The organism is Streptomyces sp. cg36 (assembly GCF_041080675.1).
Taxonomy (GTDB): domain Bacteria; phylum Actinomycetota; class Actinomycetes; order Streptomycetales; family Streptomycetaceae; genus Streptomyces.
In genome coordinates this window covers 4,718,097-4,833,439 of sequence record NZ_CP163520.1, presented here as the reverse complement: position 1 = coordinate 4,833,439, position 115,343 = coordinate 4,718,097, and the positions used below count along the sequence as shown (strand labels likewise).

Here is a 115,343-nt window from a genome sequence, read left to right as displayed (position 1 = left end):
GATCCATGGTTCGCGTGATCTCTTTCGCGTGGTCACGGGCGGATTCCGATGGCATGCGGTGCGGATTACGGCCGTACGCCGTTGACGCGGCGGTGGGCTGTACGGCCGCGGTCGCATCGGCGAAGGTGCCCTCGGTCGATGTCAGTCGCCCTCGGCCGGTGTCGACGCGAGCGCGAGGTAGGCCGTCGCGAAGTCCGTGACGGCCAGGAGCTCGGCAAGGCACTCCAGCTCCGTACCCTCCTCCGGCTCCAGCTCGCTGATCTGCGCGTCATGGCTGAGCGCGAGTTCGCGCGCGGCCGGGGCCGCGGAGAGGCCGCCCGCCGGGCGGTCGCGCAGCAGCACGACGCTGGCGCGCAGGGCCGCGGGCTCCTCGACGCGGTCGCGGAAGAAGTCGTCCGGGTCGGCTCCTTCCCCAAGCGAACCGGCGAGCAGGACACCGTGCGAGGCCAGGGCTTCGGGCAGTTCACCGGCGAGCGCGGGGCGGCCCGCGAGTTCGGCCAGGACGTTCGCGAAGCGGCGGCCGACCGGACCCGCCCCGTTCTCGCCCTCGGTCCAGACGAGCGGGAGCGAGTCGGCGAGCTGCGCCGCGAGCGTCTTCGCCGGGTTGCTGTACGTGGCGATGGCCGGGCCGCAGCGCTCCGCCGTGCGGTCCAGCCGGTCGGCGATCTTCTCCAGCGTCTCCGGAGGAGCGGCGATCACGCCGAGGCGGTCGAGCAGGGCGAGGATGGGCGTGAACAGGGCCCACAGCGCGCTCGGCGCGGCGGCCGGGGTCGTGCCGTCCTCGTACTGCTCGTGCGGAGCCGTCGCCAGGGGCACGACCAGACCGTGCACGCCGTCGACGGCCTCGGCGAGCGGGGAGGTCCTCGGCGTGACGGCCACGACCGTGCAGCCGCGGCGGTACGCCTGCTCGGCGAGGAGCGCCAGGCCCGGCTCGCTGCCGTCCGTCGTCGTGATGAGCAGCAGGTCCACCGAGCCCGCCCAGCCCGGAAGGTTCCAGCGCAGGGCGCCCGCCGCGGCGGCCACGCCCGTCGAGCCGAGGCGGGTGACCGGAGAGGAGGCCCCGGCCAGCGCGGTGACCAGGTCGGCCACGCCCGCGGCGGCCGTGCCGGGGCCCGCGACCAGCACGGCCCGGGGACGGCCCTCCGGCCGCAGCTCGGCGATGCCCGCCTCGACGGCGTGCCGGGCAGCGGTACGGACACGGGCACCGGCCTCCGCCGCCCCGCGCAGCAGACCACGTCGGTCGGCGCGGGCCAGGGCTTCCGGCGCGTCGAGCAGCGACTCATCGAGCATGTGCGGCGGCCTCCGGGGCGTGTCGGGGTTCCGGGTCACTCGGTGCGGGCTTGCCGACGGGGTCGCGCGGACCCCGGGTGCACCCGTCAGGCGGGGCGGCGGGCCTCGTCCACGAGGAGCACCGGGATGCCGTCGCGGACCGGGTACGCCAGACCGCAGTCCGCGCCGGTGCAGACCAGCTCGGGCGTCTCCTCGGCCGTGGCGTCCTTGAGCGGCGCGTGGCACGCGGGGCAGGCGAGGATGTCGAGGAGGCCGGCTTCGAGCGGCATGAGGGTCCTTCCGGAACGTCTTCGTACGTGTGGATCAGGCGTCGTCAGCCTACCGCCGGGGTGCCGTGGAGGCGCCCCGGGTGGCGGCCCGGAACCGGTCCGGTCCGAGTCCCGGCCGCGCGTCCGGCCGCGGGGCCGCAGGCCGTCCGTCCTGCGGCGGTCAGGGCCGGGAGCCCGTGCGCCCTCGGGCGGCCGGAGCCCGGGACGGGGCCGTGCGGCCCGCCCCGGGTGACGCGCGGTCCGGCGGGATTACGCCCGTACGAGCGCGAGGACCTCGTCGCGCAGCTTTGCCATGGTGGGTTCGTCGCGGGCTTCGACGTTCAGGCGCAGGAGGGGCTCGGTGTTGGAGGGGCGGAGGTTGAACCACCAGTCGGCGGTGGCGACGGTCAGGCCGTCCAGGTCGTCCGTGGTGACTCCCGGCCGGGTGGCGAAGGCGTCACGGACCGCCTGGGTACGGGCCGCCTGGTCGCTCACGGTCGAGTTGATCTCGCCCGAGCCGCTGTAGCGGTCGTACGAGGCCAGGAGGCGGGACAGCGGGGCCTCCTGGCCACCGAGGGCCGCCAGGACGTGCAGGGCCGCCAGCATGCCGGTGTCGGCGTTCCAGAAGTCCTTGAAGTAGTAGTGCGCCGAGTGCTCGCCGCCGAAGATCGCCCCCGTGTTGGCCATCTCCTGCTTGATGAAGGAGTGGCCCACCCGGGTACGGACCGGGGTGCCGCCGTTCTCGCGCACCACCTCCGGCACGGACCACGAGGTGATCAGGTTGTGGATAACCGTTCCGCCCGGATGCCTGGCCAGCTCACGGGCCGCCACCAGCGCGGTCACCGCGGACGGGGAGACCCCCTCGCCGCGCTCGTCGACCACGAAACAGCGGTCGGCGTCACCGTCGAAAGCGATACCCAGATCCGCGCCCTCGGTGCGGACCCGCTCCTGGAGGTCGACGATGTTCGCCGGGTCCAGGGGGTTGGCCTCGTGGTTGGGGAACGTGCCGTCGAGCTCGAAGTACATCGGCACCAGCGTCAGCGGCAGGCCGGCGAAGACCGTGGGAACGGTGTGGCCGCCCATGCCGTTGCCCGCGTCCACCACCACCTTCAGGGGACGGATCCCGGACACGTCGACCAGGGACTTCAGGTGAGCCGCGTAGTCGTCGAGCGTGTCCCGCTCACTCAGCGTCCCCGGGACCGCGCCCGCCGCCGGCGCACCCGTCTCAGACCACTCCTCGACCAGGGCACGGATGTCGGCCAGCCCCGTGTCCTGACCCACCGGAGCCGCACCCGCACGGCACAGCTTGATGCCGTTGTACTGCGCCGGATTGTGGGAGGCCGTGAACATGGCACCCGGCAGATCCAGCTGCCCCGACGCGTAATACAGCTGATCCGTGGAGCACAGACCGATCAGCGTGACATCCGCGCCCAAACGGGCCGCGCCACGCGCGAACGCCGCCGACAGGCCCGGAGAGGAGGGGCGCATGTCATGCCCGACCACGATCGCCTCGGCACCCACCACCCGCACGAACGCGGCACCGAACAACTCCGCCAGGGACTCGTCCCACTGATCCGGCACCACCCCGCGGACGTCGTACGCCTTCACGATCTGCGACAGATCAGCAGCCACGGCCCAACCCTTCTGAAAAGACCTGCGGGAACATACGGCCCCCTGGTCCGAGGCTACCGGCTGGTGGTGTCGCGGCCAGGGCGCCTGTGGACAACGTCGCGCGGTGTGTGGGGTGAGGGCTGGAGGGGGTGGGGTTGGTGCGGTGGTCAGCGGCTGCTTGCCAGCTGTCGGCTGTCGTCCGCCGTCGGCTGTTCGTCAGCCGTCAGCCGTCCGTCGGCGGGCGTTGGTCGTCTGGCGTTGGTCGTCCGTCGGCGGTCTTCTGTCATCTGACATCTGCAAGCCGTCGTCGGACATCTGCCAGCTGACGTCTGCCGTCCGTCACCTGAAATCCGCCGTCTGACATCTGCAATCTGAAATCTGTCAGCCGTCAGCCATCAGCCGTCAGCAACCATCCGCCATCCGGCCATCCGTCACGCGTCGCCCGGCCCCTACGGCTCCGGGGAGCGGAGTACGCGGAGGTGGCCTCGGCGGGCGACCTCCATGGGGTCGGCCGCGCGGGCGCCGCCCGCTTCCGCCGCGCGTTCGTGGGGGCGGGCCGCTTCCCGTACCGCGTTGGCAAGCGCTTCCAGGTCGTCGCCGCTGGGGCGGCCCGGGGCCGAGCTGTCGGTGAGGCGCACGACCTCCCAGCCGCGCGGCGCGGTGAGGCGCTCGCTGTGCTCGGCGCACAGGTCGTAGCAGTGGGGCTCGGCGTAGGTGGCGAGCGGTCCGAGGACTGCGGTCGAGTCCGCGTAGACGTACGTCAGTGTCGCGACGGCAGGGCGGCCGCACGCGGTGCGCGAACAGCGACGTACAGGGCTCACGACGTTGGACGGTACCGCACTCTTGAGCGGGCCGCGACGACTCTCCACCGGGTCACTCCACCGTGTCGCGGTGTGAGCTCGGGCACAAGGGCCGTGTGGACAACTGGGCTGACCTGCACAGGAGGAGAGCAGCACGGTGCGTTACGGGCCCGATTACATTCCGTACTTGAGAATCTTCCGGTCAAGCGGCGTGAAATCGCCTGTCCAGTATGGGCCGGCAATCGCTCTCAATCGGTAGGGAAACGGTCATCGCACGACATGCTGTCGAACGGGCCGCCGCCGCGATCGCGGGGCGCTCCGGAGGGCTACGCTGCGTCAGTGATGGACAGTTCCCGTTCCGACATCGACACCGGCTCCGGACCCGACTCCGTACCGCCCGGTCCGCGGCCACGCCGCCGCGACCGTCACGGGCGCGGAATGCGCGGACCTGTGGCACCGCCCCAGGTACCGCTCTCGGCGAGCCGCGCGGAAAGCTTCCGTGATCTGGTGCGGGACTCGGTGGAGCGACTGGAGCGGCGCTGGCCGCAGCTCGCCGATGTCGACTTCCTCGTCTCGGACGTGCCGCTGCCGGAGGGCGACGAGGACGGGTGGAGCGACGAGGCCGTGCCGCTCGGGCGCGCCCTGCCCGCCGCGAAGGGGTCGCCCGCGCGGATCCTCGTCTACCGGCGGCCGGTCGAGATCCGCACCAAGAGCCGCGACGAGCGGGCCCTGCTCGTCCACGAGGTCGTGGTCGAGCAGGTCGCCGAACTTCTCGGCCTGGCACCGGAGTCGGTCGATCCGCGGTACGGACAGGACTGAAGAGGACCGAAAGGGACTGAAACGGTCTCTCGCGGTCCGTCCCAGCCCTTGTGCGGCCCCTCGCCGTCCTTGACGATCACTCACCGTCCCCCGGCCACCCCCGTCATCCGGGGCGGCGCCGCACCGCCGCCCGATCCACCGGCCGTCCTTGGCTGCGCCTCACCACCCCGGCCTCACCCGGACCTCCGCGACCCCGGCCCCGGCCCCGTTCAGTCGTCCAGCACCGACAGGTCCTGGCGGGCCGCCGGGACCACCACCGTTCCCTTGTCGTCCGGCAGCGTCTGCACGGTGAACATCGGGATGCCGTCCTGCGGCAGCGCCAACGTGCGGGACGCGTAGACGGGGCCGCTGCCCGGCTGGGGCTCGACCGTGAGCGCGTACGAGCCCTTGAGCCCGGCCGGGACCGGCGGCTCGACCGCGAGCGTCGTGCCGGCCTTGACCGTGTACGTCTTGGTCTGCGGCTCGCCGCCCTCGGTGCCGGGCGACGCGGTGACCTTCACGGTGGCGGGCGCGGCCGGCGCGGTGAGCGCCAGGGTCGACCCCTTGGCCCGGTTGTCGGCCGCCGTCGACCGGTCGCCGACCGGCGCGGTGGCCGAAATGTATGCGGTCTCCTGCTTGTCACCCGTGCCACGCACTACGCGCACCGCCGCGACGATGGGCGTTTTTCCGCCATCCGAAGTCGGGGTCAGGAAAAGGGAACCCGCCTCGCCCCTCGTCACGTTCTTCAAATCAAAGGACGCCGTCATCCCCGCCTTCACGTGGACGGCCTCCAGACCAGCAGGGGTGAAGCTGCCGCCCGCACCGGCCAGCCGCACCTTGAGATCGGCGTCATCGGCGCCCTTGGCGTACACCACCAGGCGTACGTCGGTGGCGTCGCCCGGGATGCCCGGGACGACCTGGCTCGCGGCCGGGTCTGCCGACGCGGACAGCCAGTCCGCGCCCGCCTTCGCGTCGGATGCCTGCACGACCGCGCCCAGCCGCCCGGAGCGCGTCGTGACGTGCACGGTGAGGTCGTCCGCCGCCGCCGAGGTCAACGTTGACAACAGAACAGGGACGCTGGATTTGGCGGGCACCGTGATGCCCTCCCCCGCATCCGGCTTGATCTCCCCGTCCTTGCCGAACAGGTCGATGTCCGCGACGGCCGCCGTGTCGTCCGGGTTGGTCAGATGGACGTAGTCCTGACGCGACTTGGCGGTCGAGGCGCCGGGGAACCAGAAGTCGGTGTCCGGGTCCGTGCACCGGGTACCCAGCACCGCGCGGTTCTCGCCCGCCGACACCACCGTGGTCTGCTGCGCTGCCCAGCCGGGGGCGAGCGGGCCGTCGGCGGAGCCGATGAGCGCGGGGGCGTCGGAGCCGTCGGCCGAGGCCGAGGCGGCCTTGCCGGGCTCCTTGAGGGTGATGACCGCCTTGTTGGGGTCGGGCTTCTCGGGGGTCTTCCCCTTCTTGCCCTTCTTGTCCCCCTTGTTGGAGGGCTGTGTCGGCGCGCTGTCGGTGAGCGGCGCGGCGGCGGGCTTCAGCACCGCCGTGCCGGAGGCGGCGGACGCACCCGTCCGGGCGCCGCCCTCGCCGCTGCCCTTCGGGGTGTAGGCGGTGTAGGTGGTCTCCGCGAGGTCGGAGAGGCTGGGCGCCGGGCACAGCAGGCTGGAGCGCTCGACCGGCAGCCGGGCCGGGCCCTTCGCGACGGACTTCGCCGATCCGCCCCCGGGCGCGGTGACGGACGCGAAGCCGGTGACGGCGGCGAGGGCGACGGCGGCGGCGATCAGGGAGAGTGTGTTGCGGTTCACTGGTGGCTCCCGTCGGGGCGGTGCTGCTGCTCGTTCTCATGACCCTGGCCCTGGCCGTGCCCCTGGTTCTGCCCGGGGATCCGGCCGCCGTCGCCCTGCCCCTGACCGCCCTGACCCGGACCGCCCTGGCCCTGGCCGTCGTGGCCCGGGGCCGGGTCCCCGCCGTAGCCGTATCCGTAGGGGTCGTACGCGGGCTCCTGCTGCGGGGGCTGCGGGTACTGCTGCTGTTGGTACGGGTCGTACTGCTGGTACTGCTGCTGGTACGGGTCGTACTGCTGCTGCGGGTAGTCGGCGTTGGCGTAGGCCGCGGAGTCCCAGTTGCCGTAGGGCTGCTGCTGGGGGACCTCGGAGGCGTACGAGGTGGTGGCGTACGGGTCGTGGTCCGGGGCGGCGGGTGCGCCGGGGGGCGGGGGCGGGAAGCCCTGCTCGCCGGGGACGTCCGTGTCGCCCGCGGCGCCCCGGGACCCCGGCTCGCCGGGCTGCGGGCCGGTGCCGTCACCCGCACCGGCGGCCTCGGCCGCGGCTGCCTCGGCCTCCGCCTGGGCGCGCAGGCGGCGGGCGCGCCGCCCCTCGCCGTCGCGTACGGGGGGCAGCTCCGGCTGCTCCTCCTCCGGCAGGTCGTCGTCGATCCGGCGACGGCGGCCCGGCAGCGCGAGCACGACGAGCACCACGGCGAGCAGCGACTGCGCCCAGATCCACGCGGTGTGGGTGAAGGGGGCGGCGTAGGTGATGTCCAGGCGGCCCCCCTCGGCGGGGAGTTGGAAGCCCTGGGCCCAGCCGTCGACGGTGGTCTTCTTGAGGGCCTTGCCGTCGAGGGTCGCGGTCCAGCCGGGTGCGGCCCGGTCGGCGATGCGCAGGACGCGGCCGTCGGCGCCGGACGGGATCTTGGTGTGGACGTCCACCGGATCGGCGGCGACGGCCACCGGCTCGGCGGCGCCCGCCGGGGCCGAGGAGGCGGAGGGGGAGGCGGCCGGGGGCACGATGACGGCGCGGGCGACCTGGCGGTCGACCCGCCACAGCGCACTGCCGTCGAGCTGGCTCAGCCGGCTCAGGCCCGGCGTGGTGTCGAGGACGCGGGCGACCGAGCGGGGTGCTCCGTCGCGTACCAGCACATAGCGCACGGCGAAGCCGCTGAGCTGGGAGGACTGGTCGGCGCCGGAGCCCGCGACCAGGTTGGCGACGACCTTGTCCAGGCGCGGGTCGCTGCCGCCGGAGGCGGCGAGTTCGGCGTCGCCGAGACGGCCGCCGGAGCCGCGCACCAGGGTGTAGGAGACCTCGGCGGACGAGGTGCCGCCGAGGACGAGGGTGCGGGCCTGGTCGCGGGTGCCGCTCTCCTCCGCGACGAACGCCGGTACCTGGACCGGGTCGCGGCGCTCCAGCGGGCCGTCGGCGCCGCCCAGCATCCAGCCGCCGGCCGCGATCAGCGGAGCGAGGGCGGCGGCCAGGGCGATGAGCACGGCGACCGGCTGGCGCCAGCCGAAGCCGTGGGCGGCGACGCGCTCCTTGGCGCCCTCGGCGCCGAGCACGGCGGCGGCGATCAGGGCGAGCCCGTAGAGAAGGGTGGCGGGGCCGGCCCAGCCCTTGTTGTTGGAGAGGGCGGCGAACAGGAAGCCGGTGAGGGCGACCGCCCAGGCGGCGCGGACGGCGAAGACGCGCTCGCCCCGCAGGAGTGCGGCGAGGGCGGCCAGGACGAGCCCGGCGAGCAGCAGACCGCCGACCGTCTTGGGGCCGCCGGGGCTGGCGCCGAGCAGGTCGAGGGCCGAGGCCGAGCCGGTGGCGTAGCGCAGTCCCGCCTCGTGGAAGAGGTCGGAGGGGCTGGTGAGCAGGGTCAGCGACCAGGGCGCGAGCGCCAGCAGGGGGGTACCGACGGCGGCGAGGAAGCGCAGGCCGTAGGCGGTGAGGTCGTCGCGGCGCAGTACGAGGACGACGGCCCCGAGGAGTACGGCGACGGGCCAGACGACGGGGGTGAACGCCATGGCGACGGTGAGGAGCAGCGCGTACGTCCAGGTGGCGCGCCAGCTGCCGCGGCCCTCGCCGCGCAGCCCGGCCGCGGTGACGCCCGCGCGGGCGATCAGCGGAAGGAGCACGGCCAGGACGGCGGTGCCCAGTCGGCCGGTGGCGAGGGCGCCGGTGGCGGCGGGCAGGAAGGCGTAGGCGACGGCCGCCCAGGCGCGCAGCAGCCGGGACTCGACGAGCGGACGGGAGGCGAAGTAGGCGGTGAGTCCGGCCAGCGGGACGGAGCAGACCAGCAGGAGGGTCAGGGCGAGGCCGGTCGAGCCGAAGCAGAGGGCGGCGAGGGCCGCGATGACGGCGAGGTAGGGGGGTGCGGTCTGGGTGCCGCCGGTGCCGATGGGATGCCAGGCGTCCGCGTAACGGCCCCACAGGTCGCCGACGCCCGAGGGCGCGGGCAGCAGGGCGCCGCCGGAGAGGGCGTTGCCGCCGAGGAGTTCGCGGCAGGCGACCAGGGAGATGAGGAGCAGCAGGGCGAACAGGACGGGCGCGGGCTTGCGCGCGATCTTCTTCAGCCGGGCGAACTGCTCGATCTCCAGGAAGTCGGCGTCGTCGCCGCCGGGGCCGGACTCGACGGCGCCGTGCCGGGAGCCGCCGGTGTCCTCGGTGCCCGCGCCGAGGCTGGAGGCGACCGATTCCACGGTGGCGCGGACGGTGGCGCCGGGCGGCGGGAAGAGGGGCCGCAGTTCGCTCGCCTCGACACCGCTCTTGCCGCGGCTGCGTCGCCCGGCGAGGATGCGGCCGGGCCGCAGCAGGGTCGCGGACAGGCCCATGATCTCGTCGACGGCCTGGCCGGGGGCCTTGCCCACCAGATAGGCGAGGGTGCGCAGCAGGGTGCCGACGACGATGCGGAGGAACACGTACGGGAGAGCGGCGGGACGGGAGTTGACGAGCATCGTGTAGACGGCGCCCGCCTTGTCGACGCGGTGCGGGTCGACGGCGGAGCGGCCGGCGCAGTCGACGGTGCGGCGTTCGCGGGCCGCGGCCTCGGCGTGGCGGACGACGGCCTCGGGGGCGACGAGGACGGTGTGCCCGGCGGCGTGCGCGCGCCAGCACAGGTCGACGTCGTCGCGCATCAGCGGCAGCCGGCGGTCGAAGCCGCCGAGCTCCTCCCACACGTCGCGCCGGATCAGCATGCCGGCGGTGGAGACCGACAGGACCGGGCGGACCTGGTCGTGCTGGCCCTGGTCCTGTTCGCGGCGGTCCAGGCCGGTCCAGCGGCGACCGCTGCGGGCGATGGAGACGCCCACTTCGAGCAGTTGCTTGCGGTCGTACCAGCCGCGCAGCTTGGGGCCGACGACGGCGGCGTGGCTGTCGGAGTCGGCGACGCGCAGGAGTTCGGCGAGGGCGTCCGGGGCGGGCGCGCAGTCGTCGTGCAGCAGCCAGAGCCACTGCACGGGCTCGCCGTGCGGGAGTTCGGGGAGGTCGTAGCTGTCGTCGCGCCAGCTGCGGGAGACGGGGTCCCAGCCGCTGGGGCGCTTGAGGTAGGGCAGTTCCTCCGGTCCGAGCACCCCCGCGGAGCGGACGGCCTCGTCGACGGCGGCGCCGAAGCCGGTGCGGCGGGCGAGGTGCAGGACCCGGTCGGCGCCGAGCGCCTCGGTGACCAGGCGGGCGGAGTCGTCGGCGCTGCCGGTGTCGGCCGCGTAGGCGCTCTGCACGGGGCGTTCCTGGCCGAGGAGCCCGGCCAGGGCGTCGGGCAGCCAGCGCGCGCCGTCGTGCGAGACGAGTACGGCGGTGACGACATGTCTGGGGAACTCGGGGGTCGCGGCCTCGGTGTACGGGGCCGTCGACTGGCTGTGCACGGACATCGAGGTACGGGCCCCTCCGGCCGGGGTCCGGGGGTTGGGCCCCGGAGGCTGCTGTGCTGACTGGCAGCGCCCCACACTAATGGCTGGGGAACGCGGGGGTCCGCCGCGTTCGGGGGCCGGGCGGAGCCGGAGGGGGTCCGGACGGGGTCCGGTGGGGGCAAAGCCCCCTAAAAAAGCTAGACCGCCGCCTTCTTCAGGCGACGGCGTTCACGTTCGGACAGTCCGCCCCAGATGCCGAATCGTTCGTCATTGGCGAGGGCGTATTCGAGGCACTCGGAGCGGACCTCGCAGGCGAGGCAGACCTTCTTGGCCTCGCGGGTCGAGCCGCCCTTCTCGGGAAAGAAGGACTCGGGGTCGGTCTGGGCGCACAGTGCGCGCTCCTGCCAGCCGAGTTCTTCGTCCACATCGTCGACCAGCAGCTCCTGGAACACCTCGGTCATGTGCACCCCTCGTCTGTCTTTGCTGCCCCGTGATGCTGCCGTTACCGATTTCGGGCGAACGACACGAGTGAAATTACAAGTGTGCGGATCCGGGCCAGTCAAGCCGAGATCTGCTATTGGGCCCCGTATTCACTCTGCGGAACCAAGGCTATACGGAAAGTGTTCAAATCGGCAAAAACCATGACACATGCCATTGGCCCAATCGCACCTCTCCCACCTGCCCGGGAAAGACGATTCAAATATCGATCTTGTTGCGTCCGGGCGGCGGAAGCGACTCGGATCACAGTCCGATCACAAGAGGGCAACGGCGTTTGCGTACGCGGTCGCAGCGCCACATCTCCGGCGGCGACTCTGCACAAACCTTTCTCCGCGCACAGTAACCGGATGAGGTGAAACATTGCGGCCATATCGGGTATTGAGTTGACAGCCGGGCGCTTCTTGGTCACCTTTGACTGCATGCCGGTCACCACAGCGCTCTTCGCGACCCACGTCCGTGGGTTCCGCAGTGCTGTCCAGGCCCGCTGTTGCTGTTCCAGCTGTTGATGCCGTAGCGCTCCAGCTTCTTCTCCGCCTTCTCCCGTGCCTTCGACGGCCCCCGCGAAGACGTCTTTGCGACACCCCCGCACAGCTTCCTGAGTCACTGCCGAGGAACCACCGCAGCCATGAACAGCAACAGCGACATCCAGATCGCCGGCGACATCCTGGAGGTCCTGCACCTCCTCCAGCCCGCCCGCGAGCACCCGGCGACCGTCGCCGAATTCGTCGGCCTGGCCCGCTCCGTGGCGGCCGACCGTTCGCAGTGGGCCCACCTGGTCCAGTACGACGCGGTCAGCCGCTGGTACCACCGGCTGCGCACCGGGCCCGGATACGAGGTCTGGCTGCTGTCCTGGGTGCCCGGACAGCGCAGCGGGCTGCACGACCACGGGGCGTCCTCGGGCGTACTGACCGTGCTGGAGGGCGAGTTGAGCGAGCGCACCGAGCGCGGCACGCGCGCGCTGGGCGCCGGCGCGCAGCGCGTCTTCGCGCCCGGCCACGTCCACGAGGTCGTCAACGACTCGCTGGAACCGGCCGTCAGCCTGCACATCTACTACCCGGGCCTCACCGACATGCCGATGCACAGCAGCCAGTCCGCGCTGTCCACGGCCGCCGCGCAGAACGCCGTACCGGCCTGACGGACCGGCCCGCGCCCCGCACCCGACCTCCGCCCCGGGCGGCCGGGACCGCCTGACAGACTGTCGGGCATGCGCATTGTGGTTCTGGCCGGCGGCATCGGCGGTGCCCGTTTCCTGCGCGGCCTCAAGCGGGCCGCGCCGGACGCGGACATCACGGTGGTCGGCAACACCGGTGACGACATCCATCTGTTCGGGCTGAAGGTCTGCCCCGACCTCGACACGGTGATGTACACCCTGGGCGGTGGCATCAACGAGGAGCAGGGCTGGGGCCGGACCGACGAGTCCTTCCACGTCAAGGAGGAGCTCGCGGCGTACGGGGTGGGACCCGAGTGGTTCGGCCTGGGCGACCGCGACTTCGCGACGCACATCGTGCGGACCCAGATGCTGGGCGCGGGCTATCCGCTCAGCGCGGTGACCGAGGCGCTGTGCGCCCGCTGGCAGCCGGGCGTACGGCTGATCCCCATGTCCGACGACCGGGTCGAGACGCACGTCGCGATCACGGCGGACGGGGAGCGGAAGGTCATCCACTTCCAGGAGTACTGGGTGAAGCTGCGGGCGGCCGTCGAGGCGACCGCCGTGGTGCCCGTCGGCGCCGAGCAGGCCAAGCCGGCGCCCGGCGTGCTGGAGGCGATCGCCGAGGCGGACGTGATCCTCTTCCCGCCGTCCAACCCGGTCGTCAGCGTCGGCACCATCCTGGCCGTGCCCGGCATCCGCGAGGCGATCGCCGAGGCGGGCGTGCCGGTCGTCGGGCTCTCCCCGATCGTCGGGGACGCGCCGGTGCGGGGCATGGCCGACAAGGTGCTGGCCGCCGTCGGCGTGGAGTCGACGGCCGCGGCCGTCGCCGAGCACTACGGGTCGGGGCTGCTCGACGGCTGGCTCGTCGACACCGCCGACACGGCCGCCGTGGAGCGGGTCGAGGCCGCGGGCATCCGCTGCCGGGCCGTCCCGCTGATGATGACCGACCTGGACGCGACGGCGGCGATGGCCCGCGAGGCGCTGGCACTGGCCGAGGAGGTACGGGCGTGAGCGGGGCCGACGGGGCGCCGGGCGCGCCCTCCTACCGCGTGCGGGCCGTCGCCGGGATACCGGAGGTGCGCGAGGGCGACGACCTCGGCAAACTCATCGCGGGGGCCGCGCCCGACCTCGCCGACGGGGACGTCCTGGTCGTCACCTCGAAGATCGTGTCCAAGGCCGAGGGCCGGATCGTGGCGGCGACGGACCGGGAAGCGGCGATCGACGCCGAGACGGTACGGGTGGTGGCCCGGCGCGGGACCCTGCGCATCGTCGAGAACCGGCAGGGCCTGGTCATGGCCGCCGCCGGGGTCGACGCCTCCAACACCCCTGCCGGGACCGTCCTGCTGCTGCCCGAGGACCCCGACGCCTCGGCCGAGGCCGTCCGGGCCGGGATCAGGGCCGAACTGGGCGTCGAGGTCGGCGTGCTGATCTCGGACACCTTCGGGCGGCCGTGGCGCTCCGGGCTCACCGACGTCGCCATCGGCGCGGCGGGCGTGCGCGTCCTGGACGACCTGCGCGGCGGCACCGACGCGTACGGCAACCCGCTGACCGCGACCGTCGTGGCCAGCGCCGACGAACTGACCGCCGCCGCCGACCTGGTGAAGGGCAAGGCCGAAGGGCTGCCGGTCGCCGTGGTGAGCGGTCTGGGGCACCTCGTGTCGGCCGACGCCGGACAGGACGCGCGGGCGCTGGTGCGGTCCGCGGCCGACGACATGTTCCGGCTCGGCACCTCGGAGGCGGTCCGCGAGGCGGTCGCCCAGCGGCGTACGGTGCGGGCCTTCACCGACGATCCGGTCGACCCCGGTGCGGTCCGGCGCGCGGTCGCCGCCGCCGTCACCGCGCCCGCCCCGCACCACACCACGCCGTGGCGGTTCGTGCTGCTGGAGTCGGAGCGGTCGCGCACCCGGCTGCTCGACGCGATGCGGGACGCGTGGATCGCGGACCTGCGGCGCGACGGCAAGTCCGAGGGGTCCATCGCCAAGCGCGTCCGCCGCGGCGACGTGCTGCGCAACGCGCCCTACCTCGCGGTGCCGTGCCTGGTGATGGACGGCTCGCACACCTACGGCGACCCGCGCCGGGACGCCGCCGAGCGCGAGATGTTCGTCGTCGCCACCGGCGCCGGTGTGCAGAACTTCCTGGTCGCGCTGGCCGGTGAGCGGCTGGGGTCGGCCTGGGTGTCCTCCACGATGTTCTGCCGTGACGTCGTACGGGAGGTCCTCGACCTGCCCGGCAACTGGGACCCGATGGGCGCGGTCGCGATCGGCCGCGCGGCCGAACCGCCCAAGGACCGGCCCGGGCGGGAGCCGGAGGCGTTCATCGCGGTGCGCTAGAAGTGGGCGCGGCGGGGGCCGTACCGGCCGGGTACGGGCCCCGCCGCACCGCGTCCTACAGCGCGCCGATGTTCCCGCGCGGCATCCGCGGCGCGCGGCGCGGCGGGGTGCGGCCGGTGAGGAGGATCAGCCGGGTGGCGCGGTGGCGCTGGCCCGCGTACGGGGCGAGGAGCTCCAGCATCGCGGCGTCGTCGGCGTCGCGGTCGCCCGCCAGGACGTAGCCGACGATCCCCGGCAGATGGACGTCCCCCACGCTCACCAGGTCCGTGGCGCCCATCGCCCGTTGCAGGGTCTCGGCGCTGGTCCACGGGCCGATGCCCGGCACCAGATGGAGCCGGGCCGCCGCGTCCCGCTGGCCCATGCCGAGGGCCTCCTCCAGCCTGCGGGCGAGGCGGGCGGCGCGGACGACCGTCGAGGAGCGCTTGGCGTCGACGCCCGCGCGGTGCCAGTCCCAGGACGGGATCATGGCCCAGGTGCGGGCGTCCGGCATCACGTGCATCCGCTCGGGGGCCGGGCCCGGGGCGGGCTCGCCGTGGTCGCGTACGAGCAGGCGCCAGGCGCGGTACGCCTCGTCCGTGGTCACCTTCTGCTCCAGGATCGAGGGGACCAGCGACTCCAGGACCAGGCCGGTACGGGTCAGGCGCAGACCGGGGCGGCGCCGGGCCGACTCCGCGAGGAGGCGGTGGCGGGGGGTGAAGGCCGCCGGGTCGTCGGCGTCCCCGAGCAGCCCCGGCAGCCCGTCGAGCAGCCACTCGGCACCCGGCCCCCACGCCTCGGCCTCCACGGTGCCGGCCCGGAGGGCGACACGGAGGGTGCCGGGCCCGTCGGGCGTACGGGAGGCCCGCCAGACGGCACCGTCCGGGGTGACCCGAAAGGTGGGGTCGGCCGGCCCCCGGCGCAGCGGCCCCAGCACCAGCCCCAGGTCAAGGGGGCCCGGCGGAAGGTAGGAGCGGCTCTTGGCCCCCGGATCCCTGACGCGGGACGAGCCGGAACCGGAAACACGCGCCTCACCGCCGCGCACGGTGGTGCGGTTGGGGATACGGGGTTCAAAGCGTCCGGCCACGCTACCGAGGTTACTTTCCCGACCCCGCCACCCCCAGAAACGCGAGCACCCCCCACGCCCCGCAGACAACAACCAGCCCAGACCCCACCCACCCAGGGGCGCGAGGAACGGCGCGAGCAACCCACCACCGGCCCACAGACAAACAACCAGCCCAGACCCCACCCACCCAGGGGCGCGAGGAACAGCGCGACCAGCCACATGCGGCCCGCAGACGAACAACCAGCTGAGGCCCCACCCACCCAGGGGCGCGGGGAACGGCGCGAGCAACCCACCACCGGCCCGCGGACAAACAACCAGCCCCCCCCCCCCCCCCCCCCGGAGGGCTCAGCTCGACTCGTCCGACGAGAACCGAATCGCCCCCGCCGGCACCTCCGCGTCACACCACACCCGTACACCCTCCCGCAGCTCGTTCCCCGCCCCGAGCCGCGCCCCGTCCCCCACCACCGCGCCGCTCAGCGCGCACCCCGCGCCGATCACCGCGTTCTCGCCGATCAGCGAGTCCGTGATCACCGCGCCGGGCTCGATCACGGCGCCCGCCAGCACCGTGCTGCCGGTGATCCGGGCACCCTCGCCGACGACGGCGCGTTCCCCGATCACCGTCCCGCCGGTGAGCTTGGCGTCGGGGGCGACCTCGGCGGTGGGCAGCACCAGGCGTTCGCCGCAGCGGCCGGGGACCGCGGGCGAGGGGGCGCGGCCCAGGACCAGGTCGGCGGAGCCGCGTACGAAGGCGGCGGGGGTGCCGAGGTCCAGCCAGTAGGTGGAGTCGACCATGCCCTGGAGGTGCGCGCCGGAGGCCAGCAGCCCGGGGAACGTCTCGCGTTCGACGGAGACCGGGCGCCCGGCCGGGATGGAGTCGATCACCGAGCGGCGGAAGACGTACGCCCCCGCGTTGATCTGGTCGGTGACGATCTCCTCCGGCGTCTGCGGCTTCTCCAGGAACGCCTGGACGCGGCCGTCCGGGTCGGTGGGGACCAGCCCGAACGCCCGCGGGTCGGCCACCCGCGTCAGATGGAGGGAGACGTCCGCCCCGGACGAGGAGTGGGTGCGCACCAGGGCGCCGATGTCCAGACCGGTGAGGATGTCGCCGTTGAAGATCAGCACCGGGTCGTCCGGCCCCGAGCGCAGCCGGGACGCCACGTTCCTGATGGCCCCGCCGGTGCCGAGCGGCTCCTCCTCGGTCACGTACTCCAGGTGCAGTCCGAGCGCCGAGCCGTCACCGAAATATGGCTCGAACACCTCCGCCAGGTAGGAGGTCGCCAGCACGATGTGCTCCACGCCGGCCGCCCGCGCCCGGGCGAGCTGATGGGTGAGGAACGGGACGCCCGCCGCCGGGACCATCGGTTTGGGGGTGTGCACCGTGAGCGGGCGCAACCTGGTTCCCTTGCCGCCGACCAGGAGGATCGCTTCAGTCACCTGTCGTCTCTGCTTCCTGCTGGGGCCGGGCGGAATCGATCGTTCAACTACGGCCGGCCAGTTTATGCAGACGGTGTACGGGGGCGGCGGGGGACGCCCCCGTCCCGGCCACCCCCGCCGTCGCCGGCCGGGCCCGCGTCAGCCCCGGCCCTGGAGGTGGGCCGAGGAGGTGCGGGCCTTGCCGAGCTTCTTGTACAGGCGCGTACCGGGGCATTCGGTGGCGAACCCGTCGCGGTGTCCGGAGATCACGTTGAGCCGGACGCTGCGCCCCTTGCGGTACAGATTCCCGCCGCCCGACGTGAGATGCGTGGTTCCCTTCGGGTTCACCCCGTACATGCCGAGTTTCCACGCGGTCAGCTTCGCGATGGCGTCGAGGGCGGCGGCGGACGGGTTGGTCGAGGTGTAGGTGCCGAGGACGGCGACGCCCATGGAGTTGGTGTTGAAGCCGAGGGTGTGCGCGCCCAGGACCGGCTTGGCGACCCCGCCCGCCCGGCCCTCGTAGATGTTGCCGCACTTGTCGACGGCGAAGTTGTAGCCGATGTCGCGCCAGCCGCTGCTGCGGACGTGGTAGCGGTAGATGCTGCGCAGTACGGAGGCGGCCTGCGAGCAGCGGTAGTTGTTGCCGGACGCGGTGTGGTGCACGAAGGCCGCCTTGACCCGGCCGGTGTACACGTATCCGGGCTCGCGCAGCCGCTCGTCGGCGCCCCAGCCGCGGCGGGTGATGATGCGCGGGCGCGGGCCGATGTAGGGGCGGGCGGACGCCGGGCCGAAGAAGCCCTCCGCCTCGGTCGCGGTCCTGCTGAGCGCGGGCAGCTCCAGTCCGGCCGCCACCGCCGCCCGTTCGGCCGTCTCCGCCGCCCGCGCGCCGGGGGCCGCCGCGGCCCGCCCGGTCGCACCGGCCGCGGGACCGGCGGGCGCCACCGCCCGCTCGTCCGGGTCCCGCAGGTCCACCCCGGCGGCGGCCTCGTCGGGGTCGGCGCCCGGGTCCACCAGGTCGATGTGGAGGCCCCGGGGCAGCCCGGCCGCCCGGCCGCCGTCCGCGCCGGGCGCCTCGGGGCGCACCCGGACCTCGACGCCGTCCGAGCTGCCGACCCACAGCGGGGCGGTGGAGCCGTGGGTGCGCGCGCGGTCGTCCTCGGCCGAGCCGGGGTCGGGGGCGTGCTCCTGGTTGTGGGTGTCGATGTCCTGCCAGCCCGTCCAGGCGCGGGAGCCCACCGCGCGGGTGCGGACCTGGACGGTGCCGTGGAGCTCGCTGCGCGCGTCGTCCCAGACCACGCCGAGCAGGGAGAACGGCTTGGTGTCCCGCTCCGGCAGCCCCTGCGGCCGGGCGGCGCCCAGCGTCCGGTCGGTGGCGCCGAGCGGGGCGAGCGGCAGCGACTGGGTGGAGCCGGGGAGTGCGGCGGCGGCCGGTGCGGACGTCGTGGCCGGGGCCGCCGCTTCGGCGGGCACGGCGAGCGGCAGGGCGAGTGCGGCGGCGCACGCGACCCCGATCGAGGATGCAAGAAGAGCACGCATGTTGACGATCGTGGACATAAGCGTACAAATCTGTCATCTCGGAATCGGCCGGGAACTGACGGACCGTCGGCCGAACCGGTGTACGCGGACGGACCGATCGCCGGGCGCGCCGCACCCGCCCACCCGTAGGCTTGCCGCGTGAACGCCAGCGACCGCACCCCCGCCGACCTGCTGCGATCCGCGCTCGCCGCGGACCCGGCCCGCCCCCTCGTCACCTTCTACGACGACGCCACCGGCGAACGCGTGGAACTCTCGGTGGCCACCTTCGCCAATTGGGTGGCCAAGACCGCCAATCTGCTCCAGGGCGACCTGGGCGCGGCGCCCGGCGACCGGCTCGCGCTGCTGCTGCCCGCGCACTGGCAGAGCGCCGTCTGGCTGCTCGCCTGCCACTCGGTGGGCGTGGTCGCCGAGATCGGCGCCGACCCGGCCGGGGCGGACCTCGTGGTGGCCGGGCCGGACGCGCTGGAGGCGGCCCGCGCCTGCTCCGGCGAGCGGGTCGCGCTCGCGCTGCGCCCGCTCGGGGGGCGCTTCCCGCAACCGCCCGCCGGGTTCCAGGACTACGCGGTGGAGGTGCCGAGCCAGGGCGACCGGTTCGCGGCGTACGAGCCGGTGGACCCGGACGGGCCCGCGCTGGCCGTCGGGGACGCGGAACTGACGGGGGCCCAGCTGGTGGAGCGGGCCCGCGCGGACGCCGGCGCCCTCGGCCTGGAGCCCGGCTCGCGGCTGCTGTCGGGGCTCGCCTACGACGGCTGGGACGGCCTGGCGCGCGGGCTGTACGCGCCGCTGGCCGCGGGCGGGTCGGTGGTGCTCTGCCGCAATCTGGACCAACTGGCCGACGGCGGGCTGGAGAAGCGGATCGAGAGCGAGCGGGTGACGCACCGGGCGGTATGACGGTCGGTCCGGCGCCACCCTTGTGGCCCACAGCGGGCCGAGCCCCCGGGCCCCGGCACGGACTCCGGTGGATGATCGTCGGTGAGTCGCACAACCAACTGCGCGCGACTGCCGTCTAGCGGGGTGCCCCGGCGGCAATCCGCGCGCCGCCGACCCCGTGAAGGATGGACGCCGAAGTGACCGACAGTGCAGGTTCGCCCCCCGAGCCCGACCACCGGGCCGGGGACGAACCCCCACCGGACACACCGGCCCCGCACAAGGCGCCCGCCGAGAGCGCGGCCGACGGCGGAGCGGGCGACGGGAATGGGAACGGGGCCGGGGACGCGATCACGACCGGCGACGGGAACAAGGACGCGAGCGGGACCGCGGACGCGACCGGGGCCGAGGGCGCGGCCGGGGCCGAGGGCGCGGCCGGGGCCGCCGGCGGGGACGCCCCGGGCGGGCCCAACCGCGGTCGCCACTGGCTGCGTTGGACCGCGCTCGGCGTGTCCTGTCTCGTGCTCGCCGCCGCGGGCACGGGCTGGTGGTTCTACAAGAAGCTCGACAACAACATCCATACCGACACCACCGCCGCCGCCGAGCTGGAGCGGTACGAGAAGGAGCGCCCGCCCGCCGTGGGCGACGCGCAGAACCTGCTGCTCATCGGCTCGGACTCGCGCGCGGGCAACAACAGCAAGTACGGCCGGGACGACGGCGGCAGCCAGCGCTCGGACACCACGATCCTGCTGCACCTGGCGGCGGACCGGAAGTCCGCCACCGCCGTCTCGCTGCCGCGCGACCTGATGGCGGACATCCCCGACTGCCTCAAGCCGGACGGCGGCCGTACCAAGGCCCAATTCGCGCAGTTCAATTGGGCGTTCGAGTTCGGCGGTTCCGCCTGCACCATCCGTACGGTGGAAAAGCTCACCGGAATCCGGGTCGATCACCACATGGTCGTCGACTTCAGCGGGTTCAAGGACATGGTCGACGCGGTCGACGGCGTGGAGGTCTGCCTGAAGGAGCCGGTGGACGACCGCCAGGCGCATCTGAAGCTGCCCGCGGGCCGCCAGACGCTCCACGGCGAGCAGGCGCTGGGATTCGTGCGTTCCCGGCACGGCTTCGGCGACGGCAGCGACACCGAGCGCATGGACCGCCAGCAGCAGTTCCTCGGCTCGCTGGTGCGCAAGGTGCAGAGCAATGGCGTGCTGCTGAATCCGACCCGGCTCTATCCGGTGCTGGACGCGATGACGAAGTCGCTCACCACCGATCCGGGGCTGAATTCACTGAAGGACCTGTACGACCTGGTGCGCGGGATGCGGGGAATCCCGACGGACAAGGTGCAGTTCCTTACGGTGCCGCGGCGCCCGTACACGTACGACACCAACCGCGACGAGCTGGTCCAGCCCGCCGCGCGCCAGCTCTTCCAGCAGCTGCGGGACGACCGGCCGCTCCACGTGGGCCCGGCCTCGGCGGCCGAGAGCGCCGCGCCCACGCCGTCGGCGGGCGCGGACGGGGCCTCCTCGGACGACAAGCCCGACGACCCGGCCTCGCCGAGCCCCGTTCCGACGTACACCGGTTCGAATGCGGCCGTGGGGATGTGCGGGTAAAGCGTGAACCAACGGAGTAACGGGCGGGGGTCGGGTTGGGACGGATTGCCCGGTTGTAAGAGGCGTGGAATTTGTCACGGCCGTCGCTCTTCGCTCAACTGGGCAGATAGTGTGACGCGACCCGGTGCTTGTGGTCCCCGAGGCCGCGCACTGCAGGATCGAATGACTGAGCGCTTTGGGGGAAGTGACTCGCGTGGCACCGACGGAGGACTAAGGCAACCGTGGATGCGCAGAGCCGTGGGCGGGCGGATGAAGTCGACCCGGCGGACCAGTGGGTCCTCAACCCGCAGACGGGCAATTACGAATTGCGACTGAATCCCTCCGGAACGCAGTCGTCCCCGTCGGCCGGCGCTCCCCCGCGCAGAAACTCCGCCCCCGGCAGAGGCGGCCCCGGCCGTCGCGAGGTGCCCGGTCAGCGCGACAACCGCCGCTCCGGCGCGCCCGAGCCCGACCCCGCCACCGCGCCCGGCCGGCGCAAGCGCAAGCCCAAGGCGTCCCGCAAGAAGAAGGTGCTGCTGTGGACGGGCGGTGTGATGGGGTTCGTCCTCGTCGCGGGCTCGACCGGCGCGTACCTGCTGTACCAGCACTTCAACAACAACCTGAACACCGTCGACGTCGGTGACGCGGGCAGCAAGCACGCGACCTCCGACGGGCCGGTGAACATCCTGATCATCGGTACGGACAAGCGCACCGGCAAGGGCAACGAGGGGTACGGCGACAAGGGCAGCGAGGGCCACGCCGACACCAACATCCTCTTCCACGTCTCCAAGGACCGGACCAACGCCACGGCGCTGTCCATCCCGCGCGACCTGGTGACCGACATCCCGGAGTGCCCGACCAAGCAGAAGGACGGCACCACCAAGACGGTGCCCGCCGAGTCCAAGGTGCGCTTCAACACCAGCCTCGGCCAGGACGGCCGCGACCCGGGCTGCACCATGCGCACGGTCAAGGCGCTGACCGGGCTGAGCGTCGACCACTTCATGATGGCCGACTTCAACGCGGTCAAGGAGCTGTCGACGGCCGTCGGCGGCGTCAACGTGTGCCTGGCCAAGCCGGTGAACGACCCCAAGTCGCACCTGAAGCTGCCCGCCGGAGTCTCCAAGATCAAGGGCGAGCAGGCGCTCGCGTTCGTCCGGACCCGGCACAGCTTCGGCAACGAGAGCGACCTGGACCGCATCAAGCAGCAGCAGCAGTTCCTGAGTTCGATGATGCGGCAGATGAAGTCCGACTCGACGCTGACCAGCCCGACCAAGATCTACGGGCTGGCGAACGCGGCGACCAAGGCGCTCACCGTGGACTCCGGAATAGGGTCGATCAAGAAGCTGACCAGCCTCGCGCAGGACCTCAGCAAGGTCGATCTGAAGAACGTGACCTTCGCGACCGTGCCGGTGATCGACAACCCGGCCGACGGCAAGGTCCACAAGACCGTGATCGTCGACCCGACCAAGGCGCCGCAGGTCTTCAGCATGATGCGCTCGGACGTGTCGTTCACCGAGGTCAAGAAGAAGGAGAGCCAGGCCAAGGACGCCCAGGCGGCGCTCCTGAAGGGCACCCGTGCCCAGCCGTCCGCGGTCCGCGTCCAGGTCCTCAACGGCGGCGCCCAGCCGGGCTCCGCCTCCGCGACGCTGCTGTGGCTGCAGAACACCAAGGGCGTGCTGAAGTCGGAGAACGGCGGCAACGCCCCGGCGAAGCTGGCGGCCACCACCTTGACGTACGGGCCGAACCAGGCCGATCAGGCGCGCAAGCTCGCCGATCTGATGGGGCTGCCCGCCGGTGCGCTGAAGCCGGGCACGGCGGACTCGGTGGGGCGGGCGCCGATGGTGCTCACGCTCGGCGCGGACTTCAAGGGCGCCGGGGTACCGATCGCCGCCCCGGCCAAGGCGCCCGAGGGCATCCAGAAGGTCGAAGCCGACAAGTCGGTGTGCGCCAAGTGACAACAGGTCCCCGGCCCGTGCGGGCCGCAGGGACCACCTGAACAGGGGGTATTGGGGTGGGGCAGAACAGCGTGCGTGGGGAGGGGACGCGGCCGCGGCGCGTCCAAAACGCGGGCCAGCTCGGCTGGGACGAGTCCCTCTACGGCGAGGGGGCGGACCAGGCGGACGGCGAGGTGCCGTCCGCCCGCAAGCCGTCCGGCGACGGGCCGTCGCCGCAGAAGGAGACATCGGCGCAGGGCGGTAGCGGGCACCGCCGCGGCGGTGCGCGCAAACGCGTGAAGAAGAAGAGCAAATGGCGCATATTGCGCTGGGCGGCCCTGACCCTCGCGGTGCTGATACTCGGGACGGCCGGCGCCGGTTACCTGTACTACCAGCACCTCAGCGGCAACATCCGCAAGGGCGACCGCAGCGCGGGCGGCTCCAACGCCAAGAAGACCGCGGCCAACGCCGACGGCCAGACCCCGCTGAACGTCCTGCTCATCGGCTCCGACAGCCGCGACTCCCCGGAGAACCTGAAGCTGGGCGGCTCCAGGGACAGCGTCGGCGCCCCGCCGCTCGCCGACGTGCAGATGCTGCTGCACGTCTCGGCGGACCGCAAGAACGCCTCGGTCATCTCCATTCCGCGCGACACCCGCGTCGACATCCCGACGTGCGTGAACCCGAAGACCAAGAAGACGGAGCCGGCCACCAACACCCTCATCAACGAGGCGCTGGGCCGGGGCGGCGCGGGCTGTGTCCTGGACACCTGGGAGAAGCTCACCGGGGTCTACATCGACCACTGGCTGATGGTCGACTTCGCCGGTGTGGTGTCGATGGCGGACGCGGTCGGCGGCGCCGACGTGTGCGTCAAGGAGAACGTGTACGACGGCCCCAAGCCGAAGGTGTCGGGCGGCTCGCACCTGCGGCTGACCAAGGGCACCCACAAGGTCAAGGGCGAGCAGGCGCTCCAGTGGCTGCGCACCCGGCACGCCTTCGAGAGCGACCTGGGCCGCGCCAAGGCCCAGCACATGTACCTCAACTCGGTGATGCGCGAGCTGAAGAAGCAGAATGCTTTCACCAACACCGGACGCATCATGGGCCTGGCCGAGACGGCCACCAAGTCGCTCCAGGTCTCGCGTGAACTCGGCACGCCCAAGAAGCTCTTCGACCTCGGGATGGAGCTCAAGAGCATCCCGATGGACCGGCTGAACATGCTGACCATGCCGCGCATCCAGGACCCCAAGAACAAGGACCACGTCCTGCCGCAGCCGGGCGCCGCCGACGCGCTGTGGACGCTGCTGCGCGAGGACAAGCCGCTCGACAAGAAGGACGACGGCCCGGCCAAGACCGAGGACAAGGGCCCCAAGGCCGCCGCCGCGGGCTCGATCGTCGTCAGCGTCGTCAACGGCACCGGCGGGGACGGCGCGCCGCCCACCCAGAAGCGGGCGACCACGGTCACCGGCACCCTGAAGAACAAGGGCTTCTTCAAGGCGCAGGCGTCCGACACCCGCGGCTCGGCCACCACCTCCACCCTGACGTACCCCAAGAGCGCGGGCGCCCAGGGCAAGGCCGACGCGCTGTCGGTGGCCTCCGCGATGGGGCTGCCGTCCAGCGCGGTGAAGGTGTCCGCCGACGCCTCCACGCTGACCCTGACGGTCGGTTCGGACTGGCGCAGCGGTGCCACGTACCCGAAGAAGGCGGTGGAGGACTCCGACCCGCTGAAGAACACGGAGAACGTGAACGGCGCCAGCAAGACGGACTGCATGGACGTGTACTGGCCCTACCGCTGGTAGTCGCGGACACCCCGCGGAAGTACGGAGGGGGCGCCCGGTGCTCGTCGGCACCGGGCGCCCCCTTGTCCGTACGGGGTGCCGGGCGTCAGGCCGTGGCCGGTGGGCGGCGGCTCGCGGCGACCTCGCGGGCGAGTGCCCTCGGGCTGGTCAGGAAGCCGAAGCCCCAGGACAGGTGCATGGTGGCGAGGGCCACCGGGATCCGCAGCCGGGCCCGGGGCGACAGCCCCCGGCCCGCCGGGACCGAACCGGCCGCGATCGCGGCCAGATAGCCGGCCGGGACGGCGAAGCCGAACGGGGTCAGCACCGCGCCCACCAGCACGCCCGCCGCGATCGCGCAGACGGCGGCCGGGGGCGCGAGGTAGCGCGGGTTGAGGGAGCCCCCGTGGTGGCGCGCGACGACCCGGCGCCAGCGGCCGTACTCCTTGTACTGCCTGGCCAGGGCGCGCACGCTCGGGCGCGGGCGGTACTGGACCCGCAGCTCGGGCGAGAACCAGATCAGACCGCCCGCCTCGCGGATGCGGAAGTTCAGCTCCCAGTCCTGGGCACGGATGAACTCCTCGTTGTAGCCGCCCTGCCGCTCCAGCGCCTCGCGGCGGAAGACGCCCAGGTAGACGGTGTCGGCCGGGCCCGCTGCGCCGCCGGTGTGGAAGGCCGCGCCGCCGACGCCGATCCTGGAGGTCATGGCCGCCGCGACGGCGTCCTCCCAGGCGTTCTCGCCCTCGGCGTGCATGACGCCGCCGACGTTCTGCGCGCCGGTCTCGTCCAGGAGGCGGACGGCGGTGGCGATGTAGCCCGGGGAGAGCATGCCGTGGCCGTCGACGCGTACCACGATCGGGTGGTTCGATTCCTCGATGGCGGCGTTCAGGGCCGCCGGAGTGCGCCCGGTGGGGTTGGGGACGGTACGGACCCGGGCGTCCGCCATGACGAGCTCGGCGGCGATCTCGTCGGTGCGGTCCGTGGACGGGCCGAGCGCGATCACCACCTCCATCTCGCCCTCGTACTCCTGGTCGAGTATGTGGCGGACCGCGTCGCGCAGATGCCGCTCCTCGTTCAGGACCGGCATGATCACGGAGACGGCGGGAGGGGAGGCGTTCATCGCGGCTCACGTTACCGCGAACGGGGGACAGCGCCGGGGTCGGCCGGGGCGGCGCCGGTTGCCGCAGATCGTATGGGCCTACCGTGCCACCAATCCCTCTTTTCGCCCGCGGAGGTCCCCGTGCCCACGCCGCCCCGCTCCCCGTCCCCCCGTACCGGCCGGCCCCGCGCCAGACCACAGGACGAGCGGCCCCGCTGGGGCATGCGGATGGCGACCACCCTCTCGGTCCTGGTGCTGGGCGCGGGCGGGGTCGGCCACGCCGTGGTGACCGGCCTGGACAGCGGGATCGGGCGGGTCGACCCGTTCAAGGACATGAAGAACCGGCCGCAGGCCGGTCACGGCACCAACATCCTGCTGGTCGGCACCGACGGGCGGGACAAGATCACACCGGAGGAGAAGGAGAAGTACCGCCTGGGCGGTGCGCCCTGCCACTGCACGGACACGATGATGATCGTGCACATCTCGGCGGACCACGACCGGGCCAGCGTGGTGAGCATCCCGCGCGACAGTTACGCGGAGATCCCCGAGCACACCGACCAGAACACCGGCGACCACCACAACCAGCACCCCGTGAAGATCAACGCGGCGTACGCGGAGGGCGGGCCCGCGCTGACGGTGCGCACGGTGGAGCACATGACCGGCCTCAAGATGGACCACTACCTGGAGGTCGACTTCACCAGCTTCATGAAGACGGTGGACGCGCTCGGCGGGGTGCAGATCTGCACCGCCCGGCCGATGAAGGACTCGTACACCGGTCTCGACCTCGCGGCGGGCACGCACGACCTCGACGGCGGGCAGGCGCTCCAGTACGTGCGCTCGCGGCACACCGACGGCTCGGCGGACCTGGGCCGGATGCAGCGCCAGCAGAAGTTCATGGCGGCGCTGATCCACAAGGCGACCGGGTCGGGCGTGCTGATGAACCCGGTGCGCTTCCGGGAGGTCGCCTCGACGCTGCTGGAGTCGGTCCGGGCCGACCAGGGCTTCGGGGCGGAGGAGATCCTCTCGCTGGGCCGGACGATGCGGGGCTTCTCCCCGGCGTCCTCGGAGTTCACGACCGTGCCGATCGGGCAGATGAACTTCCCCGTGAAGGGGATCGGCTCGACGGTGAAGTGGGACGAGGCCAAGTCCCGCAAGCTCTTCGCGGCGCTGCGCGAGGACCGGCCGCTGGCCGTGCGCAAGGCCCCGGGCCGCCAGCAGGACGACAAGGGGCAGGGCCAGCCGCCCGGCGCGATGGTCGAGGTGGCGCCGGACCACATCCGGGTGCAGGTCTACAACGGCACCCGCACCGACGGGCTCGGCCGCCGGGTCGACGACGCGCTGCGCGCCACCGGCTTCCGCACCACCGGGACACCGCTGGCGGGCGCCGCCCGGGACCTGCCGCGCACCCTGGTCGAGTACGACCCGCGCTGGGACCGCTCGGCCAAGTCGCTGGCCGCGGCGCTGCCCGGCAGCGAACTGCGCCCGGTCAAGGGCCTGGGCGCCACGCTGAAGGTGACGGCGGGCACGGACTTCAAGGCGGTGACCCCGGTCCGCGCGGAGGCGTCGGGGGCGGGCGAGTTCGAGACGGTGACGGGGGACGCGGCGGTGTGCCCGGGCACGTGAGCCACGCGTCCCGGACCGGATCCGCCGCAGGCGGCCCCGGTCGTCCGGGCGCTAGTCGTCCAGCCCCTCCGCCGCCCGCTTCTCGCGCAGCTCCAGGATCGCGCGGCGGCGGGCCAGGCGGTGGGTGCGGCGGATCTGGGCCTCCTGGTAGCGGCGCTCGTCGCGCTCGGTCTCCGGGAGCACCGGCGGTACGGGCCGGGGCTTGCCGTCGGCGTCGACCGCGGCGAACACCAGATAGGCCGAGCCGACCTGCTGGGCCGGGGTGGACTCGTTCCAGCGCTCGGCCAGCACCCGCACGCCGACCTCCATGGAGGACCGGCCGGTCCAGTTGACCTGGGCCTTCACATGGACCAGGTCCCCCACGCGGACCGGCATCAAGAAGGCCATCTCGTCCATGGAGGCGGTGACCGCGGGCCCGCCGGAGTGCCGCCCGGCGACCGCGCCGGCCGCGTCGTCCACCAGTTTCATGATCACGCCGCCGTGCACGGTGCCCAGCAGGTTCGTGTCATGTGCCGTCATGATGTGGCTCAGGGTGGTTCGGGACGCCGAGGTCGGCTTGCCCGGAAGATCAGTCATACCGCCCAGCTTAGGCGCGGGCGCTCGCGTCCTCATTGCGCGCGCATTGCATCAGCTGTGCAACAGCACGGGCCCAGAGCGCCACCCGGCCTGTCAGACACGCGGGGATGCCGTGCATGCTTGACGGCATGAACGACGGATGGTCCGACGACGAGCGCGGCGAGCAGTACGGCCGCGGTAGCTCCGCCGCGCAGCCGGAGGGCCCGCGCGTCATGAGGCACGTACAGCGGCCGGTGGGCTCGGCGCCCGCGCGCCCGCAGCGACCGGTGCCGCCGCAGCAGCCGGCGTACGACGACGGTTACGGACAGCAGCAGTACGGCAACGGGGTGCCCGCACCCGGCCAGTACGACAGCGGTTACAGCGACGGGCACGTCTACGGCACGCCGTCCGGGCGCGGCCCCGGCGGGCGCGGGCCGGGCGGCGGCCCGGGCGCGGCGGGCGGTCCGTCCGCCAAGCCGCGGCCCAACTGGCGCCGCCGCATCATGATCGGCTCGCTGGTCCTGGTCGTCACGGTGGTGGGCGTCTCGGTCGGCACCTACTTCTGGGCCGACTCCAAGGTGCGCCGCGAGGTCGACCTGTCCAAGGTCATCGACCGGCCCGCCGACGGCAAGGGCACCAACTACCTGATCGTGGGCTCCGACTCCCGCGACGGGCTGTCCAAGGAGCAGAAGCAGAAGCTGCACACCGGCTCCGCCGAGGGCAAGCGGACCGACTCGATGATGATCCTGCACACCGGTGACAACGGGAACACGATGATCTCGCTGCCGCGCGACTCGTGGGTGCAGATCCCCAGCTTCAAGGGCTCCCAGTCCGGCAAGCTGTTCCCCGCCAAGGGCCACAACAAGCTGAACGCGGCGTACGCGATGGACGGCCCCGAGCTGCTGGTGCGCACCATCGAGGCCAACACCGGGCTGCACATCGACCACTACGCCGAGATCGGCTTCGCGGGCTTCGCGAACATCGTGGACGCGGTCGGCGGGGTGGAGATCGACATCCCGCAGGACATCAAGGACAAGGACTCGGGCGCCGACTTCAAGAAGGGCAAGCAGACCCTCGACGGCCAGCAGGCCCTCGCCTTCGTCCGCAACCGCCACGGCTACGCGGCGGGCGACCTGGAGCGCACCAAGAACCAGCAGCGCTTCCTGTCCGCCCTGGCCAGCCAGACGGCGACCCCGACGACCGTGCTCAACCCGTTCAAGCTGTACCCGGTGATGGGCGCGGGCCTGGACACCCTGACGGTCGACAAGGACATGAGCCTGTTCGACCTGGCCGACATGTTCTGGGCGATGAAGGGCGTCACCAGCGGCGGCGGCACGTCGATGAACATGCCGATCTCCGGCAACGGCCCGCAGACGTCCCTGCAGTGGGACACCTCGAAGGTCAAGCAGCTGGTGAACGAACTGAACAACGACCAGAAGGTCACGGTGACGGCATCCCGCTGACCCCCGCCCCCGGCACGCCTCGGGCCCGCCTCCGGTATTTTCCGGCGGCGGGCCCGATGTGCTGAGGGGGGTTACGGCAGGTTGCGCGCCATGACGATGCGCTGGACCTGGTTGGTGCCCTCGTAGATCTGGGTGATCTTGGCGTCGCGCATCATGCGCTCCACCGGGTAGTCACGGGTGTAGCCGTAGCCGCCGAGCAGCTGGACCGCGTCCGTGGTGACCTCCATGGCGATGTCGGAGGCGAAGCACTTGGCCGCGGCGCCGAGGTACGTCAGGTCGGCGTCGCCGCGCTCGGAGGCGGCGGCGGCCTGGTAGGTCAGGGCACGGGCGGCCGAGATCTTCATGGCCATGTCCGCGAGCATGAACTGGATGCCCTGGAAGTCGGCGATCGGCTTGCCGAACTGCTTGCGCTCCTGGACGTAGCCCTTGGCGTAGTCGAGGGCGCCCTGGGCGATGCCGAGGGCCTGGGCCGCGATGGTGATGCGGGTGTGGTCCAGCGTCTTCATCGCGGTCGCGAAGCCGGTGCCCTCCTCGCCGATCATGCGGTCGGCGGGGATGCGGACGTTGTCGAGGTAGACCTCGCGGGTCGGCGAGCCCTTGATGCCGAGCTTCTTCTCCGGGGCGCCGAAGGAGACGCCCTCGTCGCTCTTCTCGACGACGAAGGCCGAGATGCCCTTGGAGCGCTTCTCCGGGTCGGTCACGGCCATGACCGTGTAGTAGTCGGAGACGCCCGCGTTGGTGATCCAGCGCTTCACGCCGTTGAGGACCCAGAAGTCCCCGTCGCGCACCGCGCGGGTCTTCATGCCCGCCGCGTCCGAACCGGCGTCCGGCTCGGAGAGGCAGTACGAGAACATGCCCTCGCCCTTGGCCAGCGGGGTCATGTACTTCCGCTTCAGCTCCTCGGAGCCGGAGATGATGACCGGCAGCGAGCCGAGCTTGTTGACGGCCGGGATCAGGGAGGAGGACGCGCAGACGCGGGCCACCTCCTCGATCACGATGACGGTGGCGAGCGCGTCCGCGCCGGCGCCGCCGTACGACTCGGGGACGTGCACGGCGTGCAGGTCGTTGGCGACCAGCGCCTCCAGCGCCTCCTGCGGGAAGCGGGCCTCCTCGTCGACCTCGGCCGCGAACGGCGCGATCTTCGCCTCGGAGAGCGAGCGGATCGCGTCACGGAGCATGTCGTGTTCTTCGGACGGGCGGTACAGGTCGAAATCAGCCGTTCCGGCCAAGGTGACTCACTCCCCAAGGGCGCTAACTACCGTTAAGTAACCTCAATTTTAGTGGGGTGTACGGCCACGGGCATACGTGAGCTTGACGACAGCCCCCGGGCCTGCGGTTTCGGTGCGGATCACGGGCTCGGCGGGGGCCCGACTATGCTCGGGCAGCGCCCGCAAGCCCGTACCTCCCAGGAGCACCGCATGGCCCTCAAGATCACTGTGATCGGCACCGGATACCTCGGGGCCACCCATGCCGCGGCCATGGCGGAGCTGGGGTTCGAGGTGCTGGGCCTGGACGTGGTCCCGGAGAAGATCGAGCTGCTGGCCCAGGGGCGCGTACCGATGTACGAACCGGGCCTTGAGGAACTGCTCGGCAAGCACGTCGCCGGCCTTGAGGGCTCCAGCGGGCGGCTGCGCTTCACCACCTCGTGGGAGGAGGTCGGCGCGTTCGGCGACGTCCACTTCGTCTGTGTGAACACCCCGCAGAAGCACGGCGAGTACGCCTGCGACATGAGCTACGTCGACGCCGCCTTCGCCTCGCTGGCGCCGGTGCTGCGCGACGGGGCGCTGGTGGTCGGCAAGTCGACCGTGCCGGTCGGGTCCGCCGCCCGGCTCGCCGAGACCCTGCCCGAGGGCGTGGAGCTGGCCTGGAACCCCGAGTTCCTGCGCGAGGGCTTCGCCGTGGACGACACCCTGCACCCCGACCGGATCGTCGTCGGCGTGCGCGGCGAGCGCGCCGAGAAGCTGCTGCGCGAGGTGTACGCGGGCCCGGTCGGCGAGGGCTCGCCGTTCGTGGTGACCGACTTCCCGACCGCCGAGCTGGTCAAGACCTCGGCCAACTCCTTCCTCGCCACCAAGATCTCCTTCATCAACGCCATGGCCGAGGTCTGCGAGGCCGCCGACGGCGACGTGGTGAAGCTGGCCGAGGCGATCGGCCACGACGAGCGGATCGGCTCGAAGTTCCTGCGGGCCGGGATCGGCTTCGGCGGCGGCTGTCTGCCCAAGGACATCCGGGCCTTCATGGCGCGGGCCGGTGAGCTCGGCGCCGACCAGGCGCTGACGTTCCTGCGCGAGGTCGACTCGATCAACATGCGCCGGCGCGGCCACATGGTCGAGCTGGCCCGGGAGGCGGTCGGCGGCGACTCCTTCCTCGGCAAGCGGGTCGCGGTGCTCGGCGCCACCTTCAAGCCTGACTCGGACGACGTGCGCGACTCGCCCGCCCTGAACGTGGCCGGGCAGATCCACCTCCAGGGCGGACAGGTCACCGTCTACGACCCCAAGGGGATGGAGAACGCCCGCCGCCTCTTCCCGACCCTGGCGTACGCGGAGACGGCGCTGGAGGCGGTGCGGGGCGCCGATGTGGTGCTGCACCTCACCGAGTGGCGCGAGTTCCGCGAGCTGGACCCGGCGGCGCTGGCCGAGGTGGCCGGGCGGCGGATCGTGCTGGACGGGCGCAACGCGCTGGACGCGGCGCGCTGGCGCGAGGCGGGCTGGACGTTCCGGGCGATGGGCCGGCCCCGGGCGTAACGCCCCGGGCGCGCGGCCGGGGCCGTACGGGCCGCCTCCGGCCCGCACCCGCGGGCGCGGGCCGTCGCACGCGTACGGGGGCGACGGGCGCACCCGGAGCCTCGCGCCCCCATGGGCGCGGGGCTCCGCCGGGCCCTACCGCGGGTCCAGGTCTTCGATCGTCGCCGTGGACGGGCCCCGGCGGGGCTGGGTCGCGCGGGCCGCGAAGTCCACGTCCCGGATCACCCGGACGAGGTTTCCCCAGGTCAGCGCGGCCAGTTCGGTGTCCTCCCAGCCCCGGGCGACCAGTTCGGCGAGCAGCACCGGATAGCACGAGGCGTCTTCGAGGCCGATCGTGCGCGGGGCGCCCGCCGTCAGGCCGTACGCCCCCGAGAGCCCGATGTGCTCCGGCCCCACCACGCCCCGCAGGTGCTCGACGTGGTCGGCGACGTCCTGGACGCGGGCGGCCCGGCCGGACCGGGCGACCTGGGCCGGGGCGAGGCTCACCAGGCAGACGCCGCCGTTCTCGGGCAGCCCGGCCAGCAGCTCGTCGGTGACGTTGAGCGGATGGTCGGTCAGGGCGCGGGCGGCCGACCGGGTGAAGACCAGCGGCGCCTTGGCCGCCACCAGCGTCTGGCGGACCGTCTCGGGCGCGGCGCCGGACAGGTCGATGAGCATGCCGAGCCGGTTGAGCTCCCGCACGACCTCCTGGCCGAAGCGGGTCAGGCCCGCCCGGGTCCAGCTGGCGGTCGCCGTCAGGGCCACGGCCCGCACCCCCAGGGCGTGGTAGGCCCGTACCGTGCCCAGCGAGTCGCCCAGGGCGTGGGCGGCGACCGGCCCGAAGAGCGAGGCGATCCGGCCGTGGTTGCGGGCGTCCGCGAGGTCGCCGGCGGCCAGCGCGAGCCGCAGCCCCTCCGGGCAGGCGTCGACGAGGGTGCGCAGCCGGTCCACGCGCTCCAGGGTGGCGCTGACCGGGTCCGGGCAGTCGGCCGCGACCACCAGCGACCAGAACTGCGCCCCCACCCCGCCCTGGCGCAGCCGGGGGATGTCGGTGTCCAGCGAGCTCTCGCCGAGCTCGACGTCGTGCCAGGGGGTCTGCACCAGCACCTGCGCGAGCGTGTTGTACCCGTCGGCCACGGGGTGCGCCCGCAGCAGGGCCCGCACGCGCGCGAGGTGCTCGGGGTCCGGGGACCCGGCGGGAGCGGGAGCGGGAGCGGCCACCGCCTCGGCCGCCGGTTCGGCGGACGCGGGGGCCCGTTCGGGCGCCGGGCGCGCGACGGGCGGGGGCGCGGAGCCGGTGGCGCCGGACGGCTCGGGGGCCGTGGGCGGCTGCTGTTTGCGGGCCGCGGCCCGGGGGGCCGGTTTGCGCGCCGGGGGCTTGCGGGCGGGAGCGGGCGCGGGGCCCGACTCCCCCGGTATGTCCGGGGCGGTGGCGGGCCTGGAGCCGCGTCCACGGGCGGTGGGGCGATCCGGTGCGCCTATCGCGGCGCTGGCGACGTCGGCCTCGTCGTGCAGATCTGCCATGACGGTCTCCCGGTTCGGCGTCGGCGACGGCAGTAGGGCCACCCTCACACGGGTACGCCGACCGGTCGCGGCGGACGCGGCGTTCGGGGGTACGGCCCCGTGGCGCCGCGCCCCCGAACCCCGGGAGTCAGCCGTCCAGGGACTCCAGCGTCGCGTTGGAGGGGCCGCGCCGCTGCTGTGCGTCGCGGGCCACCGCCTCCGCGTCGCGCAGCACCCGGACCGCGTTGCCCCAGGTCAGCTTGGCGAGGTCGGTCTCCGACCAGCCGCGGCCGAGGAGCTCGGCGACGAGGTTCGGATAGCCGGACACGTCCTCCAGGCCCTCGGGCGTGAACGCGGTGCCGTCGAAGTCGCCGCCGATGCCGATGTGGTCGATCCCGGCGACCGCGCGCATGTGGTCGAGGTGGTCGGCGACCGTGCCGACGGTGGCGGGCGGGCGCGGGTGCGCCGCCTCGAACGCCTGGTGCAGCGCCATCGCCTCGGGCGAGGTGTCCAGCGCGTGCAGCCCGTGCGCGCGCAGGTTCTCGTCCGCCGCCGCCGTCCACTCCACCGCCGCGGGCAGGATGAACTTCGGCACGAAGGTCACCATGGCCACTCCCCCGTTGCCCGGGAGCTGCGCCAGCACGTCGTCCGGCACGTTCCTGGGGTGGTCGCAGACCGCCCGCGCCGAGGAGTGCGAGAAGATCACCGGCGCCTCGGTGGCGGCCAGCGCGTCCCGCATGGTGCTCGCCGCCACGTGCGAGAGGTCGACGAGCATGCCGAGGCGGTTCATCTCGCGGACCACCTCGCGGCCGAACGGCGAGAGGCCGCCGACCCCGGGCGCGTCCGTCGCCGAGTCCGCCCAGGCGATGTTGTCGTTGTGGGTGAGCGTCATGTACCGCACGCCCAGCGCGTACAGCGCCCGCAGGGTGGCGAGGGAGTTGTTGATGGAGTGGCCGCCCTCGGCGCCCTTGAGCGAGGCGATGCGGCCCCCGGCGCGCGCCTTCTCCATGTCGTCGGCGCTGCGCGCGCCCGCCAGGTCGCCCGGGTAGCGGGCGATCAGCTGGTCCACGCAGTCGACCTGCTCCAGGGTGGCGCTGACCGCCGCGTCCCCGGCCAGGTCGGTGCGCACGTACACCGACCAGAACTGCGCGCCGACCCCGCCGGCCCGCAGCCGGGGCAGGTCGGTGTGGAGCCGGCCGCGCTGGTCGGCGCCGATGTCGCAGCGGTCCAGGTCGTAGCGGACCTGCTTGCGCAGCGCCCAGGGGAGGTCGTTGTGGCCGTCGACGACGGGGTGCTGGGCCAGCAGCGTACGGGCCCGCGCGAGATGGTCCACCGTGCTCACTTTCCGAAGCCGAAGGACGCCGCGGACTCCACCTTCGTACGAAGACGCCTGCCCTTCTCGGTGGCCTGGTCGTTCAGCTCCTGCTGGAACTCCCGCATGCGCGCGCGGAGTTCGTCGTCGTGGGCGGCCAGGATACGGGCGGCGAGCAGTCCCGCGTTACGGGCGCCGCCCACCGACACGGTGGCCACCGGCACGCCCGCCGGCATCTGCACGATCGAGAGCAGCGAGTCCATGCCGTCCAGGTACTTCAGCGGCACCGGCACGCCGATCACCGGCAGCGGCGTCACCGACGCCAGCATGCCGGGCAGGTGCGCGGCGCCGCCCGCGCCCGCGATGATCGCCTTGAGGCCGCGGTCCGCCGCCTGCTCGCCGTACGCGATCATCTCGTGCGGCATCCGGTGCGCCGAGACGACGTCCACCTCGTACGGGATCTCGAACTCGTGCAGGGCCTGGGCGGCGGCCTCCATGACCGGCCAGTCGGAGTCCGAGCCCATGACGATGCCAATGACGGGGGACGCGCTGTTCATTCGGTGATCGTTCCTCTGAGGTAGTCGGCCGCGTGACGGGCGCGTTCGCGCACGTCGGCGAGGTCGTCGCCGTAGGTGTTGACGTGGCCGACCTTGCGGCCGGGCTTCACGTCCTTGCCGTACATGTGGATCTTGAGCTGGGGGTCGCGGGCCATGCAGTGCAGATACGCGTAGTACATGTCCGGGTAGTCGCCGCCCAGCACGTTGCACATCACGGTCCACTTCGACCTCGGGCGCGGGTCGCCCAGCGGAAGGTCGAGGACGGCCCGGACGTGGTTGGCGAACTGCGAGGTGATCGCGCCGTCCTGGGTCCAGTGGCCCGAGTTGTGCGGGCGCATGGCCAGCTCGTTGACGAGGATGCGCCCGTCGCGGGTCTCGAACAGCTCGACCGCGAGGTGGCCGACCACGCCCAGCTCGGAGGCGATCCGCAGGGCGAGCTCCTGGGCCTGCCCGGCCAGCTCCTCGGCGAGGTCGGGCGCCGGGGCGATCACCGTGTCGCAGACGCCGTCGACCTGGACCGACTCGACCACCGGGTAGGCCACGGCCTGGTCGCTGGGGGAACGCACGACGTTGGCCGCGAGCTCGCGGACGAAGTCCACCTTCTCCTCGGCCAGCACGTCCACGCCCGCCTTGAAGGCGTCGGCCGCGTCGGCCTCGGAGCGCACGAACCACACGCCTTTGCCGTCGTAGCCGCCCACCACGGTCTTGAGGATGACGGGATAGCCGTCGCCCTCGGCCGCGAACCGCGACACGTCGGCCGGGTCGGCCACGATGCGGTGGCGGGGGCAGGGCGCGCCGATCGCGCTGAGCTTCGCGCGCATCACCCCCTTGTCGTGGGCGTGCACCAACGCGTCGGGCCCCGGCCGGACGACGACGCCGTCCGCTTCCAGGGCCCGCAGGTGCTCGGTGGGCACGTGCTCGTGATCGAAGGTGATCACGTCACAGCCGCGCGCGAAGGCGCGCAGCGTGTCCAGGTCGCGATAGTCGCCGACGACGACCTCGCTCACCACCTGGGCCGCCGAGTCCTGGGGGGTGTCACTGAGGAGCTTGAATCTGATGCCGAGGGGGATGCCCGCCTCGTGGGTCATACGGGCGAGCTGACCGCCACCGACCATGCCGACTACCGGGAACGTCACACCCCCAGGGTATCCGCCGCCCCCGCGGACCCCGGAAGGAGCCGGTCCGGGGCCGCCGGAGCGTGCGCCGGAGGCCGGGTCGTGGCCGGGATGTGCGGGCGTGACCGCGCAATGCCGCAAGGGGCTGGTTAGCATGGCCGGGTTGCGACGACGAGAAGACACCGAATCCGAACGGGGCTGGGCGATCACCATGAGTGAACGGCGCGCATTGCGTACGCGGCTGCAGCTGCTCGCCCGGGAGATCGCGAAGTTCGGCGCGGTGGGCGCCATCGGCTTCGTGGTGAACGCGATCGTCTTCAACCTGTGCATGCACGTGGCCCACCTCGCGGTGGTCCGCTCCGGGGTCATCGCCACCGCGGTCGCCATCGGCACCAACTACGTCGGCAACCGCTACTGGACCTACCGGCACACCGACAGCGGCCGGCGCAGCCGGGAGCTCATGCTGTTCCTGCTGTTCAGCGGGATCGGGCTGATCATCGAGAACGGTGTGCTGGCGCTCTCGCACTACGGCTTCGGCTTCACCTCGACGGTCGCCGACAACGTCGCCAAGAACGTGATCGGCCTGGGCCTGGGCACGGTGTTCCGGTTCTGGTCGTACCGCACCTGGGTGTTCCGGGCGCTGCCCGCCCGCGAGGCCGTCCAGACCGCCGAATCCTTTCTGGACACCACCGGGCAGCCGTACGAGCCGTACGCCCGCAACAACTCCCGCTCCTAGGGCGTGCGGGGCCCCGGGCGCCGCAGGGCGGTTCCGGAGGCCGTTTCAGGGGACGGTTTCAGGGGCGTGAACCGGTCATCTGATCGTCGGTTCGCTCTCGCGCGGGCCGCGCGCCACCCGGCTCAGGAAGAGCGCGAAGACCGCCGGGTGCTGCTGGAGCATCTCCAGCCGCCCGCCGTCCGCCTCCGCGAGGTCGCGGGCGACCGCCAGGCCGATGCCGGTGGAGTTGCGGCCGCTGATGGTCCGCTCGAAGATCCGCGCCCCGAGGTCGGGCGGCACGCCCGGGCCCTCGTCGGTGACCTCGACGACGGTCTGGTTGCCGGTGACGCGGGTGCGCACCGCGACCGTGCCGCCGCCGTGCATCAGCGAGTTCTCGATCAGCGCCGCGAGCACCTGGGCGACCGCGCCCGGGGTGCCGACCGCGCGCAGCCCCTGCTTGCCGGAGCGGACGATGGCGCGGCCGGCGCTGCGGTAGGCCGGGCGCCACTCCTCCAGCTGCTGCTTGACCACCTCATCGAGGTCGAAGACGACGGCGGAGCCGATGCGGGGGTCGCGGGAGTTGGTGAGCAGCCGCTCCACCACGTCGGTGAGCCGCTCCACCTGGGTGAGCGCGATCATCGCCTCCTCCTTGACCGTGTCCAGGTCGTCGGTGAGGGCGATCTCCTCCAGCCGCATCGACAGCGCGGTGAGCGGGGTGCGCAGCTGGTGGGAGGCGTCGGCGGCGAGCCGCCGCTCGGCGGTGAGCATCTTGCCGATCCGCTCGGCGGAGGAGTCGAGGACGTCGGCGACCCGGTCCAGCTCGTGCACCCCGTACCGCTTGTGGCGGGGCCGGGGGTCGCCGGAGCCGAGCCGCTCCGCGGTCTCGGCCAGATCGGTGAGCGGGGAGGCCAGCTTGTTGGCCTGGCGCACGGCCAGCAGCACCGCGGAGACGATGGCGAGCAGCGCCACCGCGCCGATGATCAGCAGGGTGCGCCCGACCTCGCGGGTGACCGTGGAGCGGGACTCCAGCACCAGCACGGACTCGCCGCGCTCACCCTGGGCGGTGCCGCGGATGACCGAGCCGCCGGGCCGCACGCCGAGTTCGATGGCGTCGCGGCCGGGGATCTCCACACGTGCGTAGCGGTCCGGGCCGACCTGCTCGGACAGGGCGTGCGGGCCGACCGCCTCATTGGCCAGCATGCGGCTGTCGATGACGCTGACCAGCCGCAGCGCCTCGGAGTTCACGCTCTCCTGGGCGCTGCTGCTGATCGTCCGCGTCTCGACGATGACGAGCGAGACGCCGAAGACGGCGATCACCACGAGCACCACGGCGAGCGTGGAGTTGATCAGTCGGCGGCGCATGGCTCAGTGTCCCTGGACGTACGAAGGGGCCCGGCGGAGGCGGTGTCAGCTCTTCTCGAACCGGAAACCGACGCCCCGGACGGTGGCGATGTAGCGGGGGTTGGCGGCGTCGTCGCCGAGCTTCTTGCGCAGCCAGGAGATGTGCATGTCGAGCGTCTTGGTCGAGGACCACCAGGTGGTGTCCCAGACCTCGCGCATCAGCTGGTCGCGGGTGACGACCCGGCCCGCGTCGCGCACCAGCACCCGGAGCAGGTCGAACTCCTTGGCGGTGAGCTGGAGCTCCTCGTCGCCCATCCACGCCCGGTGCGACTCGACGTCGATCCGCACGCCGTGGGTGGCGGGCTGGGGCACCGGCTCGGTGGCGCCGCGCCGCAGCAGGGCCCGCACCCGGGCGAGCAGTTCGGCGAGCCGGAAGGGCTTGGTGACGTAGTCGTCGGCACCGGCGTCGAGGCCGACCACGGTGTCCACCTCGTCGGCGCGCGCGGTCAGCACCAGGATCGGGACGGTGTGCCCCTCGGAGCGCAGCCTGCGGGCGACCTCCAGGCCGTCCATGCCGGGCAGCCCCAGGTCGAGCACGACCAGGTCGGCGCCTCCCTGGAGTCCGGCGTCGAGGGCGGTCGGGCCGTCCTCGCGGACCTCGACCTCGTAACCCTCCCGACGCAGTGCGCGGGCCAGCGGCTCCGAGATGGACGCGTCGTCCTCGGCGAGCAGTACACGGGTCATGGGGGTGATGGTAGTCCGCGAGCGGGAGGGCCCGTCCGTCGAACCCGTCAGGGACGGGCCCGGCGGCGGGCCGAAGTCCGCATCTGACCGCCGTCTGATCGCCTCTTGATCGTCGGACGACCTTTCCTTGATCGTCTTTCGACCGGCCGGCCCTGCGGCTCAGGGATGCGATCCTGTTAACCACCTTCGAATATGGGCAATCGGTTCCCATGGAACCTGTGATCCATGTCTCAAGTCCTTCCATATGCGGGCGTGTGGTGTCGTATGGTGTCCCAACGCCTTTAGCACTAACTGGGGACCTTTGGCCTGCTTGGCGAGCCAAAGGTCTCTTTTCTGCACAGGAACCGGAATTGCTGGTTCCGAATGACAGTGAATGACCTATGGGCCGGGCCCCGGGCGCGATGATGCGCCCCGGGCGTGGATCCCGGTGGGTCCGTCCCCTCGCTTCCGCCACCCGCGGAGCGAACCCCTCGGGCGTAGGGGTGGGGCGGCTCCCCCTGCCGGTGCCGGCCACCCCCACCGGGCGCGACCACCGCTCACGAAGCGCGCGTCCCGAGCAAGCAAGGATCGACCATGGCGTCAAGCCTGACGAAGGACTCGGCCGGCACCACCGGTTCCGAGAAGACCTTCTTCGGCCACCCCCGCGGCCTGGCCACTCTCTTCATGACCGAGATGTGGGAGCGCTTCTCCTACTACGGCATGAAGGCACTGCTTCCGCTGTACCTGGTGGCTCCCGGCGGCCTGCACCTGAGCGCGACCACCGCGACCGCGATCTACTCGGTGTACCTGTCGCTCGTCTACCTGCTCGCCCTGCCGGGCGGCTGGATCGGCGACCGCGTCTTCGGCCCGCGCAAGACCGTCGCCATCGCCGGCGTGATCATCATGCTCGGCCACGTGACGCTGGCGCTGCCGTCGGCCGGACTCTTCTACGCGGGCCTCGGCCTCGTGGCGATCGGCTCCGGTCTGCTCAAGGCCAACATCTCGACCATGGTCGGCCACCTGTACAAGGGCCCCGAGGACCCGCGCCGCGACGGTGGCTTCACCGTCTTCTACATGGGCATCAACCTCGGCGCCTTCGCCTCGCCGCTGATCATCGGCACCATCGGCGAGAAGGTGAACTGGCACCTCGGCTTCGCCCTCGCCGCCCTCGGCATGGCGCTCGGCCTCGGCCAGTTCCTGCTGGGCAGCCGCCACCTGAGCGACCGCTCCGCGGTCACCCCGAAGCCGCTGACGGCCGCCGAGCGCACCTCCACGCTGCGCAAGGGCCTGATCTGGATGGCCGTCGCCGCGGTCTTCTACACCGCCGTCGTCACCTCCGGCCACTACACGCTCAACTGGCTGCTGGTGCCGATCGCGGTCGCCGGTCTGGTCATCCCGGTCTGGGTGCTCACGCGGATCAAGCGCGACAAGGAGCTCAGCACCGAAGAGCAGTCGAAGATGTCCGCGTACATCTGGTTCTTCGCCGCCGCGGCCGTCTTCTGGATGATCTACGACCAGGGCGGCTCGACGATGTCGATCTTCGCCGAGGGCTCCGCCAAGAACTCCGTGTTCGGCTGGGAGTTCCCGGTCTCCTGGTACCAGTCGGTCAACCCGGTTCTGATCATGGCCCTGGCCCCGGTCTTCGCCTGGTTCTGGCTGGCGCTCAACCGGCGCGGCAAGGAGCCGAGCACGATCGTGAAGTTCGCTTCCGGTCTGACCCTGATCGGCGCCTCGTTCTTCCTGTTCCTGGCCCCGCTGACCATCGCCGAGGGCGGCCACAAGGCCGCCGCGATGTGGCTGGTCGCGATCTATTTCGTGCAGACCGTCGGTGAGCTGACGCTCTCCCCCGTCGGCCTCTCGCTCACCACGAAGATGGCCCCGGCCAAGTACGCCTCCCAGATGATGGGCGTCTGGTTCCTGGCCGTCACCGCCGGTGACGCCACCACCAGCCTGCTCTCCATCGGCGGCGTCAGCCTGGACGGCAAGGGCGTCGTCGCCCTGGAGGCCGCCCTCGCGGTCGCCGCGGGCTTCGCGGTCTGGATGTACCGCAAGAAGGTCAAGGAGCTCATGGGCGGCGTGCACTAGCGCCCCGCTCCCCGCACCGGCCAAGGGCCGCCGCACCCCCACGGGTGCGGCGGCCCTTCGCGTACGTACGGACGTCAGCGGGTGGCGCGCAGCCGCCGCCACGGGGTGAAGGTGAAGACCGCGCCGCCGAGCAGGATCGCCGTTCCGGCGATCAGGCCGAGGGCGCGCAGGGCGCCGTGGTCGTTCGCGCCGGTCTGGGCGAGGCCGCCCGCCGCCGCGCCGGTGTCCGCGCCGCCGGTGGCGGTGGCGCCGCCGGAGGACGTGGTGCCGCCGGACGTGCCGCCCTGCTGGGCCGAGGTGTCGAGCTCCAGGGAGACCGGCGCCGTGCCCTTGACCGCGCACGGGATGACGATCTTCGAAGTGCCCAGGGCGACGTTGATGGTCAGGGTGCCGGGGCTGAGGGTGGACTTGCCGCTCGCGCCCGGTTTGTAGGTGCCGGTCATGTCGTTGAGGCTGACCGGGTCACCGGTGTTCAGCGGGCTGGAGTTGGGCGCTCCCGTCACCGTCACCGCGCCCTTGTCGGCGCCGCCGACGGTGATCTGCATGGAGGGCTTCAGCGCGCCCGCGGGCAGCGATGCCGGGCTCTTCATCACGCCCTTGGCGGTCTTGACCGTCAGGCCGAAGCTCCCGCCGTCCTTCTTGGCGTTGATCGTCACCTTGGAGTTGATGCTCGCCGGGCCGGGGGACTCGCAGGCGAAGGTGACCGCGACCTCCTTGCCCGGGAAGTCGGTCTGGCCGCCGGGCCCGCCGGTGGTGCTGCCGCCGCTGGTCCCGCCCGAGGAGGTGGTGCCGCCGGAGGTGGTCGTACCGCCGGTGGTGCCGCCCGCCGTCGTCCCGCCCGCGGTGGTGGTGCCGGTCGTGGAGCCCCCCGACGCCGTCGACCCGCCGGACGTGGTGCCGCCCGAAGTGGTCCCGCCCGTCGTGGTGCCGCCGGACGTCGTCCCGCCGCTCGTCGTCGTACCGCCGGAGGTGGTCCCCCCGCCGTCCGTCACCTTGATCGTGGCACCGGCGCCGACCGCCTCCTTCGGGGAGCACTTGGTGTCCGTCGAGAGCGGTTTGCTGACGTTGATCGTGTACTTGTCCGGGGTGAGGGTGACCTCGCCCGCCTTGGTCAGCTTCAGCCTGGCCGTCATGTCCGGCAGGACCATCGGGCTGTTCTTGGGGATCGGCGGGTTCTGCCGGGGCCCCTCGACGGCCAGGTCGGCGCTCTGCGCCCCGGCCACCTTGAGGGTGCCCGTCGGCTTCACGGTGTCCTTCTCCAGGTCCAGGACGTCCGGGTTCTTGGACGCGGCCTGGACGGTCTTCCACACCACTTCGACCTCGTCACCGACCTTCGCCTCGGCGGGCGCGGTGATCTGCACCTTGGTGGTGCCCTCGACGGGCGGCAGTCCGGAGATGGCCGGGGGTATGCACTCGGTGGCGTAGGCGACGTCGGCCGCCCGCGCCGGAGCTGCGGCCAGCACGATCCCCGCGCCGCCGAGCATCAGCGCGACTCCCGCCGCGCTCATCCTCCGTTGCGTGGTCACGAATTTCCCTTCGTCGTGGGGGTGTTCGGACGGTTCTCGTACGGTGCGGAGTCGGGGGTGAACCAGGGCAGGCGCAGCACGGCCGTGGTTCCGGGCCCGTCGGGGCCCTCGGGTTGCGGGCCGGGCCGGGGTGCGGCACCGTCCGCCGGGGCGGGTCCGGCCGGGCGCGGGCGGAACCGGTCCACCACGGCCATGCCGACGCGGAAGAGCGCGGCCGGGACGACCAGGCAGAGCAGCAGCCAGAAGAGGGTGACGCCCCAGGGGCGGCCCACCCCCCAGGGCTGGGTGGCGAGCACCTTGCCGCCGTAGCGCACGGACACCTGGTAGTCGCCGTGCGCGCCCGCGGGCAGCTCGAACCCCAGCTTGACCTCGGCCTTGCCGCCCGGCGCGACCGTGCCCCGCCACTGCTGGTCCTCCCACCGCGGCGCGAACACGCCGTGCGAGGTGCCGATCTGGAACACCGGGTCCTTGACGGGCCCCGAGCCGAGGTTGCCGACGGTGAAGACGAGCTTGCGCGAGGCGGGCGCGCCGAACCAGGTGAGCAGTCCGCTGCTCCCCTCCAGACCGGTCGCGGTGAGCACGCTCAGCCGGCCGCCGCCCGCCTGGTCGGGCAGCGGCGCCACCGGGTGGCCGGTGATGGCCAACTCGGCTTCCACGGCGGCCTGTTCGCCGGTCACGGTGGCCACGTGCAGCACGCACGGGCAGGGCTTGGGCGGCGCGGCCACCGGCACGGACTTGCTGAACGCGCCCTTGGCGTCGGTGGTCACGGCCCGGCCGTCGGCGTTGGCGCAGGAGTTGGTGCCGCCGAGCACGCCCCGGCCGGGCGAGGACTGGCCGCACACCAGCAGCATCAGCAGCGCGTCCGGCCGCCAGCCGGTGCCGCTCGCGACGACCTCGGCGCCCTTGGCCGCCTCCCGCTGGGACAGGGTGACGGCGGGTTTCCCGTCGTCGGCCCACGCGGGCGCCCCCAGCGGCGCCAGCGCCAGCAGCAGGGCCGCGACCAGCGCGACCACTCTCGTACGCGGCCTCACGACACCGCTCCCGTCGTCACCGGTCCAGGGGCGGCCTGCGCCGCGGCGGGCGGTACGGGTCCGGGCCGGGCCCGTCGCCGCCGCGCCCACCACAGGGCGCCACCCGCCCCGGCCGCCAGCGCGCCCGCGCCCGCGCCCGCCACCAGGGTCCCGGGCACGCACACGGCCGAGGCGGACGCCTCGCCGCGCGCTCCCCCGGCCGCCGTCACCGTCAGGCGCACCCGGACGCGGTCGACGGCGGGCGGGTGCCAGGGTTCGGTCAGCTCGACGCGCCGGCCGGGCGCGAGTTCCACCGCGAGCGGGCGGGCCGGGTGGTGCGACGCGGCGCCGAGGAGCCCGTCGGACCGCACCTCAAGGCGCGGGGCCAGGGTGGTGTTGCCCCGGTTGACCAGGGCGTACCGGATCCGGGAGCGGGCCTTGTCGAGGTGGACGTCCTCGACGGTGAGCGCCGCGAGCGTCGGGCCCGCCACCCGTACGCGCAGCCGTACCGTGCTCTCTCGGCCGTCGCCGGAGACCACCAGGGCGCTCGCGCGGTCGCCGGGCGGCGCGGTCGCCGGAACGGTCACCGCGAACGGCACCTCGGCGCGCGTGCGCGGCGGGACCCGCACCTCGGGCACGGCGAGCGCGAGCCAGGGATCGCCGCCCGCGCGCGGACCGCCGCCGTCGGCGGGCGCCCCGCGCAGCCGCAGGGTGAGCGGTCGCCCGGTGGGGTTGGTCAGCGCGAGCCGGTCCTCCAGGACGGAACCGGGCGCGCCCTCCAGATAGAAGTACGGCCGGCCGGCGCCGCCGGAGGCGGGCGCGGCGCTCCACGGCCCGTCCGCCGCGCGGGCGGCGGTGGCGGGCAGCACGGGCAGGGCGGTCAGGGCCAGGGCCGCCGCGCGGGCGGCCAGGCGGATCGGTCGTGGCGGCATCGGCGGCTCCCGGTCGAGCGGTGCGGCGTGCGGCGCGTGCGGGCGCCCGTGTCGGCCCGGCCCCGTGGTGCGGGGCCGGTTCAGCCGTGTGCGCGCTGTCCGCGCCGGGTCAGCCACAGCACCCCGGCCGCGCCGGTCAGCAGGACCGTGCCGCCGAGCGTGCCGAGCGCCACCGTCGAGTCCAGCGGTCCGGTCTTGGGCAGCGTCTCGGCGCCCGCGCTGCCGGTGACGTCCAGCGCCAGCGAGGGGCCGGGGTTGTTGCCCGGGGTGCAGGTGGTGACCGTGCCGAGCGCCTTGATGGTGAGGACGGAGGCGGTGAGCGTCGCCCTGCCGGACGCCTTCGGGGTGTACGTACCGCTCAAGTCGCTGATCTTGATGGGGCTGTTGGCGGGGATCTCGGCCGTGTTGGACGGCCCGGAGACGGCGACCGTGCCCCGGTCGGCGCCGCCCAGCCTGATGACGGCGCTGGGGCTCATGGCGCCCGCGCCCAGGGCGACCGGGCTGGAGGAGACGCCCTTCTGGAACGACATGGTGAGCCGGTAGGCGCCGCCGCTCTTGACGGCCTTGATGTCGATCGGCGACACCGCGCTCTTGGGTCCGATCGGCGTCTGGCAGTTGTAGTTGACGTCCACGACGTCGGCGTGGGCGGCCGGGGCGGCCAGCACCAGCACCGGGCCCGCCACGGCCGCCGCCAGCGCGCGGGCTGTCCGCTTCTGGTACGACACGTACGACACCTCGAATTTCCCTCGTGCCCGAGGCCGTTCAAGTTACTGACGGCACATCAGATTTGGCGTCAAGGTACGCCGGGGACCTTGCGGAGGGAAGAGACACAACAGGGTGGATGACGCACGGGAGTGGCGAGTGTGGTGCGGTACGGCGCTGCGGCACGGCACCTCGCGAGGGGGCGGGAAGGCGGGCCCCGCCGGCCCGCGGCCGGACGGCCCCGCGCCCGGGGCGCGTGGCCCGCGGCGCGTTACGCCTGGGTGCGACATGCCTGGGTGCGATACTCCTGGGCGCGACACGCGCGGGTGCGATACGTCTCGGCGCGTTACGCCGGGGCGGCCAGCTCCGCCCAGACCGTCTTGCCCGGGACGCCGGGGGTGCGCACGACGCCCCAGTCCAGACAGAGGCGCTGCACGATGAACATGCCGTGCCCGCCGGGGCGGCCCGCGCGGTGCGGGGTGCGCGGCGCGGGCTGTCCGGCGCCGCGGTCGGTGACTTCGAGGCGGAGCACCTTCGGGGCGCACACCACCCGCAGCTCCTCGGGGCCCTCGGCGTGCAGACAGGCGTTGGTGACCAGCTCGGAGACGACGAGCAGGACGTCCTCGGCGGCGGCGCGCCGGTCGGCGGTGGCGGCCGGGAGCCAGCCCCAGTCGTGCAGCGCCTGCCGGGTGAAGTCCCGTGCGAGCGGCACGATTCCGCTCGCTCCGTACAGGGCGAGGACACGCGACGCCGCGACCGGAGCAGCCCCGTCCGGCTCGGGCCCGCGGTCGCCCGGCGGATGCTGCCGGGTGGTGCTCATCAGCGCTTCACCTCACCGATTCACCGAATGCCTGAATCACCAACGTCTTGAGTCTGGTCTCCTGCCCCGCCGCGGGCGGGTCAGTCGTCCAGTGCGTCTTCGAGCGAATCATGCACGGTGAAGACCGCTTCCGCTCCGGTGATCTCGAAGACGCGGGCCACCACCGGGAGCATGCCCGACAGATGGACCCCGCCGCCGTCCGCCTCGGCCTTCAGCCGGGCGCCCAGCAGCACGTTCAGCCCGGTCGAGTCGCAGAACTCCAGCCGGGAGCAGTCGACCACCAGCCGGGTGCGGCCCGCCTCGACCGCGCGCTCCAGCGGCTCGCGCAGGAGGTCGGCGGTGTGGTGGTCCAGTTCGCCCACGGGCGTGAAGATCTCGCTGCGGCCCTGCGAGCGGACGCCGACTTTCAGGCGGCCCCGATTCGCGCTGCCGACCGTGCCGCGGTCCATGCCCGTCCCTCTTCGCCGTGGTTCGCCGTGGTGACCGTGAGTGGTGCACCCGGTCGGTTCGCGTGGTCCGTCAAGTGCGGGCGCCGTGCTCCCCGTCACACGTGACGCACCTCTCCGCACACATCGCCACAGAGGGCTCCGTACACGCGGACTCCCCGAGAACACTACGCCTTCCCTACGCCCGCCGGAAGCCAAACACCGCTACGAAGTGGACATATAAGGACAATCCAACCTTGCGGTGGCATGACCAAAGCGGGTAGGGGTAGTGGGGACAGCCATTCACCACGACCGGCCATGGAGGCGCCGCACACCGCATCGCCACGTATGGGCATCGGCGGCCATATGCCGAGAACGATGGAGGAGACCCATGTCACCCCGGCTCGACGAATCCGTGGATACGTCGGCAACGCACGTACCGCACACCCCGATCGAGGGACTCGACGGCCTTCCGGAGATCCCTCCCTACGAGGAGATCGCCCCGCTCGACGCGCGGGCCCTGTCGAAGACGCTCTTCGCCCGGCTCGACTCGCTGGAAGAGGGCACCCACGCGTACTCCTACGTACGCAACACGCTCGTCGAACTGAACCTGGCCCTGGTCAAGTTCGCCGCCTCCCGGTTCCGCTCCCGCAGCGAGCCGATGGAGGACATCATCCAGGTCGGCACCATCGGCCTCATCAAGGCCATCGACCGCTTCGAGTACGACAGAGGCGTCGAGTTCCCGACCTTCGCGATGCCGACCATCATCGGCGAGATCAAGCGCTTCTTCCGCGACACCTCCTGGTCGGTCCGGGTCCCCCGGCGCCTCCAGGAACTCCGGCTGGACCTGGCCAAGGCGGGCGACGAACTCGCCCAGCAACTGGACCGCGCACCGACGGTGGGCGAGCTCGCCGAGCGCCTGGGCATCAGCAAGGAAGAGGTCGTCGAGGGAATGGCGGCGAGCAACGCGTACACCGCGAGCTCGCTGGACGCCCAGCCCGAGGAGGACGACACCGAGGGCGCGCTCTCGGACCGCATCGGCTACGAGGACCACGACCTCGAAGGCGTCGAGTACATCGAGTCGTTGAAGCCGCTGATCGCCGAACTCCCGCCCCGGGACCGGAAGATCCTGTCGCTGCGGTTCGTCGCCAACATGACGCAGTCCGAGATCGGCGAGGAGCTCGGCATCTCCCAGATGCACGTCTCCCGGCTGCTGGCGCGCACCCTGTCACAGCTGCGCAGGGGCCTCACGCTCGAAGAGTGAGGCGCCCGCCCGGGCACGCCTGTACGACGGCCCGTCCCTTCCGGGGACGGGCCGTCGGCGTTGTTGACGAACCGTGCGGACTGGGTCACATTGAGCGACGGGGCAACCGCGGGTCTGGGGGGACTCATGCCGTACGGGACCACGTCGTGCGCGGCGCTGGAACGGACCATGCGGGACCGGCTCGGACGGGAGTGCCTGTACGTGCCCTCCTGCCGCCTCGGACTGTACGTGGCCCTGCGCCACTGGTGCCCGCCCGGCGGCCGGGTGCTGATGTCGCCCGTCAACGACGACGTCATCCTCTTCGTGGTGCTCGCGGCCGGACTGCGGCCCGTCCAGGCCCCGCTCGACCCGCGCGACGGCTCCCTCGACGCCGCCGCCGTCCCCGAGGAGACCTGGCGCGGCCTGTCCGCCGTCCTCACCACCAATCTGTACGGCAACCCCGACCCGGCGCCCGCGCTGCGCGCCCGCTGCGACCGGTCGGGCATCGCGCTCATCGAGGACGCGGCCCACGCCATCGGCAGCGAGGTGGCGGGACGGCCCGTCGGCACCTTCGGCGACGCCGCCGTCTTCTCGCTCTCCAAGCACACCGCCGCCAAGGCGGGCGGCTTCCTCGCCGTCGCCGACCCCGGACTGCGCGAGGCGCTCGCCAAGTCCCGCGACGCGCTCCTGGAACCCCCGCGCCGCACCGCCGAACTCGCCTACTGGGCGCGACCGTACGCGGAGGCCGCCGTGCGCGGACTGCGGCTCGCACCCGCCGCGTGGGCGGTGCTGCGGATGCTCGGACGCCAGGAGCGCGCGGACATCCGGATGCCGCTCAGACCCGACGCGCTCGGCCGGGCCGTCGCCGCCGCGCCCGCGCTGGACGCCTTCCACTCCTGGGTCCGGGTGGACCTGCACGACTACCGCACGGACGCGGGCGGCCCCCGCAGGGCCCGGATCGGGCGGAAGCTGGCGCGCCTGGACGACGTGCTCGCCCGCCACCTCGCCGGGACCCGGACCCTGCTGGCCAGCCCGTGGGCGCGGCCCGGCCCCGGACCCGTGCAGCCGCTGTTCCGGGTGCCGCTGCTGGTCGAGGACCGGGACGCGGCGCGGGCCGCGCTCGCCCGGGCCCGGATCCCCGTCGGCTACCTCTACGACCCGCCGCTGGACGACTACGCGGGCGCCGCGTTCACCGAGCCCTCGCCCGCCCCGGAGGCCGCCCGCTGGTTCGCCGCGCACGCACTGCCCGTCGACCCCCTCCGGGCCGACCGGGCCCTGCGGGTGCTGGCGGAGTCCGGGACCCGGCCCGCGAGAGGCGGCCCCGGCGGTGTCTGACACCACCTCCGGGTCCCACCGGGCGGTGGGACCCGGCGCGGCGGCGGGCGGGCGGGGGCGGCCGGAGGCCGGGGGCGGGCCGGAGCACCCGGAGGCCGCAGGTGGGCCGCAGCGCACGGAGGCCGGAGGCGGGCCGCAGCGCCCCGAGCCCGGAGGTGCGCCGCCCGACCGGGCCGCCGACGGCCGGGACTCGATGTTCCGCAACGCCTACGCCCTGATGCTCTCCACCGCCGTCTCGGCCGCGCTCGGCCTCGGCTTCTGGCTGGTCGCGGCCCGCTACTACAGCGAGGAGGCGGTCGGCCGGGGCTCGGCCGCCATCGCCGCGATGCGGCTGCTCGCCTCGATCGCCGCCACCACCATGATGGGCGCCGTGGTGCGCTACGTGCCGCGCGCGGGCCGCGCGACCGGGCCGCTGGTGGTACGGGCGTACCTGGCGAGCACCGGCGTGGTGGCGGTGGCCAGCGTCGGCTTCCTGCTCACGCTGCCCCGGTGGGGCGCCTCCTACGCGCCGCTCGGCGGCCCCGGCCCCGGGATCCTCTTCACCCTCGCCGCCGTCGCCTGGTCGGTCCTCACCCTCCAGGACGGGGTGCTCACGGGGCTGCGCAAGGCGGTGTGGGTGCCGGTCGGCAACGCGGTCTTCTCCCTCGGCAAGCTGCTGCTGCTCGCCGCGTTCGCCGGACTCACGCTGGGCGTGTTCGTCTCCTGGGCGGCGGCGATGGCGCTCTCCATCCTGCCGCTCGGCCTGCTGGTCTTCCGCAGGCTGATCCCCGCGCAGGCCGCCGCCGACCACGACCGCCCGGTGCCCGAGGCCCGCGAGATCGTGCGCTTCCTGGCGGGCGACTCGGTGGGCGCGCTGTTCTCGCTCGCGATGATCAACCTGCTGCCGGTGCTGGTAGCGGTCCGCTTCGACGCGGCGCAGAACGGCTTCTTCTACATCGCGTACACGGTGGGCGGGACCATGGAGTTCATGGCCATCAACATGGCCTCCTCGCTCACCGCGCACGCCTCGCACAGCCCGGACCGGCTCGCCGACGGCGTACGGGGAGCGCTGCGGCGGATGGTGCTGCTGCTGGTCCCCGTCATCGCCTTCCTGATCGCCTTCGCCCCGCGGATCCTCGCCCCGTTCGGCGCCGACTACGCCGAGCACGGCACCCCGGTGCTGCGGCTGCTCGCCGCCGCCGCGCTGCCCCGGGTCGCCGTCGAACTCTGGATCGGGGTGCTCCGCGTCCAGGGCCGCACCGGTGTCCTCGCCCTGCTCCAGGGCGCCATGTGCACGCTGGTGCTCGGCAGCGCGGCGGTACTGCTGCGCACCACCGGCATCGAGGGCGCGGGCTGGGCGGTCCTGGTGTCGATGACCGTGATGGCGCTGGTCTCCGCGCCCGGACTGCGCGCGGCGCTGGCCGGACGCGCCACGGTACGGGCGGCGCGCGGGGACGGGGCCGAGGAGTACGGCACCGGGTGGGCGCGCCGCGCGGCGCTGGCACGGGCGGAGGAGGCGAAGGGGTACGGAACGCGGTGGACCACCCAGACCGCGTATCTGAGCGGCGGCCTGGACACGGGGACGCCGGCGCTGGGGATCCCGGTGTACGTGCCCGGGGCGTCGGCCGGGGCGTCGGCCGGGGCCGGGTCGGGCTCCGGCTCCGGTGGGAGCGCCGGCACCCTGCGGCTGCGGGCGGTCGGGCCGGACGGGGGGCCTGACGGGGCGTCGGCCGGGGCCGTGTCGGGCTCCGGCTCCGGCTCCGGCTCCGGTGGGAGCGCCAGCACCCTGCGGCTGCGGGCGGTCGGGCCGGGCGGGGAGCCCGACGGGGGGCCTGACGGGGCGCGGTGGGCGGGGAGGACCGGCGGGGCTGACGGGGCGCTGCCGGCCGGAAGGACCGGCGGGGCTGACGGGGCGCTGTGGGCCGGGAGGACCGGCGGGCCCGACGAGTCGCTGTGGGCCGGGAGGACCGGCGGGCCCAACGAGTCGCTGTGGGCCGGGAAGACCGGCGGGCCCGATGAGTCGCTGCTGGCCGGTGCCTTGTGGGTGCTCCTGGGACTGGCGGCCGGGCTGTTCTGGGTGCCGCTCTCGCGTGTCGCGGACATCGGCTCCGAACGCGTCGACGGCGCCCAGTTGTTCGCCGCCCTGCCGCCCGTCTCGCTCACCGCCGGAGTGCTGCTCGTCGTCGTGTGCAGCGCGGCCGTCTCCCTCTGCCGGGCGCGGCCCGCGCTGCTCGCCGCGGCGCTGGGCGTGACCGTGGCCGCGCTGCACACCGCGCCGCTGATCCTCGGGGTGCGGCCGGACCCGTTGCGCGGACCGTGGCACGAGCCGCTCGCCCGGATGCTGAGCGAGGTGGCCGGGCTGGGCTCGCCCGCCGGGGCGGAGCGGTGGCTGCCGCCCGTCCTCCAGCTGCTGTGCCTGGGGCTGGTCGTGGTGACGTTGACGGGGCTGGGGGTGCGCTGGCGGGTGACGTCGGTACTGGTGTGGGTGCTGGCGGTGACGGGCTGGGCCGCCCAGTCCGCCTTTGCCCGGGCGGGGGTGCCGGTGTTCGTGGGGCTGTGCGTGTGCGCGGCGCTCGCCACACTGTGGGGCCACGCGGCCCCCCGGGCCCGCGACCTCGGGTAGCCCGCTGCCTGCGGCCCGTGCGGGGCTGGTCGCGCAGTTCCCCGCGCCCCTTTTGGGCCCGGTGTTCGTCTGCGGCCCGGTGGATGGTTGCGCGCGCAGTTCCCCGCGCCCCTAGGGGCTACCCGGCAGCCAGAGAAGCCGGCTCGGCCCCTGGATGGTTCGTCGTCCGCGAGCCGGCGGGGGCCTGTCGCGCAGTTCCCCGCGCCCCTAAGGGGTACCCGGCAGCCAGAGAAGTCGGCTCAGCCCCTGGATGGTTCGTCGTCCGCGAGCCGGCGGGGGCCTGTCGCGCAGTTCCCCGCGCCCCTGGGTAGTCCGTTGACTGCGGGCCGGTGATCCCTCCTCGCGCAGTTCCCCGCGCCCCTAGGGGGTACCGGTAGCCGGAGAAGTCAGCTCAGCCACAGGCTTTCAGGGGCGCGGGGAACTGCGCGAGAAGCGACCACAGCCCGCAGACGAAGACGGGTTTCCAGGGGCGCGAGGAACTGCGCGACAAGCGACCACGGCCCGCAGACGAAGGCGGGTTTTAGGGGGCGCGGGGAACTGCGCGACCAGCCCACCACCGGCCCGCAGACAAACACCCGGCCCAGAAGGGGCGCGGCCGACCCACCACCAGGCCGCAGCCGAAGCTCGGGCACAAGAGTCCTCAGCGGCGTCGCCCCCGCTCCACCGCCCCCCGCGTCGCCGCCGGCAACGGCAACCCCGGAAACGCCGACGCCAGCGTCGTGAAGGCGGCCAGCGCCAAGAGGAACGCCGTCGCCGAGAAACCCCGTACCAGGAACAGGCAGGTCGACACCAACGCCCCCAGCGACATGCTCAACGGCGCCGCCAGCGCCAGCGCCTCCAGCCGGGCGCCCGGCCGCAGCATGTCCGGCTGCGGATAGAGCAGCGCGAACCCGGGCCCGAGGCACACGAAGAGCAGCACCGGAATCCAGCGCACCGCACTGCCCCCCGGCAGCAGCGTCGCCGCCAGCGCCAGCCACCCGGAGAGCGCCACGGCGACACGGATACGGTTCTGAGCGAGGGACACGACGGCTCTCCTCCGACAGGCACGGCAACGGCACAGGCACAGGCACAGCAACGGGCACGGGCAGGGGCCCGGCACGGCCACGGCACGAGCAGGGCCACGGCACCGGCAGGGCAGGGCCACGGCACGGGCAGGGGCAGCCCGGCACGGCCACGGCACCGGCAGCATGGGCAAGGCCACGGCCACAGGCACGGCAGGGCCACAGCACCGGCAGGGCCACGCAGGGACGGGGGCAGGGCACCGGCAGGGCCACAGCCACAACCACGGCACCCGCACCCCGCACCCCGCACCCCGACCGCACAGCCCGCCCCAGCCGCTGTCCGGGCCCGCCCGGACGGGGACCCCGCTTCCCGCCAGCCCGCCCCTCACCGACCCCCCGCCCCTCGATACCGCAGCACCGTCCCGTACCCACTCCGCTCGACCACCTCGAACAGCGGCGACGCCGAGAGCTTCGCCGTCAGTTGGGCGAAGCCTCCCGGTGGCAGCAGCCCCTCGCCCGCCGTGTAGATGTCCTGGGTCCGGGTGAGCAGCACGTACGCGGGCCGCCCGTCCTTGGGCAGGCCCGGCAGCAGGAACCCGGCCGGGTCCTTCAGCATCCTGATGTTGTCGGGCAGCGCCTGCTCCGCGAAGAACCAGTGCTCCAGCTGGTCGTAGCGGTGCAGTGCCATCGGGAAGGAGCCGGTCGCGGCGAGGATCAGCGAATCGCGCGGGGCCTCGTCGATCACCTTGGTGACGAGGGCGGTCTCGGCGGGCGGGGTGTAGTACATCCGCTCCTTGCCGTAGTACGCGGGCAGGAACCCGGCGACCAGCGCGAGCAGTACGGCGGGCAGCGCCACCGCCGCCGCTCTTCGCCGCGTCCGAGGCCCCAGCCGCAACCCCGGCCCCAGCCCCGCGCGCTCCCGCGTCCGACCGGGCCCGCCGCGTCCGCCGCGTCCGCCCGGCGCGGGCACCAGTGCCGCCGCCGCGAAGAACGCCGCCCCGGGAAGCCCGAACAGATAGACCCGGAAGAGCATTTCGCCGCCGTAGTCGTTGACCGCGAACATCGGCACCGGCGCGACGGAGACCAGCAGCAGCGGCAGCGCGCTCTTCAGCAGTCTGCGCCGGGTCAGTACGGCGAAGGCGGCCAGCGCGGCCACCACGAGCACCATCACGATGTCGGCCCGGCCCTGGAGCACGGGCCCGGGGCCGGTGAGCTCGCCCGCGTACCCGGCGCGCGAGTTGTTGAGGAGGTTGCCCACGGACTCCTTGAGCGAGCCGAGCGTCTCCACGAACAGGTCGCGGCCCATCGTCAGGTCCCAGATCAGCATGATCACACCGGTGACGACCAGCAGACCCGGATTGCGGTAGCGGCGGGTGAGGTTGAGCGCCAGCAGCGAGACGCAGAGCATCACCGGGGTGAGCTGGTGGGTGAAGTTGATCGCGGCGATCAGCGGGGCGAGGATCGCCACGCACACCGCGCGCTGGCGGGCCGTGGTCGGCGGCGGCACGGAGGCGGCGGCCGGGTCCAGCCGGTCCCGCGAGCGCAGCTCTCCGGCGGAGCCCGGCCGGACGAAGTGGCGCAGCACCACGGCCAGTACGGACAGGTGCAGGATCAGCGCGAGGCCCTGCGGCGAGAAGTAGTCCTGGCCGACCCAGTTGGCCGCCTCGAAGATCCACACGCCGGTCCACACCAGCCGCCAGTCCTCGGCGAAGGTGCGGTAGAGCAGCACCAGGACGGGGATGAGGACCACGCCGTAGAAGAGGGCGGCCCAGTTCAGGTACGACTGGGTGGTCTGTACGCCGAAGGCGCGCACCAGCGCCGAGTTGAGGGTGAAGAAGCCGGGCCACTGGTCGTAGGCGGCCATGTTGCCCGAGAGCGGGGTGTTCGGCCGCAGCTCCTGGTTGACCAGCAGATGGGTGACGACCGCGTCGTGCTTGGAGGCCCACGGGTAGCGCACCGAGTCGTACAGGATCGCGGGGGGCGCCTTCAGCGCGAACAGCAGCGCGACGCTGTAGAGGGCGGGCCACCAGGGCGCGGTGCCCGCCCGCCGCAGGCTGACCACGAATCCGGCGGTGAGGACGGCGAGGGAGAGGAAGAAGGCGGCGGGCAGCTTGTCCAGCAGGCCCCAGTCCCCCATGTGCCGGTAGTCGACGCGCGGCAGCGCGTACAGCCACAGGGCGGTCGCCGCCGCCAACGGCAGCCAGGTGAAGAGAGTTTGAGGATCCGTCAGGTAGTGCGGGCGGTGGCCCGGGGGGTGCGCGGGGCCCGCCGTCCCGTTGGCTCCGCTCTGCGGTGGCGGCCCGCCGTCTCCGGTCGCGGGCGCGGGCACGTGGTGCTGCACAGTGCGACTCCCCCCACGGATGTGGTGTGCGGCCGTCACGCCGCCGTCCCCTGGCTGTCCCTTCAGCGAAGTATAGGAACGCGCTTCGCTTTTGTACTGCTGTCGTACCGGGCCCGTCCCGGGCGGCTCACCCCGCGAAGACGGGCCCGCGCACGGCCGCCCGGGCCCTGCGGTAGAGCCGCCAGCCCACGGTCGCCGCCGAGTCCCGGTACGGGGCGGTACGGGCCCCCGTCCCGGCCATCCACGCCTCGACGTCGGCGGCGGTGTGGCCGCGCCGCACGATGAGGCGGGCGATGCGGTACGCGTCGTCGGACCGCGAGCTCAGCGCGTGCCGCACCGCCACCGCCGTCTCGTATCCGGCGGCGCGGGCGGCCCGGCGCACGGCGGCGCTGTTGTAGCCGTGCGGATAGGCGAGGTGCGCCACCCGGTGGCCCAGCACGTCCTCCAGGGCCGCCTTGGAGTCGGCGAGTTCGCGGCGCAGGGCTCGCGGCGCGAGCGTGTCGAGCTGCGGGTGGGAGACGGTGTGGCCGCCGATCTCGATCCCGTACCGCTCCAGCGCCGGGGCCCGGTCCAGGGTCATCATCGGCGCGGGCGGCAGCAGCGAACGGCCGCCCGGGGCGAGGGCCCCGGTGGTGAGGTACGCGGTCGCGCACAGCCCGCGCGCGGCGAGCGCGTCGGCGGTGGGCCCCGGCAGATCGGCGAACCCGTCGTCGAAGGTCAGCACGACGGGCCTGGCCGGCAGGACGGCCCGCCCGGCGAAGTGGTCGGCCAGCGCCCCGACGGTGACGGGGGTGCGCCCGGCGGCCACGACCGCGTCCAGCTGGGCGGCGAACTGCCCCGGCGCGACGGTGAATTCGGCGATCCAGGCGGGCGGGTCCGCCATCACGGCGTGGTAGAGCAGCACGGGTACGGGTACGGGTACGGGTACGGGTACGGGTACGGGTTCGCGGGCGACGGCGGACGCGGCGGCAGGGGATGCCTGGGCGTCGCCCTCGGGATCGCGCGGAACACCACGGTCACCGCCCGCCTCCCACGGCAGCGCGCCGGACGCGGACGCAGGGGCCGAGGACGCCGGGGCGCCGTCCGCGACGCGACGGCCGGGGGCGCGGCCGGCGCGGCTCTCGTCGCCCGCCGGGTCCTCCCCCCGAACCCCCCTCACCGGCCCGTCTCCCACGGGGGCCGCAGCCCGCGCACCCGGTGCCGGGCCCGTAGGTAGCCGAGCGGGCCGTACAGCATGCCCCGGCGCTCCAGGCGGGACAGGACGCGGGGCCACGGGTAGTCCTGGGTGCCGTGTGCGCCCGGCACCGACTGGGTGCCTGCGGTGCGGTGGGCGCTGATCGCGCGGGCGTGGGCCAGGCCGCGCGGCAGTCGGGCGAGCAGGGCGGGCAGCAGGGCGGGGCGGCGCGCCAGGAGCGCGGTGAGGTAGGCGGTGAGCCCGGCCCCGTATCCGTACGCCTGGTCCTCCAGGTCCTGCCAGGTCTCGCGGTGGTGGTGCCAGACCAGCGCCTCGGGGGTGTAGCGCAGCCCGTGCCCGGCGACGACCGTGCGCGCGAAGGCGTACAGGTCGTCGCCGCCGCGCGCCGGGGTGCCGGTGCCGGTCGCCGGGTCGAAGCCGCCCACCGCGCGCAGGGCGGCGGCCCGGAACGCCATGTTGGCGCCGGAGCCGAACCGGCCCGCCGTGAACGGGAACAGCGGCTCGTCGGCGGGCGGCCGGGCCGGGTCGAAGCGGCGCGGCGCGAAGCCCTTGGTGAAGCCGCCGTGGCTCTCCAGCAGGATCTGCGCGGGCGTGGTCAGCCGGGCGGGCAGGATCAGCCCGGTCGTGCAGCCGAGCGAGGGGTCGGCGGCGAAGGGCGCGGTGAGCGCGCCCAGCCAGTGCGGGTCGGCCACCACGTCGTCGTCGGTGAACGCCACGACCGTCCCCCGGGCCACCGCGACGCCCCGGTTGTGCGCGGCGGCGAGACCCGGCACGGGCTCGCGGACGTAGCGCACGCCGTGCGCCGCGTACCCGCCCTCGACCAGCTCGCGCGTCTGGGCGGTGACGGGGTTGTTGTCGACCACCACGATCTCGTGGTCCGGGTGGTCCTGGGCGAGCAGCGAGTCCAGCGCGCGGGCCAGCTGCCCGGCCCGCTCGCGGGTGGCCACGACGACGGTGGCGCGCGGCGGCCGGACGGGCGGCGCGGACCGGGCGGCGTCCGGCGGCACATGGCCCGCGAGCTGCTTGCGGGCCGCCGCCGCCAGCACCTCGGCGGCGTCCTCGCCGGGCCCCACCCGGCCGAGCACCGTGCCGACGGGGCGCCCCCGCAGCCGGACCAGGACGTACACCTCGCCCCGCGCCACCGGCGGCCCGCCGGGCGCGGGGGCCAGCGAGAGCACCGCGCCGTCGAGCCCGTCGAGGTCGAGCTGGCCGACGCCGATGCCGCCGCGCACGCCCTGCTCCCGGACCAGCCCCTCGGCCTCCGGCAGGGCGGCGGCCGGGGCTTCGCGCGGCCGGGTTCTGTGTGCGTGTTCCCTACGTCGTGACATGCGGATCCCCCCGCGTTCCGGGACGGTTGGGGTGGTGCTGGGCTCAGCGCCCGCGCAGCCGGCCCGCCTGTTTGAGGGCGCGCCGGGCGAAGGCGGTGAGGGCGGGCCGCTCCCGTACGAACCGGTGCGCGCGGCGGGACGGCTCGCGGCGCAGCCAGTACAGCGCGGCCCCGGCCCCCGGGCGCAGCGCGGCGCCCTCGTACACCGGGATCTCGCCGGTCTTCAGGGCGTCCTTGTACTCGGCGGCGCCGCGCCCCAGGTCGAGCGTCCCGATCCCGGCGGCAGCCGCCGCCTCGGCCATCCGCAGGTGCAGGACGAGGCCGGGCGAGTACGTGGCGAACTCCGGGTCGTAGGCGGGGAACCAGCAGGAGAGCTGGGTGCGCGAGCGCAGCCCGAAGTGGGCGGCGACGGGCCGCCCGGCCACCCGCAGCACGGACAGCACGCCGGAGCAGCCGGGCGCGCCGGTCCGCGCCAGAGAGCGCACCAGGCTGCTGATCCACTCCTGGGCGAACCGGTCGCGGCGGCCGGTGCGCCGGTACTGCGCGGACTTCCACGCCATCAGCTGCCGCAGCACCGCCGGGTCGCGCTCGTCGAAGACGAACCGCACCTCACCGGCCCGCCGCGCCAGCTTGCGCTCCTTGGCGGCGGTGGTGCGGAAGAACTTGGGCGAGCGCTCGCGCAGCGCGCTCTCGTACGCCTCGTACCCCGCGCCCACGTCGACGACGAAGGAGGGGAACGTTCCGGCCGCGCCCGGCACGAACAGGTCCTGCCCGGCCTCCAGGTTGTCGAACTCCCAGGCGGATAGCCCGCAGGCGGCCAGCAGCTCCCGCGCGTCCACCCGGGCGTCGGGGCGGGCGATGATCCCCTGGCAGTCGGAGACGCCGTGCCCGATGGCCCGCCCGCGCCCGAAGCGGCCCGCCTCGAAGGGCAGGAACGCGACGGGGTCGCCGCCCTCCCGGACCACCGCGACCCGTGCCGAGGGCCGCACCCGGGCGACGGCGAGGGTGAACTCCGGCTCCATGAAGGGGTTGGCGGGCGAGCCCGACTTCACCCGGATCTCGCGCCAGACGTCCAGCTCGCCGGCGTTCAGCTCACCGGGCCCGACCACCTGGATCCGCGCACCTCGTCCCCTGCTCAACCCGACCTCCCGGCCTCGCCCCGAACGCGTGGCAAGGACGGTACCGGGCGAAATGTCGGGACGGTAGCAGAACGGCCGGTCTGTGACCGGACGGTGAAAGTAGGACCGGCTAGGGCGCGAGCGCGGCCGTCACCGCCGCCTCCGCGTGCAGGCGCGTGGTGGGGAACACCGGTACGGAGACGTGCTCCTGACGGATCAGCAGTTCGATCTCGGTGCAGCCGAGGATCACTCCCCCGGCCCCCTCGGCGACCAGCCGGGCGATCACCTCCCGGTAGGCGGCCCGGGACTCCTCGCGCACCACGCCCAGGCACAGCTCCTCGTAGATGACCCGGTGGACCAGGGCGCGGTCGGCGGCGGCCGGGGTGAGGACGTCCAGGCCGTGCGAGCGGAGCCGGTCGCGGTAGAAGTCCTGCTCCATGGTGAAGGCGGTGCCGAGCAGACCGACGCGCCGCACGCCCCGCGCCCGTACCGCCCCGGCGGTCGCGTCGCCCAGGTGCAGCAGCGGCACGGAGACGGCGGCGGAGACCTGTCCGGCCACCTTGTGCATGGTGTTGGTGCAGATCAGCACGAGGTCGGCACCGGCCGCCTCCAGGCCCTTCGCCGCCGCCGCGAGCACCTCGCCCGCGCGCTCCCACTCACCGGCGCGCTGGAACTCCTCGATCTCGGCGAAGTCCACCGAGTGCAGGAGGCAGCGGGCCGAGTGCAGCCCGCCGAGCCGCTCGCGCACGAGCTCGTTGAGGAGCCGGTAGTACTCCGCGCTGGACTCCCAGCTCATGCCGCCGATCAGGCCGATGGTCCTCATCGCACCACTCTAGGCTTTGCCCAAGATCATTCGTCTGGACGAGGGGTGGGGCCATGAGCGAGCACGAGGTGAGCGGGGTCGCGGGGGTCGGGGTGTCCGGGGTCGGGGTGCCCGGGGTCGCGGGCATCGAGGTGCCCGGGGGCCGGGCGGCCGGGGCCGCGCTGCTGGTCTGCGCGGAGTACGCGGACCCGGCGCTGCGCCACCATTCGCTGCGCTCGTACTTCTTCGGCGCGGCCTGGGCCCGGGAGCACGGATACGCCTACGACGACGAGCTGTTCTTCGTCTCCGCGCTCCTGCACGACCTCTCCCTGACCCCGCCCTTCGACAGCCACTCGCTGCCCTTCGAGGAGGCGGGCGGCCATCTGGCGCGGGTCTTCACGGCGGGCCTGGGCTGGCCCGTGGAGCGGCGCGACCGGGCGGCCGAGCTGATCGTGCTGCACATGCGGGACGACGTGTCGCCGCAGGACGACATCGAGAGCCGGCTGCTGCAGGTGGGGACGACGGCGGACGTCTCGGGCGGCGGACTGGACGCCTTCGACCCGGCGTTCCGGGCGGAGCTGCTGGCGGCCTACCCCCGGCTGGGCTTCGCGGAGACGTTCGTGGACCTCTTCCGCGACCAGGCCGCACGCAAGCCCGGCTGCGCGGCGGCCGGACTGGTGGCGGACGGCTGGGAGGCGCGGGCGCTGGGGAACGCGCTGGACGCGGGGTGAGACGGAAGGGCCGAGGAGAGGTGCGGACGGCGCGGGCCGGGACGGGCGGGCCGCGCCGGGCGGTGCGGGCCCGCGTGCCGGTGGGCCTTGCCGGGCCGCTGCGGCGGCACGATGGCCCACAGTCGGGGAGTTTGACCAGGAGCAGCGACAGGAGGCCCTCATGACCGAGCCGGTCATCGCCGTCACCGGAGCCAGTGGAGCCATCGGCGGGCGGGTGGCCCGGCGCCTCGCCGAACGGGGTGCGGCGACCCGCCTGGTGGGCCGCAGCCCCGGCCGGCTGCCGGACCTGCCGGGCGCGGTCAAGGCGCCGCCCGCCGCGTTCGGGGACGCGGACGCGATGCGGGAGGCGCTGGCCGGGGCCCGCACGCTGCTGATGGTGTCGGCCCACGAGGCCCCCGACCGGGTGCGGGAGCACACCACCGCCGTGGACGCGGCCGTCGCGGCGGGGGTGGAGCGGATCGTGTACGTGTCGTTCCTCGGCGCCGCGCCCGACGCCGCGTTCACCTTCGCGCGCGACCACTGGCACACCGAGCAGCACATCCGGGGCACCGGCCTGGCGCACACGTTCCTGCGCGACAGCCTCTATCTGTCCGGGCTGGCCGCGATGGCGGGCCCGGACGGGGTGATCCGGGGGCCCGCCGGGGACGGCCGGGTCTCGGGCGTGGCGCACGCGGACATCGCGGACGTGGCGACGGCCGTGCTGCTGGCCGGGGCCGGTGAGCACGACGGCGCCGCCTACGACGTCACCGGCCCCGAGGCGCTGACCCTCACCGAGGTGGCGGCGGAGCTGAGCCGGGTGACGGGCCGCACGATCGGCTATGTGGCCGAGACCCGCGAGGAGGCGTTCGCCTCACGGGCCGGGTACGGCGCCGAGGAGTGGGAGGTCACCGGCTGGGTGAGCTCGTACGAGGCGATCGCCACCGGGGAGATGGCGGCGGTCGGCGACACCGTGCCCCGGCTGACGGGGCACCGGGCGCGCTCCTTCGCCGAGTACCTCGACACCCATCCGCGCGCCTACGCGCACTTGATGCCCTGACGCCACACGTCGCGCACCAGCGGCACACCCGGCCGGTAGGCCAGGTGGACGTGGCTCGGCGCGTCCAGCAGCGCCAGGTCCGCGCGGGCGCCCGGGGCGAGACGGCCGACGTCGGTGCGGCGCAGCGCGGCGGCGCCCCCGGCGGTGGCCGCCCACACGGCCTCGTCCGGCGTCATCCCCATGTCCCGTACGGCCAGGGCGACGCAGAACGGCATCGAGGACGTGAACGACGACCCCGGGTTGCAGTCCGTGGACAGCGCGACCGTCACGCCCGCGTCCAGCAGCCGCCGCGCGTCGGGCCACTGGGCGCGGGTGGAGAACTCGGCGCCGGGCAGCAGGGTCGCGACCGTGTTCCCGCTCGCCAGCGCGTCCACGTCGGCGTCGGTGAGGTGGGTGCAGTGGTCGGCGCTGGCCGCGTCGAGCTCGACGGCGAGCTGGACGCCCGGGCCGTACGAGAGCTGGTTGGCGTGCACCCGGGGGGTCAGCCCCTTGGCCCTGCCCGCCGTCAGGATCGCGCGGGCCTGGTCGCCGTCGAAGGCGCCCTTCTCGCAGAACACGTCGACCCAGCGGGCGTGCGGGGCGCAGGCGTCCAGCATCTCGCCGGTGACGAGCGCCACGTAGGCGGCGGGGTCGTCGGCGTACTCCGGGGCCACGATGTGCGCCCCCAGGTACGTGACCTCGTCCGTGTGCTCGGCGGCGATGCGCAGCGCGCGGGCCTCGTCCTCGACGGTGAGGCCGTAGCCGGACTTGGTCTCGAAGGTCGTCGTCCCCTGGCGCAGGGCCTCGCCGAGGTAGCGGGCGATGTTCGCGCCGAGCTCGGCGTCGGTGGCGGCGCGGGTGGCGGCCACGGTGGTGCGGATCCCGCCCGCCCGGTACGCCTGCCCCGACATCCGGGCGTTGAACTCGGCGGTGCGGTCGCCCGCGAAGACGAGGTGCGAGTGGGAGTCGACGAAGCCGGGGATCGCGGTGTGGCCGGTGGCGTCGTGGACGGTGTCGGCCGCCGGGGCGTCCTCGGCGCGGCCGACCCAGGCGATGGTGTCGCCGTCGATGACGAGGGCGGCGTTCTCGATGAGGCCGAGGGGGGTGGGGCCGAGGGTGGGGTCGTTGGTGGTGAGGGTGGTGAGGTTGGTGATGAGGGTGGTGGTCATGGGTTCCTCTCGATGGTTGTTCCCCCCGCGCCCCTGGGTGGTCGGTCGCCTGCGGCCCGGCGGTCGCTCCTCGCGCAGTTCCCCGCGCCCCTTTTTGGGCCCGGTGCCCGTCTGCGGACCGTAGGTGGCTGGTCGCGCAGTTCCCCGCGCCCCTAGGGGGTACCCGGCCGCCGGAGAAGCCAGCTCAGCCACCAGTCTTCAGGGGCGCGGGGAACTGCGCGAGAAGCGAGCACGGCCCGCGGACGAAGGCGGGTTTCAAGGGGCGCGGGGAACTGCGCGAGCGACCCAGCGCCGGGCCGCGGACGAACCCCGGGCCCAAAAGGGGTGCGGGGCTCACTCCCGTAGGGAGGCGATGGCCGACGCCAGGGCCGCGCCCGTGTCCGGGACCGTCGCGTGGCAACCGTCCCGCACCACGACCCGGCCCCCCACCACCACGTCCCGCACATCCGCCGCCGCCCCCGCGAACACCGCCGTCTCCGCCCCCAGCCGCGCCACCGGCCCCGCCGTACGGACCGAGTCCAGCGCCAGCGTGGCGAAGTCGGCGCGGGCGCCCGGCGCGAGCCGCCCCGCGTCGTCCCAGCCCAGCGCCGCGTGCCCGTCGGCGGACGCCGCCCGCAGCAGCGCCGCGGCCGTCCAGTGCCCCCGCGTCCGCGTCCGCAGCCGCTCGTTGAGCTCCATCGCCCGCGCCTCTTCCAGGAGGTCGATCACGGCGTGGCTGTCGCTGCCCAGCGAGAGCGGGGACCCGGCGCGCTGGAGGGCGACCGCCGGGCCGATGCCGTCGGCGAGGTCGCGTTCGGTGGTGGGGCACATGCAGGTGCCCGTTGCCGACCCGCCGAGCAGCGCGATGTCCTCGTCGGTCAGATGCGTGTTGTGGACGCCGGTGGTCCGCGGCCCCAGCACCCCGTGGTCGGCGAGCAGCCGCGTCGGCGTGCAGCCGTGGGCCGCCAGACACGCCTCGTTCTCGGCGACCTGCTCGGAGAGGTGGACGTGGAGCGGCGCCTCCCGCTCCTGCGCCCAGGCCGCCACCTCGCGCAACTGGCCGGCCGGTACGGCCCGTACGGAGTGGACGGCCGCCCCGATCCGTACGCCCTCGCGCGGCTTGAGCAGCGAGACCCGTTCCGCCCACGCCCCGGCGGTGCCGTCGGAGAACCGCCGCTGGTGGCTGTTGGGCGGCTCGCCGAAGCCGGCCGACAGGTACGCCGTGTCGAGCAGGGTGATCCGGATCCCGGCGTCGGCGGCGGCGGCGATCAGCGCCTCGCCCATCGCGTTCGGGTCGGCGTACGGCGTGCCGCCGGGCGCGTGGTGGAGGTAGTGGAACTCGCCCACCGCCGTCACCCCGGCCAGCGCCATCTCCGCGTACACCGCCCGCGCCAGCGCGAAGTACGAGTCGGGGGTGAGGCGCGCCGCGACCGCGTACATCGTCTCGCGCCAGGTCCAGAAGGTGCCCGAGCCCACCTGGACCGTGCCGCGCAGGGCCCGGTGGAAGGCGTGGCTGTGGGCGTTGGCCAGGCCGGGCAGGGTGAGGCCGCGCAGGGCGACGGCGCCGGGGGGCGGCGCCTCGACTCCCGTGCGGAGGGCGGCGATCCGCCCGTCCGCGACCTCCACCAGCACGCCCGGCTCCACCTCGGGGTCGAGCCAGGCGTGCTCCAGCCAGTACGACGTCACCTGCACGCCAGTCCCTCCAGTACGTCGGCGAGTGCGAGCACCCCGGCCACGCAGTCGTCCTCGCCCGCGTGCTCGGCCGGGGAGTGCGAGACGCCGGTGGGGTTGCGCACGAACAGCATGGCGGTCGGGACCGTCCCCGACAGGATCCCGGCGTCGTGTCCGGCGCCGGTGCCCAGGACGGGGGTGTGGCCGCCGAGGATCTTGCCGAGCTCGTCGCGCAGGGCGTGCTCGAACTCGACGACCGGGGTGAACGACTCCCGTACGACGGTGAGGTCCACGCCGTCCCGCTCGGCGCGCTCCTCGGCGGCCCGGTGGATCGCCGTGACGACGGTGTCCAGGGTCGCCTGGTCGGCGGCGCGCGAGTCCAGCCAGCCGCGCACCAGCGACGGGATGGCGTTGACGCCGTTGGGCTCGCAGGAGATCTTGCCGAAGGTGGCGACCGCGCCCGCGAGTTCGGCCTCGCGGCGGGCGGCCAGGACCGTCTCGGCGTAGGTCAGCATCGGGTCGCGGCGGTCCACCAGGCGGGTGGTGCCCGCGTGGTTGGCCTCGCCCGCGAAGTCGAACCGCCAGCGGCCGTGCGGCCAGATCGCCGAGGCGATGCCGATCGCGTCGCCGCTGAGGTCCAGGGCGCGGCCCTGTTCCACGTGCAGCTCGACGAACGCGCCGATGCGGGCGAGGCGTTCGGGGTCCGGGCCGATGGCGTCCGGGTCGTACCCCGCCCGCTCCATCGCCTGCGGCAGGCTGACGCCGTCGCCGTCGCGCAGCCGGTGCGCGGCCTCGACCGTCAGCTGCCCGGCGGCGAGCCGGGAGCCGACGCAGGCCAGGCCGAAGCGGGCGCCCTCCTCGTCGCCGAAGTTGACGAGGGCGAGGGGGCGGGTCGGTACGGCGCCGCGCGCGCGCAGTTCGTCGAGCGCGGCGAAGGCGGAGACGACACCGAGGGGGCCGTCGAAGGCGCCGCCGTCCGGGACGGAGTCCAGGTGCGAGCCCGTCACGACGGCGTCCCCGGCGGTGGGGTCGCCGTGCCAGGCCCACTGGTTGCCGTTCCGGTCGACCTCGTAGGTCAGCCCCCGGGTCTCGGCCTGCGCCCGGAACCACGCGCGGCACTCGGCGTCGGCGGGCGTCCAGGCGAAACGGCGGTAGCCGCGGGTGCCGCTGTCGCGGCCGATGGGGGCGAGGTCGTGCCACATGGTGTGGAACGAGGGGGACTCCCCCACCCCGCCCCTTCCCGAAACGCTCCGCGGGCGGGGGTGGGCAAGGGCCCGACCACCCGGGGGCTGCGCCCCGCCAGGGGCGGGGGGAACAGTGGAGGCCGACTGACCCCCCGGGGGCTCCGCCCCCGACCCCCCGAGCGGGGGCCGCGCCCCCTGCACCCCGCCACGGGGCTGCGCCCCTTCCGAGGCGGAGGAAACAGGGGCCGCGGGCCCTGCCCCGTCAGGCGCGGAGGGAACCGGGGCCGTAGAACCCGCCCCTTCACCAGCCGGGGAACCCGGGGCCGCAGACGCCGCCCCTTCAGGCACGCGGGAAACAGAAGCCGCAGGCCCCGGCCCTCCACCGGCCGGGGAAACCGGAGCCGCAGACCCAGTTTTCTCAGGGGCGCGGGGAACTGCGCGATCAGCCCCCACCGGCGGGGAGCCGACCGACGGCCCGGAGCGGTCCGCCACACCAGGGGCCGACGGCCCGGAGTGGTCAACCGCGCCAGAGGCCGACGGGCCAATGCGGTCAGCCACACCAGAGGCCGACGGGCCAGAGCAGTCCGCCACACCAGAGGCCGACGGCCCAGAGCGGTCAACCGCGCCAGAGGCCCACGGGCCGGAGTGGTTCGGCGCGTCAGGGGCCGACGGGGTTCCCCCCGTCACGCGGACCCCTCCCGCATCGGCACCCGCACACCCCGCTCGTCGGCGACCGACTCCGCGATGTCGTAGCCCGCGTCGACGTGCCGGATGACGCCCATCCCGGGGTCGTTCGTCAGCACGCGGCGGATCTTCTCGCCCGCCAGCGCCGTACCGTCCGCGACCGTGACCTGGCCCGCGTGGATGGAGCGGCCCATGCCGACGCCGCCGCCGTGGTGCAGGGAGACCCAGGACGCGCCGGAGGCGACGTTGACCATGGCGTTCAGGAGCGGCCAGTCGGCGATCGCGTCCGAGCCGTCGAGCATCGCCTCGGTCTCGCGGTACGGGGAGGCCACCGAGCCGCAGTCGAGGTGGTCGCGGCCGATGGCCAGCGGGGCGGCCAGCTCACCGGAGGCGACCATGTCGTTGAAGCGCTCGCCCGCCTTGTCCCGCTCGCCGTAGCCGAGCCAGCAGATGCGCGCGGGCAGCCCCTGGAAGTGGACGCGCTCGCCCGCCATCTTGATCCAGCGGTGCAGCGACTCGTTCTCCGGGAACAGGTCGAGGATCGCCCTGTCGGTCTTGGCGATGTCGGACGCCTCGCCGGAGAGCGCCGCCCAGCGGAACGGGCCCTTGCCCTCGCAGAAGAGCGGGCGGATGTAGGCGGGGACGAAGCCGGGGAAGGCGAACGCCCGGTCGTATCCGGCCAGTTGGGCCTCGCCGCGGATCGAGTTGCCGTAGTCGAAGACCTCGGCGCCCGCGTCCATGAAGCCGACCATCGCCTCGACGTGCCGGGCCATGGACTCGCGGGCGCGGGTGGTGAAGCCCGCCGGGTCCTTGGCCGCGTACGAGGCCATGTCGTCGAAGTCGACGCCGACCGGCAGGTACGCCAGCGGGTCGTGCGCCGAGGTCTGGTCGGTCACGATGTCGATGGGCGCGCCCTCGGCGAGCATCTGCGGCAGCAGCTCCGCCGCGTTGCCGAGCAGGCCGATGGAGAGCGGGCGGCGGGCGTCGCGGGCCTCGACGGCGAGCTCCAGGGCGTGCCGCAGGTTGTCGGCCTTCACGTCGAGGTAGCGGTGCTCGATGCGGCGCTCGATGGCGCGCGGGTCGACGTCGACGCAGATCGCGACGCCGTCGTTCATGGTGACGGCGAGCGGCTGGGCGCCGCCCATGCCGCCGAGCCCGGCGGTGAGGGTGATGGTCCCGGCCAGCGTGCCGTTGAACTTCTTCGCGGCGACGGCCGAGAACGTCTCGTAGGTGCCCTGGAGGATGCCCTGGGTGCCGATGTAGATCCAGGAACCGGCGGTCATCTGGCCGTACATGGTGAGGCCGAGGGCCTCCAGGCGCCGGAACTCCTCCCAGTTCGCCCAGTCGCCCACCAGGTTGGAGTTGGCGATCAGGACGCGCGGGGCCCACTCGTGGGTCTGCATGACGCCGACCGGGCGGCCGGACTGGACCAGCATGGTCTCGTCCTGCTTGAGGGTGCGCAGGGTGCGCACCATCGCGTCGAAGGAGCGCCAGTCGCGGGCGGCCTTGCCGGTGCCGCCGTAGACGACGAGCTTGTCGGGGTGCTCGGCGACCTCGGGGTCGAGGTTGTTCTGGAGCATCCGGAGGGCGGCTTCCTGCTGCCATCCCAGGGCGCTCAGTTCCGTACCGCGCGGTGCCCGTACGGGGCGGGGTCCTGACATGGCGAGGCTCCTCACGACGTGACTCGGATATTCACATCCTGGCGCTATGAATAGAACTAGTCAATACACCGGGACGCCCGGTCCGCCCCCGCGCCGCGCCGCCCGGTGCTTGGCTGGCGGCCATGACCGCGACATCGGCGGCGACGCGCCGCGACCGGGCCGTGCGGGCGGCCGTCACCCAGGGGCTGCTCGGCCCCGGCCTCCCGCTGGCCGCGCTCCTGGACGTGCACGGCGTCCGGGCGGGCGCGGCCCGGCTGCGCGCCGCCTTCGCGGCCGTCACCGACGCCCCCGTGCTGCACACCTTCGCCGTCAAGGCGTGCCCGCTGGTCCCCGTGGTGCGGCTGCTGGCCGACGCGGGCCTCGGCGCGGAGGTGGCCAGCCCCGGCGAGCTGGCGCTGTCCCGGGCGGCCGGGGTCGGGCCCGCCGCCACCGTCCTGGACTCGCCCGCCAAGACGCCCGCCGAGCTGCGCGAGGCACTGGCGCTCGGCATCGCCGTCAACGCCGACAACCCGCAGGAACTGGACCGGCTCGACGCGCTGACCGCCTCGGCCCCGACCGCCTCCCCGCTCGGCCTGCGGATCAACCCGCAGCTGGGCGCCGGGACCATCGGCGCGCTCTCCACGGCGACCGCGACCTCCAAGTTCGGGGTGGCGCTGCGCGACGAGGGGGCGCGCGCCTGGGTGCTCGACGCGTACGCGGCCCGCCCCTGGCTCACCCGGCTGCACGTCCACTCCGGCTCGCAGGGGGTGCCGGTGGCCCTGATGGCCGAAGGGGTGCGGGTGACGTACGAGCTGGCGCGGGAGATCAACGCGCGCGCGGGCCGCCGGCAGGTCGACACGGTCGACATCGGCGGCGGTCTGCCGGTCGACTTCACCTCGGACGAGGCGGAGCCCGCCTTCGAGGCGTACGCGCGGCTGCTCAGGGCCGAGGCGCCCGGGCTGCTGGACGGCACCTTCGCCCTGGTCACCGAGTTCGGCCGGGCCCTGCTGGCCAAGCACGGCACGGTGCTGGCGCGGGTGGAGTACGTGAAGCGCTCCGGCGGGCGCCCCATCGCCGTCACCCACGCGGGCGTCCAGCTCGCGACCCGGACGGTGTACGCGCCGGACGACTGGCCGCTGCGCATCGCCGCGTACGACCGTGAGGGCCGCCCCAAGCGGGGGCCCGTGCTCGTCCAGGACGTGGCGGGCCCCGCCTGCTTCGCGGGCGACCTGCTGGCCCGGGGCCGCGCCCTGCCCGCACTGGAACAGGGCGACCACGTGGCGGCCCTGGACACCGGCGCGTACGGCTTCGCCCACCACTACGCCTACAACAGCCTGGCCCGGCCCGGGGTGTACGGCTTCCGGGAGGGCCCGGACGGGGTGCGGTTCACCGTCGTACGGGCGCCGCAGACCCTCGCCCAGGTGGTCGCGGAGTCGGGCGGCGACCGGCCCGACGCGCTCCTCGGCGACGGCTGACGCCCGCCCCGCGCCGGGCACAGAGGAAGGCCGAACCCTAGCCAGCGACGGGCACGTTCCGCTGGAAAATGCCTCAACTCACCCCATCGGGCCGCACGCTGCGTAACTTCTCCGTCACCACCGCGCGGGGACCGTGCGGCGGGACCTGTCCGTCCACGGCTCCAGGGAGAGGAGTGCGGCGTGCCCGGAATCGACGAGTGCCTGCTGGAGACGATGCGGGTGCCCGGCGCGCGCGGGGCGGCCCTGGTCGACTGGACCAGCGGACTCGCCCTCGGCGCCGTCGGGGACACCCCGGGCGGCGACCACGAGGCCACCGCGGCCGAGACCGCCGAGTTCGCCCGGGCCGCCGCCGAGCACCCGTCCTTCGCCCCCGGCCCCGACGCGGAACCCGCGGGCGCCGCCCCGCCCGTCGAGGACGTCCTCGTCACCACCGGCACCGGCTACCACCTGCTCCACTTCGTGGCGACGGCCTTCGACAGCAGCGTCTTCCTCTATCTGTGGCTCGACCGCGACCAGGGCAACCTGGCCCTGGCCCGGCGGTGCCTGCGCGACCTCGCCGGACAGCTGGTGCCGGCGTGAGCGCGGCCGGGAGCACGACGCAGAGCACGGCCGGCAGCACGGCCGGGGCGCCGCTGTCGCCCATGCTGGTCCGGCTGGTCGCCGAACGGGCCACCGGCGCGCTGCTGCGCGACTGCGGCACCCTCTACCTCGCCGAGGGCTCGGTGGTGCACGCCGAGAGCCCGGCCGCCCCCGGCCTGGACGTCCTGCTCGCCGTCGCCGGGCGGCTGCGCGGCCGGGACTGGCAGCAGACCGTCGACGTGGCGGGCCCGCTCGGGGTCGGCCGCTTCCTGGTCGAGAGCGGCCAGGTCAGCACCGGCGAGCTGGAGCTGTGCCACACCGGCGCCCTGCACGACGCCGCCTTCTTCGCCCTGGCGCCCGGCAGCAGCCCCACCCGCTTCCGGTACGGGACGGCGCACTGGATCGGCGACGTGCGCCCCGTACCGGTACGGGTGGTGGCCCGGGAGGCCGCGCGGCGCCGGGAGCTGCTCAACCGGCTCTGGCCGGACCCCGGCATCGACACCGCCCCCGTGGTGCCCGCGCGCCCGCGCGAGGGGCTGCGGCTGACCGCCCGCCAGCGCGCGCTGCTGACGCTCGCGGACGGCGAGCGCACCCCGCGCGAACTCGCCCGGCTGCTCGGCCGCCCGGCCTTCCACACCCTGGTCGACGTCCGCCGCCTGGCCGTGGCGGGCGCGGTCGAGGCGGCGTGGTGATCCGGGTGCTGCGCCAGCGCGCCGGGCGCCGGCAGCTGGTGGCGGCCGAGACGGAGATCCTCGCCGAGCTGCGCCGGCTGCGGGTGCGGCTGCCGCAGGTCACCGGCGCGCTGGCGGCGGGCTACGACGGCCGGGTGCTGGCCCAGGACGCCGGGGCCGGGGCCGACGCCGTCGCCGTGCTGACCGCCTCCGCCGTGGGCGCTGCCCGCCGGTTCGCCGAGCACAGCGGCCTCGGCGGCCTCCACGAACTCCTCCTGCGCGGCGAGGAGGGCTACGCCGCGACCTACGCGGCGGGCACCGGCGCGCTGCTGACCCTGCTCGCCCAGCCGCGCGTCAACGTGGGCCGGCTGCACCTGGAAGGCCGCCGGGCCTCGGCCCGGATAGGCGAGCTGGTGGACGGCGCGCTCGACAGGCCGGAGAACCCATGACCCCCACCGGATCCCGGGCCGACCGGCCCCGGAGCACCGCGAACGGCACACACCGGAAGGAAAGTGCGAAACGCATGGCGAACACCGAAACCACGCTCAAGGAAGCGATGACCACCATCGAGGGCACGCTCGGAGTGGCACTCGTCGACTACGGCAGCGGCATGGCCCTCGGCACGCTGGGCGGCGGCAAGGACCTGGACCTGAGCGTCGCCGCCGCGGGCAACACCGACGTGGTCCGCGCCAAGGTGCGCACGATGGAGATGCTCGGCCTCAAGGACGAGATCGAGGACATCCTGATCACCCTGGGCGGCCAGTACCACCTCATCCGGATCCTGCGCGGGCGCAACCACAGCGGGCTCTTCCTCTACCTGGCCCTGGACCGCGTCCGCGCCAACCTCGCCATGGCCCGCCACCAGCTCAAGAAGGTGGAGGCGGAACTGGAGGTGTGAACGGCTCCTCCCCGCACGGCGCCGCGCCCGCTCCGGGTGCGGCGCCGTGTCCGCCCGGGGCGCGGTCACTCCACGAACAGACCGCGCGCCGCCGCTCCCGCGTCGAACTCCTCCAGCCGCGCCTGGGCGTCCGGCAGGCCGTCGCACATGGCCTCCAGCAGCACCCGGCCCAGCAGCATCGGGGCGCAGGCCGTGTCGAAGGCGAGGCCGGTGCCGACCGCCGCCGGGATCAGCAGGTCGCTGTGGCGGGCGACGGGGGCGAAGGCGGAATCGGCGACGGTGACCACGGTCAGCGACCGCGAGCGGGCGTACGCCAGCGCCTCCACCACCTCGCGCGGGTGGCGCGGCAGCGCGAAGCAGAGCAGCGCGGACGCCCCGGCCCGCACGGCCGCGTCGATCCGGTCCGCGAGCATGGTGCCGCCCTCGTCGAGCAGCCGTACGTCCGGGTGGACCTTGGCGGCGAAGTAGGCGAACCCGCGCGCCTGCGAGGAGGCCGCCCGCAGGCCGAGGACCGCCAGCGGACGGGAGGCGGCGAGCAGGCGCCCGGCCTCCTCGACCGGCCCCGGGTCGGCGAGCAGGCCCGCGAGGTGGCGCAGGTTCTCGATCTCCGCCTGGACGGCCTGCTGGTACTCGTTGTACTCGTCCTCGCCCTTGGGCGGCTCGCCCGCCGGGGCCACCTCGCGCAGATGGCGGCGGAGCGCCGGGTAGCCGTCGAAGCCGAGGGCGACCGCGAAGCGGGTGACCGAGGGCTGGCTGACCCCGGCGAGCTCGGCCAGCTCCACGCTGGAGAGGAACGGCACGTCGGCGGCGCGGCGCACCATCGAGTGGGCGATCCGGCGCTGGGTCGGGGTGAGCCGGCGCCCCTCGAAGAGCTGTTGCAGCCGTGCGGCAGGGCTGTCGCTCATGCCGTCCCCCTTCTCACGCGCGAGACCTCCACGATATTCAGTCGCCCTGCACTCTGCATGACCATATGCAGGCGAGCAAGTACGGGGGCTACCCCCACTGTGCCCGGGGCGCCGCGTCCGTACGGTGGAAAGCATGGAAGCCCGCGACGCTGAGCTGAGAAAAGAACTCGACGCCACGCTGCACGCCCGCAGTGAGCTCGGCCAGGAGTACGAGCCCGCGCTCGTCGACTCGTTCCTGGAGAAGGTGGAGCAGCGCCTCGATCCGGCGATCGACCGCCGGGTGCGGCGCCAGCTCGCCGAACAGCAGATGGTGGTGGCCCGGGGTGGCCGCCCGCCCGCGACGGGGGACGACGTGAGCTTCGGCGAGCGCTTCGGGTTCGGCATGATCTCGCTGATCCTGGCCATCCCGCTGTCCGCGATCGGCGCCGTGAACGCGGGCCTGAGCGGGCTCTTCGTCACCTGGTTCGGCATCCTCGGCGTCAACGCCGTGCACGCCGCCCGCCCGTGGCCGTGGCCGCGCCGGGACCGGGCCAAGGCCGACACGGACTGAGCGGACCTGCGGGCCGGGAAAACAAGTCCGACCGGCGGGCCGGGGAGGTTGATCGCGGGGACCGCCGCACCCCCGGTCGCCCGGGGGGCGGGACGACGGCGGTCCCCGCGAGGGACACGGTCCCGGGTCAGGGCCGGTCGCCGCGTCCTGGGCGCCGGGAGGTCCGGGAGCCGCTCCGGAGGTCCTCGACACCGCTGGTGTGCCGGCCGGGTCTCCCCGCCGACATCCACCAATGTGCCGCACGCGTGTTAAGGACGTGCTGCGCGGACATGTCGCGCTTGTATTGGTTCCGCGTCCAACGCCCCCGCGCCGCGCGGCACCCCATCACCCCGCGGGGCCAGGGGTGCTGACGGGGCGTCGGTCACGGGTGGGCCGGATGCGCCGGGTGGGCCGTGGAGGGCTCGGTGGCCGTCAGCCGCCGCCTGCGCCGGTGCTTGAGCAGCGCCCAGGGCGCCCGGGCCCCGCTGACCTCGGTGCCGGGCTCCGCCGCCGCCTCGGCCGCCGCCTTGGCGACCGGCAGGATGTCCTCGGCCCGGTCCGCGTCCAGCCGGTCGGCGTCCGGCCAGAGCCCGAGCGAGGCGCAGAGCGTGGGCAGGACGGCCATCGCCGCCGTCGCGTACCCCTCGGCGGAGGGGTGGAAGTTGTCCGGGCCGAACAGCTCGCGCGGGTTCGCCTCGAACTCGGGTCCCAGCAGGTGCCCCAGCGACACCGTCCGCCCGCCCTGCTCGACCACCACGATCGTCTGGGCGGCGGCCAGCTGTCTGGAGACGCGGCGGGCCAGCCAGCGCAGCGGCTGGTAGACCGGCTCGACCGAGCCGAGGTCGGGGCAGGTGCCGACGACGACCTCGGCGCCCGCCGTGCGCAGCCGCCGCACCGCGCCCGACAGATGGCGCACCGACGTGGTCGGCGGCATCCGGTGGGTGACGTCATTGGCCCCGATCATGATCACGCAGACGTCCGGCACCCGGGCCGGGTCGCCGAGCATCAGCGAGACCTGGCGGTCCAGGTCGTCCGACTGGGCGCCCGGCTGCGCCACGTTGCGCAGCGTGACCATCCGTTCGGCCACCGCCGCCAGGCCCGAGGCGAGCAGCGCGCCCGGGGTCTGCCCGGCCCGGCGCACGCCCTGGCCCGCGGCCGTGGAATCACCCAGCATGCCCAGGCGCAGCGGGGGCGTGCCGTTGGCGAACGCCACCCCGTACAGCCCGTCGGCGCTCGGCGGGTGCGGGGCCGTGCCGCCGCCCACCGACCGCCTGGCCAGCGCCGCCTCGGCGAGCAGCACACCGACCGCAGCGGCCCCGAGCAGCCCGATCCCGCCGCCCCCGAATGCCGCGCCCGCCGCGATGCGGCGAGCCGCCCGCGCCCGCGAACCGGCCGCCATCCCGGCCGAAACGGCCGACACACTCCCAGCCACCGCCACCTCCTTGGAGCTCCACACCAGCTAACTGCCCGGTGACGGGTGCCGCTCAATCCCGCCGTGAGGTGAACGGGCGCTCGCTCTGCGCATACGCTGGCGGGACCATCACGGAGACCCCGGAGACAACGGTGCAATTCCACGACTCGATGATCAGCCTCGTCGGCAATACCCCGCTGGTGAAGCTCAACAGTGTGACCGCGGGCATCCAGGCGACCGTCCTGGCCAAGGTCGAGTACTTCAACCCCGGCGGCTCGGTCAAGGACCGGATCGCCGTCCGCATGATCGAAGCGGCCGAGCAGAGCGGTGCGCTCCAGCCCGGCGGCACGATCGTGGAGCCCACCTCGGGCAACACGGGCGTCGGCCTGGCGATCGTGGCCCAGCAGAAGGGCTACAAGTGCATCTTCGTCTGCCCGGACAAGGTGTCGCTCGACAAGATCAACGTACTGCGGGCCTACGGGGCCGAGGTCGTCGTCTGCCCGACGGCGGTCGACCCGGAGCACCCGGACTCGTACTACAACGTCTCCGACCGCCTGGTGCGCGAGACGCCCGGCGCCTGGAAGCCGGACCAGTACAGCAACCCGAACAACCCGCGCTCGCACTACGAGACCACCGGTCCGGAGCTGTGGGAGCAGACCGACGGGAAGATCACGCACTTCGTGGCGGGCGTCGGCACCGGCGGCACGATCTCCGGCACCGGCGGGTACCTGAAGGAGGTCTCCGGCGGCTCCGTGAAGGTGGTCGGCGCGGACCCCGAGGGCTCGGTCTACAGCGGCGGCTCCGGCCGTCCGTACCTGGTCGAGGGCGTCGGCGAGGACTTCTGGCCGACCGCGTACGACCGTGAGGTCACGGACGAGATCGTCGCGGTCTCCGACAAGGACTCGTTCCAGATGACCCGCCGCCTCGCCAAGGAGGAGGGCCTGCTGGTCGGCGGCTCCTGCGGGATGGCGGTCGTGGCGGCGCTGCGGGTGGCCGAGGGCCTCGGCCCGGACGACGTGGTGGTCGTCCTGCTGCCCGACTCCGGCCGCGGCTACCTCTCCAAGATCTTCTCGGACGAGTGGATGGCCGGCCACGGCTTCCTGGAGGAGGCCGGGCCCTCCGCCCGCATCGGCCAGGTGCTCGCCGACAAGGAGGGCGCGCTGCCCTCGCTCGTCCACATGCACCCGGAGGAGACGGTCGGCGAGGCGATCGAGGTGCTGCGCGAGTACGGCGTCTCGCAGATGCCGATCGTCAAGCCCGGCGCGGGCCACCCCGACGTGATGGCCGCCGAGGTCATCGGCTCGGTCGTGGAGCGCGAGCTGCTCGACGCGCTCTTCACCCAGCGCGCCTCGCTGGACGACCCGCTGGAGAAGCACATGTCGGCCCCGCTGCCGCAGGTCGGCTCCGGCGAGCCGGTCTCGGACCTGATGGCGGTCCTGGGCAAGGCGGACGCGGCGATCGTGCTGGTCGAGGGCAAGCCCACCGGTGTGGTCAGCCGTCAGGACCTGCTGGCGTTCCTGGCCCGCGACACGGCCAAGTAGGACCGCGACAGCGCGAGGGCGCCCCTTCCCGTACGTACGGGAGGGGGCGCCCTCGTCGTCCGCGAAGCGGTCGCGGTCATGGCCGCAGTCATGACCGTGGCCGTGGCCGTGGCCGTGGCCGTGGACTACAGCGAGGCGATGACCCGGTCGGCCAGGATGTAGACGCTCTCCTCGCCGCACGAGAACGTCAGGGCGTACGCGCCTGAGATGCCGGAGCCGCCCAGCAGCACCGGGGTGTCGCCCTCGCGCAGCGCCTCGGCGAGCCGCTCGGAGGTCTCGCGGTGGCCCGGGGTCATGCAGAGCGTGGTGCCGTCGGCGAACACGTACACGTCGAGCGTGCCGAGCGGCCCCGGGCGCACGTCCGCGAGCGCGGTACGGGCCTCGGCGAGCTGCTCCAGCCGCGCGACCGTCGACTCGTGGTCGGCCATGACCGGGGTCTGCACCGGGACGAAGTCGGGGTGCGAGGGGTGGCGGCGGCGCGCGGCGGCCAGCTCCGGGGAGTCCTCGGGGAACTCCTCGTAGGGCTCGGAGAGCGCCTCCATGCCCTCCAGACCGGCGAAGTCGGACTGCCGGGGGAGGAACAGCGCGGCGTCGTCGCCCAGGCCCGTGAGGCCGCCCAGGAGCGACGGCGTGTCCGCCGCGTCCCGCGCCTCCTGCGCCGCCCAGAAGGCGCGCGCCTCGGCCAGCTCGCGCTCCCGCTCCTCGGCGAGCGCCTCGGCGACGGCCGCGCGTATCTCGGCGAGGTGCGGTTCGCCGCCGCGCGCCTGGTGGGGCACGGTCGCGGGGTGCCCGGCGCGGGTGACCGCGAGGTCCGCGCGGAGCGCCACGACCTGCTTGCGCAGCCCGTGGGCGGCATGCAGGGCAGCGGCGCCCACGGCCGTGGCAGCGGCCGTGGTCAGCAGCAGGGCAAGAGACATGGCGCTCACTGACTTACTCCCGGATTCAAACGATTCCCCGACTTCCTACATCAGCTTGTCGTGGACCCGCGCTCCGTGTCAGTGCATTACGTCACGAATTGGACAGGTCTTTATACCTGGGGTTTAGTCCCGGAACCATCCTGACCTGCGGTTACGCCTCTCCCCCGGGATGTACGTCACATCCTGGGGGAGATTCGGTCACGAACCGGACGCGGCGGGGTTGAAAGGTGTCACCACCCGGTACCCCCGCGTGACAAGGGCGTCGTCAGAGCGGTGCCGGACGGCCCGCGCGGTCAGCTCAGGCGCTCGATGACCATCGCCATGCCCTGGCCGCCGCCCACGCACATCGTCTCCAGACCGAACTGCTTGTCGTGGAACTGGAGGCTGTTGATCAGCGTGCCGGTGATCCGGGCGCCGGTCATGCCGAAGGGGTGGCCGACCGCGATGGCGCCGCCGTTCACGTTCAGCTTCTCCAGCGGGATCTCCAGGTCGCGGTAGGACGGGATGACCTGGGCGGCGAACGCCTCGTTGATCTCGAAGAGGTCGATGTCGCCGACGGTCAGCCCCGCGCGCCTGAGCGCCTGCCGGGACGCCTCCACCGGGCCCAGGCCCATGATCTCGGGCGACAGGCCCGTGACACCGGTCGACACGATCCGCGCGAGCGGGGTCAGGCCGAGCTCGCGGGCCTTGGTGTCGCTCATGACGACCAGCGCGGCGGCGCCGTCGTTGAGCGGGCAGCAGTTGCCCGCGGTGACCAGGCCGTCGGGGCGGAAGACCGGCTTCAGGCCCTGGACGCCCTCCACCGTGACGCCCGCGCGCGGGCCGTCGTCCTTGCTGACGACGGTGCCGTCCGGGGTGGTCACCGGGGTGATCTCGCGCTCCCAGAAGCCGTTCTTGATGGCTTCCTCGGCGAGGTTCTGCGAGCGCACGCCGAACTCGTCCATGTCCGCGCGGGTGACGCCCTTGGCGCGGGCCAGGTTCTCGGCGGTCTGGCCCATCGCGATGTACGCGTCCGGGACCAGGCCGTCCTCGCGCGGGTCGTGCCAGGAGGCGCCGGTGGACTCCGCGACGGCGGCCGTACGGGCCTCGGCGTCGGCGAAGAACGGGTTGTGGGTGTCGGGCATGCCGTCGGAGCTGCCCTTGACCGAGCGGGACACCATCTCGACGCCGGCCGAGATGAAGACGTCGCCCTCGCCCGCCTTGATGGCGTGCAGCGCCATGCGGGAGGTCTGGAGGGAGGAGGAGCAGTACCGGGTGATCGTGCAGCCCGGCAGGTGGTCCATGCCCATCTGCACGGCCACGATCCGGCCCAGGTTGTGGCCCTGCTCACCGCCGGGCAGACCGCAGCCGAGCATCAGGTCGTCGATGTCGCGCGGGTCGAGCTCGGGGATCTTGGCGAGGGCGGCCTGAATGATCGTGGCGGTGAGGTCGTCCGGCCGCAGATCCTTGAGCGAGCCCTTGAAGGCGCGGCCGATGGGGGAACGAGCAGTCGAAACGATCACGGCTTCGGGCATCACGGCTCCAGGGGGCGGCGGTGGCGACTCAGGGACTCCCTGGGAAGTTACCCGTACGTACGGAATTGGTCATCGGCCGACGCGTGTGATGCGGACCTCTTTTCTAAGCGGGCGCTCAGCGCGGGCGGCGGGGGGATGCGGATTGTCTGTGGCTGGCGGGGAGTTGCGGGGGCGGTTCGCTCACCTGCGGGCCGGTGGGTGGCTGGTCGCGCCCCTGGGGGTACGGCCGGTGCTGGCACAGCGCGGCACGGGCACGGGCTCGACTGCACCTGCCGGCCGGTGGGGGCTGGTCGCGCAGTTCCCCGCACCCCTGGGGGGGTACGGCCGGTGCTGGCACAGCGCGGCACGGGCACGGCCTCGACTGCACCTGCGGGCCGGTGAGGGCTGGTCGCGCAGTTCCCCGCGCCCCTAAACCCGCCTTCGTCTGCGGGCCGGTGAGGGCTGGTCGCGCAGTTCCCCGCGCCCCTTAAAAGCTGGTGGCTGAGCCCGCCCTTTCGGCTGCCCCGCGCCCCCGGGGGGTCCCCGGCGGCCGGAGAACCTGGCTCAGCCCCGGGCCTTTAGGGGCGCTGTGCGGCTCTGCCGCGCGGGCACGGTCGCGGACGGCAGCGGGTTTTGGGGGCGCGGGGAACTGCGCGAGAAGCGGGCACGGTCCGCAGACGAAGGCGGGTTTCTCAGGGGCGCGGGGAACTGCGCGAGCAAGCCAGCACGGTCCGCAGACGAACCAGGGTTTCTAGGGGCGCGGGGAACCGCGCGGCCAGCCACCGCCACCCCGCACGCAAAGTCCCTGCCCAACAGGGGCGCGGGGAACTGCGCCAGCAAGCCAGCACGGTCCGCAGACGAACCAGGGTTTCCAGGGGCGCCGGGAACCGCGCGGCCAGCCACCGCCACCCCGCACGCAAAGTCCCTGCCCAACAGGGGCGCGGGGAACTGCGCGCCCGGCCACCCACCGGTCCGCAGACAAAGGCCGGGCCCAGCAGGGGCGCGGGGAACTGCGCGAGCAGCCACAGAGCGCCCGCACGCGAAGTGCCGCCGAACCCCCGTCGCCCGCGCCCCGCGCCACTCAGCTGAACGCCCGCCCCTCCGCCCCCTCCACCAACTCCACCGCCCCGGCGACAGCCCCCTCGGCCACCCCCCGCAGCGCCTCGGCCAAATCGCGGCCCGCCACGGCCACTTGGTCGGCGACCGCGAACGCCCCCGCGTCGGGCATCACGCGGGGCTCCCGTTCCGGGGCCTCGACGCGCTGGGCCCGAGCGGACAATTCCCTGGCCAGCGCCAGCCCTTCGGCCGCGGCACCACGCCGCAGCCGGCTCTCGGGCGCGGCACGCAGCCGGTCGGCGAAGCGGTCGACGGCGGCGAGGAGCGGGGTCACATCTAGCACGCCGCGACCCTACGCGCCGCCCCGGGACTGTTGCCAATACGCGAACGCTCAGGCACGGTGACGTGAAGGACCCTCCCCCGCCGCCCCGGCTCCGCCCGGACGGCGGGGGACCCCCAGGCAATGCGTCCGGAGGCGCCGATGTCCCAACTCTTCTCCGAAGAAACCCATCGCAACCTGCTCTCCCGCATCCCCCATTGCACCGGTCGTGAAGTCTCCGACTGGCTCCGCACCGTCGACGAAGGCCCTTCCCTCGTCCGCTTCGAGGAGAAGGTCAGCTGGCTCCGGAGCGAGCACGATCTCGCCTACGGGCACGCCAAGGCGATCATCCACGAGTACGACCTGCGGCGGGCCGCGCGCCGCCTGCTCTAGGCAGGCGTCCGCCCCCGGCGAGGACCGCTCCAGGAAAGGCAGGAACTCCCTCCGCCCCGCCGACGACCCCCGGCGGGGCGGAGCGCTGTCCGCACGGATCGCCGTCCTGACGAAGCGACGCCCGAGCAGAACGCGTCCGGGCGAAGCCCTGCCCGAGCAGAACACCATCCGAGCGGAGCCCTGCCCAGGCAGAACGCCATCCGGACGAAGCACCACCCGAGCAGAACACCATCCGGGCGGAGCCCGCCCAGGCAGAACACCGTCCGGACAAAGCCCTGCCCCGCCGGAACGCCGTCCGGCCAGCGCGCCCTCCGGGCGGAACGCTGCCCGGACCACCACCCGCGCACCCCACCCCCTTCATTACCTGAACCCCCACCCCCCACAAGGGCTTTCCCCGCTTTACCTCTTGACGGCCCCCGCACCGGGGAGCACAGTGTCGGCGCAGCCGCCGCAAGAGAGCGCTCTCAGGGCGCTCCCCGCCGGCACCTCCCGTACGTCCCGGTCCCCACCGTCACGAGAGGCTCCCCCATGCGTCGCACACGTCCCGTGCCCCAGAGAAGCCGCCCCCTGCGCGCCGCGCTGGTCGCCGCGGTCGCCGTGCTCGGTCTGGCCGGCGCCGCCACGGCCGTCCCGGCGCCGGCCGGCGCCTCCGTGCCGCCGCCCCCGTCCGGCTGGACCACGGTCTTCGCCGACGACTTCGACGGCCCGGCCGGGGCCGGGGTGAACACGGCCGACTGGCAGTACACAACCGGCACCTCCTACCCCGGCGGCCCCGCCGCCTTCGGCACCGGCGAGGTCGAGACGATGACGTCGAGCACCTCCAACGTCGCCCTCGACGGGGCCGGGAACCTGCGGATCACCCCGCGCCGCGACAGCGCCGGGAACTGGACCTCCGGCCGCGTGGAGACCCGCCGCACCGACTTCCAGCCCCCGGCCGGCGGCAAGCTGCGGGTCGAGGCCCGCCTTCAGATGCCGAACGTGACGGGGGCCGCGGCCAAGGGGTACTGGCCCGCGTTCTGGATGCTGGGCGCGCCCTTCCGCGGCAACTGGTGGAACTGGCCGGGCATCGGCGAGCTCGACGTCATGGAGAACGTGCAGGGCATCGACAACGAGTGGGCCACCATGCACTGCGGCACCAGCCCGGGCGGCCCCTGCAACGAGACGACGGGCATCGGCGGCCAGCAGGTCTGCCCCGGCACCAGCTGCCAGGCGGGCTTCCACACGTACGCGGTGGAGTGGGACCGGTCGGTCTCCCCGCAGCAGATCCGCTTCCAGCTGGACGGCGTCACCTTCCACACCGTGAGCCAGAACCAGATGGACGCCGCGACCTGGGCCAACGCCACCGACCACGGGTACTTCCTGATCCTGAACGTGGCCATGGGCGGCGGCTTCCCGGGCGCCTTCGGCGGCGGCCCGGACGGCGGCACCGAGCCGGGCCATCCGCTGGTGGTCGACTACGTGACGGTCCAGCAGTCGGCGGGCTCGGGCCCCACCGACCCGCCCACCACTCCCCCCTCCGGCCACCGGGACGCGTACGGCACGATCCAGGCGGAGTCCTACGACCGGCAGAGCGGGCTGGCCACGGAGGCGTGCGCGGACACCGGCGGCGGCCAGGACGTGGGCTGGGCCGCCAACGGCGACTGGGCGCTCTACCGGGGCGTCGACTTCGGTGCGAACGCGGCCCGGCAGTTCTCCGCGCGGGTGGCGAGCGGCGCGGCCGACGGGGTGAGCGGGCTGGTGGAGGTGCGGCTGGACAACCCGGGCAGCGCGCCGGTGGGCAGCTTCGCGATCGCGGGCACGGGCGGCTGGCAGAGCTGGCGGACCGTGCCGGCGAACATCGCCCCGGTGACCGGCACCCATGACGTGTATCTGACGTTCACCAGCGGCCAGGGCGCCGACTTCGTCAATGTGAACTGGTTCGGCTTCGGCCACTAGGGCCACGAGGCCCTGTCGCCAGGGGTCCCGTACACGCGGAGGGGCCCGCCCGGCTGCTGCCGGGCGGGCCCCTCCTGGTGCGTCACGGGCGTCAGTCGTCGCCCTGGAGGATCGCCACCAGCCGCAGCATCTCCAGGTAGATCCACACGAGCGACATGGTCAGGCCGAAGGCGGCCAGCCAGGACTCCTCGCGCGGGGCGCCGTAGGTGATGCCGTCCTCGATCTGCTTGAAGTCCAGCGTCAGGAAGAAGCAGCCGATCAGGATGGCGAGCACGCCGACCGCGAAGCCGAGCGGGCCGAAGCTGCGCAGACCGCCGCCGTCGGCGCCGCCGAAGGCGACCACCAGCAGGTTGACCATCGTCACCAGGACGAAGGCGATCGCGATGGTCATGCCGATGCGGGCGTAGCGCGCGGTCACGCGGATCCAGCGCTGCTTGTACGCGAAGAGCGTGGCGCCGGAGACCGCCAGGGTGCCGAGCACGGCCTGGAAGGGCGCGCCGGACCAGCGCTCGTTGTACATCTCGCTGATCACGCCGAGGAAGACGCCCTCGAACGCCGCGTACCCGATGATCAGGGCCGGGACCGGCTTGGCCTTGAAGTTCTGGACCATCGCGAGGACGAACGCCACCAGGGCGGCACCGATCGCCAGCCCGTAGCTGGTCGAGGAGACCGGCAGCAGGGCCCAGGCGAGGGCCGCGCCCGCGGCCACCACGCCGAGCGTGATCGCGGTGCGCGAGACGACGTCGTCCATCGTCATCACGTTGCCGCGCGCCGGGGCCTGGGGGGCGCCGTACTGCGTGTCCTGCTGGGCGTAGGGGTTGGTCGCGTACGGGTTCGTCGCGTAGGGGTTGGTCGGTGCCTGCGCGTACGGGTTGCCCCCGGCCTGCGGCGCGGTGTTGAAGCCCGCGTAGCCGTTGTCGCGGCTGAACCCCCGTCGCGAGAAGACCGGGTTGCTGCTCCTCATCTCACTCCTCCATGGCCGCCGTGCGCGGCCTTGACGTCAAGGGTAATGGGAACGCAAAGCAATCACCCTAATGCTCTGGGAGGATCTTTCCTCGTCCCCGGATCCGTACACCAGGGGGTGCACGGTCACAAGAGTGCCACGGAGCGTGGCGGAGGTGCCCGGCGCGGCGGGTGCGCCGGGCGGGACGGGCGGGCCGCCGGGGGTGGCGGGGACCGGCCGGGCGCGTGTTCACCCGGGGGTCACCTTTTCGCCGCCATTACGGCCCCCGGCGGTGCCGCCCGGTCGTTCCGCTCACCGAATTAACGGTTCTTCCTGCGCCTCGCGAGGAGGGGCGTGAGGTGCCCGGAGCCGGACTTGAACCGGCACGGCCCGAGGGCCAGCGAGGTTTAAGCTCGCCGTGTCTGCTTTCCACCATCCGGGCTGGTCGCGCGGTTCCTACGTTCGCCCGACGAGCCTATCGGGACCCGTCCCTCACACGGCGGAACGATGGCGGATGTTGTCTTATTTTATTGGCGTCTGAGGGCGCGTCAGCACGCCCCCGATCCCCTGCGGCACATGCCAGCGGCGGTTGGCAGGCATACCGGTCAGCCGGACCGTACGTAACGGAATGACGCGAATTCGACGCCCGCTCCCGGCCGCTTCCCGCGCCCCGGGCGGGCCGGGCGCGGCGGGGGACGTCTCAGGGGCGGTGTCATACCGCAGGAGGAGGCGACCACCGCCCGTATAAGACTCAAGGGGGCCGGGGAACGGGCACAGGGACTGACGATCCGGGGGCAGGGCGCCAGCGACGATGGAGGGGTCCCCAGCACCGCGTTCCGAGGAGCACCTCCGTGACCACCATCCCCACCGCACACCGCGCCACCGCGGTGGCCGCCCGCGCCACCGAGCTGTCGAAGGTCTACGGCTCGGGCGAGACCCAGGTGGTCGCGCTCGACCGGGTCACGGTCGACTTCCGGCAGGGCGAGTTCACGGCGATCATGGGCCCCTCGGGCTCCGGCAAGTCCACGCTGATGCACTGCGTGGCCGGGCTGGACTCGTTCAGCTCCGGGTCGGTCCGCATCGGCGACACCGAGCTCGGCTCGCTCAAGGACAAGCAGCTCACGCAGTTGCGCCGGGACAAGATCGGCTTCATCTTCCAGGCGTTCAACCTGCTGCCGACGCTGACCGCGGCCGAGAACATCACGCTCCCCATGGACATCGCGGGCCGCAAGCCCAACAAGGAGTGGGTGGCCAAGGTCATCGACATGGTCGGCCTCTCCGGCCGGCTCTCGCACCGCCCGACCCAGCTCTCCGGCGGCCAGCAGCAGCGCGTGGCGGTGGCCCGCGCCCTGGCCTCCCAGCCCGAGATCATCTTCGGCGACGAGCCGACCGGAAACCTGGACTCCCGCTCCGGCGCCGAGGTCCTCGGCTTCCTGCGCAACTCGGTGCGCGAGCTCGGCCAGACCGTCGTCATGGTCACCCACGACCCGGTCGCCGCCTCCTACGCGGACCGGGTGATCTTCCTGGCCGACGGCCGGGTGGTCGACGAGATGCTCCACCCGAGCGCCGACGGCGTGCTCGACCGGATGAAGGAGTTCGACGCCAAGGGGCGTACGAGCTGACCCCGCGGGCCACCGGCCCCGGCGACCCCCCGATCGAACTCCCCCAGGACTGAGAAAGCCCATGTTCAAAACCGCCCTGCGCAATGTGCTCGCGCACAAGGCCAGGCTGCTGATGACCGTCCTCGCCGTGATGCTCGGCGTGGCCTTCGTCTCCGGCACGCTGGTCTTCACCGACACCCTCAAGAGCGCCTTCAAGAACCAGTCGGCCAAGAGCTACGACAACGTGGCCGTGGCCGTCGAGTCGTACGGCAGCCGCGACGACGACAAGCAGGACCCGGGCATCCCGGCCCGGACCCTCACCAAGATCGCCGCGCTGGACGGCGTGACCTCGGTCAACGGGCGCGTCGACGGCTTCGCCGGGGTGGCCGACAAGCACGGCAAGCTGATCGGCCAGGGCTGGGCCAACAAGGGCGGGAACTTCTCGCCGAGCCGGGACGGCAAGGACCCCGCGTACACCTTCACCCAGGGCTCCGGGCCGGTCCGGGACGAGCAGATCGCCCTCGACGAGGACACCGCCGACAAGGGCGGCTACAAGGTCGGCGACCGCATCCGGGTGGCCACCAACGGGCCGGTGAAGACCTACACGCTCGCCGGTGTGTTCACCACCGAGGACGGCTCGGTCAACGCGGGCGGCAGCCTCGTCCTGTTCGACACCAAGGTCGCCCAGCAGCTCTACCTCAAGCCCGGGTTCTTCCAGAAGGCCAACGTCTCGGCGAAGCCCGGCGCGAGTGACCAGAAGATCCTCGACCAGGTCACGCCGCTGCTGCCGGAGCACGCCACGGCCCGCAGCGGCAAGGCGCTCGCCGCGCAGGAGGCGGACGACATCGAGAAGGGGCTGAGCGCGCTCAGCCAGACGCTGCTGGCCTTCGCGGCCATCGCGCTCTTCGTCGGCATCTTCCTGATCTCCAACACCTTCACCATGCTGGTCGCCCAGCGCACCAAGGAACTGGCCCTGATGCGGGCCGTGGGCGCCTCCCGCGCCCAGGTGCGGCGCTCGGTGCTCACCGAGGCGCTGGTCGTCGGCACGGTCGCCTCGGTGGTCGGCTTCGGGCTCGGCCTCGGGCTCGCGGTGGGGCTGCGCGCGGCGATGGACTCCTTCGGTGTGAAGCTGCCGGCCGGTTCGCTGATCGTCTCCTCCACCCCGGTCGTCGCCGCGCTCGCGGTCGGTGTGGTGGTCACCCTGATCGCCGCCCTGCTGCCCGCCTGGCGCGCCGCGAAGATCCCGCCGGTCGCCGCGATGAACAGCGTGCACGCCGCCGCTACCACCAAGTCGCTGGTCGTCCGGAACACCATCGGCGCGATCATCACCCTGGGCGGCTTCGCCTCGATCCTGGCCGGCGCGGGCGCCGGGCGGGACGGCAAGACCCTGATCGGTTTCGGCGCCTTCCTCTCCCTGGTCGGCATCATCGTCCTGATCCCGCTGCTGTCGCGGCCGGTGATCGCCGTGATGCGTCCGCTGCTGACCCGCGCGTTCGGTGTCTCCGGCAAGCTCGCCAGCCAGAACGCGGTCCGCAACCCGCGCCGCACCGGCGCCACCGCCTCCGCGCTCGCCATCGGTCTGACCCTGGTCACCGCGCTCTCGGTGCTCGGCATCACGATCGGCAAGGCGATCGACAAGACGACCACGGACAACATCAAGGCCGACTACATGGTCGCGATGGCCAGCGGGGAGCGGCTGGACAAGTCCGTCGTGCCGGAGCTGCGCAAGGCCCCGGGCGTCACCGCCGTCTCGCCCAAGCAGGCTTCGTACCTCAAGGTCGACGGCGACTACCGCTCGGTCGCCGGGGTCACGCCGGGCGACGTCGAGAAGGTGCTGAACGTCGAGACGGTCTCCGGCTCGCTCGCCGCCCTCGGCAAGGGGCAGCTGGCGGTCGACGACGAGACGGCGAAGAAGCACGGCTGGAAGCCGGGCTCGCGGCTGCCGGTCGAGTTCGACGACAAGAAGAAGGCGACCCTCACGGTCGGCGCGGTCTTCAAGGAGCAGGAGTTCCTGGCGCCGGTGCTCGCCTCGACCGCGCTGCTGGACCCGCACGAGACCCGGCCGCACATCGAGTCGGTGTTCGTGACGATGGACGGCGGCGCCACCAAGGCCAATGAGCAGGCGCTGGTCAACGCGCTGGGCGACAACCCGGCGATCAGCTTCATGGACCAGCAGGACATCCGCGACACCTTCGGCGGCATGATCAACACGCTGCTGAACATCATGTACGGGCTGCTCGCCATGGCCCTGCTGATCGCGGTCCTGGGCGTCATCAACACCCTGGCCATGTCGGTCTTCGAGCGCCAGCAGGAGATCGGCATGCTGCGGGCGATCGGGCTGGACCGCTCCCGGGTCAAGCGCATGATCCGGCTGGAGGCCGTCGTCATCTCGGTCTTCGGCGCGGTGATCGGCACCGGCCTCGGCACCTTCCTGGCCTGGGCGATCGGCCAGACCATCAAGGGCTCGATCCCGGCGTACGCGCTGGTCATCCCGTGGGACCGGATCGCGCTGTTCCTGGCGCTCGCGGGCCTGGTGGGCGTGCTGGCCGCACTGTGGCCGGCCCGCAGCGCCGCCCGGCTGAACATGCTGACCGCGATCAAGACGGAGTAGCGGCCGGGAAGCGAGGGGAGCGAGGGGGGCCGGGACGGCGGACGCCGTCCCGGGCCCCTCGCGCCGTCCGTGGCTCAGCTTCCGGCGCAGTACGCCATCAGCCGGTCGTGGTTGGCCTTGAACTGGTCGTAGACCGCATCGTCGTTGATCTTGAGGATGGTCTCGTCGTTGGAGCGCAGGGCCTGCCACGAGTAGTTGTGGCTGCCGGTCCAGACGACCTTCTCGTTGGCGACGCCCTCGTACGTCCCCTTCACCAGCAGGTACTTGGAGTGGATGCCGATGTTGACGGTGTGGCCGGCGGGCGGGGTCTCGAAGCACTCCACGCGCTGGGTGAGCTTGCCGTAGAGGATGGACTCGACCGTCTTGCCCATCGAGGGGACGCCGCTGCCGCCGCCGTCGGGGTTGGCGTCGGCCGCCAGGTACACCTTGCAGCCCGCGTTCACCATCGCCACCAGCTTGGTGGCGATCTGGTCGCGGTAGAAGAGGTTGGCCGCCATGCGGACCTCGGAGTGCTGGGTCGAGGAGCAGGTGACCTTGTCGAGGATCAGCTTGACGGTGTCGGTGGCCGGGTCCGTCGAATAGGTGGTGCCCGCCGACTCCTTGCGCGGGAAGAAGTAGTTCTTGTAGTTCGGGTTGGTCGCGCTGGTCGGCGTCGCGTAGTAGCCGTTGTCGCTCGTGCCCGAGGAGCCGTTCGCCACCTGGTCGTCGAAGTACGCCTGGTAGTTGGCGTAGAGACCGGCGTCGACCAGGGTGACGGCGTTGTTGAACAGGTCGGTGCGCTGGGTGCCCGACATGTTGGCCGAGGTCTGCACCACCACGTCGTCCGCGCCTCCCGTGTGGGAGAAGAGGAAGAACTTGTTGTGGTTGATCGAGCCGTCGTCGCCGGAGTTCAGCTTGCGGTTGGCGATGCAGGCGCGGCCCTGCGGGCAGGAGAGGATCCAGGAGGGCCTGGTGCGGTCGGTGCCGAGGGCCGCGGCCAGGTTCTCGTACTCGCCGCCCTTGGTCAGCTCGGTGCCGTCCGGCTTGAAGTTGTGCGACTTGTAGTCGACGACCACCCGCACCGCCACGCCCCGGTCCTTGGCCGCGATCAGCGCGGTGCGCAGGACGTCGTCGGTGAAGGTGTACATGGACATCTGCACGGTGCTGCCCGCGGGGGCGTCGTCGACCAGCGAGACGACGTGGTCGCGGATGCGGTCCTGCTCGGCGGTGGTGCCGGCCGGGTCGTTGAAGAGGGCCCCGGTGGTGACCGTGACCGGGTCGGCCGAGGCGGCTGCGGGCCCGGTGAGGACGGACAGCACGGCGACGGCCATGCCGAGGAGCCAGGTTCTGCGGTGGCGGTGCACACCGGCCTCCTGCATAAATAGCGCGTACATGACAAATCGGACGCCATGGTTCCGCCCGAAGGCCCGAAGCTATCAACGCGGCCGGGGCGTCAGTGGCCCGGGCTCCCCCAGGTACGCGCGCGCAGCGGCATCCCCGAGGCGCCGCCCGGCTCGGCGCGCACCGCCAGGACCTGGTTGATCCCGATGCGGTTGCGCTCGAAGGAGAGCGCGGAGGCGGCCATGTAGAGCCGCCACACCCGGGCCCGCCCGGCGCCGGCCAGCCGTGCCGCGCGCTCCCGGCCCGCCTCCAGGTTGGCCACCCACCGACGCAGTGTCAGGGCGTAGTGCTCGCGCAGCGCCTCCACGTCCCGCGCCTCGAACCCGGCGTCCTCCAGGACCGCCAGCGTCTTCCCCAGCGGCATCAGCTCCCCGTCGGGGAAGACGTACGCGTCGATGAACTCGTCCACCCGGTACGCCGACTCGTCCCGCTCCGGGCGCCGCGCGATCTGGTGGTTGAGCAGCCGCCCGCCCTCCTTCAGCAGGGCGAACAGGTCGTCGGCGTACTCCCGGTAGCGCACCGAGCCGACGTGCTCGGCCATCCCGATCGAGGCGATCGCGTCGTACGGCCCGTCCCGCACGTCCCGGTAGTCCTGCACCCGGATCTCGATCCGGTCGGCGAGACCCTCCTCGGCGACGCGCTTGCGCGCGTGGGCGGCCTGCTCGGCGCTGAGCGTGATGCCGACGGCCCGGACCCCGTAGTGGCGGGCCGCGTGCAGCACCAGCGAGCCCCAGCCGCACCCCACGTCCAGCAGCCGCTCCCCCTCGGCCAGCGCCAGTTTGCGGCAGACCAGGTCCAGCTTGTCGCGCTGGGCCTCCTCCAGGGTGGCGCCGGGGTGCTCCCAGTAGGCGCACGAGTAGACCATCGACGGGCCGAGCAGCAGCTCGTAGAAGGCGTTGCCGACGTCGTAGTGGTGGCTGATGGCCCGCCTGTCACGGCGTCTGGTGTGCAGGCGGCCGGTGCGGCGGCGCAGCTCCTCGGCGGGCGGGGCGGGCGGCGGCAGCGGCCGGGCGAGCCTGACCAGCTCCACGGCGGCGGCCCGCAGCCGCGGGTCCCGCACCGGACGGACGCCGCCCGGGGCCCGGTCGCCGCGCTCCCAGGCCAGCCCGGCCAGCAGGTCGAGGGCCTGGTAGAGGTCCCCCTCGATGTCCAGCTCGCCGGCCACCCAGGCGCGGGCCAGGCCGAGTTCGCCCGGCGCCCACAGCAGCCTCCGCAGGGCGCGGCGCCGCCGCAGCACCACCACCGGGGCGCCCGGCGGGCCCGCCTCGCTGCCGTCCCAGGCGCGGACCCGGACCGGCAGCTCCTCGCCCAGGAGCCGCCCCGCCAGCGCGGTCAGCCGCGTCGCGGCGTCGGCCATGTCTACCTCCGTGAAGTCGGCCCCCACACCTTCGTCCGGCATCTCGGACAACAGTGCCCCGGCCACCGCCCGTACCGCTACAGCGCCACGGGCGTACATCGGCGGCGCGGGAGGGACGGCGCGCCCGGCCCGGTCCCGCGCACGCCGAAGGGGCCGCCCGCACCACGGATGGCGGACGGCCCCTTCGGGACGTGCTCGGCCCTGACGGGCCTACTGCCGGGGGCCCCGCGGGGCCCGCCGCACAGTCAGGATGCCTTGGCCTTCTCCTCGACCTTGGCGGCCGGGGCGGGGGCGGGCTTGGCGGCCTCGTAGAACTCCTCGCGCGGCGTCTCCATGGCGCCGAGCGAGACGACCTCGCGCTTGAGGAACATCGCGAGGGTCCAGTCGGCGAAGACGCGGATCTTGCGGTTCCAGGTGGGCACGGCCAGACCGTGGTAGCCACGGTGCATGTACCAGGCGAGACGGCCCTTGAGCTTGATCTTCATCTTGCCCATGACGATCATCGCGACGCCCTTGTGCAGGCCGAGGCCCGCCACCGCGCCCTTGTTGGCGTGGCTGTACTCCTTCTGCGGGAAGCCCCGCATGCCGGAGACCACGTTGTCGCCGAGGACCTTGGCCTGGCGCAGCGCGTGCTGGGCGTTCGGCGGGCACCAGGCGTTCTCGTTGCCCGCCTTGCGGCCGACGAGGTCCGGGACCTGGGCGTTGTCGCCCGCGGCCCAGATGTAGTCGGTGCCCTGGACCTGGAGGGTCGGGGCGGTGTCGACGTGGCCGCGCGGGCCGAGCGGCAGGCCGAAGCGGGCCAGCGCCGGGTTGGGCTTGACGCCCGCGGTCCACACGATGGTGTTGGAGTCGACCTCGAGGCCGTTCTTCAGCACGACGTGGCCGTCGACGCAGGAGTCCATGGAGGTCGAGAGGTAGATCTCGACGCCGCGGCCCTCGAGGTGCTCCTTGCCCCAGGTGCCGAGCTGCGGCCCGACCTCGGGGAGGATCTTGTCGGCGGCGTCCACCAGGATGAAGCGCATGTCCTCGCGCTTCACGTTGGTGTAGTACTTGGCCGCGTCGCGGGCCATGTCCTCGACCTCGCCGATCGTCTCGGCACCGGCGAAGCCACCGCCGACGAAGACGAAGGTCAGCGCCTTGCGGCGGACTTCCTCATCGGTCGTGGAGTCGGCCTTGTCCAGCTGCTCCAGGACGTGGTTGCGCAGGCCGATGGCCTCCTCGACGCCCTTCATGCCGATGCCCTGCTCGGCGAGGCCGGGGATCGGGAAGGTGCGGGAGACCGCGCCGAGCGCGACGACCAGGTAGTCGAAGGGCAGCTCGTACGCCTCGCCGACGAGCGGCGCGACCGTGGCGACCTTGCGGTCCTGGTCGATGCTGGTGACACGGCCGGTGAGCACCTCGGCTCCGCGCACGACGCGTCGCAGCGGGACGACGACGTGGCGCGGGGAGATGCTGCCTGCGGCGGCTTCGGGGAGGAAGGGCTGGTACGTCATGTACGACCGCGGGTCGACGACCGTGACGGTCGCCTCGGCGTAGCGCATCTTCTTGAGAATGCGCCGTGCCGCGTACAAACCTACGTACCCACCGCCTACAACGAGGATTCGGGGACGCTCCGTGGTGCTCATGCCATCGAGTATCCACCCCCCTCTTGACCCCCGCTCGTGCGCCCCTTCACAAGGTCCTACAGGGCCTCTGCTACACTCCGCGGCCCACGTGACCCAGGTCATGGCGGTGCGGGGGAACCAAGCGCCCGGGGAGAACGTTCTCCACCCCTTCTGAACTGGCCCGCACAGCCTCGCGGGGCCTAGACCACTGGACCGCGAAACATGCGCGTAACACACCGGCCACCCCCTGAATCGCGCCCCGTTGAGCCCTCACACCTACAGAAGTGAGGCCCAGGACCCCGCAAAGTGGCCGACCGGCGGGTTTTCCTTGTGAAGAACTTCACGAACTTTCTTGCGGAGGGGTACCCGGAAGGGCCCCGCGGGGCCCTTCCGGAGCCGTCTCAGGCGATCGACCAGGCGATTCCGTCGAGGATGTCGTGCTCGCTGACCACGACCTCGGCGGCGCCGGTGCGCTCCATGACGCCCAGCAGGACCAGCGCGCCCGCCGCGATCACGTCGATGCGGCCCGGGTGGAGCACCGGGATCGCCGTGCGCTCCTCGTGGGTCGAGGCCAGCAGCCGCTCGGTGACCGCGCGGACCCGCTCGTGGGAGATGCGGGAGTGGTGGATCGCCGCCGAGTCGTACGCGGGAAGCTCCAGCGCGATCGCGGCCACCGTGGTCACCGAACCGGCCAGGCCCACCAGCGTGCGCGGCTCGCGCAGCGGCACGGTCTCCTCGGCGAGGTCCAGGGCCGCCTCGACGTCCCGCCGTATCGCCGCGATCTGCTCCGCGCCCGCCGGGTCGCCCGGCTGGTGGCGTTCGGTGAGGCGGACGCAGCCCACGTCCACCGAGCGCGCCGCGCGCACCTGGTGGGAGCCGACGACGAACTCGGTCGAGCCGCCGCCGATGTCGACGACCAGGTAGTCGCCGTCGGCGTGCAGCTCCCGGGTGGCGCCGGTGAAGGAGAACTCGGCCTCCTGGTCGCCGGTGATCACCTCGGGCTCGACGCCCAGGATGTCCACGACGCCCCGCACGAAGTCGTCCCGGTTCTCCGCGTCGCGGGAGGCGGAGGTGGCCACGAAGCGGACGCGCTCGGCGCCCAGCTCCCGGATGACCGCCGCGTACTCGCGGCAGGCCGCGAAGGTGCGCTCCAGCGCCTCGGGGGCGAGCCGGCCGGTGCGGTCGACGCCCTGGCCGAGCCGGACGATCGTCATCCGGCGGTCCAGGTCGACGAGTTCGCCCGTCTCCGGGTCGGCGTCGGCGACCAGCAGCCGGATCGAGTTGGTGCCGCAGTCGACGGCGGCGACCCGGGTCACTTCTCGTCCCCGCCGGGCGCGCAGGGCGTGACGCACGGGCCCTTCGCCCACCACTCGGGCAGCATGGCGATCGCCTCGTCGCCGAGCGGGTTCACCCCGGGACCGGCCGCCAGCGAGTGGCCGACCAGCACGTGCAGGCACTTGACCCGGTCCGGCATGCCGCCCGCGCTCGGGAAGCCCTCCAGGACCTCGATGGCGTCCCGGCGGGCGATGTAGTCCTCGTGGGCGGCGCGGTAGGCGGCGGCCAGCTCCGGGTCGGCCGCCAGCCGCTCCGACATCTCCTTCATGACCCCGTTGGCCTCCAGGGTCCCGATCGCCGACGCCGCACGCGGGCAGGTCAGGTAGTACGTCGTCGGGAACGGCGTGCCGTCGGGCAGCCGGGGCGCCGTCTCGACCACGTCCGGGTTGCCGCACGGGCAGCGGTGGGCGATCGCGCGCAGCCCGCGCGGCGGACGGCCCAGCTGCTCCTGGAAGGCGGCGATGTCCAGGTCGGTGGGCTCGGTGCGGGGAGTCTGGGGCGGAGGGGTTTCCATCGTGGGTTTCTTGTCTCTATCTATCGCTGGGGGTCACGTCGTCAGTTGCCCGGGCGGTCGGCCTTGTCCACGCCGTCCCAGAGGTTCGAGTGCCACGGCCGGCCGGTGGCGGCCTTCCCGTCGCGGTGGTCCTTGCCCGCCGCCGGGTCGGTCACGGTGTAGCCGGTCTCGCCCGGGAACTGCATGTGCAGGTGCTCCCGGGCCAGCCGCTTGATGTACGCGTCGTCCTGGAGCCGGGCCTTCTCGTCCCGCAGCCGCTCGACCTGGGCCGCCGCCTCGCGCTCCTTGCGGCGCTGCTCGGCGATGTCACCGCGCTGCGACACGTACTGGCGCATCGGGTACGCGAGCGCCACCACCAGGGAGCACATCACCAGCGCGAGCAGCGCGGCCCGGCCGGTCAGCCGGGAGCGGCGGGCCTGGCGCCGGGTCTGGGAGCGGTAGACGCGGGCGGCGGTCTGCTCGCCGAGCACCTTGAGCCGGGCCGCGGTGGAGAACCGGTCACGGTTTCCCTTGGCCATGTCGCCCCGCTCCCCTCACGTACGTACAACGTCCCCGGACACGGTACGGGACCGTGGCCGGGGACGGACGTACGACAGGGCGGTCAGCCCTTGAAGCGCGGGAAGGCGCTGCGGCCCGCGTACACCGCGGCGTCGTCGAGGATCTCCTCGATGCGCAGCAGCTGGTTGTACTTGGCGACGCGGTCCGAGCGGGCCGGGGCGCCGGTCTTGATCTGGCCGCAGTTCACCGCGACGGCGAGGTCGGCGATGGTGACGTCCTCGGTCTCGCCGGAGCGGTGGGACATCATGCACTTGAAGCCGTTGCGCTGGGCCAGCTCGACGGCGTCCAGGGTCTCGGTCAGCGAACCGATCTGGTTGACCTTGACGAGCAGGGCGTTGGCGGAGCCCTCCTCGATGCCGCGGGCCAGGCGCTCCGGGTTGGTGACGAAGAGGTCGTCGCCGACGATCTGGACCTTGGAGCCCAGGCGCGCGGTGATGGTGTTCCAGCCGGCCCAGTCGTCCTCGTACAGCGGGTCCTCGATGGAGACCAGCGGGTACGCGGAGACGAGCTCCTCGTAGTACTCGGTCATCTCGGCGGCCGAGCGGGACTTGCCCTCGAACTCGTACTTGCCGTCCTTGTAGAACTCGGACGCGGCGACGTCGAGCGCCAGGGCGATGTCCTTGCCCGGGGCGTAGCCGGCCTCCTTGATGGCCTCCAGGATGAGGTCCAGGGCGGCGCGGTTGGACTCCAGGTTCGGGGCGAAGCCGCCCTCGTCGCCCAGGCCGGTGGAGAGGCCCTTGTTCTTCAGGACCTTCTTCAGCGTGTGGTAGACCTCGGCGCCCCAGCGCAGGGCCTCGGAGAAGGACTCCGCGCCGATCGGGGCGATCATGAACTCCTGGATGTCCACGTTGGAGTCGGCGTGCGACCCACCGTTGAGGATGTTCATCATCGGGACGGGCAGGAGGTGCGCGTTCGGGCCGCCCAGGTAGCGGAACAGCGGCAGGTCGCTGGCCTCGGAGGCGGCGTGCGCCACGGCGAGGGAGACGCCGAGGATGGCGTTGGCGCCGAGCGAGCCCTTGTTGTCCGTGGCGTCCAGGTCGAACATCGCCTGGTCGATCAGGCGCTGCTCGGTGGCGTCGTAGCCGACGAGCTCCGGGCCGATCTGCTCGATCACGGCGAGGACGGCCTTCTCGACGCCCTTGCCCTGGTAGCGGTTGGGGTCACCGTCACGCAGCTCGATGGCTTCGAAGGCACCGGTGGAGGCACCGGAGGGGACGGCGGCACGGCCGGTGCTGCCGTCGTCGAGGCCGACCTCGACCTCGACCGTGGGGTTGCCTCGGGAGTCCAGGATTTCCCGGGCTACGACGACGTCGATGGACGGCACGAGCATCTCCTTCTGGGATGTGATGCGAATACGCCGGGCCGCGTGGTCCGGCACCCCTGAGCCTAACCGCCTCCGGAGCATCGGCCAGCCGACCGACCGGCCCGTGGGACGAAACGGGGGGCAAAATGTTCCTGAACGAAACAAAGCACGGCCCTCCGGGTTCAGCTGTGGGCTGAGTGGATCTTGGCGTGCGCTTTCGTCCGCAGACCTGCGGGGCCCGAGCGCGCAGTTCCCCGCGCCCCCGACTGCCCGGGGTGCGGGGAACTGCGTGAGCGGGTCCGCGCGGTCCGCGGGCGCCACGCGGGCGTGGCACCCCGGACCGCGGGCGGACTCAGCTCAGGTGGAGCTTCTGGTCCACGTAGATCAGGTTCGCGTCCTTGACGACGTCCTTGTTCAGCTCGAACAGCTTCTGCCAGCCGCCCTTGACGCCGTGGGCCTGGGCGATGGAGCCCAGCGTGTCGCCGGCCTTCACCTTGTACTCGCCGTCGCCGGTCTTGACCGGGGCCGGGCGGGACTCGCCGCGGGAGGCCGGGGCGGACTCGCGCTGGGCCTTCGGGGCGGCCTTGGGCGCGGCCTTCTTCGGGGCGGCCTGCTTGGCGGACGAGCCGGAGGTGTCCACGTTCGCGGCCGAGCCGCCGGCGGTCAGGTTGCCCGCGCCGGCGCAGGACCAGGCGCCCGGGCCCTGCATGGCGAGCAGCTTCTCGGCGGTGGCGATCTGCTGGCCCTTGGTGGCCAGGTCGGCGCGGGAGGCGTACTGGGTGCCGCCCGCCGCGGCCCAGGAGGACTGCGAGAACTGGAGGCCGCCGTAGTAGCCGTTGCCGGTGTTGATGGACCAGTTGCCGCCGGACTCGCACTGGGCGACCGCGTCCCAGGTGGCGACGGAGGCGGCGGAGGCGTTGCCCGCGGCCATCAGCGGGGCGGCGACGGCGGCACCGGTGACACCGGCGAGCGTGGCGACGCGGACGGCCTTGGACGGGCGGCGGTGCTTGCCCTTGCCGGAAAGCAGCATGGAGTTCTCCTCACCGACGCCTGCGAGGTGAGCTGTCGGGTTCGGGCGAGTGAGTGGCCCGGCCGCGCCTCTCGGCACGTCTTCACCCCAAGCCGGTCCCGTCGGCCGTCTCGTACGTCCCGCCGCATGGCGTACGTCTCTCAACGGCCGGGCCCGGCACTTACCTTGGGTCCCCCGCTCCTGCCTACGGCGCGTCAAGCGTCGACTGTTCCCGGCGACCGGCGGCAGGATTCGGCGTTCCCGGTCGAAGGGGCCCGTGGTGACGAGCGCTCCGACCGTAAACACACCAACCCCTGATGTTCAAAGGGGCCCATCAAGGAAAAATCGCCCCCGCCCACCCCTCCGTATCCCCTGTTTCCGCAGGTCGGGGGCGTGTCGTACGGACCGGGCAGACGGGGCAGGCCAGTTGACGGAAAGAGACCCATGTCTCACTTGCGCAGAAGCGGACATAGGCCCCTGAACTACCCCTTGGGCGGGGCCGGGTTGTCCGTCTTTGCCAGGTTCAGATCAAGGCTCTGACCGGGCAGGATCAGATCGGGATCCGAGCCGATGGTCTTCTCGTTCGCCTTGTAGAGCGCCGACCAGCCGCCCTCGACCTTGTGCGAGCGCGAGATGTCCCACAGGTTGTCGCCGGGGCGGACGGTGTAGTCGCCCGGACCGCTCAGCACCTCGTCCGACTCGCGCGAGGCGGCGTCGCCCCGCGAGGGGTGCTGTCCGGCTTCACGACCGCTGTCCGTATTGCCGGAGTCGCCGGTCGCGCCTCCGGTGCCGCCGGCCGCGGGCGTGCCGCTCTCGGCCGGGTCGGGCGTGCCCCGGTGCTTGCCGCCGGTCCCGGTCCGCGGAGCCCCGTCCTTCGGCTTGGCCGGGGTCTTCGGCCCGGCCGGGGCGTCCTTGCCCGCGGAGGGCGCGGCCGGGGCCGTCGGCGGCTTGGAGGCGGCCGGGGCGGACCCGGCGGGCGCCTCGGTGTCCTTGGCGGGCGCCGAGGGGGTCGCGGAGGTGTCCGCCCCCTCGGAGGCCGTGGCGGCGGGCGAGGGCTGGGCGCCGGGGTCGACGGCGGGCGCGCCGCCGCCCCGGGTGAGCCCGGAGATCCCCGAGCAGCTGGTGAACGCCTGGGGGCCCTTCGCCGCGAGCACCTTCTCGGCGACGGCGATCTGCTGGGCGCGGCTGGCCAGGTCGGGGCGGGCGGCGTACGCCGTGCCGCCGTAGGTCTCCCAGGTCTCCTGGGAGAGCTGGAGGCCGCCGTAGAGGCCGTTGCCGAAGTCGGCGCTCCAGGAGCCGCCGCTCTCGCACTCGGCCACCCGGTCCCAGGTGGTCGCGGAGGCGGCGTTCGCGCCGCTCGCCGCGAAGAGCGGAAGGGCGAGGGCCGAGCCGGTCACCCCCGCCGCTACGACGAGTGCGGGAGCCTGGCGGGGTCGGCGGTGCCGTCCGTTCCCGGAGCGCATGCTGTGGCCTTCCGTGTGACTACGTCTGTGACTGCTGAGGCGGAGCCGTCGAGTCGAGGGGTGAACGTAGCCGTACTCGAACGCTTGTCACAAGTCGATGGACCCGCGATAACGCGAAAGTCACAGTTTTGACGTACCGTCAGTTACGGCGGGCGTGAACTCGACCGGAAGGGTGCGCAGTCCACGCATGATGAGCCCGCCGCGCCAGCGCAAATCAGCAGGATCCACCGCCAACCGCAGGTCAGGAAGGCGTCGCAGCAGGGTCGCCAGCGCCGTCCTGGCCTCCAGCCGGGCCAGGGGCGCGCCCAGGCAGTAGTGGATGCCGTGCCCGTAGCCCAGGTGCTGGTTGTCGCGGCGGCCGAGGTCGAGCACATCGGGGTCGGGGAAGCGGTCCGGGTCGCGGTCGGCGGAGGCGAGCACCACCAGCACCGGGTCGCCCGCGGCGATGTCCTGGCCGCCGATGCTCAGCGGCCGGGTGGCGAACCGCCAGGTGGCCAGCTCCACCGGGCCGTCGTAGCGCAGGAGTTCCTCCACCGCGGTGTCCAGGAGCTCCGTCTCCCCCGCCACGAGCGAGGCGGCCAGGCGCGCCCGCTGCTCCGGGTGGCGCAGCAGCGCGTACATCCCGTTGCCGATGAGGTTCACGGTCGTCTCGAAACCGGCGAACAGCAGGATGAAGGCCATCGCCGCCGCCTCGTTCTCGCTGAGGTGCTCGCCGTGGTCGCTGGCCCGGATCAGCCCCGAGATGAGGTCCTCGCCCGGCTCCTCCCGCTTGCGGTGGATGAGTTCGAGCAGATAGCCGCGCATCTTCTTCACCGACCGGGCGACCCCGCCGCGCGGGCCGCCGCCGTGCCGGATCATCATCCCGGCCCAGTCGCGGAAGTCGTCCTGGTCCTCGCGCGGGACGCCGAGCAGGTCGCAGATGGCGTAGATGGGCAGCGGGAAGGCGAACTCGTGGATGAGGTCGGCCTCGCCGCCCGCCGCGAACCGGTCGATCAGCGCGTCCGTCAACTCCTGCACCCGGGGCGCGAATTCGGCCACCGTACGGGGGGTGAACGCCTTGGTGACCAGCCGCCGCAGCCGGGTGTGGTCCGGCGGGTCGATGTTGAGCAGATGCGTCATCAGCTCGGCCTTGCGCTCGCCCGGGATGCCCGTCTTGCCCTTGGCGTGCGCGCGCTCGTCGTGGTGCGCCGGGTTCTTCGACAGCCGCTGGTCGGCGAGCGCCTGCCGGGCGTCGCCGTACCGCGTCACCAGCCACGCCTCCACGCCGCTGGGCAACGTGGTCCAGTGCACCGGCGAGTTCTCCCGCAGCCATCCGTACGCGGGGTACGGATCGGTGGCGAACTCCCAGGTGAACATGGCGGGAACCGGCCCGGAGGGCTCCATGGGGCAGGACATCGCTCAGCTCGTCCCCGCCGTGCGGGCCGCCTCCGCCGCGCGGATCGCGTCGCGGTAGGCGCGCGCCGCCGCCCGCAGGGCCGCCTCCGGGTCCACGCCCTCGGCCTCGGCGGCGACCGCCAGGGCGAGGAGGCGGTAGCCGGCGCCCTCCCCGGCGGGCAGCGGCACCGCCAGCTCCCCGATGCGGGCGCGGGAGGCGAGCTTGGCCGCCAGCGCCAGGGCGGGCTGGCCGAGCGGGACGCCGTCGGTCACCGACTCGCGCCGCTTCTCCGCCGCCTTCTGCCGCAGCCAGTGCTCCCTGACCTCCTCCGGCGTCTCGGCCCGCTCCTCGCCGAAGACGTGCGGATGGCGGTGGATCAGCTTCTCCACGATCGTCGCGGCCACGTCGTCCACCGAGAACGGCTCCGAGCCGTCCGCCGGGTCGCCCTCCTCGGCGATCCGGGCGTGGAAGACGACCTGGAGCAGGACGTCGCCGAGCTCCTCGCGCAGCTCCTCGCGGTCGCCCTCCTCCACCGCCTCCACCAGCTCATACGCCTCTTCGAGCGCGTACTTGGCGAGCCCCTTGTGGGTCTGCTGGGCCGACCACGGGCACTCGCGCCGGATCCGGTCCATGACCTGGACGAGGTCGAGGAGGCGGGCGCCCGGCAGGTCGTAGGAGCCGGGCAGCAGCTCCAGGTCCGGCATGGCGACCCGGCCCGAGCCCGCGAGCCGGGCCAGCCCGTCGGTGAGCCGCCGGTCGCCCTCGCCTGCGGCCAGCACGATCACCGTGCGGCCCCCGGCGCACGCCTCGACCAGCTCCCGGGCGTCCGGCGCGGCCGTGACGACCTCGACGCCCGCCTCCCGCAGATAGGGCAGCTGCGGGTGGGCGGGGTCGGCGCAGAGCACCCGGTCGGCGGCGCGCAGCGCCTGCCAGGCGGGCCAGGACAGCAGTCCGGGCGCCACTCGGTGGCTGGCGGTGAGCAGGACGACGCGGCCGGGTTCTTCGAGAGTCACCTCCCGAACCTACCCCGACCCGTCAGCCGGTGACCGCGGCGTCCTGCTGGGGGCCGGTCTTGGTGTGCTGGGCGATCCACGGCGTCTTCCGGTCGGTCAGCTGGATCGCCTTGTCGTCCCAGGTGCCGTACCGGGGGTTCACGTCGATCTTCAGCTTCTTCGACGCCTCGGTGAGGGTCTTGGTCACGGCGGCCTGCCCGGCGGGCGTGGACAGGTCGGCGCCGGTCGCGGCGGCCAGCTTGGTCAGCTGCACCTGCTCGCGCACCGCGTCGTCGATCTGGTCCGGGGCGACCCCGCGCTGCTGGAGCAGCATGTCGGCGAACGCCTTCGCGCCGCCCGACTGCTGGGCCATCGCGGCCCGCGCGTCCTGGAGCTCCTTGCGGCTGACGCTCACCCCCGCGTCGGCGGCGGCCCGGTCCAGGACCCGGTCGAAGATCAGCCCGTGCAGCTTGGCGCGGCTGAGCTGCACGGTGTTCTTGATCAGCTGGGCGGCCTGCGGCGAGTCCTGCTGCGCCGTGCGGACGTCCTTGACCTGGGCCTGGAGCGCGGAGACGGGGATGCGGTCGCCCCCGACGACGGCCGCGGCGCCCGGATGGGCCTCGCTGCCGCAGGCGGCCAGGAGTGGTCCCGCGCCCAGGAGCGCGGCGGAGAGGGCGAGTGCGGTGCGACGGCGGCGGTGCAAAGGAGCCTCCCGGCGGATCGTGCGACAGTGCAGCGACCTGATGACCTTGCGGTGATCGATGTTAGGCAGTCGGAGTGGCCCGGGCCACTGATTCGCCCAACGATTCGGCCGCCCCGGGGGTCTCGGGCCGCAGCATGATCGTCCGGGAGAGGACGAAGGTGACCGGAATGGCCGCCGCCGCGGCGATCAGCGGGGCCCAGGTGCTGCTCTGCCCGAGCAGGTCCACCAGGACGTACATCCCGGTCGTGGTGATCACGAAGTTGGCCGCGTTGGTCAGCGGGAACAGCAGGAACTTCCGCCAGGTGGGGCGGGTGCGGTAGGTGAAGTACGAGGTGAGGAAGAAGGAGCCGACCATGGCCAGCAGGAAGGCCGTGACGTGCGCGACCACATACGGCACCCAGGGCAGGAAGAGCAGGTAGAGGCCGTAGTAGGTGCCCGTGTTCACCACGCCCACCAGGGCGAAGCGCACGATCTGGGCGGCGGTTCCGGACTTCATCGGCGGGCGAACTCCCGGTCGCTGTTCCCACGGTCGCTGTTCTCGCGGTCGCCGCTGTTCCGGCCGGCGCGGCCCGGCTGGCGGGGCACTCCGCCGTCCTGGCCGGAAACATTCGTCGACTGCACCAGAAAGTGCGGGCGGCGCTTGACCTCGTAATAGATGCGGCCGACATATTCGCCGACCACTCCCAGCATCACCATCTGCACTCCGGCCAGCGCGGTCACCACCACGATCAGGGTGACATATCCGGGGGTGTCCACGCCGTTCACCATCGCGACACCGACGATCCACGCGGAATACGCCATGGCGATCCCGAGCAGCAGCATGCCCAGATAGACGGCGGCCCGCAACGGCTTGTTGTTGAACGAGATGACCCCGTCCAGGCCGTAGTTCAGCAGTTTTCCGAACGTCCAGGCGGAACGCCCCTGCTCACGCACCGCATTCTCGTAACCGAACGTGGCGGTCGGGAATCCGACCCAGGAGAAGAGCCCCTTGGAGAAGCGGTTGTACTCGGTCAGTTCGAGCACCGCGTCGACCGTCCTGCGCGAGAGCATGCGGAAGTCTCCCACGCCGTCGACCAGTTCCACATCCACGAGGCGGTTGATCAGGCGGTAGTAGAGGCGCGCGGTGAGGGTGCGGGTGACCCGGTCGCCCTTGCGGGTGCGCTGGGCGATCACCTGGTCGTTGCCCTGGGCGTGCAGCTCCATCATGCGCGCGATGAGCTCCGGCGGGTGCTGGAGGTCGGCGTCCATGATCACCACGGCGTCCCCGGCGGCGTGCCGCAGCCCGGCGAGCATCGCCGCCTCCTTGCCGAAGTTGCGGCTGAAGGAGACGTAGCGGGCGCGCGGGTCGCGGGCGGCGATCTCCTGGAGCAGCGCGAACGTGCGGTCCTTGCTGCCGTCGTCGACATAGAGGAGTTCGAATTCGGCGTCCAGCCGGGAGATTTCCTTGGTCACCTGATCATGGAAGCGGCCGATGATCTCCTCTTCGTTGAAGCAGGGCACGACAATCGAGATGAGCACGGTTCTCCCCCGTCGACGCGGAGTGCGGAGTACGGCTGTGGCAGTCAACGAAGAACAGCCGGGCCAGACGTCGCGGGCGGATTCACCGAATGACGGCGGGGCGTCGATTAAGTGAACTGAACGCCCGGGCCGCTGATTTACGTGCACGGGTCCGGCATATTCGACGGCAGCGAACAGCAGAGGATCCCCATGCCGACTCTCGAAGCCGTCCAGCTTCCCCCCGCCGCCCCGGCCGTGCGCACCGGGACCGGCCGCCCCCGCGCGCGGGCGTCCGCCCTCGCCGCGCTGATCACGGTCGTCGCCGTGTGCGCCGCCGACGCCGTCGCCCGGACCTTCCCCTTCGGGCGGCACACCCGCGGCGTCAACGACCTGGGCAACCAGTTCGTCCCGTTCCACGCCCACCTGTGGGACCTGCTGCACGGCCGCGCCCACGGCGGCGCCCTGGTCAACTGGCAGTCCGGGTACGGCACTTCGTTCCTGCCCGACATCGGTACGTATCTGGGCAGCCCGTTCGCCCTGCTGGTCGGGGTGTTCCCGCGCGACGAGATCGACCTCGCGGTGTACGTGGTCACCGTCCTGAAGATGGCTTCGGCGGCCGTCGCCATGACCGTGCTGCTGCTCACCCTGCGCCCGGGGGCGGGACGGCGCTGGGCGGCCGGGGTGCTGGGGGCGGCGTACGCGCTGTGCGGCTGGTCGGTCATCGAGGCCACCTACAACACGATGTGGCTGGACGGTCTGATCGCCTTCCCGATGCTCTGCCTGGTCGGCGAGTGGGCGCGGGAGCGCAGGCACCTGCTCGTCGGCCCGGTCGTGGTGGCCCTCGCCTGGACCGCGAACTTCTACACCGCGTACATGGCGACCATCGGGGCCGCGCTGGTCCTGCTGCTGCGGCTCTTCCTGGCGCAGGACGCGCCGCGCGAACGGGTGTGGGCGCTGGCCCGCGCGGCCTGGACCACCGCGCTCGGCATCGGCCTCTGCGCGCCCGTCCTCTTCACCGTCTTCCTCGGCACCAAGCACGCCTACCCGGGCTGGAGCAAGGAGTTCGCGCCGGTCCCGTGGAGCGACTTCCTGGCCCGCTGGCTCCCGGCCACGTACAGCTTCTCCAGCCCGGCGCTGTTCCTGGGCACCGGCGCGCTGCTGCTCGCGGGGGCGCTGGCGTTCAACCGGGCGGTGCCGGGCCGCGAGCGGTACGCCTGGACGGGCCTGGCCCTGCTCGTCGCCCTCTCCTTCCAGTGGAAGCCGACGCATCTGGCGTGGCACGCCTTCCAGACGCCCAACGGCAGCCCCTACCGCCAGACGTTCGTGCTCAGCGGCATCCTGGTGATCGCCGCGTGGATCTGCGTGGCGGACGGCCTGCCGGACCGGCGCGCGCTGCTCGGCGGCGGCGGGGTGCTGGGCGTCATCGGCGTCGGCGCGGCCTTCAGCTCACTGGTCTCGCCGTGGTCCTACCCCCTCTTCCTCGGCGGCCTCGCGGCCGTCCTCGCCGGGCTCTTCGCCGCCTCGCGCTCCGCCGGGCGCCGGGGCGTCGTGCTGCTCGCGGTGGCCCTGCTGGCGGGGGCGCAGACCGCGCAGGCGGCGGTGACGGTGGCCTACGGCGACCGGGAACGGCTGCACCGGCTCGACAGCTACCCCGCGTGGGGCGCGGCGCACGACGCGCGCGAGGCGGCGGTGAGCGGGGCGGACGGCTGGCCCGCGTACCGCACCGACCCCGGTCGGCGCCAGCTCACCGGCAACGACCCGCTGCTGATCGGCGGCGAGGGCGCCTCCTACTACAGCAGCCTCACCCCGGACGTCCTCACCAGGACCCTGACGGCGCTGGGCGGCGGCTGGACCTCGCGCGGCCGGTCCCTGCAGAGCCTCGACAACCCGGTCACCGACGCGGTGTTCGCGGTCGGCGCGCGCGTGCACGCGGAGAAGAGCGGCGCGGTGACCGTCACCCGGGCCCCGGTGCCGCCGCTGGTGACGGTACGGGGCGGGGCGGGCGCCCCGGCGTACGGGAAGTCCCCCTTCCGCAACCAGGAGGCCCTGCTCGGGGCGCGGGTCTACACCGTGCCCCGCACGGTCGCCGAGGGGTGCCCGGCCGGGCGGGAGGCGTTCTTGTGGGCGCCCGAGTACACGGGCTGGGCGCGGCTCGGCACGACCGGGAAGTGGGTGGAGTTCCGGGGCGGCGCGCCCAAGCGGCGGGCGGCGCTGGCCCCGCTGGGGATCTCGGCGGGCCCGTCCTCGCGGGTGGAGCTGCGCCCCGCGTACCGCAAGGCCCAACTGGGCTGTCTGGACCGGGCCGCGCTGACGGCGGCGGTCGGCCACCTGCGTACCACCGGGGCGACGGACGTCCACGTCACCGACAGCGGGGTACGGGCGGTGCTGCCCGCCGGGGCACGGCGGACCGCGGTGTTCGCGATGCCGCGCATCGCGGGCTGGAGGTGCGCGGTGGACGGCGGCGCGGCCCGGCCCGCGGGCTCGTACCTGGGCCTGGTCTCGGTGGAGCTGCCCGGCTCCGGCTCCCCGACCCCGGTCTCCTGCACGTTCCGCCCGCCGGGTCTGAAGGCCGGGGCGGCGGCAGGCGCGGCGGGACTCGCCGGGCTGGCCGGAACGGGTGCGCTGCTGGCGGTACGCCGACGGCGGGCCGGGGCGCCGGTGCGCCCCTGACCCGCCGCGCGGTCGCGTCCGGCCGCTACTTGGCGACGACCGCGACCATGGAGTCCCAGGCGTTCTGGTCCACCGTCAGCGTCACACCGCCGTACGTCTCCTTCTTCTCGATGGCGTACTGGTGGCCCCGGCGGTGGACCGGCCACTTGGCGCCGAACGGGTAGCCGGTGGTGGTCGACGCCACGCCGTCGTAGGCCGCGTACCAGATCGCGTCCGGCATGTCCGTGCCCGGCGAGACGGCGGCCACGGCGGCGGCGCCGGAGGTGGCGAAGCCGTAGAAACCGGTGCGGTAGCCCTTGGCGTGGGCGGCGCGGTTCCAGGCGCGGGTGTAGCTGAGGACGGTGTCCTTGCAGGAGGTGTTCTTCAGGTCGAACCCCTCCACGTCCAGATAGACCGCGCTGCCCGGCCGCATCCCGAGCGCGGCGGCCTTCGCCCCGGCGTCGGCGCCGTCGGTGGCGCCCAGCGAGGCGGCGTTGGCGGCCGTCATCTTCTCCGGGTTGCTCCCGGAACGGCACGGGGGCTGCGCGCCGACGTAGAGGGGGATCAGCTTCCACCCGACGGCGCTGACCGACGTCACCCAGGAGGCGGTGAGCTGCGGCTGGGCACACCCCCGGTTCTTGCCCCCGATGTAGACGGCGGCGGCGCCGTACGGGGAGGCCGTCTTCCACGCCTTCATCTGGGCGAGGGTGGGGGCGGTGCAGGTGTCGAAGGCGCGGCCGGTGAAGGTGGCGGGCTTGGACAGCGAAACGGGCCGGGCGGCGATGCCGCCGGTGGCCGCACTCCCGCTCCCGGAGGAAGCGGCCTCGGCGGTGATGGCCCCACCGACGAGCAGGGCCGCGCCGCCGAGGGCCATGGCTATGGTGCGGTGCTTCTTGGACAGGCGGTGACGGGCCACGTCGATCCTCAACTGGTCACAGGGAAGGGGCAATAGCGAAGTAAAGAGGGGAGGGAGCGCGCCGAGCACGCTCCCTCCCCCCTCGTGGTACCGCGACTTGTCAGGCGCTACTCGAGGAACTCATGCCGGTACACGGCCTCCGGCGGCACCGGAAGGCGCGGCTCCAGCGGGCTCGTATCGAGCACGAGCCTACCCAGGCCCTCCAGCGCGTCCGCGCCCAGCCTGCCCAGGACGGCGTCGAAGGCCCCGTACAGGGCGCCGCTCTCGCCGACCAGCAGGACGCAGTTTCGACCGCCGAACACACCTACCGGGTACACGGGTTCACCCGCCGCCCGGCTCCAGGTGGTCACCCACCCGGTGATCTCCGGGGTGATGATCTCCACGTCCGACTCGGACGCGCTGTCCCGGGGATCGGTGAAGACCAGGCGCAGCCCGCCGAACTCGTCGAGGAACGCCAGGGCCGCCCGGGGAGCGGGTCCGTACTCGGCGACCAGTCCGGCCGCCGGGGCGGTGCCGGACGCACGGCCCGGCACCCACCCCGCGGTCCGCAGGACGCGGCGGGCCGCGTCCTCGTACCGCTCTTCGCCAACGTCAGAAGCGTCAGAATGCATCGCCCGGCCTCAAGTGCTTGAACAGGTCCACGGCATCGTGGAACGTCGCCGCGCAATTCTTGCAGAACGGCATCGGCGCACCCGTCTTCGTGTTGACGGTCAGGAACGCCAGGTTCGGACGTGCCGACGCACCGGCGTCGAACGCTCCCGTACAGGCTCCGATCTCCGCGCAGCCCTCCACGTCGGGCCACGGCTCCAGGGACGACTTCGGCATGTGCTCGGTGATCTCGTGGTCGAGACCGTGCCGGCCACCCATGGTGGCCGCCTCGCCGCGGAAGCCGACGCCCGTGATCTCGCTGCCCTCGCCGGCTGCCCGGTCGAAGGCGATGGAGACGGTGGTCGGCGGCTCCACACCGTGCTTGGCCGCATCGGCGAGGACCTTCTGCCGGTGCGCCTTCAGCGGGTCGGTGATCTTGTCGATGATGCCGTGGGCCTCGTCCTGCCCGATGTTGCAGTTGTGGACGAGAACCGGCGTGTCCCCCGCCTCCACGAAGTACGTGTGCAGCGACCCGATCGTCAGGTCGTACGTCGTCGTGTTCGCGTGGTACAGGCGGACGCCCGTGACCTCGGCCGTGCCGGTCGGGGTCTGGAGGGTGTCGCCCTCGTGGAGGTCCTTCGCCTCCACGAACGCCGACTGCGTGGCGTCGTAGAACGGGTGGTGGAACGTGGTGGTGAGGTGGTCGCCCTTGGCGGTCACCTCCGCCGCCTGTGCCTTCTGCGGGGCCGCCGTCAGCGCGCCGAGGACCGCCGCCGAGGCCGCGAGGCCCAGCGCCGCCCTGCGGACCGCCTTCTTGACCGTCGCGCCGCGCTTCGCCGCCTTCACCGTGACGTCCACGAAGTCGTGGTCCGTCTTGGTGACGATCACCGCGGTGACCTTGTGCGACTCGGTGGCGGAAGCCCCCGGCACCGCGTTGGCGACGGTGTCGCCGACCTTGATCCTGTCGATGGCCTTGGTCGACCCGTTGGCCATCAGCACCTTGGTGTTGCCGGTGAAGCTGTGCGGACGCGTGCAGCTCGCGGCGGATTCGCTGCGGCCACCGGCCCCTTCCGCCTCGGCCCTGGACGCCGCCGTCTCCGTGGCGTCGCGGGCCGCGGTCTCCTCCGCCGCCGCCCCCTTGCCGAACAGACCGCCCACGGCCTTCATCGCCTTGGGCGCGGCCTTCGCCAGCAGGGAGCCGCCGATCTTGCCGAGGACGCCGCCGAGCGCGCCGGATGCCGCGCCCTCCACCGCGGAGCCCGCGAAGGCCCCGAGGCTGCACTGGTCGCCGCCCTTCTGGGCGCAGGCGAAGCCCTGGGTGACCAGGGAGCCGACCGCTCCGGCGACCGCCGCGCAGCCGATGGAGCCGACGCCCGCGGTGACCGCCTCGCAGCCCATGAAGACCGCCGTGGAGACCACGAACGAGGTGATCGCGGCGGCGTGGTTCTTGACGAAGGTGGCCGTGCTCTTGGCCGCCGTCACCGTGGCGTGGTACGCCGTGCGGGCCGCCTTGGCGACGGTGTGGACGGCCGCCTTGGCGGTCTTCTTCACCGCCGTGACCACGCGCTTCACCGTCTTGGTGACCTTGTGGTAGGCGGTGTGCACCGCGTGCACCGCCGCGTGGTAGACCCGCTTCACCTTGCGTACGGCGTAGTGGTAGACCCGGCGCACCACGCGGACCGTGGAGCGGTACACGTCACGGACCGTGTGGACGACCTTCTTCGCCACGTGCTTGGCGACCTGGACGACCTGGTGCACCACCTGGACGGCGGCGTGGTAGATCGGCGCCGCGACCTGGTGGACGACCGCGGCGGCCTTGTGGACCACCTTCTTGGCGCCGCACACCACGTCGTACCAGGAGCAGTTGCCGGACTGGTCCGTGCCCGCGAGCGGGTTGTCGTTGACGTACGCGAACGGGTTCGCGGACACCGAGTTCGGGACCGGGTTCAGCGAGATGGAGTCCTTGTTGCGGAACTGGCCGGTCGCCGGGTTGTACCAGCGCGAGGCCGTGCCCACGTCGCCCGAGCCGGGCTCGGTCCAGCCGGACTGGAAGCCGAGGTGGCCGAGGACGGTGTTGGTCCCGACGCCCTTGCCCAGCGGGTCGTAGCTCGCCGAGCCGGAGAGCGCGGTCGCGCCGGCCGTGAAGGTGCCGATGACGTCGTCGTGCTGGTCGGTGAGGGCGAGCGCGCTCCCGGAGGAGCCGTTGCCGATGCCGACCACGCCGCCGGACGGGTCGTAGGTGTAGGTGTAGTTGCCGTCGGAGGCGATGGTGTTGCTCGCGCCCGAGTACTGGAAGGTGCGGCTGCCCTGGGTCGCGGAGTCGGTGTCGGTGATGTTCCGCCCGGCCGCGTCCAGGTTGTAGGCGTGGGTGCCCGCGGTGATCTGGGCGCCGAACGCGTCGGTGGTGAAGGCGACGGTGCCGTCCGACCCGGCCTGCTGGGTCATGGTGCCCCGGGCCGAGTAGCTGTAGCTGTGGTTGCCGTCCGAGGTCAGCTGGTCGCGGGCGTCGTAGGTGTAGACGTCCGCGCCGACCCGGGTGCGGTTGCCGGAGGCGTCGTAGCCGTAGGCGGTCGTCGTGGAGCCGTTGTTCCACGAGGTGAGCCGGTTGGCCCAGTCGTAGGTGTAGGTGTGGTTGGCCGCGCCCGGCACCCCGGTCGTCGCCTTGGACGTCAGGTTGCCGTTCTTGTCGTAGCCGTAGCCGACGGAGGCGAGACCGGTGGCGCCCTGCATCAGGGTGTCGCTGGTCAGCCGGTGCGCGGAGTCGTAGCCGAAGGTGCGGGTCTGGCCGGTGGCGCCGTACTTGATCTGGGAGAGCTCGTTGAGCTTCCCGTACGTGTAGGTGAGCCGGTTGCCGGTGGCCGCGTCGTCCAGGGTGGACAGCCGGCCCGCGGTGTCGTAGCCGTACGTCGTCGTACCGGCCGCGTCGGTGCGGGTCAGCGGGGCCGAGTCGGCGTTGTAGGTGAAGCTCGACGCACCGGCGGAGCCGGACGCGGAGAGCAGGTCCCCGCGGTCGTCGTAGCCGAACGCCTCGTGGGTGGCCGACTGGTGGTCGGCGTTGCCCGTGATGCCCGCCTCGGCGGTGTCGGCCGTGAGGACCCGGCCCGACTTGTCGTAGCTGAAGGAGCGGCTGGCGGTCGCGGCGTCCGCGCCCTGGCCGTCCATGGTCAGCACCCGGTCGTTCTTGTCGTACGTCAGGGACGTCGACGTGCCGCCCGGCTTGACCGCCTTCACCATCCGCCCGTCGGCGTCATAGCCGTAGGTGGTGGTGGTGTCCGCCGCCGAGGTGTACTGCGCGGTGGACGGCTCGGTCACCTTCTCCTGCTGGCCCCACGGGGTGTAGGTGTAGCGCCAGGAGTTGCCCCGCCCGTCGGTGAACCGGGTGCGGTGGCCCGCCTGGTCGTAGCCGAAGCTGGTGGTGATCGACTCGGTGGCGGAGACCGGCTGGACCTCCTGGGTGACCGTGCCCGCCGCGTCGTAGGTGAAGCGGGAGGTGTGGCCGTTGGCGTCGGTCGAGGCGACCGCGTTGCCCACCGCGTCGTAGCTGACCGAGGACTGGGCGAGCAGGGTGTCCGACGCGTCGTACTGCTTGTTGTACGTCGGCTGCCCCTCCGCGTTGTAGTCGGTCTCCGTCCAGGTGTTGTCCGGCAGGATCGTCTTCTGGGGGTTGCCCTGGAAGTCGTAGGTGTACCGGGTGGTGTTGCCCGACGCGTCGGTGACCGAGGTGGTCTCGCCCGCGCGGTCGTAGCCGTACGAGGTGGTGACCCCGCCCGGCGTGGTGGTCGACGACACGTGCGTGCCGTACGGGTTGCCGGAGGTGACCGCGTAGGAGTTGGTGCTGGTCAGCGTCCGGGTGGACGGGAAGCGCTCCAGGGTGGTCGAGGTGAGCTGGCGGCCCAGGTAGTCATAGGTCGCCTGGGTGCTGGCACCGGTGCCGTCGGTCACCGAGAGGGGGTCGCCGGCGTTGTCGTAGGTGCTGCGCGTGGTCGCGCCGTCGGGCCGGGTGACCCGGGTGACGCGGCCCAGCTGGTCGTAGAGGTAGCTGGTGGTGCGCCCGCCCGGGGTGGTCGCCGACGTCTGGTTGCCCTCGCTGTCGTACGTCCAGGTGGCGGGGGCGGTGACCGGCGCGCTCTCCCCGGCCGGGGTGTACCGCGGCAGGGTCTCGGAGACCTTGTTGCCGCCGGCGTCGTAGGCCGTGGTGGTCACGTCGCCGTTCGGGCCCTGCTCCTCGACGGCTTCGCCGAAGGTGTTGAACCCGCTGGTGGTGACGGGCCGCACGGTCACCGGGCCGGTGCCGTCCGCCTCCGCCTGGACCGCCGGGGCGGTGGTGACCGCCAGGTTCCCGGCCTCGTCGTGGGCGTAGGTGGTGGTGTTCTGGTTGGCGTCCGTCATGGACGTGCGCAGACCGCGCTTGTCGTAGGTGTACGTGGTCTTCTGCTCGTCCGAGGAGGCGGCGGTGCCGCCGGTGCGCCCCTTGCCGTACAGCGAGGTGACGTCGGCGGAGCTGAACGCGCGCTGGTAGACCTGCACGTTGGCGACCCCGCCGGGCAGTGCGTCGCCCAGGGTGCCCGCGTACTTGGCGCCGCCGATGACCAGCGGGCCGTGCGCGCTCCAGGGCGCGCTGTTGGTGGCGCTGCCGGAGAGCGTGCCGTTGACGTACACCTGCACCGCGCCGTTGGTGGCGTTGTAGACGCCGACGACATGGGTCCAGGTGCCCGCGACGGGCTTGGCGGTGGAGTAGGCGGCCGGGAACGAGGTGCCCGCCGCGTCGGTGCTGGTCTGCTCCATGGACCACAGCGGCGCGTTGGTGTGCGCGTAGTTGTACTGGAGCATGAACGCGCTGTTGGTGGTGCCGGTCTGGGCCACCACCGTGGCGTTGTGGGTCGGCAGGGACGCCATGTTCACCCACGCGGAGACCGTGTAGGAGGCCGCGGTGTCGAGCACCGGGCCGTTGGTGGCGATCTGCTGGCCCCCGTTGCCCGCGAAGTTCGCGGCGGAGCCGTCCCACGTCACGCCGGTCGCGGCGCCGGTGTTGCCGGAGCCGGAGGCGTCGGTCACGGTCGAGCCGGACGACTGGTCCAGCTTCCACCAGCCGCTGGGGTGCCCGGCGGCGTCCCCGTAGAGCGTCTCGGCGATCTTGTTGCCCATCGCGTCGTACGCGTGGGTGATCGTGCGGTCCCAGCCCGAGGCGTCGTGGCTGTTCTCGGTGGCGACCTCGTCGTCCGGCGTGTAGGACACGCTGGTGACGCGGTTGACGCCGGTCGGGTCCACGGTGGTGGAGGTGTTGCGGGAGGCCGCGTCCACCGTGTTGTTGACGACGGTCTCGCCGTTGTCGCTGGCCGTGGAGACCACGTTGCCGGCGGCGTCGTAGGTGTTGGACTGGAGCACGGTGGAGCTGCTGCCGTCCGCGCTCTTCTTGGTGACGGTGGCCGTCAGGCCGTTGTCGGTGTAGGTGTACGACGTGGTCGCGCCCATGGCGTCGGTGACCGACGCGAGGCGGCCCGCCGGGTCGTAGGCCCGGGAGGACTCGGTGAGCAGCGACGGCGTCTGCGGGTCGGCCGGGTCGCCGCCGTACATGACGCCCTGGGTCAGCAGCTGCCCGTTGTCGTCGTAGGTGTAGCGGGTCTCGGTGCCCGCCGAGGAGACCTCCTTGGTCTTGTTGCCCTGGCTGTCGTAGGTGTAGGTGACCGTGTTGCCGTTGGGCGCGCCCGCGTTGGCGTTGGCGTCCTTCTTGGTGGCGAGGTGGTCGTAGGCGTCGTAGGTCTGCGTCTCGGTGCGTGTGGAGTCGCCGCCGCTCGCGTCCGCGACGGACTGCGAGGTGACGTTGCCGTCGACGTCGTACCCGGTGCTGGAGACCGCCGCGTGCGCCGCGCCGGTGACCCGGTCGGTGAGCTGCGGGTCCTTCTCCTGCACGACCTGGCCGTCCGCGTCGTACGTGTACGACGTGGTGAGCCCGGCCGGGTAGGTGTCGGAGACGACCTTCTTGGTGAGGACCTGGCCGACCCCGTCGTAGGTGTACGAGGTGACGAGGCCGACGGCGTCGGTGGTCGAGGCCACGTCGCCGTTCTTCAGGTACGCCACGGAGTTGACCGCGCCACCGGGGCTGACGGTCTTCACCGGCAGGCCCTTGGGCACGTTGCCGCCGTCGGCCGCCGGGTAGGTGGCGGTGCCGTCACTGAAGACGGTCGTGGTGGTGCGCCCGCCCGGGAAGCCCGCCACGGCCGGACCGGTGATGGTGGTCTGGTTGCCCGCGCTGTCGTAGCCGAACGAGGTCAGATACGTGTTGTCCGTCTCCGAGGCGGAGCGCCCGTCGCGGCGGGTCAGCAGGATGTCGTTGCGCGGGTCGGCGGTGGTGAGCTGCGCGGTGGTGTCGTCCGGGAAGTAGCTGAAGTACTCCGTGGAGCAGGCGTTGGCCGCCTGGTTCTGGCAGGTGGTCGTGGAGACCGTGTTGCCGCGGACGTCGTGGCCGGTGACCGTCGTCGCCCCGTTGGGGTTGGTGACGGTGTGCTCGAAGCCGCCGGTGTCGTAGCCGAAGCTGGTGGTGTTGCCCAGCCCGTCGGTCTCGGTCAGCGTGCGGTTGTTGTGGTTGACGTCGTACTGGTAGGTGAGGGTGGCGTCGGCCGGCGAGGTGACCTTGACGGTCGACACCGGCAGCAGGCCCGTGGAGTTCTTGGCGGCCTGGAAGTGCGCCGCCGCGTCCTGCGCGGTGAGCGCCGTGCGGTAGGTGGCGGCCTCCGCCAGCGAGCCGTTGAAGTACACGGTCGCCGGGTAGGGCAGTCCGGCCCAGCCGGAGCCGGTGGTGGCGCCGCCGAGGTAGTCGGTGGTGCGTCCGCCGGTGGTCAGCGCCGCCGTGCCGGTCTTGCTCGCCGCCTGGGTGCCGTCCAGGTAGAGGGTCTGGCCGGTGCCGGTCGCGGAGAGCAGCGCGTGGTGCCACTTTCCGTCGGTGACCGTGCCGGTGGTGCCCATCTGGACGGAGCCGGAGGTGGTGTAGAAGCCGCCGTACAGCTTGTTGTCGGTGCCGATCCACAGCTGCGGGGTGGTCGAGGTGACCGTGCCGCCGATCGGCCCGTTCTGCGCGTTCAGCAGGATCGCGCCGCCGTGCGTGGTGGCGAACCACAGCTCGGCCGAGGCGGCGGTGCTGCCGGTCTGGACGTCCGGGACCCGCACCCAGGAGCTGGTGCCGTTGAACGCCGCCGCCTTCTGGTCGGCGAAGGGACCGGTGGCCCCCAGCGTCACGTTGCTGTAGGTGCCGGTGCCGCCGCGCGTCTCGTCGGCCGCGCCGCCCGCCCCGGCCGCCTCGCCGAGGCGGAAGTAGGTGGCGGGCGCGCCGCCGAGGACCGCGCCCCGGTAGGTCTGGCTGGAGCCGGTGACCGTGGGGGCGCCGAGCTTCCAGACGCCGCCGTTCTCGTCGGTGAGCTGGGTGAGCGCCGCGCTGCCCGGGTCGTAGGCCATCGCCGCGTACGTCTTGCCGGACGGGCGGGTGATGGACGACAGCAGGCTGGCGGTGTGGGTGCCGTAGCTGTAGAGCGCGTCGACGTCGGCGGCCACCAGCGGGCGGTCGTACCAGGCGGCGCCCGCGATGGAGCCGTTGAAGTAGGTGGCGTAGCCGGTCTTGCTGGTGCTGCTCTGGTGCGGCTGGTCGGGCCAGTTGCCGCCCAGGAAGCCGGTGCCGAGGTAGTTGAACGGCTGGTTCTTGCCGAAGGCGGTGCCGCTCTTGATGGAGACGGTGCCCGAGAGCGAGCCGACCTTGGCGTTGTCGAGGAAGAGCGTCTGCGAGTTGCCCGCGGCGGAGAGCACCACGTGGTGCCACTTGCCGTCGGCGACCGACGCGGAGGTGGTGAGCGGGGCGATGCCGCCGCTGTACCAGAACTCGGCGTTCAGCTTGCCGTCGCCGCCGACGTAGAGCGACGGGGTGTAGTAGCCCGCCGCGTTGCCCGCGTCGATGGGCTGGGAGGCGTACGAGTAGAGCACGCCCGGCCCGGCCGACGTCTTGAACCAGAGCGACAGGGCGCCCGAGTCGGTGTTGTTGCCGGTGTCGTTGGGCAGCGCCACCGCGGAGGAGGTGCCGTTGAACCCGGCCGCGGTGCCGCCGTTCGGCGGGCCCGCCTGGCCGAGGGTGACGTTCTTGTAGGTGGCGTCGAGGGTGTTCTCGTTGCCGAGGACCGCGTCCTTGGCGACCGTGCCGGAGGCGTCCGACAGCGGCCACATGGCGCGCGGGCCGAGGTCGAGCGAGGCGTTCTGGTACTGCGAGCCCGCCGCGTAGGTGTACTTGGTGCACGCGGTGGTGGAGGACGGCGGGCAGACCGAGACGAGCTGGTCGCCGGTGTAGCCGTAGGTCCAGGTCAGCGCGGTGGACTGGTTGCCCGCGACCACCGGGTCGGTGACCACGGTCGCCACGTGCGCGGCCAGCGCGCCGGACGGGGTGGACCAGGTGACGTTCAGGGCGCGCCCCGAGACGGCCGAGGCCATCTTGCTGACGTGGCCGCCGCTCCAGGTGAGGGTGAGGGACCGGCCGTTGGCGTCGGTCACCGAGGTGAGGCCGTAGCCGCCGGAGCCCAGCGCCTGGGTGAAGGCGTAGACGGTGTCGTCCTTGTCGGTCAGCGAGTAGCCGCCGGTGACCGACTTGAAGGTGGCGAAGCGGCCGGAGCCGGCGGAGAAGCTGCCGTCGCCGTTCTTGCCGAAGCCGACCTGCGAACCGTTCGGGTAGGACACGACCGCGCCGGTCACCGCGCCGGAGGCGCCGTACTGCTCGGTGGCGCGGGTGTCGAGGATGGCCGACCAGCCGGCGCCGAAGGAGCCGGTCCAGCGCGGGTCGCGGGAGTTGTAGTCGCGCACCACGTCGAGGCTGGGTCCGACGGTGGATATGGAGGCGTCGGTGTCGGTGGTGGTGTAGTTGCCGCTGGAGGCGTCGAAGCCGTGGTCGCTGCTGTTCTGCGACAGGCCCGAGGTGATCACCGGCTGGGGGACCTGGATCTGCAGCGCGTACCAGTCGGCGGCCGGGGTGTAGAGCGAGCCGTCGTAGCCCTGGACCGTCCAGTAGTAGGTCTGGCCCCACTTGAGCTTGCCCGCCGGGACGGTCCAGT

The 115,343-nt window shown here is 73.1% G+C and carries 89 protein-coding genes, 1 tRNA gene and 1 riboswitch (2 of these 91 cut by a window edge); of the genes, 30 read left to right on the top strand and 60 right to left on the bottom strand.

The annotated features are described in order from the left end of the window. The 5 genes from manA to AB5J87_RS21420 all read right to left on the bottom strand — a co-directional run. On the bottom strand, positions 1 to 7 hold the beginning of the coding sequence (gene manA, locus AB5J87_RS21440) for a mannose-6-phosphate isomerase, class I (RefSeq protein WP_369378508.1). Its footprint begins 1,160 nt before the window's first position; the window shows 7 of its 1,167 coding nt (coding positions 1-7); its start codon is at positions 5 to 7; the stop codon falls past the left edge of the window. A gap of 134 nt (positions 8 to 141) precedes the next feature. Then, complete coding sequence (locus tag AB5J87_RS21435) at positions 142 to 1,290, bottom strand: SIS domain-containing protein (RefSeq protein ID WP_369378507.1); 1,149 nt, start codon at positions 1,288 to 1,290, stop codon at positions 142 to 144. 86 nt (positions 1,291 to 1,376) lie between these two features. Beyond that, on the bottom strand, positions 1,377 to 1,559 hold the full coding sequence (locus AB5J87_RS21430; protein WP_067159781.1) for a Trm112 family protein: 183 nt from the start codon (positions 1,557 to 1,559) through the stop codon (positions 1,377 to 1,379). A gap of 249 nt (positions 1,560 to 1,808) precedes the next feature. Beyond that, the gene (locus AB5J87_RS21425) at positions 1,809 to 3,170 is read right to left on the bottom strand and encodes a phosphomannomutase/phosphoglucomutase (RefSeq protein ID WP_369378505.1); all 1,362 of its coding nucleotides are present in this window, start codon (positions 3,168 to 3,170) and stop codon (positions 1,809 to 1,811) included. A gap of 428 nt (positions 3,171 to 3,598) precedes the next feature. Continuing rightward, a complete protein-coding gene (locus AB5J87_RS21420) occupies positions 3,599 to 4,018 on the bottom strand; it encodes a DUF3499 domain-containing protein (protein WP_369378504.1) in 420 nt (139 codons plus the stop codon). A 273-nt stretch (positions 4,019 to 4,291) separates the two neighbouring features. Between AB5J87_RS21420 and AB5J87_RS21415 the strand changes: the two genes are divergently transcribed. Beyond that, positions 4,292 to 4,768, top strand: a complete 477-nt coding sequence (locus tag AB5J87_RS21415) for a metallopeptidase family protein (protein WP_369378503.1) — start codon at positions 4,292 to 4,294, stop codon at positions 4,766 to 4,768. Positions 4,769 to 4,977: 209 nt separating this feature from the next. Here the strand turns inward: AB5J87_RS21415 and AB5J87_RS21410 are convergent, their stop codons facing one another. The 3 genes from AB5J87_RS21410 to AB5J87_RS21400 form a co-directional block, all read right to left on the bottom strand. Next, positions 4,978 to 6,552, bottom strand: a complete 1,575-nt coding sequence (locus AB5J87_RS21410) for a DUF5719 family protein (RefSeq protein WP_369378502.1) — start codon at positions 6,550 to 6,552, stop codon at positions 4,978 to 4,980. Beyond that, complete coding sequence (locus AB5J87_RS21405) at positions 6,549 to 10,370, bottom strand: glycosyltransferase family 2 protein (protein ID WP_369378501.1); 3,822 nt, start codon at positions 10,368 to 10,370, stop codon at positions 6,549 to 6,551. Before AB5J87_RS21405 ends, AB5J87_RS21410 begins: the two co-directional genes overlap by 4 nt. A gap of 176 nt (positions 10,371 to 10,546) precedes the next feature. Beyond that, positions 10,547 to 10,810 (bottom strand): WhiB family transcriptional regulator, encoded by a 264-nt coding sequence (locus AB5J87_RS21400; protein ID WP_067159810.1) that lies wholly within the window; start codon positions 10,808 to 10,810, stop codon positions 10,547 to 10,549. A gap of 662 nt (positions 10,811 to 11,472) precedes the next feature. On the opposite strand from AB5J87_RS21400, the gene AB5J87_RS21395 reads away from it, so the two are divergent. The 3 genes from AB5J87_RS21395 (at position 11,473) to AB5J87_RS21385 (ending at position 14,327) form a co-directional block, all read left to right on the top strand. Then, positions 11,473 to 11,982, top strand: coding sequence for a cysteine dioxygenase family protein (locus tag AB5J87_RS21395; protein WP_369378500.1), 510 nt, complete (start codon positions 11,473 to 11,475; stop codon positions 11,980 to 11,982). Between the two features lie 69 nt (positions 11,983 to 12,051). Beyond that, a complete protein-coding gene (gene cofD, locus AB5J87_RS21390; RefSeq protein ID WP_369378499.1) occupies positions 12,052 to 13,008 on the top strand; it encodes a 2-phospho-L-lactate transferase in 957 nt (318 codons plus the stop codon). Then, positions 13,005 to 14,327: a coenzyme F420-0:L-glutamate ligase gene (locus AB5J87_RS21385; RefSeq protein ID WP_369378498.1), complete on the top strand. Its 1,323-nt coding sequence runs from the start codon at positions 13,005 to 13,007 to the stop codon at positions 14,325 to 14,327. Before cofD ends, AB5J87_RS21385 begins: the two co-directional genes overlap by 4 nt. A 55-nt stretch (positions 14,328 to 14,382) precedes the next feature. On the opposite strand, the gene AB5J87_RS21380 is transcribed toward AB5J87_RS21385, so the two are convergent. The 3 genes from AB5J87_RS21380 to AB5J87_RS21370 form a co-directional block, all read right to left on the bottom strand. Next, positions 14,383 to 15,390 carry a DNA-3-methyladenine glycosylase gene (locus tag AB5J87_RS21380; protein WP_369378497.1) on the bottom strand — a complete coding sequence of 336 codons (1,008 nt, stop codon included), beginning with the start codon at positions 15,388 to 15,390 and terminating at the stop codon, positions 14,383 to 14,385. A gap of 324 nt (positions 15,391 to 15,714) precedes the next feature. Then, entirely contained in the window at positions 15,715 to 16,803 is a 1,089-nt protein-coding gene (locus AB5J87_RS21375) for a sugar phosphate nucleotidyltransferase (RefSeq protein WP_369378496.1), read from the bottom strand. 138 nt (positions 16,804 to 16,941) lie between these two features. After that, positions 16,942 to 18,318: a peptidoglycan recognition protein gene (locus AB5J87_RS21370; RefSeq protein ID WP_369378495.1), complete on the bottom strand. Its 1,377-nt coding sequence runs from the start codon at positions 18,316 to 18,318 to the stop codon at positions 16,942 to 16,944. A 138-nt stretch (positions 18,319 to 18,456) separates the two neighbouring features. Here AB5J87_RS21370 and AB5J87_RS21365 point away from each other — a divergent pair, with 138 nt between their 5' ends. The 4 genes from AB5J87_RS21365 to AB5J87_RS21350 all read left to right on the top strand — a co-directional run bounded on the left by AB5J87_RS21365 (position 18,457) and on the right by AB5J87_RS21350 (position 24,501). Then, positions 18,457 to 19,209: a TIGR03089 family protein gene (locus AB5J87_RS21365; protein ID WP_369378494.1), complete on the top strand. Its 753-nt coding sequence runs from the start codon at positions 18,457 to 18,459 to the stop codon at positions 19,207 to 19,209. A gap of 164 nt (positions 19,210 to 19,373) precedes the next feature. After that, positions 19,374 to 20,795 carry an LCP family protein gene (locus AB5J87_RS21360; RefSeq protein ID WP_369378493.1) on the top strand — a complete coding sequence of 474 codons (1,422 nt, stop codon included), beginning with the start codon at positions 19,374 to 19,376 and terminating at the stop codon, positions 20,793 to 20,795. Between the two features lie 221 nt (positions 20,796 to 21,016). Then, on the top strand, positions 21,017 to 22,729 hold the full coding sequence (locus AB5J87_RS21355; protein ID WP_369378492.1) for an LCP family protein: 1,713 nt from the start codon (positions 21,017 to 21,019) through the stop codon (positions 22,727 to 22,729). A 56-nt stretch (positions 22,730 to 22,785) separates the two neighbouring features. Then, a complete protein-coding gene (locus tag AB5J87_RS21350; RefSeq protein ID WP_369378491.1) occupies positions 22,786 to 24,501 on the top strand; it encodes an LCP family protein in 1,716 nt (571 codons plus the stop codon). An 85-nt stretch (positions 24,502 to 24,586) separates the two neighbouring features. On the opposite strand, the gene AB5J87_RS21345 is transcribed toward AB5J87_RS21350, so the two are convergent. After that, the gene (locus AB5J87_RS21345; protein WP_369378490.1) at positions 24,587 to 25,597 is read right to left on the bottom strand and encodes a glycosyltransferase family 2 protein; all 1,011 of its coding nucleotides are present in this window, start codon (positions 25,595 to 25,597) and stop codon (positions 24,587 to 24,589) included. A 201-nt stretch (positions 25,598 to 25,798) separates the two neighbouring features. Here AB5J87_RS21345 and AB5J87_RS21340 point away from each other — a divergent pair, with 201 nt between their 5' ends. Then, on the top strand, positions 25,799 to 27,199 hold the full coding sequence (locus AB5J87_RS21340; protein ID WP_369383618.1) for an LCP family protein: 1,401 nt from the start codon (positions 25,799 to 25,801) through the stop codon (positions 27,197 to 27,199). Positions 27,200 to 27,250: 51 nt separating this feature from the next. Here the strand turns inward: AB5J87_RS21340 and AB5J87_RS21335 are convergent, their stop codons facing one another. Then, positions 27,251 to 27,775 carry an acyl-CoA thioesterase gene (locus AB5J87_RS21335; RefSeq protein WP_180357184.1) on the bottom strand — a complete coding sequence of 175 codons (525 nt, stop codon included), beginning with the start codon at positions 27,773 to 27,775 and terminating at the stop codon, positions 27,251 to 27,253. A 128-nt stretch (positions 27,776 to 27,903) separates the two neighbouring features. On the opposite strand from AB5J87_RS21335, the gene AB5J87_RS21330 reads away from it, so the two are divergent. Continuing rightward, entirely contained in the window at positions 27,904 to 29,217 is a 1,314-nt protein-coding gene (locus AB5J87_RS21330; protein ID WP_369378489.1) for an LCP family protein, read from the top strand. A 71-nt stretch (positions 29,218 to 29,288) separates the two neighbouring features. Here AB5J87_RS21330 and AB5J87_RS21325 read toward each other — a convergent pair whose 3' ends face one another. Next, positions 29,289 to 30,446 carry an acyl-CoA dehydrogenase family protein gene (locus AB5J87_RS21325; RefSeq protein WP_369378488.1) on the bottom strand — a complete coding sequence of 386 codons (1,158 nt, stop codon included), beginning with the start codon at positions 30,444 to 30,446 and terminating at the stop codon, positions 29,289 to 29,291. A gap of 189 nt (positions 30,447 to 30,635) precedes the next feature. Between AB5J87_RS21325 and AB5J87_RS21320 the strand changes: the two genes are divergently transcribed. Continuing rightward, a complete protein-coding gene (locus tag AB5J87_RS21320) occupies positions 30,636 to 31,961 on the top strand; it encodes a UDP-glucose/GDP-mannose dehydrogenase family protein (RefSeq protein WP_369378487.1) in 1,326 nt (441 codons plus the stop codon). Positions 31,962 to 32,096: 135 nt separating this feature from the next. Here the strand turns inward: AB5J87_RS21320 and AB5J87_RS21315 are convergent, their stop codons facing one another. The 4 genes from AB5J87_RS21315 to AB5J87_RS21300 all read right to left on the bottom strand — a co-directional run bounded on the left by AB5J87_RS21315 (position 32,097) and on the right by AB5J87_RS21300 (position 36,448). Then, the gene (locus AB5J87_RS21315) at positions 32,097 to 33,464 is read right to left on the bottom strand and encodes a dipeptidase (RefSeq protein WP_369378486.1); all 1,368 of its coding nucleotides are present in this window, start codon (positions 33,462 to 33,464) and stop codon (positions 32,097 to 32,099) included. A 127-nt stretch (positions 33,465 to 33,591) separates the two neighbouring features. Then, positions 33,592 to 34,776 (bottom strand): dipeptidase, encoded by a 1,185-nt coding sequence (locus tag AB5J87_RS21310; protein ID WP_369383617.1) that lies wholly within the window; start codon positions 34,774 to 34,776, stop codon positions 33,592 to 33,594. A gap of 5 nt (positions 34,777 to 34,781) precedes the next feature. After that, positions 34,782 to 35,312 (bottom strand): 5-(carboxyamino)imidazole ribonucleotide mutase, encoded by a 531-nt coding sequence (gene purE, locus AB5J87_RS21305; protein WP_369378485.1) that lies wholly within the window; start codon positions 35,310 to 35,312, stop codon positions 34,782 to 34,784. Beyond that, a complete protein-coding gene (locus AB5J87_RS21300) occupies positions 35,309 to 36,448 on the bottom strand; it encodes a 5-(carboxyamino)imidazole ribonucleotide synthase (RefSeq protein ID WP_369378484.1) in 1,140 nt (379 codons plus the stop codon). The genes purE and AB5J87_RS21300 overlap by 4 nt, the downstream gene beginning before the upstream one ends. A gap of 190 nt (positions 36,449 to 36,638) precedes the next feature. Here AB5J87_RS21300 and AB5J87_RS21295 point away from each other — a divergent pair, with 190 nt between their 5' ends. After that, a complete protein-coding gene (locus tag AB5J87_RS21295; RefSeq protein WP_369383616.1) occupies positions 36,639 to 37,163 on the top strand; it encodes a GtrA family protein in 525 nt (174 codons plus the stop codon). Between the two features lie 75 nt (positions 37,164 to 37,238). On the opposite strand, the gene AB5J87_RS21290 is transcribed toward AB5J87_RS21295, so the two are convergent. Further along, entirely contained in the window at positions 37,239 to 38,504 is a 1,266-nt protein-coding gene (locus AB5J87_RS21290; protein ID WP_369378483.1) for an ATP-binding protein, read from the bottom strand. Positions 38,505 to 38,549: 45 nt separating this feature from the next. After that, a complete protein-coding gene (locus AB5J87_RS21285) occupies positions 38,550 to 39,227 on the bottom strand; it encodes a response regulator transcription factor (protein ID WP_053725082.1) in 678 nt (225 codons plus the stop codon). Positions 39,228 to 39,800: 573 nt separating this feature from the next. On the opposite strand from AB5J87_RS21285, the gene AB5J87_RS21280 reads away from it, so the two are divergent. Next, entirely contained in the window at positions 39,801 to 41,291 is a 1,491-nt protein-coding gene (locus tag AB5J87_RS21280) for an oligopeptide:H+ symporter (RefSeq protein ID WP_369378482.1), read from the top strand. 74 nt (positions 41,292 to 41,365) lie between these two features. Here the strand turns inward: AB5J87_RS21280 and AB5J87_RS21275 are convergent, their stop codons facing one another. From AB5J87_RS21275 to AB5J87_RS21250, 6 genes are all read right to left on the bottom strand, one after another. Continuing rightward, the gene (locus AB5J87_RS21275) at positions 41,366 to 42,799 is read right to left on the bottom strand and encodes a hypothetical protein (RefSeq protein ID WP_369383615.1); all 1,434 of its coding nucleotides are present in this window, start codon (positions 42,797 to 42,799) and stop codon (positions 41,366 to 41,368) included. Positions 42,800 to 42,813: 14 nt separating this feature from the next. Further along, positions 42,814 to 43,848, bottom strand: a complete 1,035-nt coding sequence (locus tag AB5J87_RS21270) for a hypothetical protein (protein WP_369378481.1) — start codon at positions 43,846 to 43,848, stop codon at positions 42,814 to 42,816. Further along, a complete protein-coding gene (locus tag AB5J87_RS21265; protein ID WP_369378480.1) occupies positions 43,845 to 44,759 on the bottom strand; it encodes a hypothetical protein in 915 nt (304 codons plus the stop codon). The genes AB5J87_RS21270 and AB5J87_RS21265 overlap by 4 nt, the downstream gene beginning before the upstream one ends. 80 nt (positions 44,760 to 44,839) lie before the next feature. Then, positions 44,840 to 45,484: a peptidase gene (locus AB5J87_RS21260; protein WP_369378479.1), complete on the bottom strand. Its 645-nt coding sequence runs from the start codon at positions 45,482 to 45,484 to the stop codon at positions 44,840 to 44,842. 323 nt (positions 45,485 to 45,807) lie between these two features. After that, positions 45,808 to 46,281, bottom strand: coding sequence for an ATP-binding protein (locus AB5J87_RS21255; RefSeq protein WP_369378478.1), 474 nt, complete (start codon positions 46,279 to 46,281; stop codon positions 45,808 to 45,810). Positions 46,282 to 46,361: 80 nt separating this feature from the next. Then, complete coding sequence (locus AB5J87_RS21250; protein WP_369378477.1) at positions 46,362 to 46,730, bottom strand: STAS domain-containing protein; 369 nt, start codon at positions 46,728 to 46,730, stop codon at positions 46,362 to 46,364. 367 nt (positions 46,731 to 47,097) lie between these two features. On the opposite strand from AB5J87_RS21250, the gene AB5J87_RS21245 reads away from it, so the two are divergent. The 3 genes from AB5J87_RS21245 to AB5J87_RS21235 all read left to right on the top strand — a co-directional run bounded on the left by AB5J87_RS21245 (position 47,098) and on the right by AB5J87_RS21235 (position 51,886). Then, positions 47,098 to 47,970, top strand: coding sequence for an RNA polymerase sigma factor SigF (locus tag AB5J87_RS21245; RefSeq protein WP_369378476.1), 873 nt, complete (start codon positions 47,098 to 47,100; stop codon positions 47,968 to 47,970). Between the two features lie 126 nt (positions 47,971 to 48,096). Beyond that, positions 48,097 to 49,284: a DegT/DnrJ/EryC1/StrS family aminotransferase gene (locus AB5J87_RS21240; protein WP_369378475.1), complete on the top strand. Its 1,188-nt coding sequence runs from the start codon at positions 48,097 to 48,099 to the stop codon at positions 49,282 to 49,284. Continuing rightward, positions 49,277 to 51,886, top strand: coding sequence for a lipopolysaccharide biosynthesis protein (locus tag AB5J87_RS21235; protein ID WP_369378474.1), 2,610 nt, complete (start codon positions 49,277 to 49,279; stop codon positions 51,884 to 51,886). Before AB5J87_RS21240 ends, AB5J87_RS21235 begins: the two co-directional genes overlap by 8 nt. A gap of 640 nt (positions 51,887 to 52,526) precedes the next feature. Here the strand turns inward: AB5J87_RS21235 and AB5J87_RS21230 are convergent. From AB5J87_RS21230 to AB5J87_RS21205, 6 genes are all read right to left on the bottom strand, one after another. After that, positions 52,527 to 52,910 (bottom strand): hypothetical protein, encoded by a 384-nt coding sequence (locus tag AB5J87_RS21230; protein ID WP_369378473.1) that lies wholly within the window; start codon positions 52,908 to 52,910, stop codon positions 52,527 to 52,529. Positions 52,911 to 53,272: 362 nt separating this feature from the next. After that, positions 53,273 to 55,228 (bottom strand): hypothetical protein, encoded by a 1,956-nt coding sequence (locus AB5J87_RS21225; RefSeq protein ID WP_369378472.1) that lies wholly within the window; start codon positions 55,226 to 55,228, stop codon positions 53,273 to 53,275. Between the two features lie 127 nt (positions 55,229 to 55,355). Continuing rightward, positions 55,356 to 56,132, bottom strand: coding sequence for a polysaccharide deacetylase family protein (locus AB5J87_RS21220; RefSeq protein ID WP_369383614.1), 777 nt, complete (start codon positions 56,130 to 56,132; stop codon positions 55,356 to 55,358). Between the two features lie 251 nt (positions 56,133 to 56,383). After that, positions 56,384 to 57,751 (bottom strand): glycosyltransferase family 2 protein, encoded by a 1,368-nt coding sequence (locus AB5J87_RS21215; RefSeq protein WP_369378471.1) that lies wholly within the window; start codon positions 57,749 to 57,751, stop codon positions 56,384 to 56,386. 43 nt (positions 57,752 to 57,794) lie between these two features. Then, positions 57,795 to 58,889: a GNAT family N-acetyltransferase gene (locus tag AB5J87_RS21210; protein ID WP_369378470.1), complete on the bottom strand. Its 1,095-nt coding sequence runs from the start codon at positions 58,887 to 58,889 to the stop codon at positions 57,795 to 57,797. A 109-nt stretch (positions 58,890 to 58,998) separates the two neighbouring features. Continuing rightward, entirely contained in the window at positions 58,999 to 59,691 is a 693-nt protein-coding gene (locus tag AB5J87_RS21205) for an aspartate/glutamate racemase family protein (RefSeq protein WP_369378469.1), read from the bottom strand. Between the two features lie 53 nt (positions 59,692 to 59,744). On the opposite strand from AB5J87_RS21205, the gene AB5J87_RS21200 reads away from it, so the two are divergent. Both AB5J87_RS21200 and AB5J87_RS21195 read left to right on the top strand, forming a co-directional pair. Beyond that, positions 59,745 to 60,401, top strand: a complete 657-nt coding sequence (locus AB5J87_RS21200) for an HD domain-containing protein (protein WP_369378468.1) — start codon at positions 59,745 to 59,747, stop codon at positions 60,399 to 60,401. A 160-nt stretch (positions 60,402 to 60,561) separates the two neighbouring features. Further along, entirely contained in the window at positions 60,562 to 61,437 is an 876-nt protein-coding gene (locus AB5J87_RS21195) for an NAD(P)H-binding protein (RefSeq protein ID WP_369378467.1), read from the top strand. Here the strand turns inward: AB5J87_RS21195 and hutI are convergent. The 4 genes from hutI to hutU form a co-directional block, all read right to left on the bottom strand. Further along, positions 61,416 to 62,585, bottom strand: coding sequence for an imidazolonepropionase (gene hutI / locus AB5J87_RS21190; protein ID WP_369378466.1), 1,170 nt, complete (start codon positions 62,583 to 62,585; stop codon positions 61,416 to 61,418). The genes AB5J87_RS21195 and hutI overlap by 22 nt on opposite strands. Before the next feature lie 333 nt (positions 62,586 to 62,918). Then, on the bottom strand, positions 62,919 to 64,256 hold the full coding sequence (locus AB5J87_RS21185; RefSeq protein ID WP_369378465.1) for a formimidoylglutamate deiminase: 1,338 nt from the start codon (positions 64,254 to 64,256) through the stop codon (positions 62,919 to 62,921). After that, entirely contained in the window at positions 64,247 to 65,437 is a 1,191-nt protein-coding gene (locus AB5J87_RS21180) for an allantoate amidohydrolase (protein ID WP_369383613.1), read from the bottom strand. Before AB5J87_RS21180 ends, AB5J87_RS21185 begins: the two co-directional genes overlap by 10 nt. A 665-nt stretch (positions 65,438 to 66,102) precedes the next feature. Further along, positions 66,103 to 67,764, bottom strand: coding sequence for a urocanate hydratase (hutU, locus tag AB5J87_RS21175; protein WP_369378464.1), 1,662 nt, complete (start codon positions 67,762 to 67,764; stop codon positions 66,103 to 66,105). A gap of 122 nt (positions 67,765 to 67,886) precedes the next feature. Between hutU and AB5J87_RS21170 the strand changes: the two genes are divergently transcribed. From AB5J87_RS21170 to AB5J87_RS21150, 5 genes are all read left to right on the top strand, one after another. Beyond that, on the top strand, positions 67,887 to 69,218 hold the full coding sequence (locus AB5J87_RS21170; protein WP_369378463.1) for a diaminopimelate decarboxylase: 1,332 nt from the start codon (positions 67,887 to 67,889) through the stop codon (positions 69,216 to 69,218). Positions 69,219 to 69,398: 180 nt separating this feature from the next. Next, a complete protein-coding gene (locus AB5J87_RS21165; RefSeq protein WP_369378462.1) occupies positions 69,399 to 69,797 on the top strand; it encodes a hypothetical protein in 399 nt (132 codons plus the stop codon). A gap of 62 nt (positions 69,798 to 69,859) precedes the next feature. Next, positions 69,860 to 70,489 carry a transcriptional regulator gene (locus tag AB5J87_RS21160; protein ID WP_369383612.1) on the top strand — a complete coding sequence of 210 codons (630 nt, stop codon included), beginning with the start codon at positions 69,860 to 69,862 and terminating at the stop codon, positions 70,487 to 70,489. Then, complete coding sequence (locus tag AB5J87_RS21155; RefSeq protein ID WP_369383611.1) at positions 70,486 to 70,917, top strand: roadblock/LC7 domain-containing protein; 432 nt, start codon at positions 70,486 to 70,488, stop codon at positions 70,915 to 70,917. Before AB5J87_RS21160 ends, AB5J87_RS21155 begins: the two co-directional genes overlap by 4 nt. Before the next feature lie 74 nt (positions 70,918 to 70,991). Continuing rightward, positions 70,992 to 71,366, top strand: a complete 375-nt coding sequence (locus tag AB5J87_RS21150) for a hypothetical protein (RefSeq protein ID WP_369378461.1) — start codon at positions 70,992 to 70,994, stop codon at positions 71,364 to 71,366. Positions 71,367 to 71,431: 65 nt separating this feature from the next. Here the strand turns inward: AB5J87_RS21150 and AB5J87_RS21145 are convergent, their stop codons facing one another. Then, a complete protein-coding gene (locus AB5J87_RS21145; protein WP_369378460.1) occupies positions 71,432 to 72,271 on the bottom strand; it encodes a MurR/RpiR family transcriptional regulator in 840 nt (279 codons plus the stop codon). Between the two features lie 133 nt (positions 72,272 to 72,404). Between AB5J87_RS21145 and AB5J87_RS21140 the strand changes: the two genes are divergently transcribed. Next, the gene (locus AB5J87_RS21140; RefSeq protein WP_369378459.1) at positions 72,405 to 72,821 is read left to right on the top strand and encodes a hypothetical protein; all 417 of its coding nucleotides are present in this window, start codon (positions 72,405 to 72,407) and stop codon (positions 72,819 to 72,821) included. A gap of 361 nt (positions 72,822 to 73,182) precedes the next feature. Here the strand turns inward: AB5J87_RS21140 and AB5J87_RS21135 are convergent, their stop codons facing one another. Then, positions 73,183 to 74,199, bottom strand: coding sequence for an SGNH/GDSL hydrolase family protein (locus AB5J87_RS21135; protein ID WP_369383610.1), 1,017 nt, complete (start codon positions 74,197 to 74,199; stop codon positions 73,183 to 73,185). A 164-nt stretch (positions 74,200 to 74,363) separates the two neighbouring features. Here AB5J87_RS21135 and AB5J87_RS21130 point away from each other — a divergent pair, with 164 nt between their 5' ends. After that, positions 74,364 to 75,752 carry a cystathionine beta-synthase gene (locus AB5J87_RS21130; protein WP_369378458.1) on the top strand — a complete coding sequence of 463 codons (1,389 nt, stop codon included), beginning with the start codon at positions 74,364 to 74,366 and terminating at the stop codon, positions 75,750 to 75,752. A gap of 125 nt (positions 75,753 to 75,877) precedes the next feature. Here the strand turns inward: AB5J87_RS21130 and AB5J87_RS21125 are convergent, their stop codons facing one another. From AB5J87_RS21125 to AB5J87_RS21115, 3 genes are all read right to left on the bottom strand, one after another. Next, positions 75,878 to 76,654 carry a hypothetical protein gene (locus AB5J87_RS21125; protein ID WP_369383609.1) on the bottom strand — a complete coding sequence of 259 codons (777 nt, stop codon included), beginning with the start codon at positions 76,652 to 76,654 and terminating at the stop codon, positions 75,878 to 75,880. 308 nt (positions 76,655 to 76,962) lie between these two features. Next, positions 76,963 to 78,183, bottom strand: a complete 1,221-nt coding sequence (locus tag AB5J87_RS21120; RefSeq protein ID WP_369378457.1) for an acetyl-CoA C-acetyltransferase — start codon at positions 78,181 to 78,183, stop codon at positions 76,963 to 76,965. A 1,060-nt stretch (positions 78,184 to 79,243) separates the two neighbouring features. Beyond that, the gene (locus tag AB5J87_RS21115; protein WP_369378456.1) at positions 79,244 to 79,561 is read right to left on the bottom strand and encodes a hypothetical protein; all 318 of its coding nucleotides are present in this window, start codon (positions 79,559 to 79,561) and stop codon (positions 79,244 to 79,246) included. Positions 79,562 to 79,699: 138 nt separating this feature from the next. Between AB5J87_RS21115 and AB5J87_RS21110 the strand changes: the two genes are divergently transcribed. Continuing rightward, a complete protein-coding gene (locus tag AB5J87_RS21110) occupies positions 79,700 to 79,930 on the top strand; it encodes a DUF4287 domain-containing protein (RefSeq protein WP_101388640.1) in 231 nt (76 codons plus the stop codon). A gap of 528 nt (positions 79,931 to 80,458) precedes the next feature. Continuing rightward, entirely contained in the window at positions 80,459 to 81,865 is a 1,407-nt protein-coding gene (locus AB5J87_RS21105) for a glycoside hydrolase family 16 protein (protein ID WP_369378455.1), read from the top strand. A 91-nt stretch (positions 81,866 to 81,956) separates the two neighbouring features. Here the strand turns inward: AB5J87_RS21105 and AB5J87_RS21100 are convergent, their stop codons facing one another. Beyond that, positions 81,957 to 82,829, bottom strand: coding sequence for a Bax inhibitor-1/YccA family protein (locus AB5J87_RS21100; RefSeq protein ID WP_369378454.1), 873 nt, complete (start codon positions 82,827 to 82,829; stop codon positions 81,957 to 81,959). A gap of 339 nt (positions 82,830 to 83,168) precedes the next feature. Then, positions 83,169 to 83,250: transfer RNA gene (locus AB5J87_RS21095), tRNA-Leu, on the bottom strand. A 409-nt stretch (positions 83,251 to 83,659) separates the two neighbouring features. Here AB5J87_RS21095 and AB5J87_RS21090 point away from each other — a divergent pair. Together AB5J87_RS21090 and AB5J87_RS21085 are read left to right on the top strand one after the other, a co-directional pair. Beyond that, the gene (locus AB5J87_RS21090; RefSeq protein WP_369378453.1) at positions 83,660 to 84,430 is read left to right on the top strand and encodes an ABC transporter ATP-binding protein; all 771 of its coding nucleotides are present in this window, start codon (positions 83,660 to 83,662) and stop codon (positions 84,428 to 84,430) included. 61 nt (positions 84,431 to 84,491) lie between these two features. Beyond that, positions 84,492 to 87,020 carry an ABC transporter permease gene (locus AB5J87_RS21085; RefSeq protein WP_369378452.1) on the top strand — a complete coding sequence of 843 codons (2,529 nt, stop codon included), beginning with the start codon at positions 84,492 to 84,494 and terminating at the stop codon, positions 87,018 to 87,020. 74 nt (positions 87,021 to 87,094) lie between these two features. Here the strand turns inward: AB5J87_RS21085 and AB5J87_RS21080 are convergent, their stop codons facing one another. From AB5J87_RS21080 to AB5J87_RS21015, 14 genes are all read right to left on the bottom strand, one after another. Then, the gene (locus AB5J87_RS21080) at positions 87,095 to 88,393 is read right to left on the bottom strand and encodes a phosphatidylserine/phosphatidylglycerophosphate/cardiolipin synthase family protein (protein ID WP_369378451.1); all 1,299 of its coding nucleotides are present in this window, start codon (positions 88,391 to 88,393) and stop codon (positions 87,095 to 87,097) included. A 59-nt stretch (positions 88,394 to 88,452) separates the two neighbouring features. Then, a complete protein-coding gene (locus tag AB5J87_RS21075; protein WP_369378450.1) occupies positions 88,453 to 89,757 on the bottom strand; it encodes a class I SAM-dependent methyltransferase in 1,305 nt (434 codons plus the stop codon). A gap of 245 nt (positions 89,758 to 90,002) precedes the next feature. Beyond that, positions 90,003 to 91,382 carry an NAD(P)/FAD-dependent oxidoreductase gene (locus AB5J87_RS21070; RefSeq protein WP_369378449.1) on the bottom strand — a complete coding sequence of 460 codons (1,380 nt, stop codon included), beginning with the start codon at positions 91,380 to 91,382 and terminating at the stop codon, positions 90,003 to 90,005. A gap of 380 nt (positions 91,383 to 91,762) precedes the next feature. Next, complete coding sequence (locus AB5J87_RS21065) at positions 91,763 to 92,677, bottom strand: exopolyphosphatase (RefSeq protein ID WP_369378448.1); 915 nt, start codon at positions 92,675 to 92,677, stop codon at positions 91,763 to 91,765. Beyond that, positions 92,674 to 93,210 carry a DUF501 domain-containing protein gene (locus AB5J87_RS21060; RefSeq protein WP_369378447.1) on the bottom strand — a complete coding sequence of 179 codons (537 nt, stop codon included), beginning with the start codon at positions 93,208 to 93,210 and terminating at the stop codon, positions 92,674 to 92,676. The genes AB5J87_RS21065 and AB5J87_RS21060 overlap by 4 nt, the downstream gene beginning before the upstream one ends. Before the next feature lie 41 nt (positions 93,211 to 93,251). Next, a complete protein-coding gene (locus tag AB5J87_RS21055; protein WP_369378446.1) occupies positions 93,252 to 93,728 on the bottom strand; it encodes a septum formation initiator family protein in 477 nt (158 codons plus the stop codon). 83 nt (positions 93,729 to 93,811) lie between these two features. Continuing rightward, positions 93,812 to 95,098 carry a phosphopyruvate hydratase gene (gene eno / locus AB5J87_RS21050; RefSeq protein ID WP_369378445.1) on the bottom strand — a complete coding sequence of 429 codons (1,287 nt, stop codon included), beginning with the start codon at positions 95,096 to 95,098 and terminating at the stop codon, positions 93,812 to 93,814. Between the two features lie 325 nt (positions 95,099 to 95,423). Beyond that, on the bottom strand, positions 95,424 to 96,101 hold the full coding sequence (locus AB5J87_RS21045) for a transglycosylase family protein (RefSeq protein ID WP_369378444.1): 678 nt from the start codon (positions 96,099 to 96,101) through the stop codon (positions 95,424 to 95,426). Between the two features lie 2 nt (positions 96,102 to 96,103). Next, positions 96,104 to 96,303, bottom strand: a riboswitch (cyclic di-AMP (ydaO/yuaA leader). A 259-nt stretch (positions 96,304 to 96,562) separates the two neighbouring features. Beyond that, positions 96,563 to 97,543, bottom strand: a complete 981-nt coding sequence (locus tag AB5J87_RS21040; RefSeq protein WP_369378443.1) for a transglycosylase family protein — start codon at positions 97,541 to 97,543, stop codon at positions 96,563 to 96,565. 120 nt (positions 97,544 to 97,663) lie between these two features. After that, entirely contained in the window at positions 97,664 to 98,938 is a 1,275-nt protein-coding gene (locus tag AB5J87_RS21035; protein ID WP_369378442.1) for a cytochrome P450, read from the bottom strand. A 3-nt stretch (positions 98,939 to 98,941) separates the two neighbouring features. Next, positions 98,942 to 99,931 (bottom strand): nucleoside triphosphate pyrophosphohydrolase, encoded by a 990-nt coding sequence (locus AB5J87_RS21030; RefSeq protein ID WP_369378441.1) that lies wholly within the window; start codon positions 99,929 to 99,931, stop codon positions 98,942 to 98,944. Positions 99,932 to 99,953: 22 nt separating this feature from the next. Next, positions 99,954 to 100,613 carry a SurA N-terminal domain-containing protein gene (locus AB5J87_RS21025; RefSeq protein WP_369378440.1) on the bottom strand — a complete coding sequence of 220 codons (660 nt, stop codon included), beginning with the start codon at positions 100,611 to 100,613 and terminating at the stop codon, positions 99,954 to 99,956. A gap of 61 nt (positions 100,614 to 100,674) precedes the next feature. Continuing rightward, positions 100,675 to 101,109 carry a GtrA family protein gene (locus AB5J87_RS21020; RefSeq protein WP_369378439.1) on the bottom strand — a complete coding sequence of 145 codons (435 nt, stop codon included), beginning with the start codon at positions 101,107 to 101,109 and terminating at the stop codon, positions 100,675 to 100,677. After that, entirely contained in the window at positions 101,106 to 102,131 is a 1,026-nt protein-coding gene (locus tag AB5J87_RS21015) for a glycosyltransferase family 2 protein (RefSeq protein WP_369378437.1), read from the bottom strand. Before AB5J87_RS21015 ends, AB5J87_RS21020 begins: the two co-directional genes overlap by 4 nt. Positions 102,132 to 102,320: 189 nt before the next feature. On the opposite strand from AB5J87_RS21015, the gene AB5J87_RS21010 reads away from it, so the two are divergent. Continuing rightward, complete coding sequence (locus AB5J87_RS21010; RefSeq protein WP_369378436.1) at positions 102,321 to 104,780, top strand: YfhO family protein; 2,460 nt, start codon at positions 102,321 to 102,323, stop codon at positions 104,778 to 104,780. A gap of 25 nt (positions 104,781 to 104,805) precedes the next feature. On the opposite strand, the gene AB5J87_RS21005 is transcribed toward AB5J87_RS21010, so the two are convergent. The 3 genes from AB5J87_RS21005 to AB5J87_RS20995 form a co-directional block, all read right to left on the bottom strand. Further along, entirely contained in the window at positions 104,806 to 105,675 is an 870-nt protein-coding gene (locus tag AB5J87_RS21005) for a glycoside hydrolase domain-containing protein (protein ID WP_369378435.1), read from the bottom strand. A gap of 107 nt (positions 105,676 to 105,782) precedes the next feature. Continuing rightward, positions 105,783 to 106,286 carry an SUKH-3 domain-containing protein gene (locus tag AB5J87_RS21000; protein ID WP_369378434.1) on the bottom strand — a complete coding sequence of 168 codons (504 nt, stop codon included), beginning with the start codon at positions 106,284 to 106,286 and terminating at the stop codon, positions 105,783 to 105,785. After that, positions 106,276 to 115,343: the 3' portion of a LamG-like jellyroll fold domain-containing protein gene (locus AB5J87_RS20995; protein ID WP_369378433.1), read on the bottom strand. 1,810 nt of this gene lie beyond the right edge of the window; only the last 9,068 of its 10,878 coding nucleotides appear in the window; its start codon lies beyond the right edge, outside the window — the gene reads right to left on this strand; the stop codon is at positions 106,276 to 106,278. Before AB5J87_RS20995 ends, AB5J87_RS21000 begins: the two co-directional genes overlap by 11 nt.

Coding starts and splice junctions, on each gene's coding strand:
- AB5J87_RS21435 (WP_369378507.1), bottom strand. CDS start 1,290: ATGCTCGATGAGTCGCTGCTCGACGCGCCGGAAGCCCTGGCCCGCGCC.
- AB5J87_RS21430 (WP_067159781.1), bottom strand. CDS start 1,559: ATGCCGCTCGAAGCCGGCCTCCTCGACATCCTCGCCTGCCCCGCGTGC.
- AB5J87_RS21415 (WP_369378503.1), top strand. CDS start 4,292: ATGGACAGTTCCCGTTCCGACATCGACACCGGCTCCGGACCCGACTCC.
- AB5J87_RS21405 (WP_369378501.1), bottom strand. CDS start 10,370: ATGTCCGTGCACAGCCAGTCGACGGCCCCGTACACCGAGGCCGCGACC.
- AB5J87_RS21400 (WP_067159810.1), bottom strand. CDS start 10,810: ATGACCGAGGTGTTCCAGGAGCTGCTGGTCGACGATGTGGACGAAGAA.
- AB5J87_RS21395 (WP_369378500.1), top strand. CDS start 11,473: ATGAACAGCAACAGCGACATCCAGATCGCCGGCGACATCCTGGAGGTC.
- cofD (WP_369378499.1), top strand. CDS start 12,052: ATGCGCATTGTGGTTCTGGCCGGCGGCATCGGCGGTGCCCGTTTCCTG.
- AB5J87_RS21370 (WP_369378495.1), bottom strand. CDS start 18,318: ATGCGTGCTCTTCTTGCATCCTCGATCGGGGTCGCGTGCGCCGCCGCA.
- AB5J87_RS21360 (WP_369378493.1), top strand. CDS start 19,374: ATGGACGCCGAAGTGACCGACAGTGCAGGTTCGCCCCCCGAGCCCGAC.
- AB5J87_RS21345 (WP_369378490.1), bottom strand. CDS start 25,597: ATGAACGCCTCCCCTCCCGCCGTCTCCGTGATCATGCCGGTCCTGAAC.
- AB5J87_RS21340 (WP_369383618.1), top strand. CDS start 25,799: ATGCGGATGGCGACCACCCTCTCGGTCCTGGTGCTGGGCGCGGGCGGG.
- AB5J87_RS21335 (WP_180357184.1), bottom strand. CDS start 27,775: ATGACTGATCTTCCGGGCAAGCCGACCTCGGCGTCCCGAACCACCCTG.
- AB5J87_RS21330 (WP_369378489.1), top strand. CDS start 27,904: ATGAACGACGGATGGTCCGACGACGAGCGCGGCGAGCAGTACGGCCGC.
- AB5J87_RS21320 (WP_369378487.1), top strand. CDS start 30,636: ATGGCCCTCAAGATCACTGTGATCGGCACCGGATACCTCGGGGCCACC.
- AB5J87_RS21315 (WP_369378486.1), bottom strand. CDS start 33,464: ATGGCAGATCTGCACGACGAGGCCGACGTCGCCAGCGCCGCGATAGGC.
- purE (WP_369378485.1), bottom strand. CDS start 35,312: ATGAACAGCGCGTCCCCCGTCATTGGCATCGTCATGGGCTCGGACTCC.
- AB5J87_RS21295 (WP_369383616.1), top strand. CDS start 36,639: ATGAGTGAACGGCGCGCATTGCGTACGCGGCTGCAGCTGCTCGCCCGG.
- AB5J87_RS21290 (WP_369378483.1), bottom strand. CDS start 38,504: ATGCGCCGCCGACTGATCAACTCCACGCTCGCCGTGGTGCTCGTGGTG.
- AB5J87_RS21285 (WP_053725082.1), bottom strand. CDS start 39,227: ATGACCCGTGTACTGCTCGCCGAGGACGACGCGTCCATCTCGGAGCCG.
- AB5J87_RS21280 (WP_369378482.1), top strand. CDS start 39,801: ATGGCGTCAAGCCTGACGAAGGACTCGGCCGGCACCACCGGTTCCGAG.
- AB5J87_RS21275 (WP_369383615.1), bottom strand. CDS start 42,799: ATGAGCGCGGCGGGAGTCGCGCTGATGCTCGGCGGCGCGGGGATCGTG.
- AB5J87_RS21265 (WP_369378480.1), bottom strand. CDS start 44,759: ATGCCGCCACGACCGATCCGCCTGGCCGCCCGCGCGGCGGCCCTGGCC.
- AB5J87_RS21255 (WP_369378478.1), bottom strand. CDS start 46,281: ATGAGCACCACCCGGCAGCATCCGCCGGGCGACCGCGGGCCCGAGCCG.
- AB5J87_RS21250 (WP_369378477.1), bottom strand. CDS start 46,730: ATGGACCGCGGCACGGTCGGCAGCGCGAATCGGGGCCGCCTGAAAGTC.
- AB5J87_RS21245 (WP_369378476.1), top strand. CDS start 47,098: ATGTCACCCCGGCTCGACGAATCCGTGGATACGTCGGCAACGCACGTA.
- AB5J87_RS21240 (WP_369378475.1), top strand. CDS start 48,097: ATGCCGTACGGGACCACGTCGTGCGCGGCGCTGGAACGGACCATGCGG.
- AB5J87_RS21215 (WP_369378471.1), bottom strand. CDS start 57,751: ATGTCACGACGTAGGGAACACGCACACAGAACCCGGCCGCGCGAAGCC.
- AB5J87_RS21205 (WP_369378469.1), bottom strand. CDS start 59,691: ATGAGGACCATCGGCCTGATCGGCGGCATGAGCTGGGAGTCCAGCGCG.
- AB5J87_RS21200 (WP_369378468.1), top strand. CDS start 59,745: ATGAGCGAGCACGAGGTGAGCGGGGTCGCGGGGGTCGGGGTGTCCGGG.
- AB5J87_RS21195 (WP_369378467.1), top strand. CDS start 60,562: ATGACCGAGCCGGTCATCGCCGTCACCGGAGCCAGTGGAGCCATCGGC.
- hutI (WP_369378466.1), bottom strand. CDS start 62,585: ATGACCACCACCCTCATCACCAACCTCACCACCCTCACCACCAACGAC.
- AB5J87_RS21180 (WP_369383613.1), bottom strand. CDS start 65,437: ATGTGGCACGACCTCGCCCCCATCGGCCGCGACAGCGGCACCCGCGGC.
- hutU (WP_369378464.1), bottom strand. CDS start 67,764: ATGTCAGGACCCCGCCCCGTACGGGCACCGCGCGGTACGGAACTGAGC.
- AB5J87_RS21170 (WP_369378463.1), top strand. CDS start 67,887: ATGACCGCGACATCGGCGGCGACGCGCCGCGACCGGGCCGTGCGGGCG.
- AB5J87_RS21160 (WP_369383612.1), top strand. CDS start 69,860: ATGCTGGTCCGGCTGGTCGCCGAACGGGCCACCGGCGCGCTGCTGCGC.
- AB5J87_RS21150 (WP_369378461.1), top strand. CDS start 70,992: ATGGCGAACACCGAAACCACGCTCAAGGAAGCGATGACCACCATCGAG.
- AB5J87_RS21145 (WP_369378460.1), bottom strand. CDS start 72,271: ATGAGCGACAGCCCTGCCGCACGGCTGCAACAGCTCTTCGAGGGGCGC.
- AB5J87_RS21140 (WP_369378459.1), top strand. CDS start 72,405: ATGGAAGCCCGCGACGCTGAGCTGAGAAAAGAACTCGACGCCACGCTG.
- AB5J87_RS21135 (WP_369383610.1), bottom strand. CDS start 74,199: ATGGCGGCCGGTTCGCGGGCGCGGGCGGCTCGCCGCATCGCGGCGGGC.
- AB5J87_RS21120 (WP_369378457.1), bottom strand. CDS start 78,183: ATGCCCGAAGCCGTGATCGTTTCGACTGCTCGTTCCCCCATCGGCCGC.
- AB5J87_RS21110 (WP_101388640.1), top strand. CDS start 79,700: ATGTCCCAACTCTTCTCCGAAGAAACCCATCGCAACCTGCTCTCCCGC.
- AB5J87_RS21105 (WP_369378455.1), top strand. CDS start 80,459: ATGCGTCGCACACGTCCCGTGCCCCAGAGAAGCCGCCCCCTGCGCGCC.
- AB5J87_RS21100 (WP_369378454.1), bottom strand. CDS start 82,829: ATGAGGAGCAGCAACCCGGTCTTCTCGCGACGGGGGTTCAGCCGCGAC.
- AB5J87_RS21085 (WP_369378452.1), top strand. CDS start 84,492: ATGTTCAAAACCGCCCTGCGCAATGTGCTCGCGCACAAGGCCAGGCTG.
- AB5J87_RS21080 (WP_369378451.1), bottom strand. CDS start 88,393: ATGTACGCGCTATTTATGCAGGAGGCCGGTGTGCACCGCCACCGCAGA.
- AB5J87_RS21075 (WP_369378450.1), bottom strand. CDS start 89,757: ATGGCCGACGCCGCGACGCGGCTGACCGCGCTGGCGGGGCGGCTCCTG.
- AB5J87_RS21070 (WP_369378449.1), bottom strand. CDS start 91,382: ATGAGCACCACGGAGCGTCCCCGAATCCTCGTTGTAGGCGGTGGGTAC.
- AB5J87_RS21060 (WP_369378447.1), bottom strand. CDS start 93,210: ATGGAAACCCCTCCGCCCCAGACTCCCCGCACCGAGCCCACCGACCTG.
- AB5J87_RS21055 (WP_369378446.1), bottom strand. CDS start 93,728: ATGGCCAAGGGAAACCGTGACCGGTTCTCCACCGCGGCCCGGCTCAAG.
- eno (WP_369378445.1), bottom strand. CDS start 95,098: ATGCTCGTGCCGTCCATCGACGTCGTCGTAGCCCGGGAAATCCTGGAC.
- AB5J87_RS21045 (WP_369378444.1), bottom strand. CDS start 96,101: ATGCTGCTTTCCGGCAAGGGCAAGCACCGCCGCCCGTCCAAGGCCGTC.
- AB5J87_RS21040 (WP_369378443.1), bottom strand. CDS start 97,543: ATGCGCTCCGGGAACGGACGGCACCGCCGACCCCGCCAGGCTCCCGCA.
- AB5J87_RS21035 (WP_369378442.1), bottom strand. CDS start 98,938: ATGTCCTGCCCCATGGAGCCCTCCGGGCCGGTTCCCGCCATGTTCACC.
- AB5J87_RS21020 (WP_369378439.1), bottom strand. CDS start 101,109: ATGAAGTCCGGAACCGCCGCCCAGATCGTGCGCTTCGCCCTGGTGGGC.
- AB5J87_RS21010 (WP_369378436.1), top strand. CDS start 102,321: ATGCCGACTCTCGAAGCCGTCCAGCTTCCCCCCGCCGCCCCGGCCGTG.
- AB5J87_RS21000 (WP_369378434.1), bottom strand. CDS start 106,286: ATGCATTCTGACGCTTCTGACGTTGGCGAAGAGCGGTACGAGGACGCG.